This window comes from Zhongshania aliphaticivorans, assembly GCF_902705875.1.
Classification (GTDB): Bacteria; Pseudomonadota; Gammaproteobacteria; order Pseudomonadales; family Spongiibacteraceae; genus Spongiibacter; species Spongiibacter aliphaticivorans_A.
Genome location: NZ_CACSIK010000001.1, coordinates 2,133,840 through 2,249,182, shown reverse-complemented (window position 1 = coordinate 2,249,182; position 115,343 = coordinate 2,133,840). Strand labels below are relative to the sequence as shown.

The window sequence follows — 115,343 nt, the reverse complement described above, 5'->3', positions numbered from 1 at the left end:
GGCTCTATTATGGTACCTACCAAGCAGCTTCACGACGCCAGAATTAAGCTTGCTGGTCAGGGGGTAATGCGTGATGGCTCTGGTATGGCAATGCTAGAACAGGAGCAAGGATTTGGTGTTAGTGAATTTATGCAGTCCAAAAAGTTTCACTACGCCTTGGAGCAAGAGTTAGGTAGCACCATAGAGAGTATGCATCAGGTTAGAAAGGCCCGTGTGCATTTGGCCATTCCAAAACAATCTGTGTTTGTGCGTGATCGTAAACCAGCGAGCGCATCCATAATGTTGGATGTTTTTCCAGGCAGCATTATTGATAAGCAAAATGTGGGTGCCATAGTGAATTTGGTGGCCTCTAGTATTAGCGGTTTATCGCCTGAACAGGTCACCGTCGTGGATCAGCAGGGTCAACAGTTGTCCTACCAAGGCGATCAGGATGATTTAGGTCTAAGCTCTAGACAGTTCACTTATCGCCAACGTATAGAAGATGCCTACCAAGAGAGTATTGAGGAATTATTGGGACCACTTGCTGACGCGGGGCAGGTACGGGTTAAAGTCGCTGCAGATATTGATTTCTCAAGTGCTGAAGAAAGTCGAGAAAGCTGGACGCCGACGAGTAAGGTGATTCGCAGTGAGCAAATTAACGAGCAAATTCGTGGTGATGTGAATGCCAATGCCACAGGTATTCCTGGTGCGCTAAGTAACCAGCCACCCGGCAATGGCGGGGTTAGAGAAGAGACAACGGCCGATGCTGGAAACCGCTCTATTGTAAGAAATTATGAGATTGAGCGGATATTAAATCATTCCTCTACACCAACCGGCATGGTTAGACGCCTTTCTGTGGCGGTTGTGGTGGCAAATCATCAACGGGCTGATGATGAGGGCAATGTGAGTAGCGTCGAGGTGTCGCCTGCTGAACTTGAAAAGCTAAATTTACTGGTGCGTGATGCGATTGGCTTTGATGCCAATCGCGGTGACCGCGTAACGGTGGTATCAGCAGACTTTAGACCAGTAGAAAGTGCGGAATTTGACACCGCCGAACCGGGATTTTGGGAACTTCCCTGGTTTGCTAATTTGGTTAAGCAGTCACTGGTGGGTATTGGTGTGTTGTTTATTGTCTTTGCCATTCTACGGCCAGGAATGCGAACCTTGATGCAGGCGCAAATAACTAACGCTAGCCATGCGGGGCAGCAGGCTATCGCTGATGGCAGCGAAGATGGTGTGAGTGGTGAAGTACTACATCCTGCAATTGCTGCGCTAGGTGCGCCGCCCATTGCAGGGCGTATGGGTTTTGAGGACAAAATGACCGAGGTGCGCTCTGTTGTTGATGAAAATCCGCAGCGGGTTGCTCAAGTAATGAAAAAATGGGTGGCAGAAGAAAATGGCAAATCCTGAGGCGGCAATGAGTTCTGGTGGCAACGGCAGTGAAAAGGCAGCGTTGTTCTTATTGATGTTAGGTGAGGAGCAGGCGTCTAAAGTACTTAAATTTGTTGAGCCTTATGAGGTTGAACGTATTGGTACGGCAATGGCTTCAATTCGCAGTGTAGATAACAGTTTGGCAGAGGCGGTTGTTGATGACTTTAGGTCTGCCTTACACCAAGAAACCTCATTAGGTGTGGGGGTTCAGGGCTATGTAAGAAAGTTATTTACATCAACTTTGGGTGATCAAAAGGGCAGTACTTTAGCTGATCGAGTTTTAGGTGATGAAGAATCACAGGAAATGAGCTCTTTGCGCTGGTTGGAGCCCGAGGCGTTGCTGCATATGCTTCAGGATGAGCATCCGCAGATAATTGCCATTACGATGGCCCATATGGATCAAGCACAGGCCGTGGCAGTGCTTAAGCAAATGCCAGCCAATTTACAAGACGATATTGTCATGCGCATTGCGAATATGAAAACGATCCCGCAGTCGGCCATGAGGCAATTACAGTCTGTATTAAAGAAAAAGCTCTCGGTTACCGCTACGTTTAAGAATAGAAAAATTGATGGTGCAATGACCGTAGCCGGCATTATGAATGGCCTAGACCCAGATGCCGAAGAGCGCATTTTGGAGGCGGTGGCAAAAGAAAACCAAACGTTATCAGAGCGTATTCAAGACTTAATGTTCGTCTTTGGAAATCTTATTAGCATTCCCGATAAAGGCATTCAGTTACTGCTGAGAGAGGTGAGTTCTGACGTACTACCGGTGGCGTTAAAAGGGGCTGATGAGGCAGTGCGTGAAAAGCTTCTAGGCAATATGTCTAAGCGCGCTAGAGAAATGTTGGTAGAAGATATGGAATCACGTGGACCAATGAAGCTCAGTGACGTTGAAGCAGCCCAAAAAGATATTCTCGCCATTGCAAGGAAATTGGCAGATGCAGGTCAGATAGATTTGGGCCGCGGTGGCGACGACTACGTTTAATCGGTGGTCAATAAAATCAGCTTGCTTTCATCTTAAGGAGTCGTCATGGCGGATATATTCCAAGTCTTTAGTCCTCGTATCATTGGCGAAGATGTGGCTGTGGATGAGCCTGATCTGAATGAACCAATAACGCCCAATAGCCAATATCAAAATTGGGTTCCTCCAAAAATGACAGGGCCGGTCGTTGAACCCTCAGTGGCTAAGAATGATGGGCCTTCAGCAAACGATATCGCCAAAGAATTGGATGCACTTCGTGAAGAAGCCAAGAAGCAGGGGTTCCAGCAAGGATTGGCAGAGGGGCAGGCGGAGGCGAAAGGTATTCTCGCCGAGCAAAGTCAGCAGCTTCAACTGGCAATTGCTGCGTTGCGAGAATCACAAAAATATGTAGATGCAGAGCTAGAGCGTGAACTTCTAAAAATGACGATGGTGTTGGCGAGCCAATTACTGCGGCATGAAATCAGTGTTAAGCCGGAAATAATTGAGAATCTTGTCCATCAGGCGATAGAGGCCCTGCCGGTTAGTAATGGTGATCTAAGCATTTGGCTTAATCCAGCAGATGCCGATGTTCTTCGGCAAGTCGCTGAAGATCGTGGCGAAGCAATTGATTCATCATGGATTCTGCAGGAAGACGCCACAATCAGCCGAGGCGGTTGCCGTATTAGCAATGAGTATTCACGCATCGATGAAGAGCTCGAAACCCGCTTACAACGTATTACCGCAGACATAGTCGGGGCGCAGGAGTTTCCGCCAATAGATGGCTGATGAGCTTGTTAGCCAACGGTTTTAATATAAAAAGGAGTATTCATGTCCACGTCACATGAATCTATGGCTGCAAAATTTGCGCAGTACCGCCAGCGCCTAAGTACGAATGATCAGCCCGTTGTAGAAGGGCAGCTAAAACGTGTTGTTGGCACCATGCTAGAGGCGGTGGGGTGTAAAGCTCCCGTTGGGGGCTACTGTTTAGTCGAGACCGCTGACGGAGAATGGTTAGAAACCGAGGTTGTTGGTTTTGCCACGGACAAAATCTTATTAATGCCAACGGGTGAATTGCGTGGAGTGATGCCTAACGCCCGTGTTATTCCCATTGCCAAGGGCTCAGATTTTCCCGTTGGTGATGGCTTGTTAGGGCGAGTGTTGGATGGCGCGGCTAAACCACTAGATGGTCGAGGCCCGCTGCAGTGTAGTCAAACTCGATCTATTTCTGGGGTTCCGATTAATCCTTTATTACGTCAGCCAATACGTGAACCTCTAGATGTTGGAGTGCGTTCTATTAACGCTTTGCTCACTGTGGGGCGTGGTCAGCGCTTAGGATTATTTGCGGGTAGCGGTGTTGGTAAAAGTGTACTACTGGGCATGATGACGCGATTTACTGAAGCCGATGTGGTGGTGGTGGCGCTGATTGGTGAGCGTGGTCGAGAAGTAAAAGAGTTTATTGACAGTATTCTCGGGACTGAAGACATGAAGCGAGCTGTGGTCATTGCAACACCGGCAGACCATCCGCCTTTGATGCGTATGCGTGGCGCTTGGCTGGCAACTTCTATCGCCGAGCACTTTCGCGATCAAGGCAAGCAAGTGTTACTACTTATGGATTCTTTAACTCGTTTCGCTCAAGCTCAACGTGAAGTTGCTCTAGCTACTGGAGAGCCTCCAGCGACCAAGGGCTATCCGCCGTCAGTGTTTGCGCGTTTACCAGCATTGGTTGAGCGAGCTGGAAATGGTGCAGCAGGTGGCGGTTCGATAACCGCATTTTATACCGTGCTCGCCGAGGGTGATGATCAAAATGATCCAATTGTGGATTCGGCAAGAGCGATTTTAGATGGCCATGTGGTGCTGTCTAGGGCGCTAGCGGATGCAGGACATTTCCCTGCGATAGACATTGAACGCTCTGTTAGTCGGGCAATGAATGATGTGACTGACAAGAGCCATCAGGATCAGGTTCGTCATTTTAGACAGATGTATTCGCTGTATCAGCAAAACAAGGATTTGATCACTATCGGCGCTTATCAGCGTGGTAGCGATGCACGTTTGGACCATGCCGTTACCGTTTGGCCAAGAATGGTGAGCTTTTTACAGCAGGCATACGATGAGTCAGAGCGATTTGACAGTGCCTTAGACCAGTTGAATATTCTGTTAGATGGGTAAGCTTTTAAGGTACCTAAGATGAGATTTTTGAGAAGCTAAAGAGGCCTGAATGTTGAAGAAATCTAAGCGTATGGAATCTGTGAATAGTATTGCAGAACGAAATGAGCGTGAAAAGGCCGATATATTTGCTAATAGCCAGCGTGTGTACGAGGACCAACAGAAAAAGTTAAATGAATTAAAACAATATTATCAAGAGTATATAGATTCAAGCAGAAAGCCTGTTGATGAATTTTTAGATTTACATCGCTTGCAGGAATCTCGAGCTTTCATGGCCAAATTGGCGGCAGCTATCAACCAGCAAAACGATATTCTACGAGCTGCGGAAGCCACCATGAATGCAGATCGTAAACATTGGATGGACAGTCGCCGGCGTGCAATGAGCATGCAAAAATTGACGGATCGCTATCGAGATCAAGAGCGTCGCGAGGCTGATGTGGTAGAGCAGCGCACTGCAGACGATTTAAGTAGTCAACGATTTGTATGGGCAATGCGTCAAGACAATGTGATGGCATAAGCATTGCAGTATAACCACTAAAATATATTGTTAGTTGAATGAGAATTTATCTTTTACCATTTTATTCATAATTTTTTTTACAAGATGACGTGTAAAAAGCAAGGTTGAAAACTATGCAAACTAGTGTTGGTTCACCGCTGTTAAACAATGATGTGAAGCCAAAAAACAATGTCTCTAATAGCCTAGGCAGTGATGCGGCGGAGTCAGGGGCATCGTTTAATAAGTTATTGGGTGATGCCCAGGCCGGTGGGTCTGCAGCGTCACATAACGAAAGCGGTGATCAGTTAAGTGGCGATGTAGATATTTTCTCAGACTCCTTGTCAGAATTTGGTGTAGAGGGCGGTTTGTTGCCGGACAGCGGTGAAGATATGCCGTTTTTTGCGGCGACTGCGGATGAGCTAAGTCAGCAGGAAGTAGGCGATGAGCGCAGTGACTTGTTTGCCTTGCAGCAATCACAATTAGATTGGTCTAAGCGGCCCAGCGCGCTTACAGGAAGCCAGATAGGTATTAATTCGGCTGATATAGCAGATGGCATGACGGATAGTGGTGATATTGCCGCGGCTGCTTTTGCTAAGCAAACTGAAAATATGTCTGATTTAAAGACAAGCGCTAGTCTTCTTGGTGGCTCGGCAGCAGAATTAAGCAAGCCAACGACAGGTTTTGCGACTGCTATGCAGTTAAGTTCGGCAGCAAACTTAATGCCGGCTAAAATGACGAACCCCACTCTTGATGTGAGTGCGGACTCTGGCTTGAGTATTGAATTGCCTACCGCGCTTGTTTCAAAATCATCAGATGCCAGCACCCTGCGCGCGCCAGTGAATCTTGCCGTCACACAAAATGCTCTCACTGATCCCGCATGGTCACAGGCCATGTCCGCGAAGATTTCTTGGATGGCGGGCAACGGTGTTCACACTGCAACAATGCAATTGCATCCGGCTGAGCTAGGGAGTATCCACGTGCAGTTGTCGGTTCAAGGCGAGGCTACTACTGTGCAAATTCAAGCACAGAGTAAGGATACGTCTGAGCTAATGGAAAAAATGATGCCGCGGCTTCACAGCGGTCTAGAAAATCAAGGCCTACGCTTAGAAGAAGCGAAGGTGAGTCATAATCCAAACTTAAATGACAATGCCTCTGCAAATGGCGGTCAACAACAAGCTGCTGGACAAACCGCCGATGAAGGATCAGAAACTGCCAAAAATAATAATATTAATCAGTCAGGGCTTGTAGATAATGGCGCTGACGAAGAAGGTAGTTTAGTAGGCGCAATGAATGTCGATGTCGTATTGCAAAATAGTGGTGTTGATTATTATGCCTAGCTTCACAAAGCCTCGTTTATATGGTCATCCCTTGACTAGGTGCAATTATTAGAGCTATAGATTGGTCACTAGTTGATGTTTATGGCCGTGGTGAGTGTTGCTACTCCTACCCTATAAAGTGATGGTGAGCTTTAGTTTTATTCCCTCTGTTTTTTCTTCTTGTTGATATCTGTGCCTACCCTCGCTGTGGTTATTACTAATAGCTGCATTTTCCTGTGTTGTTAGAGTGGCTTCGGGCTCAAGCTTTTCGCCAAAAAATTGTCAATTCAGTGATTAAATTTCCTAAGTTATTGATATTTAAAGATATAGTTATTTGGCATAAGGCTTGCTCTACTCTATTAAGAACGCAGATTATTGACGATTAAGGTAATGGGAGCGGTATGAATAAAAAAATTATTATGATTGCTATACAGGTGGTAGTTCTTATTGCCGCCATAGGTGCAACTTGGTTTTTTACTCGTCCTCCCGCACCAGAGCCCACTACCGTAGGTGAAGACGGCCAGCCTGTTGAAGAAAAGGCAGTGGGAAAGAAAGCGCCAGAGTATTACAGCCTATCACCTTCTTTAGTTGTTAATTTGCAGAACGAGAGAGGAATTCGATTCCTAATGGTGGAAATAGAGCTGATGTCTCGGCGAGATGATGCCTTCTCACGTGTTGAACAGTATGAGCCGCGTATTCGAAATGATTTACTCATGTTATTTAGTAAATTAGACCGGGCAGCCATTACCACTCCAGAGCAGCGCCAAACTCTGCAAGACGAAGCATTGCTAACTATTAACGCGGTGTTAACGGAAGAGTCAGGAAAGGCGGGTGTGGATGCCGTTTACTTTACAAAATTCGTGATTCAGTGAGGATAGCGACGTGAGCGATATTCTTGATCCCGAAGAATTAGAAGCCTTAATGGCAGGCGAAGATCAAAATGATCCCAGCCGCGAGAAATACAATTTGGCAAGGCAAGATTATGCCATACAAAGACTAATTCCTGCGCTGTCTCTTATCCAAGCCCAATTTGCAACGGCAACGCGAGATCGCATGCGTGAGTTTGTATCTACGGTTGAAGCGGTTCGTGTTGATAAAATTACCATCATGAAATTTGATGAAATGTTAAATACCTTGCCTGCACCATGCAGTATTTCAGTGATTCGTGGTTTGCCAATGAGCGCCAATATGCTGTTGGCCTTTGAGTCAGACCTAGTTTTTCAAATGGTAGATCGGTATTTCGGTGGTACAGGAAGTATCCAAAAAGGTCAGAGGGAGCAGCTATCAGTTTCTGAATTTAGCTTTATGGAAATGCTAAATTCGGCTCTGTTAGGTGAAATAGGTAGTGCTTGGAAGTCAGTCATGAAAACTGAGCCGGCTATTGCCGCCCAGGTAAGTGATCCTCGTATGTTAGACACCATTGCTGAGGCCGACTCCTTGGTTGCAACCCGATTTATTGTCAATGTTGGTGAGTTTTCCGGTGGTCTTTGGTCTATCGTGCCGTGGAGCGCCATAGATGCGGTGCGTGACAGTTTAAGTGATCCAGCAAAGCCTACTAGCAAGGCGTCGAGCGCCGATTGGCGAGAGCGTTTGCGTGAGGGCTTAGAAATGGCACCCATTGAATTGGTTGCGGTTTTGGCGCAAACCCGTATGAGCTTGAAGCGGGTGTCATTGCTAAAAGTCGGCGATGTTATTGATATTCCATCTGCAGAAGATGTTGTGCTAATGATTGATGATAGCCCATTTATGTACGGTAAATTCGGTAGTAACGATGAAAAATTAGCGGTTTGTTTGAGTGGCAGATCTGAAAATAATCGACACCAGCATTGAGGATGTGTGATGACTGATCAAATGAATAATGAGCAGGATATGAGCGCCGAGGGCATAACAGCGGGTGACACAAATGCAGCACAAACTAAAGCAAAACCAACAGGAAACAGGCGCATGAGTAATGATATGAGTCTAGATATGATCATGGACGTCAATGTCAATGTTGCCGTCGAAGTAGGGCGGACCAAGATGAGTATTCGTGATCTTAGAGATTTAAATCAAGGTGCAATCATAGAATTAGATCGCGCAGCAGGAACACCGTTAGATGTCCTTGTTAATGGAACGCTTGTCGCTCGTGGCGAAATCGTAGTCGTAAAAGAAAAATACGGAATCATGTTAACCGAAGTTGTTGGTCAAGATGAACGTGAGCGTCACTAATGACTGTTCTAGCACAGCATATTTACTGCCTTGCACGCCGCCTATCTTTATGGGGCTTGGTATTACTGATACTTCCTCTGTCGGTGTTAGGGCAGGATGTTGCAAAGGTTGTTGCAACGGACGGTACAGCGGCGGCTAATTTACCGGCGGGACCAAATTTTGATGTCACCGGTATGGTGAGCAGTTTGGTATTTGTAATTCTGTGTATTGTCGGTTTAATGTGGATGCTAAGGCGGAGCCGATTAGTGGCAGGCACAGGGCAGGCTGGTGTGAAGCTGGTGTCGCAGATCCCGCTCAGCATGAAAGAAAAATTATTGGTTGTGCAAGTGGGCGACGAGAAACTACTTCTGGGATGCACCACAACTGCCATCAATACATTGCATAGCTGGGCCTCGGCGCCGGATGATGAAAATACCAAACCGCCGGAATCGGCGTTCGCAAAATTATTGGCGAAACATCAAATAGTCACTCCTAAGAAGGCAGAAGATCGGCGCAGCTCTGCAAATAAGGGTGACCAATCATGAGGCTATTACGGTTATTGCCACTATTAGGGCTTTGCCTACCTGTATTTGCCAGTGCTGCACCTCTCGCTTTACCGGCTGTAACCTCGGTGCCTACCGCTGCCGGTGGCCAAGAATACACCGTGTCACTACAGCTGCTTGCAATCATGACTGCACTGACGCTGTTGCCTGCGTTGCTGTTAGGTATGACGGCGTTTACTCGGATTATGATTGTATTATCCATACTGCGTCAGGCCTTAGGCACAGGACAAACCCCTTCTAATCAGATTTTGCTCAGCCTCGCATTATTTCTTACGTTATTTATTATGCATCCCATAGCTGAGGTTGCATATAACGATGCGATTAAACCCTATATTGCTGAGGAAATAACTTTCGATCAGGCTTTAGAAACGGGATTTTCACCTTTCCGTGAATTTATGCTGCGCCAAACTAGAGAAGAAGATATAGGTCGCTTTGCGGAAATTGCTGGGATGCAACAGTTTGATAAGCCAGAGGATGTTCCATTTTCAATTCTCATGGCATCGTTTTTGACTAGCGAATTAAAAACAGCTTTCCAAATTGGTTTCTTATTATTCATTCCTTTTGTTGTCATTGATCTGGTTGTGGCAAGTGTATTGATGTCGATGGGTATGATGATGTTGTCACCAATGATGATTTCTTTACCGTTTAAAATTATGTTGTTTGTATTGGTGGATGGCTGGGGCCTAGTCATGGGATCACTGGCAGCGAGCTTTTATCAATGACGACAATAGATGCGACAAGACAAATTAACGGGACCTCGCCATGAATGCAGATACCGTAATTGAGCTGGGCCGCCAAGCAATGAATGTCACGGTGCTGTTGGCGGCACCCTTATTGTTATCCGCATTAGCAGCAGGCCTAGCGATAGGTATGTTTCAGGCGGCGACGCAAATCCAGGATATGACGCTTAGTTTTATTCCTAAGCTCGTCGTATTAATTGTGGTTATGGGTATTACGGGGCCATGGATGTTGGGTCAGTTGATTGATTATACCCGACAGCTATTTGCCATGATTCCAGGTTTGGTCGGTTAAGCCGATTATGATCGCGCCAACGGCAGACCAACTCAGTGTCTTACTCGCTTCTGCGTGGCTGCCCTTTTTACGCATTGGCGGTGCAATGATTACAGCGCCGTTATTTAGCGCAGCTTATATTCCCCCACGGGCGCGCATATTATTGTCGGTGTTTATCACGGCAGTTATCTTGCCGATGCTTCCTGAGCCGCCGGTGAAGAATTTAATAGGCTATCAAGCCCTATTAATGGCGGCAAATGAATTGCTGATTGGCATCTGTATTGGCTTTATTATTCAGCTGGTTTTTGATGCCATTATCCTTGCTGGGCAAATTATTGCGATGGGAATGGGTTTAGGGTTTGCCATGATGGTGGACCCGCAGCGTGGCGCACAGGTGCCGGTGTTATCCCAATTCCTATTAATTTTTACCATGCTTATTTTTGTTGCGATGAATGGCCATATCGACTTTTTGGCCTTATTAGCTCGGAGTTTTGAATATTGGCCGGTTGGTGGCAGCGGAGTATCGGGTGATCAGCTCAGTATTGTGTGGATGCGCGGCGCCGAATTATTTACAGGTGCAATTCGAGTAGCGATTCCCGCCGTGGTTGCCCTGCTAGTGGTTCAACTTGCAGTGGGGATTGTGAGTCGTGCTGCGCCAACATTAAACTTATTTGCGGTGGGTTTCCCCATCGCTATGTTAATTGGATTCTTGGTCGTAGACCGTCTACTGCCAAATCTATTACCGCTATTAACGTCTATGTTGGGTGATGCATTTATTGCTACCGAACAGTTTCTTGGAGCCTAAATAATGGCAGAGAACGAAGACGGTCAGGAACGCACAGAAGAGGCATCGGCCAAGAAGCTGGCCGATGCCAAAAAGAAAGGACAAGTAGCTAGGTCCAAAGAACTTACCACCATGATGGTGACGGTTGGTGGCGCCGCGATGTTGGTGTTTACCGGTGGTGAGCTTGCTTTGGCGTTAAAAGAATTACTTGCCAGCAGTTTATCCAGTGATTTTTTGTTGATTGAAAGTGAATCTCAAATTGTTTCTGCTCTCTACAAAACCTTGGTAACAGGCCTACTAACTATATGGCCTATTCTTGCCATTGCCTTGCTCGCAGTGATGGTGTCATCGACTATTTTAGGTGGGTGGACGTTCAGTTTAAGTGTTAAACCTGAGAGAATGGATCCCATCAAAGGGGTGGGGAAAATATTCTCATTGCGAAGCTTAGGTGAGCTAGCCAAAGCCATTATGAAAATGATATTCATCGGTGCGGCGGCAGTTTTGTTATTGTCTGGTATGGCTGACGATATATTGGCACTTGGCCTGCAAGCCCCAAAACAAGCTATTGTTAACAGTGCGTCTTTATTGGTGTGGTTTTTCTTTGTTGTGAGCTTACCCTTAGTCGCTATAGCTGCGATTGATGTGCCTTGGCAGCTGTGGAATTTCAATAAAGAATTAAAAATGACTCGTCAAGAAGTGCGAGACGAACATAAAGAATCTGATGGCCGGCCAGAGGTAAAGGCAAAGTTACGTGAAATGCAGCAAGCGGCTGCCAATAACAGAATGATGGAAAAAGTGCCTACTGCGGATGTCATCATTACCAATCCGACGCATTTTGCGGTTGCTTTAAAATACGATGAAGCGCGTATGACGGCGCCTATGCTATTGGCAAAGGGGGCTGATAACACGGCGGGTAAAATACGGGAACTGGCGACCGAGCATGACATTCCTATTGTCGAATCCCCCCGTCTGGCGCGAGCTGTGTTTGCCAGTACCGATCTCGATTCAGAAATACCTGGTGGCTTATACCTTGCGGTCGCACAAATCTTGACGTATGTATATCAGTTGCGGAGCTGGGAAACCATGGGCGGTGATTACCCAGAAGCGCCGCAGCCAGATATTGCAGACGAATACCTTGGAAACCTTTTGTAAACGCCACTTGTTTGTATCAGTAATAACCGCTATCTAAATTGGCCTTATTGTTGCAACTCTGGTCTATAACGACGAAATTTTGGCGCAGTTTAGCTGTGTTATTAGTTATAGATTAGAGATTTCACTATGGCAACACAAACAATGGCAATGCCCGCATGGATGCAAAAGACTGCAGATAGTGGCATTGGTGTATTGCTCTTGTTAGTAGCGTGTTTGGGTATGTTAGTTATACCCATGCCTCCCTTCTTATTAGATTTGCTTTTTACCTTTAATATTACTCTCTCGCTAGTCATCATTTTGGCGGTGATTTACGTGGATCGCCCCATCGATTTCTCGGTATTCCCTACCGTATTGTTACTGGCAACCTTACTTCGTCTAGCCTTGAATGTGGCATCTACCCGCGTGGTCTTACTTGAAGGGCACAGTGGGCCTGGCGCTGCGGGCAAGGTCATTGAATCATTTGGCGAATTTGTTATTGGTGGTAATTACGTTGTAGGTATTGTCGTATTTATCATTTTGGTCGTGATTAACTTTGTCGTTGTCACCAAGGGGGCTGGGCGAGTGTCTGAAGTGACGGCTCGTTTTACCCTTGACGCAATGCCCGGCAAACAAATGGCAATCGATTCGGATTTGAATGCCGGTTTACTCAATCAGGAAGAGGCAAGTCGTCGCCGAGAAGAGGTCCGTACCGAAGCTGATTTCTACGGGTCTATGGACGGTGCGAGTAAATTTGTTCGAGGTGATGCGGTCGCCGGTATCATGATTTTGTTCATCAATGTTATCGGTGGTCTGGGCGTTGGTATGGCCCAGCATGGTTTGACATTTGCGCAAGCAATGCATAATTACACTTTGCTAACCATTGGTGATGGTTTGGTGGCGCAATTGCCCTCGTTACTGCTGTCTACGGCGGTGGCGATTATTGTTACTCGTATTTCGCGCTCACAAAATATGGGCAAGCAAATTGTTGGGCAAATGTTTGCCAATCCTAATGTGCTGTATATGGCGGCGACATTACTTGGCTTAATTGGCATCATTCCTGGTATGCCCAATCTTGTTTTCCTAATGTTGGCGGCAGCGTGTGGCGGCAGCGGTTGGTGGATGCAAAATCAAAAGAAGAACATGCCAGAACTACTTGATGAAGACGAGAAGCTTGAAGAGTTGCCAGCGGCTCGTGAACCAAGTGAATTAAACTGGGACGAAGTGACACCCATGGATGTGGTGAGTTTAGAAGTGGGCTATCGGCTTATTCCCTTGGTTGACCGAAATCAAGGTGGCGAACTGATCGCAAGAATCACCGGCGTTCGCAAAAAACTTTCTAAGGATTTGGGCTTTCTGGTTCAACCCGTCCATATTCGCGATAACTTAGAATTGTCGCCAAGTAGCTACCGTATACAGTTGCTGGGTGACACCATCGCCCAGGGCGAAATTCAAGCGGGTAAAGAATTAGCGATTAACCCCGGTGGTGCTCAAGGTGCATTACGTGGCGCGGTAACCAAAGATCCGGCGTTTGGTATGGAGGCGGTGTGGATTGATTCTAGCCAACGAGATCAGGCGCAAACTATGGGTTATACCGTGGTTGATCCTTGTACCGTTATTGCGACACACCTAAGTCAAATTATTAAACAACACGCCCATGAACTATTAGGTCATGAAGAGGTTCAGCAGTTATTAGACCGATTAGCTAAAACCGATCCACGTTTGGTAGAAAATGTTGTTCCCAAACAATTACCTCTTAGCGTTGTCGTTAGGGTGTTGCAAAGCCTGCTCAAAGAAGGGGTATCAATTCGCAGTATTCGTATGATCGCCGAAAGTTTGGCGGAGCAAGCGCCGCGTAGTAAAAATCCTGACGAATTATTGGAGGGGGTTCGCGTTGCGCTAGGACGGATGATTGTCCAAGAAATCAATGGCTTAGAAGAAGATTTACCTGTCTCAGCGCTAGATCCTGATTTGGAACAGTTGTTGCAAGACATGCTCAGAGGCAATGCTGGCGCGGCGGGTTTGGAGCCGGGCATAGCAGAACGGCTGCAAAATGATTTGGCAGAATACAGCCAAAGTCAGGAGTTAGCAGGCCAGCCGGCAGTGGTGTTGGTGTCACCGTCGATACGGTCATGGGTGTCGCGGTTTACACGCCGCAGTGTACCGGGGTTAGCGGTACTGTCGTACAACGAAGTACCCGATAGTAAGCAGGTTAGATTGCTTACTACCATAGGTCAGCAAGGGCGCCTAAATTAAACTGTTTTAGCGTGTTAACAGTAGAAAGCCGGAAATATTAAATTAGCGTTTCTTCACAATATGAAATGCACTGGGAGTTGGTAATGCAAGTGAAAAAATATCAAGCAGCGGATACACAGCAAGCCATGAGATTGGTGCGTGCTGCTCACGGCCCAGATGCGGTGATTTTGGACTGCCGCAGTATTGCAGGCGGTGTAGAGGTTGTGGTGAGCCTTGAGAGTATGCCGGAATCCTCTTTTGCTAGTTTACAACATAACCGAGCGGCTAGTGATGGTGCTGAGCGGGAACCAACGGCTTTAGACGCCTTATTAAAGCGTGGCAAAACTGATGAAGATGAGCGCTATCAACAAGAGCGCAAATCAACAGCACCTGCTCAGGCAAGTGAACCTGCTCCGCAAATGGTGTGGTCGCAGAATGAAGAACTGCTCACTATGAAGCAGGAAATGGCATCAATGAAGTCTATGCTGATGGAACAACTCAAAGGCCATAATTGGCAGGAAGCCAATCAGCAAGCGCCTGAGCAGCAGGAACTTAATGCTTATTTGTCGGCAATGGATATTGATCCGGCTTTAGGCAAGCGCCTCTGCGCAGAAATACCCGCAGACGAGAGCGACACGGTTCAGCGCGAAATGCTAAAAATGCTGCTGGTCAAAAAATTGGCGGTTCAATCGCCGCCCAGCTCGGGAGCGATTTGTTTGGTCGGACCGCAAGGCGCAGGTAAAACTACCACAATCGCAAAAATAGCTGCGCAGTACGTGCTTACCCATGGCCGTTCAGGCATTGCCATTTTAACAACTGATACAGCACGAGTTGGTGCGCAAGAACAACTACGGGCCTACGGTCGCATTCTACAAGTACCTGTACATGTTGCTGGAAGTGAAGAAGAGGCCGTAAAAACCTACCGGTTATTACGTAAAAAGAATTTAGTACTTATTGATACGGCTGGTATTTCATTCCGTGATAAACAGGGCATTAATGAGCTGTATAAGCTGGTGTCAGCGATGCAAGATGTGCCGGTGTATTTAACCTTGCCCGCAGATGTTGAAACCTATGTGCAAAGCGAGATTATCGACGCTTATAGCTCTTTGAATGCACAGGGTGCGGTATTGACAAGGATAGATGAGGCAATGCGCTTGGGTGGTTCATTATCCAACTTAATTCAACATCGTTTGCCCTTGGTGTGGTGTGCTAACGGTCCGCGAGTTCCCCAGAATTTATCGGCGGCTGATGCAGGTAAGCTCGTGAATATGGCGGTTCGTATGACCAAGGCTTTTGAAATTCGTCGTCAGGGCCCGCAAACAACGGCCATTGAGACTAAACTTGAAACACCAGCAGTTGCTGACACTCCAGCTGTGCCGATGCGTGCACATCGTGGAAGTTCTCTAAACGTAAGGGTTTAGGCGAGATTAGAGCTAAAAAATGAGTGATATTGCGTAGATCAATTATTGAGTGACAGACATACCATAGAGTAATAATTGTACAGAAATCCGAGGCCATTGGTATTTAGATGGTTAAAATGTGTCGGGAGAGTGATAAAAACAATGAGTGCAGTCAAAGTTATAGCAGTCAGCAGTGGTAAAGGTGGGGTTGGTAAAACCAATGTTTCGGTTAATTTGGCCTGCCAACTAGCTAGACGTGGTAACCGCGTTTTACTAATGGATGCCGACCTAGGTCTTGCCAATGTCGATATCATGCTAGGGCTTAAACCAAAATGGAATTTATCGCACGTGCTAGACGGCAAGTGTTCAATAGAAGATGTTCTGATACCTGGTCCAGATGGGATTACGATTATCCCCGCGGCGTCGGGTATAAAGAAAATGGCTGAACTTGCCAGTGAGCAGCACGCGGCGATTGTGCGCTCACTCAGTGCCTTAAGCGGTGATTACGATGTCATGATCGTTGATACCGCGGCGGGCATCTCTGACAGCGTCATTACCTTTAGCCGAGCTAGCCAATATGTATTAGTGGTAGTGACGGACGAACTGACGTCAATGGCCGATGCCTATGCCCTAATTAAGGTTATGAATCGTGATGCCGGCATAAAGCGCTTTAAAGTGCTGCGAAATATGGTGAATAGCCATGACCAAGCTCGGGATGGTTTCGAACGTTTGAATGAAGTGGCGCAGCGCTTCTTAGATGTCACGCTGGAGTATGCAGGATTTATCCCTCGCGACCCTTATTTAATCAAGGCCGATACTCGTCAAAAAGCCGTCAGTGATTTATACCCCGGAGCCGAGTCTTCGATGGCGTTTCGCCGCTTGGCTGAAACTGTCGATAAGTGGGACATGCCCTCTGGGCCAAATGGTGGCATTGAATTTTTTGTCGACCGTATGTTCGCTAAAGATGCTGTAGCAGGAGCCGCAATGTGAATGGTCGTTCCGCTTATTTAAATGTGCAGTATGGTAGCCGCGAAGAGCTGGTTAGTCGTCATGCGCCTTTGGTTAAGCGAATTGCCTATCATTTGGTAAGTCGCTTACCGGCCAGTGTGGAGGTAGATGATCTCATTCAGGCCGGCATGATTGGCCTGCTAGAAGCGGGTAGTAACTACGAGATGGACAAGGGGGCGAGCTTTGAAACCTTTGCCAGTATTCGTGTTCGTGGTGCGATGATTGATCAAATGCGTCAAGCCGGTTGGGCTCCAAGATCAGTGACGCGTCAGTTGCGGGAAATGAGTGAAGCGGTACGGAGCGTCGAGGGACGCCTTGGTCGAGAAGCGAATGGCCAAGACATTGCTGACGAAATGAATATTTCCTTGGACGAGTATCACGAGCTATTGCGAGATACGAGTTCAGTGCGGTTGTTTAGCCTAGATCAAATGAGTGAAGGTGAAAATGACACTGTGGTCGAAGTAGGGGGTGGTGATGATCGTTATGCACCATTGGAAAATGTGCTTGAGCATGATTTTCAGCATGCCTTAGCATCCCAAATTAATTCTCTCCCCGAGCGGGAAAAACTCGTCATGGCGCTGTACTACGAAAACGGACTTAATCTTAAGGAAATTGGCGAGGTCATGGAAGTCAGTGAATCGAGAGTTTGTCAGATACACAGTCAGGCAATTGTTCGGCTTAAAGGACGATTAAGCGATTGGACGGCGGCGTAATGAAGCACAGCGATAAGTTGCAGGCTTGCAGCGATAGATTATTGAAAACGACAGGGTGAAGTGGCAATGACTAAATATGAATATCTGCAATTTCCAATGGCGTTTATTGAATGGTTTCAAGGGCTGTCTGAAGCGTCAATGCTGGGCTTGGTGTTGAGCTTAGTGGGTGTAGGGGTGTTAATGTTTGCCCTTAAATCACGTCGCAGCGCAACGATAAAAGCCGCTGCGACGCTTGAAACTAACTCCGACGCCTTGGTTTTGGCTTTAGAACATAAAATTGAACATCAAAATTCAGCGCTGGCGATATTGGGTGAACGCGTTTTGGCCTTGGAAGAATACTTGGAAATGCTGGGCGAGCGTCAGCAACGCAGTGATGCCGATAAAAAAGACATGCGGTTTTATCAGCAAGTAAGTGTTATGGCCGGGCAGGGACTTGCTGCAACTGAGTTGGCCCAACGTTGCGGAATATCTGCCAGTGAAGCAGATTTGATTAAGGCCATGTCAAAAACCGCACATTGATTAATCTCTACTAGCTCAAGCTAAGCCCGCTGTAAGGCGTAAATTTTTACAGCTCCACAAAGACATGTCGTAGTAGCGTCATGTGTTACATCTATTTATATCCTTCACATTGCCAATTCCTTGGCTGCCAACAAACGACATTCCCGCTAAGTACTATATCTGCTATAGTCTGGCCCGAAATCCTAAGGGGTGGCTGTGGCCTGAGATGCGGTGAATGATAATCACACTGCAAACCCTTGAACCTGATCCGGTTAATACCGGCGTAGGAATAGGTGTGTTCACAATCCTTTTCTAGCGCGCACCGGGTCTCTCTTCGGGAGCCTTTGATTAAGTGTTTTTATTGCATCTGTCGGCGTCGCTACCGCGCTCTAACTCTCATTTACATATTGTGAATGTCGGTTATCTGCAGCTACTTTCTTGCCACAGATTTAATGACCTACTTATACATTGGCCCCTTCGTTCTATTGTTTTGAGAGAACCATGAAACCTTTTTTTACCCCCAAAGCCATCGTTTGTTCTATCAGTCTAGCTTGCCTCTTTGCTGCGAGTGCCAGTCATGCCGCCAATGCCAAAGGGCTTGCCCCTGAAGAAGTGGTGGTTACGAGCCAGTTTAGAGACCATCGTTTACTGGATCTTGCGGCCACGGTCAGTGTATTTGACGCCGCCACGATAGAGATGCGCGGCGCAAATAATATCGAGCAGCTTTTGAACCTTGCACCAAACGTCAATTTCTCTTCTGGTGCATCACGAGGTCGCTATTTTCAAATTCGCGGTATTGGCGAGCGCAGTCAGTTTATCGATCCAGTGAGCCCCTCGGTGGGCTTGATTATTGATGGTATCGATTTTAGCGGCTTGGGCTTGGCAGCAAGTACTCTAGATATCGGACAGGTAGAAGTTTTACGTGGCCCGCAGGGCACAGCATACGGGGCGAATGCCTTGGCAGGCTTAATTAGCATGACAAGCAATGCGCCGACTGAAGAATCCATGGTAAAAGTATCGGCCGAGGTGGCAGAGTATAATAGTCAGACCTTGGGTGTCGTCAGTAGTGGGCCCTTAAGTGAACGTCTGGGCTACCGGGTGGCTTTACAAAAGCAGCAGTCTGATGGCTATATTGAAAACACTTTTTTAGGTCGTGATGATGTCAACAATATAGATGAGTCGGTAGTGCGGGCCAAGCTGAGTTTTGCGGCCAGTGACACTCTAGAGATGGATTTTAATCTGCTGTACCTCGATGCAGATAACGGCTATGACGCTTTTTCTTTATTCCAAAACCGTCAAACCCAATCAGATCAGCCGGGTACTGACGCCCAAGAAACGGTGGCAGCGTCAATTATTACCCATTGGTCGGGTAATGCCTTATTTAGTCTTGAATCGGTATTAAGCTTTGCTAACTCCGAGTCTGAATATAGCTACGATGAGGACTGGAGTTACGTCGGTTTTGATCCCATTGAGTACAGCTCAGTAGATAGTTACTTGCGTGATAAAGATAATATCAGTGTCGATGTGCGTTTTATCTCCAGTGACGAATCTGCGCTTTTTAATGCCAGTACTAGCTGGGTTGCCGGTGTTTATTTACGTCAAGAAAGCGAAGATTTAGAGCGCAATGCCAGCTTTAATAGTGAGTTTGAAACCGAGAATTACGCCCTTTATGGTCAGCTAAGAAGCCATCTTAATGATAAATTTGATTTGGTATCTGGCCTGCGCTTTGAAAAGCGAAACGCCGATTACAGTGATTCTTTACTGGTCCGCTCTGATAAAGACGAAGACTTGTGGGGTGGTAACCTCACTTTGGAATTTCGCTTCACAGACAATGCATTGCTATACGGCACACTTTCTCGTGGCTATAAAGCCGGTGGGGTGAATGGCCGCATTATCTCAGCAGCGGCGACTAACACTGACATTAGCTCGAATATGTATGAGTTTGATACCGAGAGCATGATCAATTACGAGCTGGGTCTAAAAGGGAATTGGCTAGATAATCGCTTGCAAACACAATTGGCGGTGTTTTATCAGGACCGTAGTGATGTTCAGGCCAAGCAATCAATATTCGACCCTAATAACTTCTCCTTTGATGATTTCCTCGCTAACGCCGCTGGTGGAAAAACCGCAGGGATAGAAGTAGAGTTTAATTATTTGGCCAGTGAGTCGCTGCGTTTTTTTGCCACAGCCGGCTTGTTGAAGGCCGAGTTTGATGATTTTGTAAGCCAGTCCCACGTCGACGCCAAAGACGACAATAATGGTGTGGCATTAGCGCCGGTTAATTTAGATGGTCGCGAAGTGGCTCATGCTCCGAAATACCAATTCTTTGTGGGCAGTGAGTTATCTTTGATGGCGAATCTGGTATTGCGGGTAGAGCTTGAAGGCAAGGATGAGTTTTATTTTTCAAATAGCCACAACGAGAAATCCAGTGCATATGAGCTAGTTAATGCACGATTAACTTACTATGCCAGCAATTGGGATGTGTCGTTATGGGGGCGGAATTTGACGGATAAAGACTATCAAACACGTGGTTTTTACTTCAGTAATGCCTTTGGTAACAACCCAGCTAATGGCTACGCCCCAGAAACGTATTATCAGTTTGGCGAGCCCAGGGTAATGGGTGTCTCAGCTAATTATACTTTTTAAGGAAGGCGTAAATGAAACTCTCTGTTGAAATCAGTATGTACCCATTAAAGGAAGAATTTATTCCTGCGATTCAAGGTTTCATTGACCGTTTGAATAGCCATCCTGCCTTGCAGGTATTCACCAATACCATGAGCACACAGGTGTTTGGTGATTATGATGTGGTGATGGATATCCTAAAAATGGAAATGCGGGCTTCGTATGAACAATTTGGCCGTGCAATTTTTGTCTGCAAATTTATTGGCGATTTAAGCCCTGTGGCTGAAAATGACTAGAGATAAAATTGTCGCTGCGATAGGTGATGCCGTTGCGGCTATGTCCTGGTGGGAAGTGGCTGCGGTTGTTCTCGCCCTAGGGTATCTAATACTGGCTATGCGGGAAAATAGTCTGTGTTGGTATACCGCGTTTATCAGTACATCAATTTATATATTTCTGTTTTGGGATGTGAGTTTATTGATGGAATCTGCCTTGCAAATTTTTTATTTAGTCATGGCGGTATATGGTTGGTGGCAGTGGCGAAGTGGGGGTAATGAACAAACCCTGCGCATACATCGCTGGTCATTTTTAAGGCATATTGTTGTTATTGCTGCGGTAGGCATCTTAACCCTAGGTTTTGGTTATATATTACAAACATCTACCCATGCCGCCTTACCGTATCTTGATTCGTTTACCACCTGGGGTGCTGTCGTCACCACCTATATGGTGACGCGTAAAGTTTTGGAAAATTGGATTTATTGGATTGTGATTGATGGCGTCTCGGTTTATTTATATATAGATAGAGAGCTGTATCTCACCGCATTATTGTTTGTGCTGTATGTAGTGTTGGTAGTGATAGGATTCTTTCAGTGGCGGCTTATTTACAATCGTGAAAACGCGGTTACTTCTACACCATGATGTCACGCCAGTCTGCAATTATTCCCGCCGACTGGCATTTATGGAGTCGCGAAAAGCCTTCGCTTATTAGGCCTTTACTAGGGGGCTTAACCAACAAAAGTTATTTAATATCGGCTGATGGTGTCGATATGGTCTTGCGTGAAAATTCAGCATTAAGCGCGGCCTTGAATTTAGATCGAAAAGTGGAATCGCAGGTAATGCGGTCTGCTGACAGCGCCGAGCTATGTGCACCACTCGTGCATTATGATGCGCAAAACCAGTATATGGTAAGCCGATATGTGCAGGGGGGTGACTGGCAAGCCGACAATGCAGGTTTACAGTCTTTAGCGCAGTTATTACAGCGTATTCATTCCCTGCCAGCAGTTGAGGGATATTTAGATATTAATGTAAAAGCGGAGCACTATTGGTCAGAGATAAATATCGGTGAAGAATTTTATGATGATTTAAAAAAACTATCGTCACAGGTTATCCCTCATATAAAACAAGCGGAAAAATTAAATACCGCTTGCTGTGTTTGCCACAATGATTTGTTGTTAGAGAATTTAATCGTCAGTGATGATGGATGTCTTTACGCGATTGATTGGGAGTACGCGGCGATGGGGGATGCATTTTATGAACTTGCCGTCATTGTTGAGGGGCACAGTTTAGACGAGGGGAAACAGCAGTTATTGCTGTCTAAATACTTACAGCGATCTTTGCTAAGCAAAGATTGGCAGCGCTTATATCACTGGCGGATTATCTATTGTTATTTAACCGTGCTCTGGTATGCCGTGCAGTTCTCTGTTGACCCAATGGGGGCAAAGACAGGCAGCGACAATATTGTTGAGCAAATACAGGCCCTGCAGAAATTAATAAAAAATGGCGCTGTATAAACTGAATAAAATAGGGATAAACAAAGGGTAATCTTGCTGGCGATTAATGACGGCTATGACGGCGTTTCTTCCACCAAATAAGCACACCGCTAACACTGATCACCACTAAGGCAATGCCCAGTGCACTCACCGCAATTTGATACCACAGTCCCCAAATACGCGCGCGATGCAATACATGTAGCCAAGAGCTGACGGTATTGCCCAAGAACTGTCCCGTTGGCAGATACGTAAATAGAGTTTCTCCACTAACAGCATCAATATACACTTCGGTGCGAACGTGCTGGTCACTTAAATCACTACTGGTCTGGGCGCGATAGCGGTAAGCGCCATACGCCGCCGTATATGCCAGCGCATTGGGGCGGATAATGTCCAGACCTTCCTGTTCGGCTAATGTCGCCATTGATTCCGTCGCGTGGCGCTGTGCGCTAGACCACGATAGGGTCGGCTCGCGATCACTGCGCTGGCGATCGGCAAGATAATGCCACGGCGGATGATATTCCATCACTTGTCGGGTAGCGTGCAGGTATACGCTGGCCCACAAATTCATATAGACCGAGCTCCAAGCAAAGACCAAAAGAATCAGCCAAAGCCACAAGCTAGCGGCGCGGTGAATATCAAAGTTAAGACGCGCTGCGGAACTCTTGGTTTTAATTTTCCAAGCTTTTCCCCACTGTGCTGCCCAGCTTCGGTGTTTGTTGGTTTTTTTACTGCGGCGCGGGAAGGTAATCAGCAAGCCGGTAAAGCAGTCTATTGTCCAGATTAGGGCGACAATGCCCATTAACCACCAGCCGGGCGTGCCTAGTAGTAAGCTGTAATGGAGGTCGTATATGAAGGGCATTATATTTTGCCAGCCCTCTGAAATCTCGCTCGGCGTGCGTACGCCGAGCAGCGACCCCGAGGCGGGGTCGAGCAGCATCTGACTAAAAGGAACGGTAAATAACTGTCCGTTACTAGGGTTGGTCTTAGCAATAACGCCGACAATCACCCGACCTTGTTCGGCAAACGATACCGACTTCGCCACAATACGCGGCTCTATTGCTTCAGCGGCAAGCGCGTAGTCGGCAAAGCTCAATTGCGGGGCGGCATTGCTGCTGCTAAACAAATTGGGCGCCGTGAGTTTTTCAAGCTCGGGCATAAACGCGAGCAAACTGCCGGTAAAGGCGGCAAGGATAATAAACAACGCAATGGCAAGGCCAACATAGCGGTGCAGCCAGCGAAGTAAACCCGATATGCTCAAGCTGCGTTGCGTCTGCATTAAAAACTAAGGCTAACAGACGCTACCGCATTAAAGGGCTCGCTAGGCATATTCGACCAGCGTGAACGCAGGGTGTAATACCTTTCGTCGGTAATGTTGTTTAGCACCAGGCGAGCGGTGGCAGGAACATTGCCCAGCTCAAAGTCATAGGCCGCAAATAGATCCCAGCGGGTGTAGGCATCATCTTCATAGCTATTATCTGCCGTGCCGAATCGCTCAGATACAAACACAGGGCCACCGCCTAATGCCACAGAGCCCAAGGTGTATCGCAGCCATAAGCTGGCTTGGGTTGCAGGCGCATTAGGCAACTCATTGCCTTCATTGCCACTAAAGTCCTTGGTGATCTCTGTTTTGGTCAAAGCCAAATTGCCCATAACAGATAGATTGTCATTAAATTCACCGATAACATCGAGTTCAAGGCCTCGGCTTTGCGCCTCGCCAATGGCAATAGTGCGGTTGGGAATATTGGGGTCAGCAGTGGGTATATTGGTTTTTGTTAGTTCAAAAATACTCAGATTAAGCTGTGCTTTATTGTTAAACAGCGTGGCTTTAAAGCCCGCTTCAATTTGTTCGGCCTCCTCGGGGTCGTAGAGCGCGCTGGGTAAATAATTAAAACCTGGGCCAAAGGAAGTAGCGTAACTAATATACGGCGAAAAGCCGTTGTCGAATTTATAAATAAGGCCAGCGCGGCCGGTGGTCTTATCGTCATCTCGTTGAGAGTGCTCAACGGGAGAAAAATACGAGGTGTCTAACTCTCGGCTTGCCGAGTCATAACGGAGGCCAAGCAGCGCGATTAATCTTTCACTCAGGTACATTTGATCTTGAATGAACACACCCTGAGTCTGATCATCTTGCTGAGTAATGGCATCGACTTGGGGGTAGCCGTTGTACTCGCTCACATTGATACTTGAGTCGCCTGAGCGGTAAGTAAGGATGTCGATCTCTTCAATAAACGTAATAGATGCCTTGCCGTCGAAATCGTAGGCAAAGGCTTGTAAACCAAGCGTGATATTGTGCTGTATCGACGCGGTATTAAAGCGGCCGTTTAGTTGAGTCCAAAAACTTTGGCTATCGACTGATTCGGGACCAAACCACGCTGAGCGGCGCACAACAGTATTGCCCGGTGAGGGGTTTCCTGTGGCGTAAATAGAGCGGAAGTAGGTTTCTGAATTAGAAAACGAGGCCCCGGCTTGCAAAGACCAATCTTCGCTAAAAACGTGATCAATAACCAATTCCAATGCTTGATTATCAAAATCTTGAAATGCATCGTCTTGGCCGTAGCTGCGCTCGCGGGGTAGATCGATAATCCCATCTTCCCAGGCGTGCAAGCCTTGGTCGTAAATGTATTCGCCCTGCGCTAGTTCCATATTGATACGCAACTGGGTTGAATCAGATAGTTTGAACAGCAGCGAAGGCGCAATCATATACTCTTCTGTATCCGTTATGTCTCGAAAGCCGCCGTAGTGTCGCCACGAGGCATCAACATGAAACAACACGTCCTTGGAGCCCAGTGGCGTGTTCGCATTCACGGTGGTGCTGTATTCATCCAATGAGCCCACACTTTGGCTGAGACTAAGATAAGGTGTTTCTGTTGGCTTATGGGTGACCACATTGATTGCGCCACCGGGGTCACTCATGCCCAGCTCCAATGCCGCTGGTCCCTTTAACACTTCAACTCGTTCGGTATTTGCCCGGTAAAAATGCAATACAGGCTGGATTACCCCATTTTTATAGCTAGCGAGATTGTTAGTAAAGCCCCGAATTGTGAGGCGCTCATAGGCCCCGCCCATGGTAAACGCCGGTTGCACACCGCTGACATTGCGCAGGGCGTCTTGTAGCGAGTTCGCATCTTGGTCTTCAAGTACCGCTTTAGGAACTGTTTGAATAGAAATAGGGGTATCGGATAGCGCGATACCATTATTACTTAAGTTAGAAACTGAGGCCGAAGTGTAATTGCCTTGCTCCTGCCCGAATACTGTCAGCTCTTCAACGCGAGGCTTGCTATCGCTTTGTGATTGTTCTGTGGCCGACACCGTTAAACTAAAAAATAGGCACGGTGTAATAAGAATGGGCTTTAAGGAAATCGTCATAAAATACTCTGATGAAAGGTGCTGAAGCGCGGCGGCAAGATTATCAAAGCGAATATGGGCGAACAATGTGGCAAGTTGTCGCAGTATGCGGGGGAGGGGGGTGAGTTTAGGGGTGAGTTTAGGCGTAAGCAAAAGTTATTTGAGGGATGTAACGGGGAGCTGCTTCCTAGTTGAAGGGGGGGGGGTAACCTAAGGGGATATGATTATTTCTATATTCGTTCATCGTAAATTAAAAAATGGCTGTTTGAAAATAAAAAAGCCGCGCTGAATATATCAGCACGGCGTTGGTTTTAAGGAAACTCAATTAAGCCGCTTCAGTTTGGCTTTCTGCGGCTTGCACCGAGGCGTTAAGCACCGCTTGTAGTGATGCCGAGATAACATCTCGGTGTTTTGCTACGCCAATATAACGCTGGCTATTGATGGACAGGTGCACGTAAGCGATTGCCTGCGAATCAGTACCCGTACCCAGAGCGTGTTCGCGGTAGTCCAAGATTTCAATCTTGTCGCCAAACTTTTGCTGCCAGGCATCAACTAGTGCGCTAATTGCGCCGTCGCCGTGACCTTGCAATGAAGCGCTGCCATCTTGATCCGTGTAGCTCAGGCTCAACATGTCTTGGCCGCCATTTTCGACGTTGTTTTGACTGATTGAAAAGTTCTGAATGCTAATGTTTTTACTCGCTTGTAAATAATGGGTGTCAAATAAATCCCATATTTGCGCTGACGTTACCTCACCAGAAATTTCCTCTGCCCGCGCTTGCACCATACGGCTTGAGTCTATCTGTAACCAGCGGGGTAGCTGCAGGCCGTAGTCATTTTCTAATACCCAGCTTACACCGCCCTTACCGGATTGACTGTTAATACGAATAACGGCTTCGTAGCTGCGGCCCAGATCGGCAGGATCAATGGGCAGATAAGCAACCTGCCAGTGTTCGTCTGCTTGCTGCTTGCTAAGGCATTTACGAATGGCATCTTGGTGGCTACCAGAGAAGGCAGTAAACACCAATTCACCCGCATAAGGGTGGCGCGGATGCAGCGGAATGGCAGTGCAATATTCCACCACGGCAATGATTTCATCCATGTCAGAAAGATTTAGCCCAGGGTCTACGCCTTGGCTGTAAAGATTCATGGCCATGGTAACAATATCCATATTACCGGTGCGCTCACCATTGCCAAGCAGGGTGCCTTCAACCCGATCTGCACCGGCCATTACCGCCAGTTCACCGGCGGCAACACCGCAGCCACGGTCATTGTGGGTGTGTACGCAAACGGTAATGGCGTCACGGTATTGGGTATTGCGGCAAAACCATTCGACTTGGTCGGCAAATACATTGGGGCTAGCGCATTCAACGGTGGCTGGCAGGTTGATAATGATGGGGTTGCCTACGTCGATCCATTCCGCAATGACGGCATCACTGACTTCAACCGAAAATTCAATTTCGGTGCTGCTAAAGCTTTCAGGCGAATACTGGAATGACCAGTTAGTTTCCGTTTGCTTGGCAGCGTACTCCTTGACCCATTTTGCGCCTTGCACCGCAATATCGATAATGCCTTGTTTGTCTAAGCCAAATACCCGTTCCCGCTGTACTGGGCTGGTGGAGTTATAAACGTGAATAATGGCATTTTTTGCGCCTTTTAGCGCTTCATAACTGCGGGCGATTAATTCTTGGCGAGCCTGTGTCAGCACCTGAATAGTGACGTTGTCGGGAATGCGGCCGCCATCAATCAGTGCGCGGACAAAGTCAAAGTCAGGCTGCGATGCAGCGGGAAAACCCACTTCTATTTGGGTGAAGCCGAGTTTAACCAGCAAATCCCACATCCGCAGTTTTTGTTGTACGTTCATGGGCTCAACCAAGGCTTGATTGCCGTCACGTAAATCGACGGAGCACCACTGCGGTGTTTGGCTGATGGTGTTATTGGGCCACTGGCGGTCAGGCATCGTGATGACCGGTGTGGGCTTATATTTGCGATGGTTGAACGTGCCCATGATGTATAAATTCCTTTGTCTTTACGGTGTATAAGTGATGGCAGGGCCCGGTGTGCCGGGCGGTTTACCATGTGCGTTGTAGTCACTTTTTGTAAAAGTTGTTGTTTCCGTGCGGGCTGAGCGCGGGGTGGTGAGCTCAGAGCGACGTAGTTTGTAGAGCGGTAACTCCACGGTTCCCAGTATAGAGAGATTGCAGTGGCAGGTGATTGCTAATTACTGCTTAAAACGGCTTTAATTGGCGTTAAGTTGCTTAAATTCTGAAAATAATAGAATATTATGCTTGTGGGTTGTGAATGGTTGAAATTAAATGAATTTAGATAGCTATGATAAGCGAATTTTAGAGGCTCTGCAGGAAGATGGTCGCCTGAGTAATCAAGACTTGGCTGACCGAATAGGCCTGTCACCGTCGCCGTGCTTACGTCGTGTACGCCGCCTTGAAGAAGTGGGGCTTATCTCGGCTTATCGAGCGCTACTCAATGCGCGGGCCTTAGGTTTAAATCTGATGGCGTTTATTCAGATCAGCATGGATAGGCATACTCCGGAGCGGTTTGATAATTTTGAGCGTCATGTTGGCGCATGTCCTGAGGTGCTAGAGTGCCATTTGATAACTGGGCAAGCCGCGGATTATTTGTTGAAAGTGATAGTTGTAGATATGGATGGCTTCCAAGCATTATTACTTAACAAGATTACTCGAATCGAAGGGGTGACAGGCGTACACTCAAGCTTTGTGATGAAGTCGCCAGTGAATAAAACGTCACTCCCCTTGTTGTCATCACAGCAATATTGATCTTAATAACTATTATTTTGGTTTTGATTATATAGAGGCGATCATGGATAAGATATTTGCAGCAAATTTAGACGAGATTCAAAGTGATGCATTATTAAGTAAAACGATTAATGGCAATAAAGTGCTATTTGCAAAAGTGAATGGGCAAATCTGCGCGGTTGAAAACCGCTGCCCTCATTTAGGCTTGCCCCTCGCCAAGGGGAAAATCTGTGACGGCGCGGTAGTTTGCCCGTTTCATGGTTCAAGCTTCGATCTTCTTGATGGCCGCAATATCGATTGGACCAATGCCTTTATTGGGATGCCCATGCCGGGGTGGACACATAAATTAATTGCCTTGGGTAAATCACCCCAGAGCCTAAAAACGTTCAAAGTAGAGTGTGAAGATGAAAAGGTCTTTTTGATCTTGTAAGGTGTAAATAGCGCGGGGTAGCGCAGTAAGGAAAATGATGGCAGTAGATATCGACGTCGTAAATATTACTCATGCAATTCAGCAAGCAGTAGCTCCGGTATTTTTGTTGGCAGGTATTGGCGGTATATTGAATGTACTTACAAATCGTTTAGCGCGAATTATTGATCGCACAAGGTTGCTTCATAACCGGCTGGAAACAGTGAGTGAAGAGCGAAGTGCAGTAATACGCGAGGAATTGGCAACACTGACGCGTCGGGCGCGGGTTGTTCATCGTGCTATTGGATTCAGCACAACAAGCGCCTTACTGGTGTGCGTGGTGATTGCCATGTTATTTGTCAGCGCCGTGATGGGCTGGAATGGTAGTATTGTTGTGGCCTCATTATTTGTGTTTGCAATGTGTTTTTTAATCGCTGCCTTAACGGGCTTTTTATACGAAATTCAGCTGGCAACCAGCATCATGCTTAATGGGCCATAGCTTCGGCTGTGTCTCTGCTTGCTAGGCATTATTAGCAAACGGGTTAACATTCAATTTTCTGTAATTTACAGATCGGCACTCCTCAGCGTTAGTGGTTAGTATGGTTCTCAGTAATCGACTTTCGTCCATTTAAAATCACCATGAAATGCCGATATTGACGTATTAATCATTGTTTTAGTGTTAACCGTCCCTAACAGCTTACGCCAAGGAACAAGCTGATTGGTATTCTTGCTGCACATGCCAGCACAAAGCGTAGAGCAACAATTGCGCAGTGAGTCCGGTGTTACTTTTTCCTTATTATCAATAACGCCGATGTTTTAGGGCTTTTCTGGGCAGTATTTGATCCAGGAAAGTTAGCTTGGCATACCGAGACAAGCGCTTGACCATTGTTGTAATAAATGATGATGGAAGGCATTGAGGCGATGGCGCGCCAAGCAAAAAGAATCTTTAACTATGCAATGAGGTATTTATGAATATTGTGATTGTTGGCGGAGGTGCAGGAGGCTTACCACTAGTAACAATGTTGGGAAAACGCCTAGGGCGTAAGGGGATTGCAAATATCACGCTAGTTGATGCTAGCGCTAGCCATATTTGGAAACCTCGTTTTCACGAGGTGGCAACCGGTGCCATTGACTCAGATCTTGATGCGGTAGATTACCGCGCTCACGCTCACCAAAATCATTATCATTTCCATAAAGGCCGGATGAGTGATTTAGATCGAGACAACAAAGAAATTATTTTGGAGGCCGCAGTAAGTCCAGATGGTCTTGAAATCCTACCTGAGCGCAGAATTCCATATGACTATTTAGTTATAACTGTGGGTAGTCTTGGAAATGATTTCAATACGGCAGGTGTTAGAGATCACTGCCTGTTTTTAGATACCCGTGAACAGGCGGATCGCTTCCATGAGCGTTTTCTTAATCACTGCGTCAGTGCCAATTATTATAGTAAGCCAGTGTCGGTGGCGATTGTCGGGGGTGGCGCAACAGGGGTTGAGTTGGCAGCAGAAATTCATCACGCCATCGCACTTTTAAAACTGTACGGGCATAAGTCATTAGATAGAAGTCGCTTGCAGGTACACATTATTGAAGCGGGGCCCCGCCTGTTACCTGCCTTGAGTGAGCAAATAGCTGCTGCCGCTCAGGTGGAGCTAGAAAGTATGGGGGTGCAGGTTCATACCGGTACCATGGTGAAACAAGCCGATGAGCAGGGCTTTATCACCGCTGATGGTGAGCGAATTGACGCGGCTTTATTGGTATGGGCGGCGGGAATTAAAGCACCTGAGGTAGTTGCTAAATGGGGGCTAGAAGTTAATAGGATAAATCAATTGATGGTTACTCCTTTTTTGCAAACTGCCGATGAAGCTATTTTTGCCATTGGCGACTGCTGCGCTTGTGAGCTGGTTGCGGGTAAAAATGTGCCACCGCGAGCGCAGTCGGCTCAGCAAATGGCAAAGCATACGGCAGTGAATCTGCAGCGCCTTATCAAAAACATGCCGCTAAAACCGTTTAAATACCGTGATCATGGTTCTTTGGTGTCATTGTCTGGCTATTCGGCTTTAGGGAATTTAATGGGCAGCATGCGTAGCGGTAGTTTCTTTATAGAAGGGTGGATGGCAAGAATGATGTATGTGAGTTTGTATCGGCTACATCAAGCGGCCATTTATGGATGGTTGCGCACGATCATGTTGCTAATGGCTGGTCGATTCAATCGATTGCTACGGCCTCGCTTAAAGCTACATTGAAAGATAAAATCGGCTTATATGGCCGTTTTGAGTAAATATTGCAGTGGCAACACAGGCTTGTCATGAGCTGAGCTACTGCAAATTGGGGTGGTGGCGTTATCAAATTTACGTCGCTATCGTTGGTGAGAATAACACTGTCACTTAGGTGAAAATACGTGCTGTAGTGTTGAGTACAAGCTGCTAAAGTTGTTCCGATATTATTTCAAATAATAGCGTCGATTTTCTAGCTGGATTGGCAATTTTGTCTATACTGAAAATCATCGGAGACTTTTGACAGGGATTGCCGGTTTGCCAGTTTGCCAATTTATAATATGCCTACGACAAAGAGCAATACATACATTATTGCTCTTATTAGCCAGTATTAATGCCTTTGGAAATGCTGGGGATAATGCTGAGCCATCTTTTGTTGTGGTTGTTAATAAAACTGTTCCCGAGGCCCGCTTGACGCCTGTTGACCTGCGTGCGATTTTCTCCATAAGAAAACGGAGTTGGAGTGATGGCTCGCCGATTAGAGTTTTCGTATTACAAGAGAGTGACTCCCTTCATCATCAATTTTGTCAGTCAGCGCTGCACAGCTACCCCTATGTGCTAAGAGATCACTGGGACCGCATGACGTTCAGCGGTACGGGGGTTGCCCCCACAGTGGTAAAAAATCAGCAAGAAATGGTGCATATGGTCGTTAAAACACCTGGTGCGATTGGTTATGTCCATACAAGCAGTATCCTCGATGAAAACCATAACTTAACCGTTACGTACTCTTACCCCGAGCGATCGTATTCGTATTCGGAGGAGCAATAAATGTTACATAAATTGATGACTCTTGCTGTTGCAATGGTGCCGTTAACGACTTCTGCACTGAATTATAAAGACTTGAATATTCACGGCTTTGTGTCGCAGGCTTTTATCCACAGTGATGGCAATAATATTTACGGCGATAGTACAAGCGGCTCTACCGACTTTTTTGAAGCAGGTGTCAATGCTAATTACCAGTTTGATAATGGGGTAAGCTTGGCCGGGCAGTTGTTCAGCCGTGATGCAGGAAATGCCGACAACGGTGATATAAAAATTGATTACTTGTTTGCCGATTTTAAGGCTGCGGAAAGCGAACGCTCGGGAATGGGAGTACGCGTTGGACGCGTTCGAAATAGCATTGGTTTTTATAATGAAACCCGAGATGTTATTTTTACACGGCCAACCATAATCCACCCCCAGGCAGTCTATTATGAAGGCAATGGATTACGAGAGCTGATGTTCTCCTCTGAGGGGGCGCAACTTTATAGCTATTGGGATGATGATAATCACAGTACCTCTTTCAATTTGACTTATGGCCGAGACAAAAGTATTTCTCGAGATGTGTTGAGAAACATCACCGGTGGAAGTTCGAACTTGATAAAAGGTGAGATTGAAAGCCCCCTTTTTGCTCAAATACTGCATAGCCGCAATGGCGGCCGCAGCCGGTATGCCCTCTCTATCTTAGACGTGGCTTTACAGGCAACCAAAGCCATGCCGATGGTGCCGCTTTCAAGTGTTGATGCTGTGGGGTTTATCTTATCTGCAGAACGAAACTGGCCTCGTTTTTCACTTACCAGTGAGTATAGCCGTTTAAATTTAAAAAATGCTGTCGGCGCGGTTGTGGTTGAAGAGTCCTATGCAGAGTCTGCGTATCTTCAGGGACGATATAGGGTATTGCCTTCGCTTCTTGCGACATTGAGGTATGAATTCTCTCGCACTGTGGAGGATGGTGATAGCCGGAGTCACAACAGGCATTGGGTTGCCGGTGTACAGTGGTTACCGACTTCGTCATGGATTTTGGCTTTAGATATTTATGAAATGGACGGTACTGCGGGCATACCGGGTGTAGATAATATGAATAGACCACTATCGCAGCGCACACAAGTTGTTGCCGCTGTGGTCGGATACCGTTTCTAATTTTTTCTAAGCTGGGTATATTTTATGGTGGAGATGTCTTCCGGCCGATTCATTAGCTTGCAGCGTAAATTCACAACCGCGATTTTTTTAGCGCTTACCATTGTCCTTTTGGCTTTGCACTATTTTAGTTTTCAGCACATGATGGCGGTTCAGGAAACAGCTATACTTAAAAATATGGCTAGGGCAAAAGAGGTTTTTCACGAGTTATTGGCCCAGTCGGCCACTGAGCTTTTCCGTTTAGCAAACCAGTACGAAATTTCCCGTGGTGATGCACCGGCGCTATTACATTTAACCGAACCATCACTCTTGTCAGGTATAGAGTCTGTGGTGTTTTTTGATGATTCTGGTGCTTTGCTGGCAGGAAATCAGCGTAGTCAGTTACCATCCCAAGAACAGTTGCAATATCACGCTAGTATCATTCGTCAAGTAGCGGAACAACGCGAGCCAAAATCTCATGTTCATTGCCTTGATGTCTGTGAACAAAGTGTTTTTGTTCCGTTAATAGCAAAAAATGGTGATGAAATTATCGCCAATATAACGAGAAGCCTAGGTATTGTTATTCAAGATTTTTATAGTTTAACCAGCGCAGATATCGCGTTAGTCGATATGAATAATCTAGATAATAAAAATCACATTGTATTGGCTAGCCACGCTGCGCTTAGAAAAGAGTTTATACCTAATATATTGCAAAGTTTGGAGCAAGATAGGTTTTCAGAGCAAGCTCATTTATTTTCTTTAGCCAATGATTATTACAGCAGTCAGCTATTTAAACTGAATGCGAATACCAGTAGTGATATTTCGGTACTTATTTATCGCCAGCAATCCGAGATACGGGAGTTTATTTTGCATGAACTTCGGTTAACGGCGATTACAATTCTTTTTGCATTATTGTTTAGCATGACCTTGATCTCGATAATATTGAGACCCTCTCTGAAAAAAGTGTTACATATATCCAAGATTATTAGGCAGCTATCTGATTCAAATTTTGATAATGCACGCCGTGATCTAGCCGTTATTCCCCTGAGCCCAAGCTGGCACGACGAAACTGACGTCTTACGCGAGAGCTTGAATGATGTAGTCAACGACCTCGATACACTGAATAAACGCAATACGGAGCACCGAAAAAACTTAAGTTTAAAAATTTCAGAGTTAACCGAAGCCCAGCGATTTAACGCTATGTTACTCGATACAAGTCCCCTGATTATTATGATCCATAATCTGGATGGGGTGATATCTAGCATAAATGATTTTGGTCGTAAATTACTGGGTAAGGATGTTAAAGGGAAAAAGGTAAGAGACATAATACATCGGAGCTATGAGGGGGGCTCTATTTCAGATGCGTTGCGTTCACTGAGTGTGGATGAAGAGCGACATCTACAAGGTGAAATACCTATATTCACACAGGACAAAAGAAAAGCCGATATTCTTTGGATGCATAGAGCAATATCCAATCAGGGAGAAAAATGTATATTATCCATTGGTATTGATGTTACCGAACAACATGAATCAGAGCGTAATTTACGGTGGTTGGGTGAACATGATCGAGTAACGGGACTATTAAATAGACTTAGCTTTATTGATGAAGTTGGTGAGCTAGAGTTGTCTAGTAAAGAAAATGAATCATGGGATTTACTATTACTCGATATTGATGATTTTGCCAAATTTAATGATCGTTTTGGTTTTGCCTTAGGTGACCAGCTTTTATTAGAACTGGGTAAGCATATTACTTTGCTTTTACCTGATTCTAGTATTATCGCTCGCATTGGCTCAGGTGAGTTTTCAGTATTGCTAAGACCCTCTGATATTACTGAAGGTACTGATTATCGGAGTTTACTAGATCGCTTAACACGTTATGTTATAGCGACAAATATTGGTGACGAGACGGTGCATATCTCGGTTGTTATCAACACCATATCGATGGATGAGGATTTTGAGATTGATGAAACACTCTCTGATTGCACCGCGATCATGGAAAATGTAAAACAGCGAGCAAGAGGGCAGTTATTCTTTATTAATAATGACCAGAAAGATCGTTTGTCCCGTAATGAAAAATACCTTGTAAAAGACTTGTTGCGAAAGGCCCTAGACGAGAAACGATTGTTGTTATTCTATCAACCTATTGTTGATATGCGTCATAAACGGATTAGCCATTATGAGTGTCTTGTTCGCATGCTTGATGAAGAAGGTCAAATAGTTGCTCCGTTTGTGTTTTTGGGGGTGGCGGCAGATCTGGGCTTGTTACCGGAGATTGACTTTGCAGTGATGGAGATGGCAATGCATCAGCAGCGACGTTGGGCGGTAAAGGGCATCGATTTAGGTTTAAGTATTAATATCACGGCTCAAACAATGGAAAGTGACGGTTTTGAAGATAGTCTTAACCGTTTGCTGGCAGACACTGGTGCGGACCCCACTAAGCTGATTTTTGAAGTGGTAGAAACGGATAGTCTTGAGTCGATAAATTCAGCGAATATCCTGTTGCAAAAGTTTCGTACCATTGGTGCTAAAATTGCGTTAGATGATTTTGGTGTTGGATTTACCTCCTTTGAGTATGTGCGAGAACTTCCGGTAGATTACATAAAAATTGACCAGTCTTTTGTACGTTTTATTCACGAGCGACCAAAGGACCAGCTGTTGGTGCAATCGATGGTAGAAATGAGTCGCAACCTGAATAAGAAAGTGATTGTAGAAGGGGTTGAAAATCTAGAGGCTTTGAACATTGTTAGGGCAATGGGTGTGGACTATGTTCAGGGGTATTATTTTTCTCGCCCGGTATCTTTAGATGCGCTTGATTTGAATATGAATATCGAACGGTTTTTATAAAAACAGCGATACAGATGTAAATGTGGTTTTGAGGGTGCTAATGGTTCATGCCGTGATGATGCATAGGCGTATTGGCATGTGCCGTATTTGTATGTGATGGCGTCTCAGAATGTTGCAGAAAAAGAGTATACATAGGGTATAAGGCCAGTAATAAAAGCAGTGCCGCAAAGCCATAGCGTGTCAGTGGCTTGTTCAAGGCACTGCGAAGACCACCACTTAGGCTGCCAATGCTTAATACGGCTGGTGCAGTCCCCAAACCGAAACATGCCATAAGCAGTGCTGATTGGCTTGAGCTGCCGCTGAGTGATGTCCATGCTAGGGCGCTGTAGATGAGTCCACAGGGCAGAAATCCCCACAGAGCACCCACTGCAATGGCTTTGCTAGCGGTGTCTATGGGTATGAATCGTTTGCTTAAGGGCTGTATTAGGTGCCATAAACGTCCCCCCAATTTTTCTAAGGCCATTGCAACGTGACTCCAACCGGCGATGGATAGCGCCATAACGACGAGCATGATACTGGCAAGAATTCGCATGATTTTGCTTACTGACATCAGTTGTGGGTCAGCGATTGCGCCTACCAAGGCCACCGAGCCACCGAGTATCGCACCGAGAAAGGCATAACTAGCGATGCGTCCCAGTTGGAAAAGCAGGCCATAGTAAATACTCTGGGCGCTATTGGCGGCGAAACTCCGAGCTATGATATTTTGTGTTTTTGCAGTTATTGGCGATGTAGTTGATGCACCCAAAAGTCCTGCTATACCACCACACATTCCGACACAGTGGGGACTGCCTACCAAGCCTAATAAAAACGCTGCTGAGTAGCTTAGTGCCTCGGGTATCATTGTTCCTCGCTATGCTCGTCGTCAGAGTGATAAGGTTTTTGAAGGTGGTCTGTTTCGTCAAATAATAAGCGTTGTCCCTCTCGGTCTAAGTCTTCAAATTGATCGTTATCAACGGACCACCAAAATAGATAGATGGTTAAGCCGAAGAAGACCAGTGCGATGGGAATGAGGATAACTAAGCTAGCCATGTTGGCCTCCATGACGGGGCAGTAACTCGCTGGGCGTGGCTTGGACTTGGTCTAGAGCGGAAGGCTGCGGTGCTTGTGTTGCACTTATACGCAGAGCATTAAAAACAACCAATAATGAACTTAGCGACATACCTAATGCTGCCAGCCACGGAGGTACTAAGCCCATCGCGGCGAGCGGCAGGCTGATAAGATTGTAGAGCAGCGCCCAGGTCAAGTTTTGCAATAGTATCCGTCGGCTTTGTTTTGCCTTGTTGAATAATTCGATAATAGCACTAAGTCTGTTCTCTAGCAGAATGACATCGGATTGCGCGCGGGTTAACTCACTTGCGCTGGTCATGGCCACTGAGATGTCTGCCGCTGCAATGACAGGGGCATCGTTTATGCCATCGCCGACCATCATAACCACGGCGCCTTGCTTTTGAAGTTGTTTAACATGGTCGAGTTTTTGTGCTGCACTGTACCCTGAGTGATAATTTTTTATGTTGAGAATTTTGCTAACAGTGGCAACTTGATCGGAATGGTCACCGCTAAGTACCTCGACGTTAAGACCAGAATTATCTAAGGTTTGTATTAGTGCTGAAGCGTCAGGACGAATTTCATCAGTAAGTTCAAAGTGAGCCAGCAGGCCGTCTTGACCAGAGAGGTAAACATTAAGATGAGGGCTTATCGGGGGAGCTTCAACTCGACAAAATTTGGCACTGCCAATACGGTATTCTCGGCCATTGATTGTAGCGCTTACCCCCGCGCCACTGCTTACCTGACCGTTTTTTAGTTCTAGTGCATGTTCTTGCTTAAGCGCAAAGGCATGAGCGATAGGGTGTTGTGAAAGCTGCTCTAAGCTGGCTGCAATACGCAATATTTCTTGCTTATTGCTATTGCCAAATAAGTGGCAAGCTAGGATGTGCGGTCGACCTTCAGTTAGAGTGCCGGTTTTATCAAAAATAATATGGCTAATATTTTTTAATTGTTCTAGTGCACGGCCATTACTTAATAATATGCCGTTTTGTCTTAAGGCTTTAATCGCGGCGGTATAGCTGGCAGGGGTAGCCAGGGATAGGGCGCAGGGACAGCTAACCACTAAGACGGAAAGGGCAATGAGAAACGCTGATCCGCCGTCGTGGTTATGCCAATAGGCAAAACTTAAACCACTAACAAGAAGTACAAGCATAACAAACTGGCTAGATAAGCGATCGGCTAATTGCGCTGCCAAGGGTTTGTTAGATTGGGCCTGTTCTAGCAGTTGGTCTATTTTTGTCCATGCCGAGTTAGCGGCAGTTGCAGTTACTTCTAAGTCGATATTACCGTCGATATTTCCGCATCCAGCCATGACGGCAGTGCCGGGCTGACCTTGCTCTGGGATGAACTCGCCACTGAAGGCGCTGTTTTCAATATCGCTTTGACCTCGTCGGATAATGCCATCAATGGGAATGGTTTCGCCTGGGTGTATGCTGATAAGGTCGCCAACCTCTAATGATTGTACCGGCGTCCATGCAAACTCATTGCTACCAAGCAGGGTGATTTGTCTGGCTGATATTGGTAGACAAGGTTGGCTATGTTGATGCTGGCTGACACGAAGCTGCAGGTAGCGGCTGAGTAGCAAGAAAAAAGTAAACATGCTGATCGTGTCGAAATACACGTGTTCGCCTTGGCGCACTGTTGCCAGTAAGCTCGCAAGGTACGCAGCAGCTAGCGCAATGGAGACTGGAACATCCATGCCGGGGTGCCAGTGTCGCAGGGAGCGCCACGCATTTTTGAAAAAGGGTTGTGCAGAGTAGAGCAGTACCGGTGTGGTAACAATCAGGCTGAACACTCGCAGTAAGGTTGAGGTGCTTTGTTCAATGCCTTGAAAATCACCGGCATATAAACCAATGGCAACCATGCCCGCTTGCATCATACCAATACCGGCTATACCCAGCCGTCGCAGCAGGCCATCCATTTCGTCGTGTATCTGTTTATCACGGTTAGCAGCTGACCAAGGTAAGGCCTGATAGCCTAAGGTATTGAAATGCCTAAACAGCTGGCTAACGGGTATACAATCTGGATTCCATTTTACAGTGGCTACCGCATTTTGCAGGTGTACGGTAACGGATGCAACACCATCAATACCCTGTAAATGGTGTTCAATTAACCAAGCACAGGCTGCACATCTTAGCCCGCCAATATTGAATCGGCTGACCCAGTATTGCTCTTCGCGGTGCGAAAACGTTTCAATAAGTACGGGGTCATCATAGCGACTAAAGTCCTCATTGCTATCACTTGGTGTGTCCGCGACGGAGGATCGCAATCGATAATAATCATCTAGACCTGCAGACAAAATACATTCTGCAACAGCTTGGCAACCACGACAGCAAACTTGTTTGGGCTGTCCGTTAACAACAACATGAAAGTTAACTCCGCTTGGTAGTGGTTCTCCGCAGTGATAGCAGTCTAGACTCATTGAGTTTCTCGGTTGCTGCTTTGGCTATGCATTATGAAATTGGCGCTATTTTTTGCGTCAAACTCGACTTTTAAGCGCCATTGGTGTTGCTCACCGTCATCATAAGGACTGAGGGCGAGATACCAGCGACTGTCGATATCGTGCTTAACTTGCGCACTGTAATGATGGCTCCCGTCTCTAAGCAATACGGTTTGAAAATCCAAATTTTCGTCAGTGGGGTGTTGCCAGTTTAAAAGTAGATGTTGATGTAATGGAATACTATTCCCGCGCAAAGAAATTTGTATAAACCCTTGCTTGCTTAACTGACCCTCTGCGACAAGTTTCATCGCTAGCGCGGCTTCATCTTGGGCCAAGTAACGGTTAATCGCCAAGCCCTCTTTGTAATAATCATCCCGAACTAGATTGTCGCTATGCGTTAGCGCTATAACCACAGTTACAATACTCGCAATAACAACGATGCCAGGAAGCACAATAAGAAACCAAGGCCAAAATTGTTGATACCATTTGGCGGCGGCAGGCTCTGACTGTGTCACATTGTTTGCGGACATGTGGGTTTACTCTGTGGGTGCAAAAAAGCGACTTTCTTGGCTGACAATGTCGTTGTCGGCGTCTAGCCGTTGCGCTTCAAAGGTTATTGCAAAGCTGGCCTGTAATGCTTGCTGAGCATTGGCGCGCAGGGTGATGGGGATATCAACCACTTCACCACTGAGCACTTGAAATTTTATGGAGCCCAATAACGAGAGTGGGTGCGGTGATGATACTGATAACTGATATTGGTGTGCTTGTTGAGTTTTGTTGGCCACTTTTAGGGTGTAGCGATTATCAATATCGCCTTGTTCGTTTTGATAATAAAGTGCTTGGCGGTCGCGGAGGACGCTCAACTCAATAGTTTCTCTAGCGGTAATCCGGTAGGTCAGTAAAGAACACATGACAAGCAATGCGATCACATAGCCTATTAAGCGCGGCCGCAGAATTTTAGACGGCTTGCCGTTTAAGGTGTTTTCTGTGGTGTAGCGAATCAGGCCTTTGGGGTAATGCATTTTATCCATAACCGAGTCGCAGGCGTCAACACACAGTGCACAACCGATGCACTGGTATTGCAAGCCATCGCGGATATCAATGCCTGTTGGACAGACTTGCACGCAAAGTTGGCAATCAATACAGTCGCCAAGGCCGACGTCTGCAGACTGCTCATTGCGTTTACGGGAACCGCGTTTTTCACCACGCTGTTTGTCATAGGAAATGATCAGTGTGTCGGGGTCAAACATCGCTGACTGAAAACGTGCATAAGGGCACATATACATACAGACTTGTTCCCGAAGCCAGCCCGCATTGCCATAAGTTGCAATAGTAAAGAACGCAATCCAAAACAAGGCCCAAGGGTGGATGGAGAGCGCGAAAAACCCGTAGCTTAAATCGATAATGGGCGTGAAATAACCCACAAACGTAAAGCCGGTGTAAAATGCCACTGCTAACCACATGCTGTGTTTAAGCAGTTTTTTACCAAATTTTTGGCCGCTCCAGGGCGCTGAATCTAATTTAATACGTTGATTTCGACTCCCTTCGACTTTTTGTTCTATCCACATAAAGATACTGGTCCAAACCGTTTGTGGGCAGCTAAATCCACACCACACACGGCCGGCAAAATTGGTTACGGTAAACAGTAAAAATGCGGAGATGATCAGGACCCAGGCCAACATTGTGAGGTCTTGGGGCCAAAAGGTGAGACCGAGAATATTAAATTGTCGGGCAGGTAGATCAAAAAGCACTGACTGACGGCCGTCCCATTGCAGCCAGGGAACAAGAAAATACCCCATCAACAGTGGCCAGCCCGTCAGTGTGCGAATACGCTGAAAAAAACCTTCAATCTTTCGAGTGTAAATTTTTTCACGCTTCTGATACAGGTCGATTTCTGAGACTTCTGCCGGTACAAATTCCTCGACAGGTATGCGGTTCGGGTCATTATCCATGCTATGCCTGTCGGACGGGTTCGTCGGTGTGTTGGTGTTCATATTTGCCGTGCCTCGGCGGAACCGATCATTAAGGCTATTGCTGTTGACTTAATTGATAGACATAGGCGGTTAATAAATGAATTTTTTCCGCACTGAGCTTGTCATGATGGGCTGGCATTTGACCTCCACGTCCACTGGCAATGCTATGTTTAATTTGACCTGCGTCGCCGCCATAAAGCCAAATATTATCAGCTAAATTGGGAGCTCCCATCGCTTGATTGCCTTGTCCTTCTGCGCCATGGCAGGACGCACATAACATGGCGAATTTTTTTCCTGCTGGACTGTCTGTGTCTAAGTCGGTTGACGCTAGGTTTTTAACGTATTGGGCCATCGCTTCTAGGCCGTCGTTGTCGAACATGGCATTCCATGCCGGCATAGCGCCGTTGCGGCCCTGAGATATAGACGTTTGGATTAGCTCAGGTGTACCGCCGTAAAGCCAATCTTGGTCGGTGAGGTTTGGAAAGCCATAACTACCTTCGCCATTCACGCCGTGGCAAATAGCACAGTTGTTGGCAAAAATACGTTTGCCAATTCGCATGGCTTTTTTGTTGGCGGCTAGGGTTTGGGTATCGGTTGTCATAAAGCCAGCGTACAAGGCGTCGTTGGCTTGCTCTGCACGGGCCACTTCTTTTTCCCATTTACCTACCGAGGTCCAGTTGAGTAGTCCTGGGAAATTACCCAAGCCTGGGAAGGCAATAAGGTAGCCAATTGCAAAGACAATACTGATTACGAACATTTTGAACCACCACGATGGCAGTGGGTTGTCGTACTCCTCTATACCATCGTATATGTGACCGGTAGTTTGGTTTTCTTTGCTCGCCGTTATTTTACGATTACTAAATAATAGCCACACAATTAGGGCAATAGAGATCACCGTTAGAACGATGATCCACATACTCCAAAAACTACTCATTGTGGTTCTCCACGTCTTTGCCGTTTCGTTCTTGCTGACGGTTGCTGTCATCTTCAGCAAAAGGCAGTAGGGCGGCATCTTCAAAATAGGCTTTTCGGTTCTTGCGAAATACACTAATGCTTAAAGCGATAAAAGCGATAAATGTTAATAGGGTTGCTAATGCTCTTAGATTATCTTGATCCATTTGATGCCCCCTAGCCTTAGCGTTTGTATTTGATCAGCGTGCCAAGCTGTTGTAAGTAGGCAACCATGGCGTCGATCTCTTTTTTACCCTGTACGCTTTCTGCCGCGTTGGCGATATCAGCGTCGGTGTAGGGAACGCCAACCTTGCGCAACGCCGCCATTTTTTTACCGACCATAGACGCGTCAATCTCGTTGTTAAAGAGCCAAGGGTAGGCGGGCATAATGGACTCGGGAACAACGGCTCGAGGGTCGTAAAGATGGGCGCGGTGCCATTCATCGCTGTAGCGCTCACCTACACGGGCTAGGTCGGGGCCGGTACGCTTAGAACCCCAGAGAAATGGATGTTCGTAAACGCTCTCGCCGGCGACGGAGTAGTGGCCATAGCGTTCAGTTTCAGAACGCATTGGACGAATCATCTGCGAATGACAGACGTGGCAACCTTCGCGAATGTATATGTCGCGGCCTGTTAGCTGCATTGCATTAAGGGGTTTTAGGCCTTTGATGGGTTCAGTGGTTTCCTTCTGAAAGGCAAGGGGAACCAGCTCAACCAGTGCACCAAAGCTAATGGCGATAATGATGAAAATAATCATTAGGCCGATGTTCTTTTCAACTAGATCGTGATTCATGCCGCCACCTCCGCTGCACCTTTAGACACGGGGAGTGCGTCCTCATTGCGAATGGTTTGCCATACATTCCAAGCCATAATTAGCATGCCGCTTAAGAAGATGCAGCCCCCTAAAAAGCGAACAATGTAGCCAGGGTGACTCGCCAGCACCGATTCTGCAAAGCTGTAAGTAAGGCTGCCATCGCTGTTATAGGCGCGCCACATTAAGCCTTGAACAATACCGTTTACCCACATAGAGGCAATGTATAGCACCGTACCAATAGTCGATAACCAAAAGTGCACATTGATGGCGGGCACGCTATGCATTTTGGGCTTGTTGAAAAGAACGGGGATTAAGTGATAAATCGTACCGATGGAAATCATTGCCACCCAACCTAGGGCGCCAGAGTGGACGTGGCCTATGGTCCAGTCGGTGTAGTGAGACAGTGAGTTGACCGTTTTAATGGCCATCATTGGGCCTTCAAATGTCGACATGCCGTAAAAGGACAGGGATACCACCAAGAATCGCAAAATGGGGTCGGTGCGTAATTTATGCCATGCCCCTGATAGGGTCATCATGCCGTTGATCATGCCTCCCCAAGATGGCGCTAATAAGATCAGTGACATAACCATGCCCAAGCTTTGCGCCCAGTCTGGTAGCGCTGTGTAATGGAGGTGGTGGGGGCCAGCCCATATATATACGGAAACCAGCGCCCAAAAATGCACAATGGATAAACGGTAAGAGTAAACCGGACGCTCGGCTTGCTTAGGAACAAAGTAATACATCATGCCCAGAAAGCCGGCAGTTAGGTAAAAGCCAACTGCATTGTGGCCGTACCACCATTGGATCATGGCATCTACTGCACCGGAATACACCGAGTAGGATTTAGTTAAGCTGACCGGAACCGCCATGCTGTTGACGATATGCAGAACGGCGACAGTGATGATAAACGCACCGTAAAACCAGTTGGCCACATAAATGTGTTTCATGCGCCGTTTCATGATGGTGCCAAAAAATACAATGGCGTAGGCAACCCACACTAAGGTGATTAATATATCAATTGGCCATTCTAACTCTGCGTATTCTTTGGTGCTGGTGTAGCCCATTGGCAAGGTGATTGCTGCTAAAACAATAACCAATTGCCAGCCCCAAAATACAAAGGGGATTAAGGGGCCGCCCACCAAGCGAGCTTGGCAGGTGCGCTGTACAACAAAAAATGAGGAGCCCATAAGAACACAGCCACCAAATGCAAAAATCACTGCATTGGTGTGTAGGGGGCGCAAGCGTCCAAAGCTAAGCCATGGTATATCAAAGTTAAGCACCGGCCATACTAACTGCGCGGCAATGAGAACGCCTACCGCCATACCAACAATGCCCCAGACGACGGCCATGACAGTAAACATTTTTACTGCCTTGTAATCGTACCGTGGGAGAGGGAGTTGAGAGTCCATATGGATTCCTTTCATCTTTTTACAGAAATCGGTTAATACATGTATTTTCGCAAGTTGTCCTTGTGTTTGTTCTGATCTAAATCAAGGACGGGTGTGGCACAGGAAAATTTGCGTTAAATTAAGGGCTTATCCGTCGACAAAAACCGGCGCGAGGCCCATTTCCCAGAGAATGACAACGCCGCCCATAAGCGCCATAAAAATGACCATGCAGACACCGACGACGGCGGATGCATAGAGAAATCCCCGCTCACTGGGGATATTCATAACTGCAGGAATACCGACGTATAGCAAATAGACAGCCCAGCTAAGGCTGGCAATACCCAATAACATATCTAACCAAAAGACGGGGTAAAAGCCACAGAGCCCGGCAATAAATAAGGGGGTGGCGGTATAGCTGGCGACAACGATCCCTTTTGTCATGGACGACTCACTGCCGTAGGTATCAGCCATCCAGTGGATAAAGTAGCCAATAACACATAGCGAGCCGAGCATGGCCGCGTAAAAGGCAATGACGATACGAAGTGCGCTGGCTTCAGTTAATAAAACAATCTCGCCATCTCCGATACTCCAACCCACCTTGGTGGCACCGTAATACCATGCGATGCAGGGCCCTATGGCAAGGATAATGGCGTAGAGTAATTTACTGGGGAGCGCAGTATTGGGCAAGGCACCTACGGCTTGCCATTGCTGCCGAGGGCTAAATAGAAATCCTAGTGGGTTACTAACCAAGCTAATCATTTGCAATACCTAGCCTCATTCAAAACGTAGCGGCACAATAACAAAGTACTTTTACTGACTTATTGACCTAGATCAATTGTCTTGCAGTGAATGAAAAATGTCAGAGCTACATACTCCCCATATGCTTCATGGGACCTGCAATCTTGATGTAATTATCAGTTTTTAACGTTGCAAGTGAATGAATATCCCCGTTATTTTTCTATCAAGGCAATGCGCTTTAATGCGTCGATGTCTATTACATAGACCTCTTTTTTATTGATGTCAATGAGGTCTTGTTTGGCAAAGCGGCTGAAAACTCGGCTGACAGTTTCTATGGTAAGGCCTAGAAAGTTACCTATGTCAGTGCGTGACATTGGCAAGTGAAAACTAGACGCAGACAAGTTTCGGCGCGCATTGCGAGCTGAAATGCTGACCAGTAAAGAAGCGAGGCGCTCTTCGGCGGTGTGCTTACTCAGCAGGGTCATATGACGCTGATCTTCAACAATTTCTTGGCTAAGCAGTTTAAAAAAGTGCTTTTGCATATTGGGCAGGCGACCGCTGAGCTCCTCTATTTTGATAAAAGGGATTTCACAAACTGCGGAGACTTCCATGGCCTGTGCTGAGCTAGCGTAGCGGTTCTGACCTATGCCATCCATACCGAGAATTTCACCAGGTAAATAGAAACCTGTGACCTGTTCTTCGCCATTGTCTGAAATACTATAGGCTTTTACTGCACCAGAGCGGACAGCAAAAATGGAGTTAAAGGCGTCACCTTCTCGATAGAGGTGCTGGTTTCTTTGTAAGGGACGGCCTTGTTGAACAATTTCGTCCAGCTGAACGATCTCACTTTGTTCTAAGGCCAGAGGCAAGCAGATGGCATTGAGTCGGCACTTGGAGCAATTTAGAGCCGCGTTATGCGGGCAGTTATTTTCTGCTGGCATGCTGTTCGTGCTTACAATACTCAAAGTAGATGGCCCCGCAAAATATTTCTGATCGTGCAATATACCACTAGTTTTACGTAAAGCCGGAAGCGAATTCAAGTATTTAGCATGATTAGACGCATAAGCTTCAGCGGCTGGTAATTGGGGCGTGGCTATTCATAGGGTCTTAGAATAACTCGTATTGTTCTTGCTTGAATATTGATCAAATACCATACAAATATTCCGTAACATCATGCGGCCTGCGGGAGTAACATGAATGGCATCGGGGCTAAGGGTCAGTAAACCGTCCTTTTGCATATCTTCTAATTGTGGCAGCAGATCTGCAAACTTTTCCCAGAACGATATATGGAATTGGCGAGTAAAGTGAAGGGTAGACACGCAGAGGTTACAGGCTAAGGCCATGATAATGTAAGCGCGTAAACGGTCTTCAGGCGTTTTGACTAGGCCGCGTTGTAGCGGAAGTTCGCCAGAGGCCAATTTTTGATAGTAGCTAGCTAAGTCTTTACTGTTTTGGGCGTAGCAATCTCCAATGGAGCTGATTGCAGATACCCCAATACCGAGCACATCCGAGGCGAGCCGTGTTGAGTAGCCTTGAAAATTACGTTGTAACTGCCCCGCTTTTTGGCTCTGTGCTAACTCGTCTTCTGGACGTACAAAATGATCCATGCCTATATAAATGTAGCCAGCGTCGATTAATTTCTCAGTGGCTAAAAGTAGCATGGTGAGTTTTTCCGCAGCGCTGGGAAGGGTGTGACGTCCAATCGCGCGCTGGGGGGGGAATTGCTTGGGTAAATGAGCGTAGTTGTATAAAGAGATTCGGTCGGGTAGTAGTGTGATCACGTCATCCAGCGTGCGCGCCAAGGTCTCACTATTTTGTTGAGGTAGCCCGTAGATCAAATCAAAGCTTATTGAGCTAAAACGATAGAGCCGGGCTGATGACACCAGTTCGGCAATTTTTTCTGTGCGTTGAAGTCGATTAATAGCTCGCTGTACCTCTGGATCCGTATCTTGAATACCAAAACTGAGGCGATTGAAGCCGAGTCCACGTAAGAGTGCTAAGCGGTCTGAATTGACGGTACGCGGATCAATTTCAATGGAGAATTCACGTTGCTTGCTGTCATCAAAGTTAAAATGACGGGCGAGCAGATGAATTAATTCTGTCAGCTCGCCATCGTCAAGGTAGGTGGGTGTTCCACCGCCAAAGTGCAATTGTGAAACTTTCCTTGTTTTACCAACCCGTTTAGCGAGAAGCTCTATTTCTTTGGCAAGATGAGTTAAGTACTCGCGAGCTACTCCCGGTTTTTTAGTGACTATTTTATTGCATCCACAGTAGTAACAAAGCCAGCGGCAAAAAGGCAGGTGAACATATAGCGACAATGGGCTTGGCGTATTTCGAGCTTGGTTTAAATAATAATCGTAGTTGGCAATCGTAAAATCGTCATTGAATTTTAGTGCCGTAGGGTAGGACGTATACCGAGGTCCTTGGGTGTTGTATTTTGCGACTAAATTGGGGGCGAAATGGGTGTTCTTATGAGCCGGCTGAGTAGTAATCGTGTTTGACATAGTGTTACCCCATCAGGGAAAAGTGCAAAGTGTTAATGATTAGCGATGTGGTTTTGCTGTGGAATTTCTATTGCAGGTGTTTCATGGGCAGAGCTGGGACGAGGAACTATTTGAGTGGCGATATCTTGCCAGTCCTGTGGCGTGAAGCGCTGACGAATTGCGTCAAAGATGTTTCGTTCAGCATGGATATGGGCAATTTGCTTGCGACAAAAATATCGACTTAGTTCTAAAGTTTGCTGCGACGGCCAGCTATGTAAGGTTTGATGTTTTCTGTACATCTGCGAGAGCTGGGTGCTTTGTGCTTCTAAGTGGGGGTGCTCATCTATTAGTGAGAGGATGGCGATGTCATTGATGTGCTGTTTACTTAATAAGTAACTGAATAAAGTATCTTCTGTTGGGTGATGCCATTTTTCTGGATAACCTTGTATATCATCAAGAATTGCTAATGCGCGATCTACAATGTCTAGCGAGCAGTTAGCAAGACTTAGCTGATTAATGATTTGAGCAAACAAATACATCATCTTTAACATGTGATGATGATCTTGCTCTAACTGTTCAATAAGCTGATGCATGATAAAACTCTTGGCTTACTCGTCGTCATTCGCTGTTCAATGATTAAAAATATGAAGTGTGGAATTTACCGATATTTATGGCGAGCTTTCTTGATGTAGGTCAAAAGGCCTGTTAATAGTAGTGTTTGATTTTTGTGCGACGGAGCATCCATGCGCAACGAGCATACTGATTTTGATCTAGTTGATATTGAAGATTGTGTAGATAGAATAATTCGCCGTGTGGGAAAAGATTTGCGCGTGGCAATGCCTTTGGGGCTTGGGAAGCCTGTAGAGTTGATTGACGCCATTTATCGTCGTGCTAGTGCTGACCCAAGTATAACGCTAACTATTTTAACGGCGCTTAGTTTGGAGCGTCCAAGTGAGAAAGATGGGATTCGAGCCCGTCTACTCAACCCTGTTTTTGACCGCTTATACAGCCAGTATTCCGAGCCACTTTATTTGCAGGACGAGCGTAAAGGACAAGTGCCGGCGAATATTAAACTCTGTGAATTTTATTTTAAAGCGGGAAGTCGAATAGGGCATGCTACAGCGCAGCGAAACTATATCAGTTCAAATTATACGCATGCAGCCAGAGATGTTGTTGCTCAAGGCTGTAATGTAGTTATTCAGCTTCTTGCCTGTGAAAACGCTAAGCTGAGTATGAGCTGCAACCCTGACACCTCAGCAGAATTGGTAAGCCGTTTAAAAGACACTGGGAGAGATTTTGTTGCGGTAGGGGTTATTCATCCAGACCTTCCGTTTATGTATGGTGATGCGGAAGTCGCTGTCGATCAATTTGATTTCTTAGCAAAAACTAAATCTAGCCAATACGGTTTATTTCCTGTGCCGCGTTTGCCACCAATACCCAATACCGATTATGTCATCGGCCTGCGCGCCAGTGCATTGATTGCAGATGGAGGGACCTTGCAGTTGGGCATTGGTGCAATGGGTGATGCGATTGTGCAATCAATTTTACTGAGGCAGCAACATAATGCGGATTACCGTGAGTTATTAAGCAAATTTGGTGTCGATCAGCACAATGCACAACTTGTTGATGAGATAGGCGGCCGAGAGAGTTTTGATCAGGGTTTATATGGCGCCACTGAGATGTTTGTCGAAGGCTTTTTGCATTTATTTAAGGCCGGTATTTTATGCCGTCAAGTATATGATTTTTGGGCGCTTCAGCAGTTAATTAATCTTGGCCGTTGTAAACCGTCAGCGCTAGATGAAACGTGTTTAGAGGCCTTGGCAGATGTAGGTGTAAGGGAGTTACGTGGTAAAGATTTTGATAGTTTGCAGTACCACGGATTTTTCCGAGAAGATTGTCATTATAAAGAAGGACGTTTGTTTTCGGCGAGTGGTGAATCTTGCCCAGCAAATATGGCTAACCCTGATAGCCAACAATTTATGGCGCGACACTGCTTAGGTTCACAGTTGCGAAATGGCAAGGTATTACATGGCGGCTTCTTTCTAGGTAGTACAGATTTTTATAGCAGTCTCCGGGATATGAGCAAGCATGAACGCAGTATGCTTGCCATGTGTGGGGTAGAAAAAATTAATCAGCTTGATCAGAATCCGCGCCTGTTCAAAGCGCAGCGACAGGCCGCACGATTTATCAATACAGGTTTGAATGTCAGTCTTAATGGCGCAGTGGCGTCTGATACCTTGGAAAATGGACAGGTACTTTCCGGTGTCGGTGGTCAGTATAATTTTGTGGCGATGGCCCATCAGTTAGATGGTGGCCGTTCCATTTTAATGATTCGTGCGAGCCGAATTCAAAATGGCAAAGCGGTATCCAATATTCTCAGTCACTATGGCGCGTGCACCATACCTCGCCATTTGCGAGATATCATTATCACTGAATATGGGATTGCCGATTTGCGCTCTAAAACCGATGAAGAGGTTTGTATCGCACTTATTAATATTGCTGATTCACGATTTCAAGCTGAGTTAGTTGCTGCGGGCAAAGCGGCTGGAAAGCTGGATAAAAATTATGAGATTGCGCCAGCATTTAGGCAAAACTTCCCTGATGTTATTAATGCAAATATGAGTTGGGCACAATCAAAGGATTTAATGCCAGCCTTTCCTTTTGGTTGTGATTTTAGCGATGATGAATTAGCCGCTGCTGCGACGTTGAAAAAAATATCCGAATTGTCATTGTTGCAAAAGGGGCGTGCACTTATAAGCGGTGGTCAAGATTCAAAAACCAGTCAGCGTATTATCTCGGTGCTGGGCTTGAGGGAGAATAATCTGCAAGCGCGTTTATTGTCGCGTCTCATTCGCGGTATTAAACCTTAATATTGCGAATGCGGGGTCTAACATAAAACATTATTTGCGAAGGGTGTCACAATTCCAAGCTTTGAATATAAACGGGTTTACATATATTTCTCACTTAAGTGTTTGTTTTATAAAGTGATGAAAGACAATCACTGATATATTTAAGCATTAATACGCACTGCCAATAGCCTGAAAGATTAACTATTGTACAGCTAAGGATCACTGTTATTGCCGCTTAGGGTTATCTCATAAGAGATAATGACAGCAGGTTTGGGTGATAACGCCGTTTAGCAAAGTAGGTGTGCCGTGAACAATATTTTAGCAGCTCGTGTCTTGTGTGCGTTTGTTAGCGTGTCAGCGTTATCGGTATCTGCAGAGCCGGAAAGTTGTTTGGACTGGAAAGTGGAAACATTTTCTGCAAGCTCAGCGCAGTCTAGTTGTTCCTATTTTAATAGCAATAAGGTTTCAACCCGCTTTAGAGTTAGAAATGTCTGTGACACTAAGGTGAGTGGCGTATTAAGCTATTACAAGGAAGACCTAAATAATAAATCAGTAATGAATGTGCAATCGTTTGTGGTGAGCCCTGGAGCTAGTCGAGACATTGCCAATCCCTGTGGTATGCAAAATAGCGCCGCTTATCAGGTTTCTCAAGTCACGTTTTAGGCTGATTTTGTGTGATGTTTGTGAGTCGAGCAGAATTGACTTGTGTTCAGAAATCGAACTCTTCCAGACAGATGAAAAAAAATCCCCGATATTTCTATCGAGGATTTTTACGAAGACTTCGCCACTAGTAAATAGCTGACGATGAAATGACTTCTCTAGCGAGTAGTGAAACGATCTAATGGCATTGCCATTACGCTGTCGGTGCTGCTGTTCATGCAAGCAGCGTGACCTTTGGCGCGAGGCAATAGACGTGAGAAGTAAAATTCTGCTGTTTCTAATTTTGCTTCGTAGAACGCTTTATCTTCAGTACCTTCTGCGAGTTTTGCCGCAGCAACTTCTGCCATCATTGCCCAGTAATAAGCCATAGACAGGTAACCACTGTACATTAAGAAGTCGTAAGAGGCTGCACCGACGGCGTCGCGATTTTTAGAGGCGCGAGCAACCATTTTTACGGTGTGCCAATTCCATGACAAGGTATAGCCAATTAACTTGGCAGAATAGCCGCGGCGCTTGCCCCCCACTAAATTTTTGAAGCCAAATTTATATAATTTTTTGCAGAAACCACCGTACAGTTTAAAGCCATCGAGAACGACTTTACGGCCGATCAGGTCCATGGCCTGAATACCGGTGGTGCCTTCGTACATGGTGGCAATACGTGCGTCACGGTAAATTTGCTCCATACCGTGTTCTTTAATAAAGCCGTGGCCGCCAAATACCTGCATTGCATTACTTGCAGATTCAAGGCCGGTTTCCGTCAAGAAGGCTTTTAATATGGGGGTCAAAAAGCCAAGTTCGTTTTCTGCTGCATCGCGTTCTTCTTGGGTTTCTGCTTGCACCATGCGATCTGAGTATTTAGCCGCGTCATAAATCATTGCGCGACCACCTTCAGCAAATGCTTTTGCCGTGAGTAGCATACGGCGTACATCTGGATGATGAATGATAGCATCACCCGCTTTGTCTGGATTTTTAACACCAGACAATGAACGCATAGAATAACGATCTAATGCATATGGCAGCGCATTTTGGTAAGCCAGTTCAGATGCGGCTAAGCCTTGAATTGCGGTACCGATACGAGCGGTATTCATAAAGGTAAACATGGCGTTTAGGCCAGCGTTTTCTTCGCCGAGCATATAGCCAGTTGCGGAATCGAAGTTAATTACGCAGGTAGCGTTACCGTGAATCCCCATTTTATGTTCAATACTGCCGCACTTCACGCCATTGCGATCGGTGATGGTGCCGTCTTCAGTGGTATTAAATTTAGGCACGATGAAAAGTGAAATACCTTTGGTGCCTTCCGGTGCGCCTGGTGTGCGGGCAAGTACGATGTGAATAATGTTTTCAGCAAGATCATGTTCGCCGGCAGAGATAAAGATTTTTGTGCCGGTGATGTTGTAACTGCCATCAGCTTGGGGTTCTGCCTTGCTGCGCATTTGGCCTAGATCTGAACCACAGTGTGCTTCTGTTAAGCACATGGTGCCCGTCCAAGTTCCCTCGCATAGTTTTGTGAGGTAAGTTTGTTTTTGCGCTTCGGTGCCGTGAACATAGAGTGTGTTCATGGCGCCTAGGCTAAGCCCTGGGTACATTCCCCAAGACCAGTTAGCCGTACCAACGAGCTCTGACTTGATGAGGCCCATTGACATTGGAAGACCTTGACCACCGTATTCAACAGGGTGCGACAAACCTTGCCAGCCGCCTTCAACCCATAGGTTATACGCTTCTTTAAAGCCTTCTGGGGTGGTAACTTCGCTGTCGTTCCACTGGCAACCTTGCTCGTCGCCAATTTGGTTAAGTGGTGCCAACACTTCTTCTGCAAATTTTGCGGCTTCTAGAGTAATTGCCTCTACCATGTCTGGAGTAGCTTCAGCGCCGGAAGGAATGGTTTGATAGTGGGCGTTGAAGTCCAGTAATTCATTGATAACAAAATTGATATCGCGTACTGGCGCTGTATATATAGTCATGATTTGCCTCTTCTGTTCCCGTGGATGGGGGATCAATAACGAAACGGAGCATAGCGGATGCAGGTAAGCGGGAAATTGGCCGCTTTTCTGTAGTTGGGTGACGGTTCGGTCAATGCCTGTAAAAAACTATATTACGTTAAAGGTAGGGAGGGAATATAAGTTTGTTTCGATGAAATTTGAACAGGACTAAACTTGGCTTCTTAAGTCTCTTTATGGGGCTGGAGTGTCATAGTAAGTCGTTTAAGAATTTATCTAACTTGGGGTGCTTCCGCTGTATGTGGCTTACACCGTTAGCAAGAATGTTGTCGGCGTGGCTTGGTCCGATGTTTTCACACAATAATATATAATATTGATTTAATAACTTTTGAAGTAATACGGGCGATACAGTGCCAAGTTCCAATCGTTGGCGATTACCAAGCCAGCCCTGTAATGCATCCAGTGTGTGTATGGGAAGGCGGCGTTGGCGAAGTGTCGCCAAGAGGTCAATGCGCAGCTTATGCTGTAATTCGTCATCTAACTGAGACATCATTGCGAGCATCAATTCTGCAAAAGCCTGATTCGCAGATATTGGATTTTCCGATATTGTCTCAGGCGTATTTCCTCTCGGGTCGGCTAATAGATCTGTACTTTCCAAGCTCATTGCCTTGATGAGGCTTCTTAATATTGCCGAACGTTTTGGTTTGAGCTCGGGTGCTTGGCAGATATCGGCAACAAAGCGTTGTAAGGCCAGACTTGGCTGGTCAATATAACGATTCTCCCAGTGGGTGATGGCCTTTAGTACCGTAACCTCATCCATAAAACCTTGTAGACCGGTAAAGATGGCGCGGCGACGCTCGCTAACACTGCGCCTGCTCATCGCTGTAAGTCCATTTGGTTGGCGCGTTCAGCTGTGTAGGCAATGTTTCCGGTATTGAACTCTGGGTAGCCAATTTCAGCGTGTTCACTAAGGTCTAAGCCACGTTGCTCGTGTTGGGCTGGTGCTCTAAGACCCATTAATACATCGATAATGAAGTACATAATTAATGCACAGCAGAACGTCCAAATAAAGCAGGCGGCAATGCCGATGAGCTGCACGGTAATTAATTTGCTATCGAACATATTTCCAGTAAAGAAAATACCGGCTGCTAATGTACCCCACGCCCCAGCAAAGCCGTGGACGGATACCGCACCAACAACATCATCAAGATGCATCTTCAGCATTAATTTACCGCCAAGCGTACAAATGACACCGCCAATGGCACCCGTTAGCACGGCGTAGGCCGGCAGCATGGAGGCGCAGCCAGCGGTAATGGCAACTAAACCCGCAAGGCTGCCATTTATGGTGTCAGTGAGTAATATGGGTTTACGCATGATGACTGACAGTATCATCGTTGCACAGGCACCTGCGGCGGCGGCGAGTTGGGTATTTAAATTAATAAGGCCGATGTCCGCTGAGGCACTTAATGTTGAGCCACCGTTAAAACCAAACCAGCCAAACCACAGAATAAAACCACCTAGCGCCACAAATGTGAGGTTGTGTCCACGAAGTTCGCGGGGTTTGCCTTGTCTGTCAAAACGACCGAGTCGAGGGCCCAGTATGATCACGCCGGCAAGCGCACACCAAGCGCCAACGGAATGAACGACGGTAGAGCCGGCAAAGTCGATAAAGCCCATCTTTGCCAGCCAGCCATCGGCATTCCATACCCAGCTGCCAAAGATGGGGTAGATTATGGCGGTAATGATAATTGCGCCAATTAAATAGGCGTCGAATCGCGTCCGTTCAGCCATGGCACCGCTGGCAATCGTCACGGCGGTTGCCGCAAACATGGTTTGAAATAAAAGAGTGCCGTAGCTTGTTGGGTCACTTTCATTAAGCAGAAATAAATCAGTTCCAATGAGGCCACTGGGGTTGCTGCCAAACATAAAGCCGTAGCCGAGAGCCCAGAATATTAAAGTTCCTATGCACACATCCATGTAGTTTTTCATAACCACATTTAGGGAGTTTTTGGTTCTCGACATACCTGACTCAAGCAAGGCGAAGCCAGCCTGCATAAGAAACACCAAGGCACTGGCTGTGACAAGCCAGACCATATCGGTAGCGCCTGTTAATTCAGAGAGGTCGTCGGCATATAGTTGAGAGGAAAAGGCCAGCGTTACGAGCGAGAGAGGGAGGCGCGCTTTTTTCATTAGAACCCTTCGTTTCTAGTGGTGGCGCACTGTATCGGCGCGCTTCTGAAAGATAGTGTGCAACTGTTGTGCCAAAGGGTGAGTGAGCTTGTGGCGACGTCCGAATGCTTAGGCTTGTATTAAAGGCTTGTGGCACATATCGATGAAAGTGAGCTCTAGTTTGGGTCGCGGCGGCAAATATACGACCAATGGTGGTGCGAGATTATTTTATCAGTGACCGTTTAATTGATAGGTTTCAACGATGGTTATTATTATACCATCCAATTTTAATAATTTATTGATAATCATTATCATTCTTTCTGTCGGCAGCTACAGCTATGAGCATCGACTAGATACATTTTAATTAACAAGACAATGACCGAGGAGGCCATTATGAAAAAGACAATCAGTTTCGCCATGATGCATTTCACTGTGGCGTTCTCAGTTGCCTACATTCTCACAGGTAGTGCGGTAGTTGGTGGCATGCTGGCATTAATCGAGCCCGCGGTGAACACGGTTGTGTTTTACTTCCATGAGAAGGCATGGCTGCGTCTAGATCGTGGACCCAGGCCATTACGTCAAGATGCGGCGATGGCCGTGGTCAGGGCTTAGGAACACTCTCGCTGTTGAATGTGCTCTTTGCTTTTGGTGATGCCATTAGATAGAGCACAACAGCAGTGATAACGAGGCTGACATTAATACTCAGAGGAACTGTCTGCAGAGCGTGATCGCCATGCCGCAGGGTATAAGTGATAACGAGGCCAATGAGCACAGCGGCATTTAGCTTCAATAATAAGGCTTTAGATAGCACATCATTATTGAGGGTTTGAGCTGTTGCTGAACAGGCAACGATGCACAGCCAAAATAAGCCAATGGAGCTATATTGAAAAATTAACTGGCATACGGCCGTGATGCTAAATGCTAGCGGTACACCCCAAACCAAGCCTAACCACAGTTTATTAAGGGCGTCGCGGTGTTTGCGGCGGGCAAACCAGACATTAATCCCGCTGACAGAAACAACCGTGAGTGCCAAGCCGAAAATGCCGTACAAGACTTTGACAAAAAAACCGCCATAGTGGCCAAAGTGTAGTCGGTATAATGAAATAATTGCTTGGCGACCGGCTTCACCGTCAGAAAAACCGACTTTATCAAGGTAGTTACCCATACCGTCAAATTGATATTGCTCAGCATAAATCAGCCTATCGTGGTGTTGGACTGCCACGGTAATGAATTGCTGGGCGGTGTTGGCGTTTTCAACTTTGAGATACAAAGGCGTGGTGCCTGGTGCAATGCTTGGTAATTGCGCGAGGACGTGACTAATATTGGCGAGGTGTAATTCTTGCTCTAATACCGGATCAAAGCCAAAAAGGGTGGGGACAATTATCGCCATTTCACCTTCAAAAAATGCTGGGGCAACAATCAGGCTGAGCACCAATGCAAGGCCAAAGTAAGCACCTGTTATGGCGATCATTAAGTGGAAAGGAGCGCCCCAGACACTTAAACGGTTGTGAATGTCTGCTTGCTCTAAATGTTTAGAGCCTTTTAAACGCAGAGTGAAGGCGTCTCGAAATATCCGCGGGTGCGCGAAAAAGCCAGAAATAATCAATCCGCACAATAATGCGCCCAATATACTGACAATTAATACGCCGATATTTTCTGGCAGGTGCAGAAAAATATGGAGATCAGTGAGTAAGTGAGTCCACGGATGATTAACGGCCTCTCCCAGAGAGCCATCTTGGTTTAAAAACCAGCCCTCTTTGTCATTAGAGATAGAGGCCCTTGGCATGTCGTCACGGGGTAGTGCGATCATTATGTCTTTGGTGTCGTCACTTTGCGCCAGCACCTTGGTGTAACTTTCTTGTAGAGCATCGCCGCTAATTGTTAAAAACTCTTCAGCGGCGGGTTGCTCCCAGCGTTCAAATTCTTGAAAGAAAACAGCCAAAGTTCCTGATATACAAACCAGGTACATCAGTGCGCCAACCATCAGCCCCAACCAAGAGTGGCTGGACAGTGAGTTTTTGACAAGTGATGGTGAGAGTAGCTGTTTCATCTATCGCTCTTTTAAGGTGGTAGTTAACGGGTCGCTTGGTGATGAACTTGGCAATTTAGCTATAAACCAATGCCGCACCAAGTAGGCCGACAGTGCTTATCCAAATGATTGGTCTGAACCGCTTGGGATCTGCACAGGCCCACCATGCGGCTACGCCCCAGCTTATTGGCGCAATGAGCACCACAAGGACAACTGCGTTGACCACGGATAATGGCAGTAACATGACGAACGCAACACTGGCATAAGCTGTGGCGATACCACTTAAAGGTACGGTAATAAAAAACAGTGCGATATGACGTAAAACAGTTCTGGTTGCAGGAACGACAATAGCAACTGATTCATTAATGCGTTGGTGTTTACGCTTTATTTCCAAATTTAAAAGTACGGCAAACCATGCAAATAAGGGAATGAATAAACAGGCGTAGGCAATGCCGAATTCAGCACCATTGGCGCTGATTAAGAAAAGGGTGCTGACCAGTGCCGCGAGCCAGCCTGTAGGCATAAGCCAGGTGTGGCGCGGGAAGCGGTTTTGCCATGATAGATAAAGGCAAGTGATACTGGCTGCAGCGGTAATGACGCCTAAAAGCCCATTTATCATGCGGAGGTGTCCAAAAGTTAGTTAGCGTGGTGATGCAGTAAAATAAACTCACCATCACTGCGCTTTGGCGATGTTCTAGATGCCGTAAATCGGTGATAGCTGACTGCCAAGCTTGCCCTGTGTGAATGAGAAGATGCGGCAGCATGATAATCAGTGGCTAATATAGTGAGCATTAAGCAATTTTCAAAGATGCAAATAGTAGTAAGAGTGATTCTTAAATACAAGAAAAGTTGTGTTAATAACGGAGTTGTTGAGGGAATGTTGCTGGTTAAGGTAGCCTCTAGTGTGTTTTTTATGAGAGGAATTAACTTGCTGCTTCGTGCCAAAAGCGGTCATCATTTCTGAAGATGCAGCCGAACTGCCAGTCACCAAAGCGGACATTCACGGCGACCGATTCTCCGGCGGAGCTAAATCTCATTCACGCTTACTAATAGTGTGTTCAGTAGAAGCGGGCTCACTAATTCCGTAGATCGTAGTCTAAGTTGTTGATTCTTTAAGATATGGGTTTATGATCAGGAGAAGGGATTTCAGAAAAAATAGAGGGAGCGAGTATTGCTAACATCGATAGCTAATTCAACTAAATACAATCAAGTGAATGATATTGCTATGGTTTTTGACGCCATTCAGAATCCGGCTCCGGAGATAGGGAGCCAAAGTGATATAAGGCCCCAGTCTTCATAATAAAACGGTTAAGCATTCAAAATACGGATATATAAATGAGAAAAATAATAGCTATCTACCTTCTTTGCTTTGTCAGCATGTCTTCTTTTGCTGTTACAGATACAGATAACCCTCAAGTCGTTAAATTTCCAAGTGGTAAACTAACCTTGGGCGGGGAGTTATTTCTCCCAGAAGGAAAAGGCCCATTTCCTGTCGTACTCTACAACCATGGCAGTGCACCCAAAATGAAAAATAGCATTGCCAGTGCTGCTATAGGCCCAGAGTTTGCCAAAAATGGCTGGGGCTTTTTTATGCCATACCGTAGGGGCCAAGGTCTTAGTGAGGATCAAGGCCCATATATAATCGATGAAATTAACTCTGCACGATGGACCGGGTGGGGCAAAGCGGCCAAGAAATTAGTAGAGCTTCATCAAACAGATCACTTATCCGATCAAATGGCTGCTCTTGAGTGGTTAAAAAAGCAGAGTTTTGTAGATGCAGGCCGAATCGCCACAGCAGGGAATTCCTTTGGAGGTATTCAGGTTGTTCTGGGGGTTGAGAAAGCAACTTACTGTGCAGGTGTCAATGCAACAGGTGCCGCCCAAAGCTGGGAGGATTCTGAAGGTCTACAGAATGTAATGAAACAGGCAGTAGCTAATGCTAATAGTCCTATATTTTTCTTTCAGGCCGAGAATGACTACAACCTAGCACCTACTAAGGTGCTTTCGGCACAAATGAAGAAACATGGAAAAATAGCTGAGGTGAAAATTTATCCTCCGTTTGGCTCTTCTGCTAAAGAAGGTCACAGCTTGCCATGGGCCGGAGTACACATATGGTTTGATGATACATTAGCATTTATAAACAAGCATTGTGCCAATCCCAATGCTTAACAAAACGCTCAAATGGACCACAAAAGCCTGTGGCTTTTGGTCCATTTAGCTTGGTGTTATATTTTCAGAGCGTGATGACTAATAGAAATATCAAAATAGCATTGTTCGTCCTGGTAGCCGCTGTAGCGGGGGTTGTTTGTTTCTATTCGTATACTAAGGCTGAAGTCTCATCGAATGACTGGACTTACACTTGTTTTCACAATGGGTGCTCGTATGAGCTCGAAGTTACAAATTGGAGTAGGAAACCAACATTGGCGTATGTGAGGATTAACGCCTTTGGCATTCCAGGAGCAGCCAAGATGAGTTCTCAGAGAGTGATTGCTACGGAACGTCGAGAATTCGATTTGAAACCCGACCAGAAAATGAAGGTTAGTGGGTTTATTGAGTCTGCCACCAAACCTCAACAACTAAGTTATGGTGTCGGCGTTGTCGATAAAAAAATATAACAAGGCGCAGCACTACGCACGCTTCGCGTTCAGGACTCGCCACTGCGTGGCTTACCTGTGTGCGCGGCGTTAGGCGAAGAAAGGAGATCGAATAAATGTCTGAGTTAGTTGCAAATTGCCCAAGGTGTAAGTCACAACAGATGACATTTGATTTGGTGCAAGCATTACCGACTGTTGCGTATCATGGTTGGCAACAAAATTGGGAGACATTCTGCATTTGCAGAAATTGTTTCAAATCAACTATTTTCGTTTTGCAGCAAAAAAGTTACGACGATAGAGAATACTTGCGTAAAAAATCTTTGCCGGAAATGGATTTTTCTGTAAATCAGGTGGCAATAGTTAAAGGACATATTTCACTTAAGGATGAGATTGCAGAACAACCACCTGAACATTTACCGGAAGACATTAACTCTATCTATGTCGAAGGTGCAGCTTGTATGGCTATTGGTTGTCATAATGCCGGTGCAACTATGTTTAGACTCTGCATAGACCTAGCAACAAACTCAATGTTACCTGAAGAAAATGAGAATGGCTTAAATAACAGAATTCGACGTAGCTTGGGCTTAAGGCTTGAGTGGTTGTTTGAAAAAAATATTTTACCTACAGCTCTGCAAGAATTATCTACATGTATAAAAGAGGATGGTAATGATGGGGCTCACGCTGGCAATCTTTCCGAAGAAGATGCAGCAGATATTCTTGATTTTACCTACATGCTATTAGAAAGGCTTTATACAGAACCTCGCCGTTTAGAGATGGCAAAATTAAGAAGACAAGCAAGGAGAGAGCCTGGTGACAGCGCCTAACAAAGTGCTGCTAGGGACAAACCTACGCTGTGCTCCGGTTTGCCCCAGAGCACGGCGTTATCGAATGGCTGCTTTCCTGAAATAGTCCTTTCAAATTGACAGGCTTCGTATGACCGCTAAAGTGTGAATTGAGCCTTTGGCATCAGTCCGGTACTGTCTGAAGTTAGGACATAAACGATTTAAACAGGGCGATAATGAGGGATATCCCTACTAAGGGTAAAATCCAGCGGCTAATTTTTGCTTGTTGTTCAGGCGATGGCCGAGGCCCAAAGCGTTCAATAATTGGAACCAATACGATTAGAGCAATAAATAGAACGGCGAGAATGGTGAGTAGTTGTGCCATATGTTACGGGCTCCAATATAGAGAGTAGAGCCACCTAAACCACAGGTCGGTAATATAGGGTGGCAAGCGATTATCCCCCTATACTACCGACAAAAATCATTAATTACTTCTTCAGAATGACTGACGAGCCGTGGCCAAACAAGCCTTGGTTGGCGGTAATGCCTACTTTCGGATTGTCTATTTGACGTTCGCCAGCTTGCCCCCGCAGTTGCCATGTCAATTCGCACACTTGTGCAAGCGCTTGCGCAGGTACTGCTTCACCAAAGCAAGCTAGGCCCCCTGATGTATTTACCGGCAGCCGACCGTCAAGATTGGTTGCCCCTTCCCGAACTAACTGGGCTGCTTCTCCGCGAGGGCATAGCATGAGATCTTCATACCAATCTAATTCTAAGGCAGAGGATAAATCGTAGACTTCAGCCAAGCTGACATCTTCTGGCCCTATGCCAGCTTGCTCGTATGCTTTTTTAGGCAGCGCAGCGCGAAAGCTCTGGGCTTCTATACCTGCCGCGGCAGCCGAGTCTGTGGCGATGTCGGGCATTTCAACTACCGCACTGGCAAAGGTTGGCGTTACAGTGGACACAGCTGACACTTTTACCGCATTTGCTTTGCCAATACGTTTGGCGTACTCCATGCTCGATACAATCACAGCGGCACCACCATCGGAGGTTGCGCAAATTTGGAGTAGGCGCAGTGGGTCGGCGACCATGGCGGAGTTCTTGATATCCTCCATGGTGAATTTCTTTTTATAGCGTGCATTAGGATTGGTAAAACCGTTCGCGCTATTCTTAATTTTTACGAGACCAAAATCCTCTTCGGTGTCGCCGTATAAATCCATGCGACGTCGGGCGTAAAGTGCAAAATAAGTCGGGTTGGTAATACCCAAATAAAAACGCAGCCAGTCTGGATCTTCTGGACGAAAGCCTTTTGCTGGCGCCAGAAACCCTTTCGGGGTGGTGTCTGCGCCAACCACTAAGGCGACTTCACATTCACCTGCCAATATCTTGGCTCTGGCTGCCGCTAAGGCTTGAGATCCCGATGCACAGGCGGCATACGACGTATTTACCTCTGCACCTTGCCAGCCTAGCGCTTGGGCGATCGTAGCCCCAGCGACGTAGCCGGGGTAACCGCAACGCATTGTCGCAGCCCCAGAAATAAAGCCAACATCCTGCCAGGGTATGCCCGCGTCTTTTAAGGCTTCTCTGGCCGCGTGTACACCGTATTCACTAAAGTTACGGCCCCATTTTCCCCAGGGGTGCATGCCTACGCCCAGTACCGCTATGTCTTGACTCATTGTTTTTCTCCTTGGGCGTTGATTAAGCGCATGGCTGCCATTTCCAGGTAACGTTAATGGCGTGATCGTCTTCGTGCAGCGTTTCTAAGACAAGTTCTGCGTCTTGCCCCACTTGTAGTTGTTCAACGCCGACACCTTTCACCACCTGGCCAAGGATAATCATTTTTTCTTTTTCTAATTCCACCGCCGCAATGGCATAAGGTTGAAAAGGTTCTTCAGCAACAAAGGGCTCTGGTGGCTTGTAGCAGGCATTGGTGTACGACCATATTTTGCCATGCCGGCTTAGGGCTACTTCTTTGAACTCTGTGCTGTCACAGCCGGGATTCTTGCAGTAGCTCAATGTTTTAGGAAAATAATAGGTTCCGCACTCAACGCAACATGCGCCTATAAGATGAGGTGCGGCCTTGTCCAATGTAAACCACCCTTCGATGGCGGCTTGCACGGGCTTATTGCTCATTGAAAATCTCCAGCAGATGGATGCGGCGACACGGTTTGATAGTGCTGAATTTGTCGTCACAAAGGCTAAATCATCGCAAGATCAGTGGGTTGAAGATATCGTCTGAATGGCTGAGCACTTGGTTTTACTGGCTTTGATTGTAAATGTCACTGGGTTGAGAGAATTTGTAATTGTTGTCAATTGCTTAGCACCTATTATTGTCTCCATCATCTCTTTAGTAGAGATATCGTTTTGGATTTTCATAATAGGGGGCATTAATGAAAGTAGAGTTTACGGCGGCGCAAGATAGCCTGCGTAAAGAATTGCGATCCTATTTTGAAGCGCTTATGACCCCTGCATTAAAGGCCGAGTGCGATGAGGCGATGGGCGAGGGGGGCGGCCCGTTATGGCGTGAAGCACTAAAAAAAATGGGCCGCGATGGCTGGATTGGTGTGGGTTGGCCAAAAGAGTTGGGTGGCCGAGGTATGAGCCCTATTGAGCAGTTTATATTTGTTGAAGAGGTCATGCGGGCGGGGTACCCATTTCCATTCTTAACAACAGAGTCTGTTGGCCCCCAGTTGGCCGAATATGGTAATGAGCGGCAAAAACGCGAGATCGTACCTAAAATATTGGCAGGTGAGTGCCTGATCGCAATAGGGTATTCGGAGCCGGGTGCGGGAACGGATTTGGCGAGTTTAAAAACCAGTGCGGTAAAAGACGGTGATGAGTGGTTGATTAATGGACAAAAGATGTGGACGAGTCTTGCGCATTTTTGTGACTACGTTTGGCTTGCATGTCGTACTGATTCTAACGCGGCGAAACCGCATAAGGGTATTTCGATGTTTTTGGTGCCAACCAGTGATCCGGGGTGGAGTTGCAGCCCTGTGATGACGTTGGGTGAAGTCCGTACTAATGCCACTTTTTACGACAATATACGGGTCGCTGACGATGCAATGGTCGGCGATCTACATGGCGGCTGGAAATTGATAACGAGTCAGTTAAATCGTGAACGTTTGAGTCTCGTAAATTTTGGTCCAACGGCAGAAATGTTTAATAACGTCGTGCGCTGGGCACAAGCATTGGACTTACCTCAAGGTGGAAAGTTGATTGATGAGCCTTGGGTGCAAATTAATTTAGCCAAAGTACGTGCTGGTGTCGAAGCGCTAAAGCTAGTTTGCTACAAGCAGGCGTGGGCAATGAGTGAAGGCAAGCTTGAAATGGCGGATGCCTCAGCGGCAAAAGTTTATGGTTCGGAATTTTTTATCGAAGTGTACCGGCTTCTGGGTGAGGTCATAGGCGAGGCGTCCCTAGTCAGTCGGAAGTCGGAGGGCGCAAACCCTATTGCGGCGAAAATAGAGCGCTTGTATCGCACCGCCTCAATTATCACTTTCGGTGGCGGTACCAACGAAATTCAACGGGATATTATTGCGGCGGCAGGTTTGTGGATGCCAAGGGCATCTCGGTAATTTGCGCTTTAGCTATTGAGGGTTAAATTATGGATTTCGGGTTTTCTGAACAGCAGCGAGACGTGCAAAATTTAGCGCGAAAGATATTTGATGACAATGTGAATGCTGAGTCACTTAGTCAATATGATGATTATAAATCTGATCGATTTGATAGGGAGTTGTGGCAAAAACTCGCCGAGGCGGGCTTGCTGGGCGTGGCCATAGACGAACAGTTTGGCGGTATGGGTTTTGGCTTTTTTGAACTCGCTTTATTGATAGAGGAGGCCGGTCGTGCCATCGCGCCATTACCGCTGTTTTCACATTTGATTGCTGCGGCGATGCCGCTTCAGAAATATGCTAGCCCAGCACAAAAACAGCAGTGGCTGCCAGGGGTGGTGAGTGGTGAGGTCTTATTATCTGCCGCCTTGGTAGAGGCCTACAATGATGACCCCAGCCAGCCTTGGAATACTGTCGCGAGTAAAGAGGGTGATGGTTTTTTAATTAGCGGCGAAAAGACACACGTCCCTTTTGCTCACCTTGCTGACCGAATATTGTTGACGGCAAAAACCGAGGATGGACTTGTATTGGCCTTGATCGATCCCAAGGCGAAGGGCGTGAGTCTGCAAGAGCAGCGTGTCACCACGTATGAGCCGCAAAGTGTGCTGAGTTTGGACAATGTGCGAGTAAGTGCCAGTGATGTGCTGGTCAGTGGTGCTGAAGGAGTGGCTGCTGCTCAATGGCTTGCGGAACACTGTACTGTGGCCCTGTGCGCTCATCAGTTAGGTGCCAGCGATAAAGCCATGAGAATGACGGCGTCTTATACCGCTGAGCGCAAGCAGTTTGGCGTATTAATTTCGACGTTTCAGGCGGTGGGTCATCGCGCGGCGAGTTGTTTTATTGACGTAGAATGCCTGCGTTTAAACACGTATCAAGCGATTAGTCGCTTAGACAGTGGTTTGGATGCCGCCAATGAGACGCAGATTGCAAAAATCTGGGCGGGTGATGTCGGTCACCGGGTTAGCTATGCTGCCCAACATTTACATGGCGGTACGGGTATCGATAGAGATTACCCGCTGTGGCGTTATTGCACATGGATGCGGCACAACGAAATGGCATTAGGTGGTTCTGCAAAGAATTTAGCCAAATTAGGTCAGCGAATTGCAGCCGGACAGGCCTTTTGCCAATAAATTAGAGGGGGAAGGGCAAGGTCGCAATGATCGTCTGCCCCTTTTGATTCATTGATTTTTCGCTGTGTTAGCCGGTATTCATTCCTCACGCCTCTTGTTTGGTGCGGCAAATCCTCGTGTATACCCGCTTTTGCTCTTACACTTCTCACTAAAGATACTGCGACGCGACTTAACAGATATGGATAAGCGGTGTTAGCATGAGTTTAGCTGGGTAGGCTGAGCACAGGACACTCTGCAATGCTAATAAAGCCGGCAATGCTAATAAAAGAGGCGAACGAATCATGTTTATGCAAAAAGTCGCACTATTTCTATCGACCAGTATCTTGATTACGGTTGCTAATGCAGCTGAAACAGGAAATATACGGGGTGAGGTGGGTTATGTTGATGAAAAAACAGGTGTAACGGTTGAGTCTATTGAGCGTGGTGAAAAAACGGGTGAGTACCGAGTATTAATTTCATTGCCGCGAAAAGGTGATTCGCCAGCCATGGAAATTGAGGAAATATTAGTTACCGCGCCAGAAATGAAGCCAGAGGATGCCGGTGAGCTAAATCCGCGCTATGAATTTGTCAAAGACTATAGCAAGGATCGGTATGGGTTTTATGTTTACATTGGTAAACGTAAAGACTGGCCATTTAGAATTTATTTTAAAGACCATGATGATGAGCTAATCCACAACCGCTGAGTCGTGGTTTGGTTTAAATGGCGTTAGCATAGAGAAGTGGTGCTTCGCTATTTTCTATTCTAAACAAGTCTACTGAATATGAGGTGGTCATCGTATGGAGTGGACCCGAGATCGAATTGCCGTTGCCGACGGCATTGAACTAGCCTACGAAGATATTGGCGCTCCCGATGCGCCTGTCATTTTATTGATCATGGGCTATGCGAGTCAGCTTATTGTGTGGCCTGATGAGTTTTGCCATAAACTCGCCAACGGTGGCTTTCGGGTAATTAGATTTGATAATCGAGACGTTGGCCTATCGAGTAAAGTAGAGAGTGGCCCACTACCAGGTATTATCGGGATGCGCTTGCGGCAGGGCCTTAAATTACCGTTAAAAGTTGCCTATACCCTCGATGATATGACTGCAGACACGGTGGCGCTTTTAGATGCCCTGAATATTGAGCAGGCTCATATTGTTGGCGCGTCTATGGGGGGCATGATTGCGCAGTTGATGGCAGTTAACTACCCCGAGCGGGTGAGTTCTTTAGTGTCGTTAATGTCGAGTTCGACGTTTGGTGGCACCAAACCCAAAGTACTTTGGCATGTGCTCAATAAGGCGGCACCTGACCGTGAATCGCAAATAGCGCATTCCTTAAAAACCTGGCAATTAATATCTAGCCCAGAAAAAGGAGACCCTATTCAAGCGCTGCGCTCTCGGGTAGAGGCAGCCTATGATCGGGGGCACTACCCTCCAGGTCGAGCTCGACAAATGGCGGCAATACTGGCGGGCGGCAGTCGTCAAAAAGTCCTTCCAAAGATAAATGCTCCAACACTGGTAATTCATGGCGATAAAGACCCTATGCTTCCGCTTAAAGGTGCAATTGATACGGCGAAACTCATTCCCAATGCGCGCTTAGAGGTTGTTGCCGGTATGGGGCATGATTTACCTGAGGCATTGCTTGATGAGTTAGTCGGTTTAATTTTAAGTCATGTACGTGGTGAATCTGCTTCCGAATAAAGGAGGCGTTATTACTATAAAAATGTGACTTCCAACGTGAAAAATCAGCTTGGGATAATTGGGCTAGTCTTAGCAATGTTTAATTAACTACTCTTTAATTTATTTCATCAAAATAATAATTTCTTGGTTTTCAGTATAAGTTTAGCTTGTGGCTTTAGGTGATATAGATTCTTTGTTTAAACGTTGATCCAAGCTTGTCCTGCGACAATATGCCTCATTCCAATTGAGTACAATCCTGATAAATTCCCCCTGATTTTTTTACATAACAAGGAGAAGGGAATGCAAAATAGTCGTGCTGTAAAATATGGATTACCGCTTGCGCTTTCATTAGCGACAGGCGTAGCTCAGGGGCATGTTTCTGTTATTTCAGATACTGCCTATGCAGAGAGTTATTATGAAGTCACCTTGGCAATTCCGCATGGTTGTGATGGTGCTGATACTGAAAGTGTGGAAGTTGTTATTCCTGACGCTATGACATCAGTAACACCGTTTCTCGATTTTACAGAAGCAAATATCCCTGTCGTTATAGAAAAAGACGAAGCGAGTGGCGCAGTAACAAAATTGACATTTGAGCGCAGTGAAACCGCTGATTCTGATAGCACGACGTATACCGTGAGTTTTCGCGGTAAGTTGGGCGACGTTCCTTTTACCACCCAATTTTTTCCTACCACTCAGTACTGTGTAGGTGGTGGTGTTTCAGCCTGGGTTGGCGCGAGTACCAGTCATGATCACGGCAGCACAACGGAAAGTACTGAATTACCTGCACCATCACTTTTTGTTTACCCAGCCCGTCACAATGGTTGGAATCAATACACCGCGCCAGACCATCTTCATGATATGAGTATTTTTGATGACGCGGAAATCGTTTGGAAAGGCACAGCGGGCTATAGTGCAAATCCGGTGGCGATGGAGTTAATAGAAGGTGATGAAGATAGCTCAGTATTAAGTGAAATTCATACCGACGAAAGTTTTTGGGTTAAATACTGATGCGCCTGTTACTGACTACGCTTTTTGCGACTGTGTTACTGACGGCCTGCGGTGGTGGCAGCTCATCGAAAGGTGGTGAGGATGTAGAAACCCCATTGGATAAAGCAGCGTTATCGTTAAGTAGCATGGCTCTTGCGAAACCTGATGACGGACTGGCAGGGCTAATGCCACCTGCGGGTTAAGTGTCAACGCTAGGCATTACTTCGGTAGTGCTTAGCGTTTATTTACATTTCATATTATTGTTTTAATCTTTTCTTCATGGGCTGTAGTCACACGAGTTGCCGTAGATTGCGGACAGCTTTTGCAGCTACCACAAGCGCCTGCGCCACAGTTTCCTGAGCTATGTTTAGTCGATTCAACCCGCCGCCCTAGCCATTTTGACAGACGGCTTCGCTGCGGAGCTAACATGATATTTGCTAAATAATGTACACAGCGGGAATATTGATGGGGGAGGGCGTGTTGTATTACCCGCAGGGTGCTGAACAACACAACGGTGCTGATAATGGCTATGTGGAAGATATGGGACAGCATATATCACTCCTTAATTTAGCAGCAAGGTACTGACTTGAAAGACAATGAGTGAGGCAAGGTAGGCGAGTGCGAATAAATAAAATGCCGCAAACCCCATTGTTCTCCATGAGTTGGTTTCTCGTCGAATAACCGCCAAGGTTGATAGGCATTGCGGTGCAAACACAAACCACGCTAATAGCGACAGGGCGGTGGGGACTGACCATTGTTGAGATATCAACTCACCCAATTTGTGACTGACTAGTTCATCACTGCCGGACATTGCATACACCGTTGCCAAGGCTGATACGGCAACTTCGCGTGCGGCCATACCGGGAATAAGCGCAATACAAATTTGCCAGTTGAAGCCGATGGGAGCAAAAATAATGGCCAAGCCGTGACCCAAGCGACCAGCAATGCTGTAGTCAATGGCGGCGCCGGTGTAGTCAGCTGGGGCCGAGGGGAAGGTACAAAATACCCAGAGAAGTATGGTTAAGGAAAAAATGATTCCACCCACACGACGCAAAAAAATTGACGCTCTTTGCATTAAGCCCATCGCGAGATCCCGTATATTGGGAATGCGATAGGCTGGCAATTCCATCAATAAGGCGTGTTCGCTTTTGTCTTTTTGCAGCCATTTCATTACGTAAGCAACCAGCAGTGCGCTTAATATTCCGGCAAAGTAGAGTGCAAATAAAACCACGCCCTGCAAATTAAAAAGTCCTGCAACTTGTTGGCGAGGAATAAACGCCGCGATTAATAGCGTGTAAACCGGTAATCTGGCAGAGCAGGTCATTAGCGGCGCGACCAAAATAGTGATGAGTCTATCGCGTGGATCTTGGATGCTGCGGGTGGCCATAATGCCGGGAATAGCACAGGCAAAACTCGATAAAAGGGGGATGAATGCTCGCCCAGTTAAGCCTGCACGGAACATTAATTTGTCCAGTAAGTAGGCTGCTCGCGGTAGGTAACCAGACTCTTCTAACACTAAAATAAAAAAGAATAAGATTAATATTTGCGGTAAAAAAATCAGGACATTACCGAGTCCGGCAATGATGCCATCGTTAACCATGCTGAATAAGGCGGAATCTTTTGCCAGGGGTGCGGTGACAACACTACCGAGAATATCGATGGCTGCGGTAATCCCCTCCATCAGTGGTGCGGCCCATGAAAATACCGCCTGAAAGATAAAAAACAATATGGTGGCAAGTATGCTCATTCCTGTTAAGGGGTTTAATAGCAATGCGTCTAGCTGATCGTCAAAACCACGACTACGATGTTGATCGCTGTGCGTAACATGGTTGTTTAAAAGTTGTTTAACATGGTGATAGCGGGATTCAAGATCCCGGTCGTGGGTTTGAGTCGGAATTGACCAATTATTGTGCTGCAGTTGCTTTAGTAAGTCGCTGGCGCCATGGCGATGAACGGCGACGGTTTCTACCACCGGTATGCCCAAGGCCGCCGATAAACCTTCAATGTCCACAGTGATACCTTGGCGCTGCGCACTGTCCATCATGTTCATGGCAATGATCATAGGGCGGCCAAGTTCTGTTAGCTCAAGAGCAAAACGAAGGTGCAGATCAAGGTTGGTGGCATCCATGACGCAGATGATTAATTCTGGCTGGGCTTCGCCTTGGTATTGTCCGTGTAAAACATCACGGGTGACCGCTTCATCTGGGCTTGTTGCGTCTAGGCTGTAAGCGCCGGGCAGGTCTAAAATTTGAACGCTTAGCTGCTCGCTCACTTTGCAGCGGCCTTCTTTGCGTTCTACCGTCACGCCAGCATAGTTGGCGACTTTTTGCTTGCTACCGGTTAGCAGGTTGAATAGGGCAGTTTTACCGCAGTTGGGGTTGCCGACTAAGGCAATACGACGTGTTTCTAGTGGCGAATCTACGGCCGTGTGGGAAAGGGTGTTACTCATGCTGGGTCTGCTACCTGTATTCGTTGCGCTTCCTTTTTGCGCAGGGCAAATCGAGTTGAGCCGACTCTTACGACCAGTGGATTACCGCCAAAAAAACCTTTTGCTAGTATTTCTACTGAGGCGCCGTTCACAAAGCCCAGTTCGCGGATGCGATGGGATATTGGGTCCTGATCAACGTTGTTGGTAACGGCAATGACAATGGCGTGGCCACCTTTGGGTAGCTCAGATAAATTCATGATTGGCTGACTACATGATAACAATAATGAGTCTCATTATACTCTTTAAGACGGAGTATCTCTATTGGAGATTGTTATCATTAAGAAGGTTTATCGCTTTTAAGTATCAATGACTTAATTTATGGCTATTCAAAAAAGCCACGGAGTACAAATCCTGCTATCCAGCGGTCTTGTTGAAGATCGCCCAAGGTTTCATCGACCCATTCTAGGCGTATGCTTAGATTGTCATTGTGATGATAGCGGTAGCTAAGTGTGCTTCGCTCGGGGTCTACACTGTTGGGGTTATCTAGGCTGGTATTGCGGCCAACCAAGGTTGCTGCGCTGCCTGATAGGGTGTTGTCTAGGTTGATGTATTCGTAGCGCGCAGCTAGTTCATGCTGTAAGCGTCGCCAGCTTATTCCTGCCTGTGTCGATAAATAGTTACTGTCTAGCTGAGCGCTGCGCTGCGATTCAATAACATCACCGTCTTGCTCAAGTTGGGCAAGGTTAATATTAAAAAGTAATTGAGAGGCCGTACTGGTGGCAATGCTTATCTCGGCGTCTACGCCATAAGCTTGAATATCACCACTAAAATTTGCATCGCTACTGGTTACCACGACATCGCCGTGCGTGTGGCCGCCAAAATAGCGAGTATCGCGTCGTGTGTCGGCCTCTGCTGCTAGTAACCAAGCGTTGATGGTGTAATTAACGGAATTGAAGTTGCCTTGATATTTGGCAAATACGTCACCGGCATTGCCGTTATCGGCAAGCCAGCTATGGCCTTGCCATAAGCCAAGGCCAAGAGTCCACGGACCAGAAAAATAGCTGCCGCGTATGCCAGTATCAACGAGGCTACGGCCCCAGAAGATGTCACTGGTTAAACTGGCTTCGCTATATTCATCTTGGCTTGCATGCCAGTTCGCTCCGCGGGTGAATATACCCGCCATACGGCCCGCTTCTATACGTAGTTTTTTAGTGTCGTCGAGCTGCCATTGGTGCAAATACCAATAATGGGCAAATTTAAATTCGGTTTCGCCGTGGCCGCCGTGCGCTTCGGCACTTAGCTGAATGCCATTGTTGGGGCTAAAGGCATATTGGTAATCTGCGGTGGCGTCGTCTAAAGCGGCATCATCTTCTACGGGTAATGCTTCGCCACCCATGAGGGCACCGGGAATTTGCCACTCGCCATCGGTTTCTAGGTAGCTTTTATCTCTATAGCTATAGGAAAGATAGACCGATAAGCCCGTGGTCACCAAGGGCTTGGCGGCTGACTCGGCTTCGTGGCTGAGGCCGGTTTGGCTGGTAAGTAATCCAATAATAAGAGCGGGTATAGATCGGCGCATGGATTATTCTTCCCAGGGGTTGGCAAAGCGTGGGTTGTTGATGAGCTCAAAGTCACTAAGGCTGTTGAGATAGGCGATAACATTTTGGATATCGTCTTCGTCAATGTCGAAACCAGAAATAAAGCCGTCACGAAACGGATTTTCTCGGCCATCACCTGCGTTGGGACCATTTTCAATATTACGGCCGCCAGCGGCGTAAGTTCTAATCACTTCTTCTAATGTGCTTATGGAACCGTCGTGCATATAGGGAGCGGTGAAGGCAACATTGCGCAGCGTGGGCGCTCTAAAGCGGCCCATATCAGTCGCTTTGCCTGTGATTTCGATAATGCCTTGGCTAATTTCAGGGTAGGCCCCTTGGCCGTCAATATTGTAAAGCGCGGTATTATGGAAAGGTGTATCAACAAATAGTTGGCTGCTATCAGCGACCGAGTCGGTAAAGTTATAACCGCCGTGGCAGTGGAAGCATTCAAGTTCTTCGCTAAAGAATAATTCTCTGCCTCGTAATGCTGCGTCACTTAGGGTGTTGGTTGCACCATTTTCATATTTGTCACTGTCGCTATTAAACGAGTTGATGCCGCGAACAAAAGTGGCAAGAGCTTTGACGATAACTTCAAAGTTGATACTTTCGTCTGCATTGCCACTTGCTTCAGTAAAAAGTGTTTGATATTCGGGTTTCTGGCTAATTCGCGCGAGTACTTCAGTCTTGTTGTCTTCAGTAATCCCTTGTTCAACAGGGAATTCACCAAAAAGCGGTACCAGAATTTGTTGCTCTAGGGTGAGTAAAGATGGGTTTGCCCAGGTTAAGGTGGAATTAAAGGCGACGTTGACCAAGCTTTGCGCATTGCGGGGGTGAAGTTCGCCGGTGGAGCCAATTGAGCGCTCTATTGATTCGGCAAAGGCCATGCTCTGATGATGGCAAGAGGCGCAGGCTTGGGTGGCGTTGCCCGATAAATCCTCGTCATAAAATAAATGGCGGCCGAGCTGAAACATGGCTTCGCTAACGGGGTTGTCTTCTGGAACGATGGGAAGAGGGATGTAATCTGGAACACCCCAGGAAAATTGCCGTAATTCGGTGTCATCGCCGGTTTGGTAGTTCGTGCCACTCCCACCACCACAGGCGGTCAGGGTAAACGAAAAAATGGCCGCAAAGGCGACCATTAAATAGGCGTGGTTTGCCATAGAGTTCTCTAGAAGGTTTCTACACTGAAAACGGTTTGTCCAGCGGTGGGGTCGGCGTCTTCGCCCAGCCCCATGCCTAGGGCGTCAAACACATCTGGACACTCAGGATCTGTTGCACCAGACATACAGCCTGGAGCGCCGCCATTATCAGTGTATAAACTACTATTTTCCACTAACTTGCCATAATCAATGACGATGTGTTGGCTGTTCAAGTCAATATTATCTAATTCGATGGTTGGGCGGTTGTTTGCACTGCAGCTCACAATCTCACCGCTTTGAGCGTCACCGGTACAGCCTGTACTGCCGAGGTGAACATTCCAATTGCTAACAGTGGTATTGTCTGGTTTCATTACGCCGCCAGCGGGTGCAATGTCCATGCGTGCGTGTTTGTAGCCTGACTGCCAGCTCCAGAATAAATCAGTGCGATTAAGCGGTAACTCGGCTGCAGAAGCGTCGTCGTGATTTAAGTCTTCAGGAACGCCAATTGTAAAGCGTATGCCGGTAACATTTTCTATGCCGCCATCAACTGAGCCGCTGATGCTGGTGTTGGTTGGCTTGCTCGTGTCGCTGGCGCAATTATCTATTTTGTCTTGATAATCAAGTAGGGCAACACCGCTGCTCTGCCAGTCGTTGTCGGCAAGTGTTAATGGGAGCTCGCTGCCGTCGCTATTGAGTAATACCACGTCGTGAATATAAAGAGCAAAAGCGGTAATGTTGCCAGAGGCTGCATCTGTGCCTAGCCCGACCAAATCTGCATCACAGCTGATGTCCGTGCTGTTAGCGCGGGCAACAAAGGGGATGGTGATGTCTGTGACTATGCCACCACCGGAAGAGCCGCCTCCACACGCGCTGAGTAATACAATCGTACTGGCAAGTGTGGCTAGGCTGAACTGAGTTCTCATTGACGGCTGCTCCCATTAAAGAAGTGGGTATTTTACATGTGCTCGTCAGTGATGAGGCGTGACATATTGTCGCAGCTTACCCTGTGCTAATGACTGATTGGTGATCATGGCGCCAATACCTCATTTCCGCTGGTAACTCGGGTAATGTTGCCTGTGATGGTTAGGGTTAACGTGGTTTAAACTGCTCTTCGCCAAATGAGTAGGACCAGGTTTTTTCGTCTAACTCCATTTTAAAGTTCGGTGGCAGCTGGTAAACCCAGCCGTGAATAAGATTTTTGCCGCGCTCTACGGCGGGGCGCTGTTCGATACGGGTAAACCAATCGAATAATCGCGGAAAGGTATTTTCTAAGTGGATGTCAATTAAGGGCAGGCAGCGTATCCATGGCCAACAGGCTATGTCTGCAATGGAATAATCACCGGCCAGATAGTTGCGATCTTGCAGTTGACCTTCAAGAACGCGGCATTGCCGCAAACTCTCATTTAAATAGCGCTCACGGGCATAGTCTTGCTGAACCCGCGCGTAGCGCACAAAGTGGTGGGCCTGGCCCTGCAGCGGGCCTATGCCTGCCACTTGAAACATAAGCCATTGCAGTTGCTGAAACCTAATATCTGGTTTGTCAGATAATAACTTGCCGGTTTTTTCCGCCAAATAGATCAAAATTGCGCCTGTTTCGAAGATAACCATTGGCGTGCCGTCATCAGACAGGGAGGCGTGGTCCACAATGACGGGTAATTTGTTATTTGGATTTAGTGCTAGTAACTCTGGCTTAAACTGGTCTCCGGCGCTTATATCATAGGGTATGACTTGGTAATCCAAGCCCAGCTCTTCTAGCGCAATAGAAATTTTATGGCCGTTGGGAGTGGGTACGGTGTGTAGATCAATCACTGTGTAAGCCTCTTTATTATTTTATCAATTATATTTACATTTTTGTGATGCAAAAGTCTATCGAGTGTTTTTATTTATAATCTTTGCAGTGGCAAGAGTTAGTCACTTGACGGGGACATGAAAGAGAGACTATAAGGTAAATAAAATTGACGTTTTTCGGGTGATTCCGTTGACGGAAAATAATAATAAAGTAGGTGGCAATGATGAATAGGCAGAAAATACCCGATTGGACTATGGTTTTATTCGGCATGGCTGCGCAGTGTTGCGTGGCGGCTGAAGGCGTGTCTGTTGGTAAAGAGGACGCCGGCAAACGCCGTGTATTGGAAGAGGTGGTGGTTAGTGCGCAAAAGGTAGAGCAGTCGTCACAGGACGTGCCAATATCTTTAACGGCGGTGAGTGGTGATTTCATGCGAGAAGTGGGCGCAACAGGGTTGCAAGACATTGCGCCGTATATTCCCAATGTTCGATTCTCGTCCGACACCGACCCGGCATTGGCGCAAATAAACATTCGCGGTTTTGGCTCAAACCCGCTTAATTCGGCCTTCGATAGCTCTGTTGGCTTTGTTCAAGATGATATTTTCTTTAATCGCCCCTCGTATTATAACGAAGGCATGTTTGATATTGCGCGGGTTGAGGTGCTGCGCGGACCGCAGGGAACATTGTTTGGCAAAAACACCATTGCGGGTGTATTCAATGTAGCCACTAAGGGGCCTAGCGAGGTGTTGTCGGCAGATTTACGGCTAAACAAATCCGACCCTGAAGAATTGAGCTTGGATGGTGGTGTCGGTGGTATGGTCACTGATTGGTTTGGGGTGCGTATTGCCGCTCAGGAGATTCGTCGTGAAGGCCAGCTCCATAACCAGTTTTTACACCGCCAAGATGACGAGCATGAGCAGAGCGGGCAACGCTTAAAATTATTATTTCTACCTAGTGACAATCTATCTATTGAGCTTTTAGGTTTGACCTCAGACACCTCGGCAAATTACTGGGGCCTGCAGTTAATGAATCTTGATGAGGGAACCACGGCTTTTTTACAGAATTACGATGCTGATATTGAGGGTGACCCATATAATTTTACAAGCTCCTATGATCAACCTGGGTTCTTAGATAAGACTTCTGATACGGTCGGCTTAAAAACGCAGTGGGAAATAGGTTCACTTGGTGCGCTGAATGACGTGAGCGCAGTATTGGTGTTAGCTGATACAAGCTTAACGATTGATAGTTTGGTTGACTTAGATACTTCGCCTGCCGACCTTGCTGGTTTAGCGGTCGTTTCAGATTACGAACAACAATCAGCCGAGTTGCGGTTTAATGGCACCGCCGACAGCCTATTTGGTATTGGCCAGGGTATTGAGTTTGTCGTGGGATTATACGTTTTTGAATCTCGCTTTTGGCAGCAAACCCAGATTAATGCCGGAAATGATTTTGGCGCTTACCTGACAACAGATGATGCTTTGCAGTTGATTTCTGGCCAAACTGCGGTTTCCAGTGGTGGTTTACTTAGCGGTTTGAATTTAGCAGGTCTTGGGCTGCTTAGTGATTTGACTGGCGCAGTGATTGGCGAAGATTATTTACAGCTTGATTACCTTTTAAATGTGGATGCGCAGGCAGTTTTTGCCCAGATGAGCTGGGCACTAACTGAGCAAATAGTGATTACGCCGGGGGTGCGTTTTAGTCGCGAAAGCAAGCAGGCAGATGCCTCTGGTCAAGGGGTTTGTCAAACGGCCGCGCTGGGAACACCGTGTATCATGGAATTGGCGCTTAGTGCGGAAGACTATGATGAGCGGGGTCTGAGTCGCAATGAGACTGATGTCTCCCCGAAATTGTCTTTTCAATACTATTTGAATAGTGACACCAATGTGTTTTTGACCTATGCCCGTGGTTACAAAAGCGGTGGTTTTAATGCGTCTTCGTTTGGTGGCGAAGATTTGTCATTTGAGCCTGAAGAAGCAGCAACAATAGAGGCGGGGTTCAAAGGTGAATTCTTTGAGAATACTCTACGAATAAATGCGGCCATCTACCAAACACAATTCGATAACCTTCAGGTGCTGGCTTTTAATGGCGCATTTTTTGATGTGACGAATGCTGCTTCTGCGCTGTCCCAGGGGATGGAAATGGATTTCATGTGGTTAACGCCATTTGAACCGCTAAGTGTGTCGGGGTCTTTGGGGCTTTTAGATGCAAAATACGATAGTTATCCAAATGCACCTGCGCCTGTTACGAGTGGCTTAAATTCCAATCAAGATCTCAGTGGTAAACGAATTGCCTTTGCACCCGAGCAAAGTGCGAGTATCACCCCCACGTTAACCTTGCCCTTATTTGGTTTGGCGTTGCGGGCCAGCATGGATTACCTGTATCAAGGAGATCAATACACCGATGGTGATTTAGACCCCAATAGCTATTTAAAAGCCTACTCACAAGTGTCCGCACGGATAAGTGTTGGGGCGTGGGATCAGGGCTGGGCTCTGACGTTAGGTGGCACTAATTTAACGGATGAGAGGGTCTTAAATCAGGTATTGGATACGGTGTTTTTCCCTGGTTCTTATAATGCGAGGCAGAAATCAGGACGCAAAGTGTTTGCCTCATTAGCTTTTGTCTGGTGAATCGATAAAGGCATTGATTAATGACTAGTGGCTATGGAAATACCTAAGTGGATTATTTTTATCAAAGCATGAGTAATTACGCCGTGATATTCTAGCTGAAATTTTTTATCTATCTAGGAGCTAAGCTTTGCTTAATTGCGAAATAATAGAGCCAAAAGGTGTGGCAGATGCTGCCGTTATTTGGTTGCACGGTCTGGGTGCCAGCGGTCACGATTTTGTTCCTGTGGTGCCTCATTTAGGCTTGCCGGAAGCACATGGAGTACGTTTTATATTTCCTCACGCGCCGGAAATTCCAGTGACCATCAATGGTGGCATGGTGATGCCAGCGTGGTATGACATTCTGGCGATGTCGATAGAGCGTGAAATAGACCATGTACAAATTGAGTCATCAGCCGCAGCAGTGCGAGATTTAATTCAGCGTGAATTGGATGCTAGTATTCGCAGTGATCGTATTGTATTAGCTGGGTTTAGTCAGGGCGGAGCGGTGGTCTATCACGCGGCGCTGTCTTACTCCAAGCCCTTGGCGGGCTTACTTACAATGTCTACGTATTTTGCTACGGCCAAGGAAGTCAGCTTGGCAGAAGAGAATAAAACCTTACCTATTCATATTTTTCATGGCAGCCAAGATCCTATGGTGCCCGAGAGTATGGGGCATAGTGCTAATCAAATACTGCAAAGCATGGGTTTTTCACCGGTTTATCGCAGTTACCCCATGCAACATGAAGTCTGTGCAGAAGAAATTGCTGATATCGGACAAAGCCTGAAAGATTGGTTGCGGTTAGCGTAATAATAGAGGCTGAGTGTGCCTATAAGTATGGGATATCGTCTCCGCAATATTTTATCGCGAGCACAATTAAAAATGGATGATTTAGGGCTGCAGGTGAATGATGAGAGAAAGTTTAAGAAATAAAATTATTGCCGTTTGCGACGCGAAAATAGCGAGTAAAGGCAGTGGTGTTGGGCTTTCTTTTTATGCCTTTTTTTCAAATAAAAATACTGACCCTGCACTGCTCATGGAAGCGGCGGAGTGGTGGATTATGACCAATAAATTTGATCACTTTGAAAAAGCGATAAAGATAAAGAATATTGTGGAAGCCATGTAAAGATTGTCGGCATTAAATAACGAGAACTGGGGTGCCACGATGTTCGTAACACCCAAATTCTCCGCCTTAGCGCAGCGCTTTACCAATACGTTGATAGGCTTCTTTTAGTTCATTGCCTAATTCCTGGGCGGCGATAGACAGGCTTTTTGCGCTCTCTTCAGATGCATCCTGTAGATGTTCACCTTTTAGTTTTAGCTGGTCCCAATATTTCTCAAGTGCCTGCCATTCATCCCGTACTTCCGCGCCTGCGAGATGCATGCGAACATTCAGCTCATCACGTTCAGTTTTTAGTTTTTCAAGCAAAGTATTAACTTCATTTTTTACGTTCATCGTTATTCCCCTTTTTGCCAAACTAAATTGTGACAAAATATATAAATTGATCTCGAATGCTGCGTGTTTAAATTTATTATAGGAGGATCATGCTCAGGGAATATGATCTGGATCAAATAAGCGGCGGATTGGTTTTGTTGGGGGAATAAAGGTGAAATTAGTGTTTGTGCGTTTTTTAGCTGTTAGGCCCTAAAGGGGGCGTGCCCAGACATGCCGTGGTGTCTGGGCCATAGCCAGTAAAATTATTATACTTTTTTGATTAGCCGAATAAGGTAAATTAATATTACCGATCCCGCTGTTGCGGTAATGATTGAACCTATAAGTCCTCCCGCTGAAATTCCAGCTAAGCTAAAAACATAGCCACCGATGACGGCGCCTACGATGCCAATAATAATATTGCCAACCAAGCCAAAACCACCGCCTTTCATTATTTTGCCACCTAACCAGCCGGCTAATGCGCCAATGGCTAAAAATATGATTAATCCAGAAATATCCATCGTGTGAGTCCTTGTTGTTTTTCATCGTCGTTGTGTTGAGCGCTGCTAGTTACTTTATTAAGCAGGTTTTTCTACAGTGTTGATTACATCAGAGTGTTTAATTCATTCGAGTTAGCTAATTCGTCGGTGCTGCAATGGCTACATGCGTTCCACTGTTGTTTCACCACATGTTCTAACAAATTACGCAACCAAATTAGTCCCGGGTCTTGATCAAGCCGAGTATGCCATATTAGGTAGACGGGGCTTGGCTCTATGATTAGCGGGGGATCGCTCACCCATAATTCGGATCGAAAGCGCGTGCCACCAGCAACCATTTGTGGAATAACGGCAATGAGATCGCTATGGGTTAATAATTTTGGCACAGCGGAAAAATGATTGACCGTCATGGCGACTCGCCGTCGTTTTTCTACCCGTTGCAAGGCTTGGTCTACATCGCCTCTAGGCTCCCCTGACTGAGAGACGAGTAAATGCTTGGCGGCAATAAAATCATCCATTGAAACTGGCTTGCCTGCCAGGGGGTGATCTTTGCGCATCACGAGCTTGTAATTGGATTGATATAAGGGAATGGAGCGTAAGCTTCGGTCGTGTTGATTGACGGGCCCTAAACCGATATCGATGCTAGCTGCCCGCAATTGCTCAATGACGCCTAAGCGGGTATAGGGTTGGGCGTATAGATCGACATGGGGTGCATATTCCGTCACCTGTTGGGTGAAGGGTAGCCAGAATAGGTCTACTGACAGGTCGGCAATGGCGATGCGAAATTGGCGATGTGATTGCGCGGGATTAAATTCTCGCAGCTCTAATGCCGCTGCAAGTTGTTGCATGGGGGTACGCACTTGCGCCCAAAGGCTTTGGGCAAAAGCTGTTGGCTCAATTTGACGACCTTTTTTAACAAAGACCGGGTCTTTCCAAACGTCTCTCATTCGAGCAATGGCGTTGGAAACGGCGGGTTGCGACATGGCCAAACGGTTGCCTGCGCGGGTTACTGAACCCTCGGTCATAATGGCGTCAAAGACTTGCAGCAGTGTTAGTTCCTGGCTTTTCATTGCGCTAACTCAAGCGGACTCTCACTCATGGATTGGTTATCTCATCATAATTTATGATGAATACTATATCCACGAACAATTTTTAATCCTGTTGGCTGACGCGCATAGTGAAGTTCGACAATACACAACAGGAGAAAAGACCATGTCATTAATTCAACAACTGAAAGATCAGGACTTTAACGATACTATCAGCAATGCTAAAGGCCCCGTGTTGGTGGACTTTTGGGCCGAGTGGTGCGGGCCATGTAAAATGATGAACCCCGTGCTTGAGAGCTTGGCGGGTGAGTTAGACGGCAGTGTGGCAATTGCCAAGTTGAATGTGGATGAGAGTCCAGATATCGCTCAGCGTTATAGTGTACGGGGTATTCCCACCCTAATGTTGTTTAACAATGGTGAACTTGTTGCACAGCGCACGGGTGCGGGATCACAACAACAAGTAAAGGCGTTTATCGAACAGTCTTTATAGTAGTGGGTATTATTCGGTCGCTGTATATTGCGACCGAATAATAGTTTGTGATTTTATTCCCCGATAAGAATGAGCTTCCCTGTTTCTGGATCGCGGTAGACTTGGCCTAGCGATTCATAGCCGCTGCCACTACTGATTTTATCTTTCATTGTTTGCGGCACGGTGGGTAGCTCTTTGCCCAAGCTAATATCTTTCTGCATTTGTGCTGTGTTGAAATGTTGCTGTAAATCGGGACTGAGTGAAACCAATGCGGCGATGAGTCCGCAGGCAAACACCAGTATGATATCGATCAAATTGGCCATGGGGCCAAGCGGGTCTTCGTCCGATTCTAAAAAATCACTGTGGCGCCACTTATCCATGATGTTGCTCCTTGTTTAGCTGGAGTATGGCTTGGTCGTACCAGCGTCGTCGTAGGCGTCCCAATACAAAGCCAATCATACCGGCTAGCAGGCCGATCACCGTGGTATCAAAGGCCACGGTCATTGCGGTGGTGAGTACGCGTAGATCGCCATCGCCTAACGCGGCTAGGCCGGGCCCAAGAGGAATTAAGGTTCCCATTAACCCCAGCATTGGGGCTAAGCGGGTGAGAAAGTCGGCACGCTCAATGCGGCGTTTTCCCGTCTGTAATAATACATCGCGGTTGCCGGCGTCGCGTATTTGACGGATTCCGCCAAAACGCTCGCCAATGCTGATGCCAATTTCATATATGGCGAGGCCAACAAAAAACAATAGCGCCCAAATCACAGGGGTTAACAGTAGCGAAGTAATCTGGTGCATTAAGCCCAGCGATATTCCTGAAAACATAATGTATTCTCCGTATGAGCCGTTAGCGATTGCTGCGGCGACCGCGCCATAAACCGCCCAGCATGAGTATGACGCCAATGCCGACAAGCCAAGCTAAGTAATCTGATGCTTGTGACTGTGTTGAATCCGATGCGTTGTCGGTGGCCTTGGCTTGCGATGCACTTGCTGACGCCGCTGCCGTTTGCGCAGCAAATTCAGCCTTATCGATTTCAATTTCTTGTATATGACTTGGTGCCTTTGCGCTGTTGTTAGTGGCGTTTATATCGGCGTCATCCATACGGCTACTTTGCAATTTGGCCTCCAACTGTTCGGCCTTTTTGGCGGACAATTGCGATTTTACTAAATCGTACATGGGGTGACGGGCATGGGTATGGCCGCTGCCGGGGTTACCGTGTTCAATGATGTTGTTGGCAAATTGCTCAGCCAATTGCTGGGTGGTGTCGGCATCCGCCGCCCAAAACCCTTTGTCGATGGCAACGAGCATCACGGCTAAAATATTGGTCTGCACATAGCGATTATTATCGTCGGCCAAAAACGCTTTTAAGCCGAGATTTTGAGCATCGTCGATATAAACAGACTTTACTTCTTCCCAGACTTTGTCATTGATAATGTCTGGGCTAGTGACCTGCCAGCCCCATAAATATTCTATGAACTCGCTGCCCATTGTTCGTGCGCCGGAATAGCCTTCTTCCATTAAGGGTTTGATCCATTGCGGGTTAAAAAAACGACCGCGCAGTTCTGAGAGCAAGGCGTCGTGGAGGGCGTCAATTTGTAAATTACGGTTGTCGGCATGGTTAATAACTGCGCTGGCTGGCACTTTGCCGCTGACGGTTTCCACCGCTAAATTAAAGCCGCCCAAGTAATCGAAGGCGTCGTTATTATCAATCAAACCATAGAGGTTGCTAGCGCGACCTAAGAACGTTTGCGATACGCTTTGTAGTTGACGCTTGAACTGGTCTTGGGCAGATTGACCGTGCATGCCGGCACCATAGGCGTGGCCCATGCGCTTAATAAAAACATCAGCCAATTCGCTGCGGTCTTGCCATGCGCCACTGCGTTCAACCAAGCGATTAATGCCTGCGCCATAGCCGCCGGGGGCAATACCAAAAACCCGCAAACTGGTTTGGCGACCTAGCTCATCGGGTTTGATGCTGGGGTTGGCCGCGAGCAATTCACGCGCCTCATTTACCCAGTTATTGGCGAATTGGTTTTGTTCAAAGGTTTCATTGCCGCCGCGTTCAGCCTCTCCCAGCGGAGCAAGGGCCTTGTTTAAGGCGAGGGTGAGCGCGGGGTAGTCGCGACGAATGCGGTCGCTACTGGCGTCCAGCGCCATGAGTCCCGCTTTATCGAGTAGCAATAAATGTTTGCCGTATAGGTCGCGGAATAAGCCAGAGGTGGTAAAGACCACGTCCAATCTTTGTGGTTGATCGGGGCCTAGGGGTAATCGCGCTAAGCCTTTAATAATGCCGCGGCTATTCCAAACCGGTTGTACGCCGAGCAGTTTCATGCCAAAGGCGATCATGGCACCTTCGTCACGTACTGCGTCAGAGGCCCACAAAATAATTCCCTGTTTATTATTGTGGGTGTCGGTGTTTGCAATGGCGACGCCAGACTCACCGCTAAGCACTTTGGCGGCCAGTGCGGTGCCAACCTCAAAGCCAACGCGGGTGGGTAGTAGGCTGCCATCTAAAGCATAAAAATTGCGGCCAGTAGGCAGCGACTCCGGCGTCCGAATGGGATCGTTACCTTTACCCGGTTCGACAAAATGACCGTTTAAACCGTTGAGTAAGGCTGACATTTCGGCGGCGGGGGAGGCGATTAATTTGTTGCGCCAATCGTCTTTGCTGCTTTTGTCGTTGCCGCTATTGTCGCCCTGTAACATTGAGCTGATCATGGTATCGACGGCGTCAGGCTGCCAGTTGCGACCAAATACATGTAGGCCCAGTGGCATAAAGCTTTCTTGCAGCTTTGTGAGGTAGTGGCCTACTTCGTGGAGCAAGAAAGAATCGTCGGTTTCTTCAAAGCCAATGCCACGTACTTTTAATTCTTCGTCCATGCTGGCGATAAGTTCGTCGCGCAAATTGGTTTCATCAATTTTGTCGCGCAGGGCTTTTACCGCTCTGGCGCGGGTGTCTGCGTCATTGGCAGCTTCGGCACTTTCTATCAGCTGACGAATTTCTAAAAGCGAATCGTAGAGCTCGGTGGCGGCGAGGGGAGGAGTGAGGTGATCGATCATCACCGCTAAACCACGGCGTTTTGCTTGAATGCCTTCGCCAACGCCATCAACGATATAGGGGTAGACACTGGGTAGATCGCCGACCGCAATACTGGGGTAGTCGTTTTCGCTTAGACCTACGCTGCGTTTAGGTAGGAATTCATAGGTGGAGTGACGGCCAACGTGGACTAACGCATCGGCTTTGAACACATCGTTTATATAATGATAAAAACCTAAATACTGATGCGGCGGTGGAAAGGACATATTGGCGTGGAGTAGTTCTTCGTTAATTTCCCAGCCCCGCGGTGGTTGCGGTCCTAAAAAGACATTGCCGAATTGCACGCCGGGAATCAGTATTTTGTTTTTCCATACCATCACTCGGCCTGGCGCCGTGCCCCAGCCGCGAATCCCTTCAATGCCCATGTCGATTATGGCTTTTACAAGTTTCTCACTACTTTGCCAATTTGGTGTGCCGCCATCGGCGCTGCGTTGAATAACGGCTTGGTACTCGGCTTCCGTTTGAGCTAATAAGTCTAGTGCGCGAGCGCGGCCGGCATCACGCACACCATCAAGGGCGTGCTGTAAATCGCTGATGGTATTACTCATGCGGGCGCTGATAAGTGCCAAGCGGCTTTGGCGCTCAGTGACAGACTCTAAGGCGACCGCATTGTCCACTTGTTCTTGCAGCCATACTTGCAGCTCGCCTAGTGGGCCGTTGACCATTTCTGCCTGCACCACCTTTGGCAGGGTGGCAAACCAGGCTTGGTAATCATCGCCGCTAATGGTGTTTACCTGTGTTGACATGGCGGATAAAGCGGCGCGGTCATCGGGCAGGTTAACGCCGGTGGCCTGTAATTTATCTAATAGTGCATTGGCGTCTTTTGGCAGCGGCCCTGTTTTATAGCCTGCGGCTTTCATCGCTTGCAGCATTTCCAGCAAGCTTTCGGGTACGTTGAGGTTATCTGCGCCGATATTGTGGCGGCCGGGTGGGTGGTTGTAATAGACCACGCCAATACGTTTGTCGGCATTGGCTTTTTCTTGCAGTGTCATCCAACGCGTTAGGCGTTGGGCTTGGCGTTTTACTTCATTGTCTATCGGCTTGCTGCGATAAAGACTGCCGCCGGTGAGCGGGTCTATGCCGCTTGGCTCCGCCAGAGCTAAAACCTGCGGTTGCGAGATGCCTTGTAATTCAGGCATGGCCACGCGGTAGTGAACAGAATCTCTGGGTATCCCCTCTGGTGATAAGGCCCACTCGGCCTCAGACCATTCACTCAAACGAACTGCCTTTAGGATTGGTAAATTTATTTTAGTGAGTAATTGAGTGACCTTTTCGCGGCCTTCGCCACCGCCAATTACAAAATCTTGTACGGTCACAATGGCGGCAGGTGTGCCTGCCAAGGAGCCGCGCATTATGTCGTGTATTTGTGAAATGGCGGCTACGCTGGGTTCACCCCAACCGGCCAGAATAGATACACACTGCCATTGTGTGGCTTGGCATAGTTGTTGGTGTAGTGCCCAGTCGCCAGAAATGTCGCCACCGTCATGGTCGATAATCCAAAGTGTGCGGCGCATGGGTTTTAAGGCCTGCGTTAATTTGTCGGGTGTTAGCCAATTGGCTTGGTCGTTTTGGTAAACGGCAAAACGTAGCGGCGCTACGGCTTGCGCTGGCGTAATTTGTTTGCCGTTGCTAAGTATAAAATTAAACAAGCTAACGCCGTTATCCACTGAACGATTCACCCAGTAAGCCCGCGCTTGCAGCCAATCGGCGTAGGGGGGGGCTGCGGCTTGTTTAGCCGTTAGTGAGGGCTCATCAATAACCGCATCACGATCACCGACCACATCTTCGGGAATGCTGGAGGCAAAAATATCGCCGTGTCTATCTCGCTGTAACGCCATTAAGCGGCGGTCGCTATGCAATACCGTACGTTTTTGGCTGGCAGGAAAGCGCTGGTTAAGCAGACGTTCTACTGGCTCGCCAAAAACGGCAATGAACAATAGGCTTTGACTGTTGCTGATAAGCGTTTGCAGTTGGCGATCATCCATCGCAATAATCTGGCTAACGGTGCGGATACGGATTTGCACTTCTGTTTTTTCTTGCAGTAATTGGTGTGCACTGGCAATCAATGTCGGTGCTGAGCGGTCAGAGACAATGGCTGTGAGGGTATTAGTGGCAGCAAGGCTTAAGTTGGTGCCAAATAGGCTAAAAAGGGTAATGAACAAAAAGGCAGAAAAAGACATTCTCTGTCGACGTTTAGATGTGAGTAAATCAGCAATCGGCAAAAGTGTAGACATAGCAAAGGCATCCCACCGCAGCTCTCCCGCATACGGTAAATAAGCATAAGGAAATAATAAAAGCGTGGAAGTTTTTGCAGGCGACAGCGGTGGCTGAAGCAGGCGTCGACACCCCGTCGCGTTTATCCTGTTATTTCAGGCCGGTCTCCGGACTCACAAAGGGCTGACAACATCAGCGTGATCAATTCGCCTTCCCACGTAACACGCAGTGGCTGCCAACTAGATGATAGCTGGCTGAATAATCATCTCTGTTTACCGTTGCGGGGGCAGTACAGGTATTGCAGCTGGATAGGCGTGCGCACCTGTTTCCCGTTTCACCGTTGCATATAGAAATACACTCAGGCACCTGAAACATCGGCGCAAAGGATACTCGCTAGGAGAGGGGAGTCAAGGTGTGTGACGATTCTCGGATGAGTTGGTTAGTGAATTGCGCTTGTAAGCTCAGTTCACTTTTCGCTGGGCTGGCTATGAATTCCTATTATGCTTGGGGGCTATTCACACCAGTTAAAAAGGGAGGGTTACCAGACTGTGTAGCAATTGTAACTATTTACGCCTAGTTCGTAGTATTTTGACATAATAATACAAGTTTGTTAGTAGATTCAGTTATGTAGATTAAATAGAATATAGTAAGACTATTAATAGGGAATTTTGATGAAAGAAATGGAAATTAAAAGAATGTCGAAGGTGACTAGCTCTTCGGATTTTTCTTCTTGGCCGCTTCTCGCTCAAGCTGCGAAACAGACGAATGCGCCATATATCTCGACTGATAAAGCGCAAGATGGCATCGAAATTGATGCCCCACTTCCCTCACTAAATACTTTCGATACTGAAAACACTGAATCTCCTGTTAATCCGGTGAGGTTTGGAAATATTTTGTCAAAACCAAACTCGATTGCTGAGGAAGTGTCATCTGAGCTAGATGTTCCTAGCGGCAATACGCCTTTGAAACCTTTGCTGCAGCGTATTGCAGCACATAGTCGTAAACTGGCGTCCCGCTAGTGGCAGTTATCTGTATTAGCTCCCCAAAGGGTGGCGTTGGGAAAACCACATGCACTGCTAACTTGGCTTATGGGCTAAGGCGGCGAGGGTTTCGTGTTATTGCTGTGGATTTTGACCCTCAGAATGCTCTGCGACTTCATTTTGGTGTGCGCCTAGATGATGGTCGTGGCTTTGTCGAAAACGCAGTAGCGAGTGAGGACTGGTCTTCTTTAACGGTAGAGATTGCAGATAATTTATTTGTTCTGCCTTATGGCTACCCCAGTCAAGCAATGAGCAATGCTTTTGAACAATATTTGCGGCAGCCTGCTTTTCTACGCTCCCGATTTGCTTCACTTAGTCAGTCAAGGGGAACCGTGATCATAGCCGACTTGCCGCCGGGTCAATCTCGAGCATTGTCGGCAGTAGCTGGTTTGGCGGATTTACGATTGACTGTTCTGCTGTCTGATTCAGCCTCAATCTCTTTGCTTCCGGCGGTAGAAAATGGCAGTTATTACCCTTCGGATGTTCCGGCTGAGAGTCGGCATGGTTTGGTACTCAATCAAGTTGATCCGCGCAGTCGTTTGAATAGTGAAATTTGTACTTTTATGGAAAACCGATTCGGTGAAGAAATAATGGGCTTAATTCATCGCGACGAGGCTGTTTTAGAAGCAAACGCAAAACAACGGATTGTATTTGAAAGTGCACCTGGCAGTTTGGCTGCGCAGGATTTAGACGCACTGGTAAATAGGGTCATGAAAGAACTGATTCATTTGGAGAAGCTGGGTGGATAAGCCGTTTGAAGAAGAGGATTCAAAGGCTAAGTCAGAGCAATTAAACAATACTTCTGGTAAGTGGTTTGTATTGTGGTTGTTGCTAATTTGTTCTGTTATTCCCTTGTTTCTATTTATTACTACGCCAATGGATGTGGCTTATCAAACCCTGTTGGGCGTGTTCAGTGTTGCCATTATGGTGGTAATGAGTCGCGTAAAACCTCAATCAAGGTTAGTGTCGCTGTTTTTAATGGCAATGAGTTTGCTGGTTTCGACAAGGTATATGTATTGGCGTGCTTCGGAAACTTTAGTTTTTGAAAGCGGCTTAGAGTACGTCCTTGGCTATGGTTTATTTGCTGCTGAACTTTATGCATGGCTTATTTTGTTTTTGGGGTATTTACAGACGGCAATGCCTTTGGAGCGTCGAATTACTCCACTGCCGAAGAATACAGCTGAGTGGCCCACGGTTGATGTATACATCCCAAGTTATAATGAAAGTTTAAGTGTTGTTGCAGATACTGTTCTTGCTGCGCAATGTCTTGAATACCCTGCGGATAAATTAAGAGTCTACTTACTTGACGATGGTCGGCGTGACGCTTTTGCAGCTTTTGCCGCAAGGGCTGGGGTTGGTTACATTACCCGGAATGATAATCAACATGCCAAGGCGGGGAACCTAAATAATGCGCTAGCGCAGACTGACGGGGACTTGGTTGCAGTTTTTGATTGCGATCATGTTCCAACCTGCGGCTTTTTACAATACACCGTAGGCGGGTTTTTGAAAGACGAAAATCTGTCTTTGTTACAAACCCCTCATTATTTTTATTCGCCAGATCCCTTTGAAAGAAACCTTGCGGTTGGTGATGATGTCCCGCGAGAAAGTGCTTTATTTTATGGTCCAGTGCAGCAGGGAAACGATTTTTGGAATGCGACCTTTTTTTGCGGTTCGTGCGCAGTTATTCGTCGAACTGCCTTACAAGATGTTGAAGGCTTTGCTGTAGAAACCGTAACAGAAGATGCTCACACAGCTTTAAAAATGCAGCGCAAAGGGTGGGGGACCGCATATTTGGGTCTGCCGCTTGCGGCGGGCTTGGCCACGGAACGACTTTCTGTTCATATTGGTCAACGGGCTCGTTGGGCTCGAGGTATGATGCAGATACTTCGAACAGATAACCCGTTGTTTGGGCGAGGCTTAAGTTTTGCGCAGCGTTTGTGTTACTTGTCCGCTATGTTGCATTTTCAATTTCCTTTGCCACGCGTTGTGTTTATTACCGCCCCGCTGGCGTATCTGTTAATCGGTCAAAATATTATTGCCTCATCGGCAGAAATTATTATTGCTTATGCATTGCCACATTTAGTTCATGCGGTATATACAAACTCACGAACTAATGGACGGTTTCGGCATATTTTCTGGGGGGAGATTTACGAGTCTGTATTGGCTTTTCAATTAGTAAGGCCAACAATGACAACCCTTTTAAATCCGAATAAAGGCAAATTCAATGTTACCGATAAAGGTGCTCTCGTAGAGCAAACATTTTTTGATATTGATGCGGTTAAGCCGCAACTTATTGTCGCATTCTTATTGTTAGCTAGTGTTGGCTGGGGCTTGGTGAGGCTTTATTGGCACGATTATTACGATGTCGAACCTAATGTAATGTTGCTCAACGTTTTTTGGGCTGGGTTTAGTTTATTTACATTGTTGGCTGCTATAGCTGTAGCACGTGAACGGCAACAATCTCGAGTTAATGTACGTATTGATTTACAGTTGCCGGTGTCCATTTTTCTTGAGGGCGGACATGCTCTTGGGAGTGAGTTAATTGATATCTCTATGGGTGGAGTTCGCTTGCGTAATCGGCAAAAGCAAGTGCTGCCTACTGCAATTGAGTGTATTGAGCTTATTTATCACAAGCGCAGAGTTGTCCTGCCTGTAACACTTGTAAGTAGCGATGAGGAAAGTTTTCGTCTTCGGTTTGGCGAGTTGGATACGGATCAACGTCGCCAGCTAGTCAGTATTGTGATGGGAAGAGAGAATGCGTGGTTTGCTGAGCAGGAGCATCCGTCTGATCACCCTCTGAGATCCTTCGTGGGAATGTTACGTTGTATTTTGGGCTTATTCGCTCCGCGATTATTTTCAAATAGCGAAGATGAGCGACAGGCAAATAGCCAAGTTCAAGAGCAGTTATTTACGCGTTGGGTTGTGCCTTTAGCGATGTTGGTTTTGTTTTCAGTATTGTTGCTTTTAGCCAGTTTGCCGGCGATGGCGGATACTGTGGATGCAGACGGGTATCGTGCAAGAGAGCTTGCGCTGGGTGAGCTGGGCGGCAGTAAGGGTTTGTATATAAGGGGGAGTGGAGGGCGAGCAGGTACCCAGTTTTCATTGCCAAGAGATGAGGTTGTTAGAGGGGCAAGATTTGATTTATTAATAGATTATTTCTCACCAAATGATTATGGCGATACCTTAATCTTGTCAGTTAATGGCGTCGAAGTTGGGCGGGCCGCTTTGGAATTGCAAGATCCAATGCCCTTAAAGTATTCCGTAGAGGTAAACCCAGCTTATCTGGTGTCGAATAATAATATTGATCTTGCTCTTGTTGGTAGTCGTAGCGACGATTGTGATGTGGCCGAGGGCATGGTAACCAGTGTTAATATTCTACCTACATCACGGTTTTTATTGACGACAGATACGCTGCCAACGGCTAAAGATCTATCATTACTACCGAGGCCGTTTTTTGATCCTAACGCCTCGGGAGATTCATTAATATCAATGGTTTTACCCGCGAGGCCTTCTCGAGAGCAAGTGCGTTCTGCTGCAATACTCGCGTCATGGATTGGGGCTGAAAGTCATTTTCGAACCCTGTCCTTTTCAGTGGGGGATAGCCTACCTGCTGGTCACGCTATTGTGTTTGCCACTAATGAGCATCCGGTACCAGGTATCAGTAAGACTGATATAGAGGTACCCGCTATTCGTTTAACAGATAACCCTAATTCAACCTATGGTAGTTTATTAGTTATCGAGGCGCCTGATGATCGGGGATTAATTCAAGCTGCTCGTTATTTGGCGTCGCAAAGTCATCAGTTGATGGGGCGAAGTGTAAAAGTTTCTGATACTTCCGCTTCAGACGATACAGTTGAAAGTGCAAGTCGTTGGGTTGATACCTCTGATGTTATTGAACTCGGTGAGCTTGTTGAACCAAATTCATTACGTGTTAGCGGGCTTACGCCACCATTAATTACTATGCCGTTTAGGCTCTCTCCGTCTATGAACCTTTGGCCGGGACGCACGGTTCCACTTCGCGTTAAATATCAGTTTCCTGAAGGTGAGTGGCTGGACGTTGGCAAATCTCATCTTGATATAACTTTAAATGGTGGTTTTTTACGGTCCCTACCGGTGAATAGGAAAGGATTGTTGGAGCAATTATGGGGTGCGCTTGGAGGACAAGTTCGCCAAGAAGAAAAGGTTATTCATCTCTCACCTGAGCGTTTGCATGGTAAAAATGAGTTAACCTTTTATTTTAATTTGCAGGCTAAGCTTTCTAGCGATTGTCGCTCTAATGTTCCTGATGATGTTGTCAGTCATTTAATGCCAGAAACGAATATTGACCTTTCTGAACTTCGTTCAATGGTATCAGTGCCTGATTTGTCATTGTTTACTGACTCGGGCTATCCGTTTACGTCTAAGGCAGATATGTCCAATAGTGCTTTGGTGCTCCCTGCTCAACCGGACAAACAGGTTTTAGCCGCTGCTTTTGAATTAATAGCTAGCTTTTCTGAGTTTACAGGTAAGCCTGCGCTTAATTTGGCGGTGGCCTTGGGAGGGGATCAACTCTCTAGTGTTGCGGGCCGTCATTGGCTTGCCTTAGCGGGTACCTCGGCTCCAATAACCAAAGAGGTTCTTAAGGGTAGTAGGTTATTTGTTAATAAAGGCCGCTTAAGGGTGGCAGAGCTAAAACGTAAAGATTGGATTGTATCTTTATTTTTAGATGGTAACCGCCTGAGTCAGGACGAGGCAGATAGAACATTAAATAGTCGTGAATATCTACAGGCTCTTGTCAGTACAGCGTCACGCTCTAAACAAGAGCCAGATAGCGCTGAAACAGATGTGTTGCTAACTGTTTTACTAACTGCGACGGATAGCTTTGGTTTGGTGGATATGGTTAAACAATTTGATACCCCTAATGTTTTTACAACGGTGTCTGGTGATTTGTCAGTTTTAGATAGTGGCGAAGGAGCAAATTCGTACCGTCTGGAATCTACTCGTTTACAGGGGGATGAAAATCGATATAACCGTCTTCGTTGGTGGTTTGCCCAACGTCCTTTTTTATTGTTAATTTTGCCTTTGCTTATTGTTTCGTTATTGGTTGCTCAGGCTTACACCCTACTTGTTTTACGAGCTAAGCGGCGTAGGGATGGAGAGAGATGAAATTGTCAGTAAGTCAGTGTTTCGATATTAAACGGATTTACATGCTCTTAGTGATAGCAGTAGGTCTGCCTGTTTCACTTGAGGCTCAAGACGCCTCGTATATTCGTTTACTTGAGCAAGCGCGATTCTGGATGCAGTCGGGAAGAGCTGATTTGGCTGAAGACTCGCTGAAGCGGGTTTTGGCTTCTGATGATGATAATAGCGAAGCGCTTTACCAAATGGCCTTGTTAGAGCTAAATCGTGGCGATACAGCGGCGGCTCATAACTGGGCTGAGAAATTGCAGCGCACTGCGCCTGATAGTGAACAATGGCGTGGGTTAAGTGATCGTTTACGAAGAACGTCGCTTGACGCGTCGGTTCTTGCAAAAGCAAGAACATTTGCAGCGCGTGGAGAGTCGGGGAAGGCCGCGAATGTATATCGTGAATTGTTTGCCGGTGATCCGCCACCTGACGATCTTGCTCTGGAGTATTATCAGACGTTGGCTGGTACCGATAGCGGCTGGGAAGAAGCAATAAAAGGGCTGAAATCACTTACTGTCGAAAAGCCCCAAGACTACAACGTTGCAGTTGCCTACGCTGAGGCGCTGACTTACCGGAGCGCGAGCCGTCCCGAAGGTGCTGACCGCTTAGCGTTACTTTGGAGTGAGAAAAAGGATGATCGAGTTCGTAAGGCTTGGCGTCAAAGTTTGTTGTGGTTGCCATCAACAGCAAAATATATTGAAGGACTTAACACTTATCTTAAAGCGTTTCCTGCTGATCAAGAGGTGATTGCACACCTTAATACATCTAAACAAGATACAGGCCAGGCGCAGGCGAAGGCGTACACTGATTTAAGACGGGGTCGCCTTAATGAGGCTAAAGAGGGCTTTAATACTGCAATTAAAGCGCACCCTGACGATGCTAATGCAATTGCCGGCATGGGTTTGGTGCAACTGCGTAATGGGCAATTTTCAGCCGCTGATACGAGTTTAAGTAAAGCGATGACTATGGCTCCCAAGACCGCTGGCAAGTGGCGAGATGCTCGTGATTCTGCCCGATTTTATGCGCGTTTAGAGCAAACTCGTAATCTTTTGAATTCTGGGGAGCTTGAAAAAGCTTATGCCTCTGTCTTGCCCTTAACTGAGTATCAGGGAGTGCCGGGTCAAGATGCCAGATTATTGCAAGCTGAAATTCTTATGGCTCAGGGGCGGTCAGCTGAGGCAGAAGGAGTGTATCGACGATATTTATTGATTGTGCCCGACTCTGTCCCCGCTCGTTCGGGTTTGGTTAGGTCGTTAATCGCAAGAAGAGAGTACGGCGAAGCAGAGATAGAATTTGCTAAATTACCTGAGGCAGATCGTAAGCGCTTGTCGTATTTGCAAGCGGAGCGTGTAAATCAATTGCGTGAACGAGCTGTTGGCCTTATTGCTAGAGGTGAACCTGCAGCTGGTGAAATTATCTTACGTGAAGCCTTGCTGATTGCTCCAGATGACCCTTGGTTACGTTTGGAATTGGCGCGGTTATATGATGACCAGGATCAGCCAGTAAGAGCGCGTACTTTGTTAAGGCCTCTTGTTCAGCAGGGAAGTCATGAAGGGCTTACTGTTGCAGCTATGCTTGCTGAGAAGCAGCAGCGCTGGGCAGAAGTTGAGCATTTGATAGGGCAGGTACCTGAAAATCAACGTAGTGAGTCTCAACTGGCTCTGTTGGTTCGCGCTAGTATGGGGCGTCGTCTACAAAGCTTACAGACCATCCTCAAAACGGGAGATCCTATCAGTGTTGAAATGGCGCTCGATGATCTTTATCGCAATCCGCCAGCTTCTGCGCTTGAGTTAGGGCAAGTAGCCCTTGTTCTGGTAGAAGAAGGTGAGCGAAGTTTGGCGTTGGCATTAGTTCGAAGAGATTTAAGCGCGGGTTTTAGCGCCACCCCTACAGATTATTTAAATCATTTATCGGTGCTAGTTAAAACCGAAAATGACCGCGAAGCACAACGATTATTAGGGTTCTTAAATAGGGAAGCGCAGGATGACCAAAAGACCCTAGATACTTTGTCTAGCGCTAATACAACTCTTTTGCTTGCTCAAGTTGCCAAGCTTCAGTCTGCAAAGAAGCATGCAGATGCCTATGATTTATTGATGACAGGTTTAGAGTCTAACCCTGAAGATGAGCAGTTGTTGTTGGCTTTGGCTGGTCTATATCAACAGGGTGATTATTATGATTACGCTGGGCAAGTGTATGAATATGTTTATGAACGTAGTACAGGTTCACGTAATGTTGCGCTGTTAGGTATGACGGAGACGGCACTAATTGCCAATAATTTAGACCAAGCGGAGGCTTTTTTACAACAGGCAGCGCCTTTGGAATCACCGCAATGGTTAATACTTGCAGCGCGCATTGCTGAGGCGCAGGGTGACAAGAGGCAGGCATTGAGTTTTGTCGAGCAGGCGCGAATGGCTGCTGTTGGTGAGTCAATTCATCTAGGCGAGTATCAGATTGCCGACAATCCATTTCGAAACGGTTTGTCGGGATTGAAAAAACAAGATGGTGATAATCGCTGGCAGCGTTTGGTGAAAAAATCTAATACTGCTGATTTTGCCGATGTGGGTGCTTGGTTGCCGGGGCACTCTGTTGCTGCTGGGCGCTGGCGGCCAGAACGTGAGAGTCGGAAGTATGTTAATCGTGATTTTGACTCTCAACCAACATCCCAAGGCGTCATGAGTAGCCCGTACGACGACAAAATGCCATTACAGTGGTCGGAGAGATATTGGCAAGATCAAGGACGAGAGCATTTGCTAGCCGCTACTTCTATAGCGAGTACGCAATCTAATACCGCCGTTACGGACAGTCAATACCGAGAAATTGAGGGTATAGATACCTATCGCCATAAGCTTAAAAAGGATCTTTCTCCCCGTATACGTAGTGATATTGGTATGCGTTTCCGACAGGGGGAGGACGGTTTAAGTCAATTGGCTGAAGTCAGCGGCGAGTTAGGTTTTTCTGGTGTTCCATTGGGAAATGGTCGTTTTGAATTAGTTGTAAGTCCCGTTTACTTGAACGCAGGCACATTAAGCGAAGATAGCGCTAGCCAGATTTATCGCTCTGCTGTGTCGAGTTCGGTTGCGAGTAATTTGGCGGAAAAATTGAACGGTGTTGGTTCAATCATTGATGAAGTCGATATTAGCGCGCAGGAGTTAGCGTTGGCCAATGCTGCGCTAGAAGCGGCGCAAGATTCAGGCACAGCACAGGAGATAACGGCTCTAGAAGCGCGAGTTCAAACTGCGGAGCGTAACTTTGGTCTTGCTGTTAATAGAAATCCCTTATATGAAGTTGGAATAGATCTAGATACCCTCACGACTGATCAGCGCCAATTTGTTGATGACTATTTGTTACAGGAGTTTGGTGGTAACGACTTTTCGTTATTGGCGGACGATGTGGCCTCTTATCAAGTTAGAAGCAGCGCAGTTAGTGATTTAGTTTCACAATTGATTACGCGCGTTGGTTCATATAACCGAGCAGTGCCACTAAATAGCAATGAAGAAGCGGGTCTGGGAGTGGCAATTAATTATAAGCGAAATGCGTTTACGGCAGATATTGGCAGTACACCTCTAGGTTTTGAAATTACAAATATAGTGGGTGGAATTTTTTATGGCCCTAAAATTACCAGTAACACTCAACTGCGTTTACAAGCTCAGCGTAGAGCTGTGGAAGACAGTTTATTGTCATATGCTGGAGTTGAAGACCCTGTCACTGGAGATCGCTGGGGTGCCGTTACCCGCAGTGGTGTGAATGCAGGGCTTGCTTTTGATAATCAAGATGTTGGCATTTATGGTGATATTGGCTTTTACTATTACGGTGGTGAAAATGTTCAAGGTAATCAAATGTTACAGGCAAATTTTGGCGCCTATTTACGCCCGGTAAATGAAGAGCAGAGCACTTTACAGGCTGGTGTGAATATGGGGTACTCAAGTTTTGATCAAAACTTGAGTAAATTCACCTATGGCCACGGCGGTTATTTTAGCCCACAAAGCTATGTAAGTTTAGCCTTTCCAATTCACTATTCGGAAAAATATAAAAAGCTCTCTTGGAATGCGAGCGCATCATTAGGTTTTCAAAGTTATAGCGTTGACGGTGCCGCTTACTTCCCTACATTGAATTATCAGCAGCGCTGGTTGGATGTTTTAGCGGACAGTGGCGCAGTGACGGAGTCCCGATATAGCTCAGAGAGTGAGAGTGGGTTTGGGATGAACCTTGGTGCAGGTATGCGTTATGAACTGTCGCCAGCTTTCAGCGTCGGCTCGCGGATTTCTTATGACACTTTTGGTGATTACTCTGAAACATCAGCGGTGATTAATTTCTTGTATAACACGGACCCTTGAAAATGGATATTTTGCTTCCGCATCAATCTCGAAATTTGGAATATTACCGTGGTCGACAATGTAACAAACAATGGCGGGATTTTTTATCGGTTCTCTTGGATGAACTTGATAGCAATGTTGGCGCTAACGAGGTTCAAGCGTTTTTTAGCGTTTTGGGTACGAAGTTGGCTAGTCGCTGGCCTCTGAGTGAACAAAGTACATTAGAGGGTTTAGAGCTAGAAGCAAATACTATTTGGAATGAATTGGATTGGGGGTGGTGTCAGTTTAAAGTGGAATCCGCAGCGATTACGATTATTCACGATGATTGGCCAAACCCTGACTATGGGAAAGAGACTCTATGGTCTCTGGCATTCTCTGCCTTGCTGCAAGGAATTTATACCTCGTGGTTACGGGAACAGGGTGGTGATACTGTAGTTGATGTTCGAATCACGGAAAATACTAAGGGAAAGCCCCTTAAGTTGATGTATGGCGGTTAGTATTCGCATTGTTTTCTTGTTAATTAGCTTATCGTCAGTGGCCTGTCATGCAGCTGCTCCAAAGTATATGGATGAAGGTTGGAATACCTATGTGGCTCGTTTTATTACCAATGGCCGGGTAGTCGATACGGGTAATAATAATGTCAGTCACACCGAAGGGCAGGGGTGGGCTATGCTCATGGCTGTGGCTTATGATGATAAGGCTCAATTTGATCAGCTTTGGCAATGGACAAATAAGCATTTACGCCGGAGTAGTGATCGCTTGTTTTCTTGGCGTTACGACCCGACGGCGCAGGTAGCTGTTACCGATTTGAATAATGCCAGCGATGGTGACCTGATGATCGCATGGGCGCTTAGTGTTGCTGGGCAGCGGTGGAATAATTATGAGTATAGCTACCAATCGCTAATTCTAAGGCGTCAAATAAAAGAACATTTATTAAAGACTGTAGCGGGTTATACAGTGTTATTGCCGGCTAAAGAAGGCTTTACACATGATGGTTTCACAATTGTTAATTTGTCTTATTTTGTGGTGCCGGCTATTCAACATTTCGCTAAGCTTGAGCCAAATGGACCTTGGTCATCATTGCTTCGAGACAGTATTCGTCTATTTGAAGCAGCGAGATTTGGTCCTAAAAAATTGCCTGCTGACTGGATGGCGATTGCTGATGGAGGAGAGATTTATCCTGCTGAGGGATGGCCGGTTCGCTTTGGATATGAGGCGGTTCGTATTCCCTTATATTTCTTTTGGGGAAGAATAACTGAAACCCCTGGGATGCGGGCAATTAATGCCTATTGGCGTGAACAGCGCTATCCCCCTGCATGGGTAGATCTTTCTAGTGGCGAGTTTGCACACTATCCCTTGTCAGCTGGAGGGATGGCTGTTCGTCAATTACTCGGAGAGTTTGGTGTGGCGATGCCTACTACTCCCTCGTCAAGTGATGATTACTATAGTGCATCGTTACTGATGTTGTCTCGCTTGGCGGCAAAGAACACCTTTGTTCGCTGATCTATTTTGAGTTTTTTCGAGCTTGTTATTCCAGTTTTAGCAGGACGTTAGCATCATAACTCTATAACTCTTTCGTGGCCTTGTTAGCCAGAGCTAATCCGGTGCTTGTAATTTCAAGCCGACGGATGAAATACGATCACCTTCTATTTGTTTAACAATGAGTTTGATTGGTCCTAGTTTAACGCGGTCGCCAACAACGGGTTTGCCGTGGAATTGGTTGATAATATATTCCGCCACCGAGCTATTTCCCCATGCGGGGTCTGCTGTGAAGCCGTAGGCCTGGGCTACGTCAATAAGTCGGGCGTCGGGGTTAAGTGCAAATTCGCCAAAAAAATACGTCGACGCTACGCTTGGGCTTTGATCTTTTTCTGCGAATACGCGACCCAAGGCTGGCTTTGCACTGCTAGACGATAGAATAACCACTTGATCGTTATCCGCGAGGGTTTGGTCTTTATTTTTTTCGAGTAGCATCCCCTGTCGAATAATACCAAGGAATTGGCTGCCTTCTTTCATTGGCAGGTCTTTTGACTTCATACCCGCGGCGCGGCTTTCTGATACAACGTTATAGACCAATAGCTCTTGTTCCTGATCTTGATCTAGGGGTAGGTGTAAGTGTTTCGGTTGTTTTTTACTTGGAGGGAGCTCTATTTGCAGCCATCTTGCTATTGGGGCAATTGTCCAACCCTGAAGCACCAATGAGATAAGTACGACAAAGAAGACTAATTCAAAATAGGTTTGGGTATGTTCTAGTCCAGCTAGTGATGGGAATAGGGCCAAAATAATAGGGACTGCCCCACGTAAACCACACCAGCCAATGAAAACCTGTTCTCGCCATGGGAAGTGGAATGGGAGTAGGGCAAGCCAAACAGCGATGGGGCGAGCAATAAATATGAGAACAAATGCGATCGCTAAAGCTGGAAGAATGAGCGGTACGAGGTGACTGGGGGTGATCAGTAAGCCAAGCATTAAAAACATACCGATCTGGCTGAGCCACGCCATGCCGTCATGGAAGCGGTGAACGTCACTGCTAAACGGAAGCGCGGTGTTGCCGATGATGGCGCCAGCAATAAAGATGGCGAGAAAGCCGCTACCGTCGACTAGGGTGGTAATACCAAATATGCTGAGCCCGCCGGCGAGTGTTAATAAGGGGTAGAGCGAGGCCGTAATTTGCAGTTTCTTTAGTAATTGGGTCAGAAGATAACCGCCGATAAGCCCAAAAATAACCCCAAGGCCGAGTTGGCTAATTAACTCCTGTGCAACCGTCCAGCCTAGGCTTGTTTCGCTATCACTGATCTGTAGTATTTGTACCAGTGTGATGGTGAGAAATATGGCCATGGGGTCATTAGAACCCGACTCTATTTCAAGAGTAGCCCCTGTTCGTTCCTTTAGCTCTAAACCCGCTGTTCGCAGTAGGCCAAACACTGCTGCTGCGTCGGTTGAGCCAACGATGGCGCCAATTAATAAGCCCTCTTGCCAAGACAGACCGAGAATCCAGTGTGCCGCTAGTCCTGTAATAATTGCGGTGGCGAGAACACCCACCGTTGCAAGGGACAAGGCCGGCTTTAAACTAACCCGAAATGACTCCTTTCTCGTGCCAAGGCCACCGTCGAAAATAATAATAGCCAGTGCCAAGTTGCCGAATAAAAAGGCGACACTAAAGTTGTCAAAGGTAACCCCGCCAAGACCTTCTTCACCTGCAAGCATGCCTAGTAACAAAAATACCAATAACAGTGGTGCGCCAATGCGTCGTGATAGTACGCTTGCAATTACGCATAAAAAGGCGAGAACAGCTCCGCCGAAAATGTACTGGTATATAAGCTCTATTGTCACTCATTAGTCCTAGTTAGGTTGCGCAGTATCTTAGATAGCAAAAACGTATCTGGTTCATATTGTGCGGCAAAAAAGGTAAAGCTTGCTGTGAAATGGGGTTGCCGTTATCAGGTGGTAGTGTGGTTATGATTGCTAGGGTGTATCGATGTTGATGTGTTCGAGAAAGCTTTACCAATAGGGTGTTAGTTTAGATATAGCCCTATGCATTATAGCGTAAAGTTAATCTGTATAAGTGATTGACGCTACTTTTTATTGCTGCGTTAGTTTGATCAGTTGTGGTAATAAACTAGCAGGAGTTGTTTTATCGGCTTGTAGCTGCTGGCAGTTGTTGAAGCGCATAAAATCAGGAAGGGTATTGCCGAGGGCCTCGAAGAAGCCGTCATGGTTTTTGAGTGATGATTCTATCGCAAGATGACGTATATATAAGGTTGATGTTTTTCTGTCAGCCTTACAGTCCATTCGTGCAACTAAGTTTCCATTCCATAATATTGGCAGTGAGAAGTACCCATACTGCCGTTTATGCTCAGGGAGATAACATTCAATTAAGTAATCGAAGTCGAATAGCATTTGCATCCGTTTACGTTGAATCAGTAAATTATCAAAAGGCGATAGGATCGCAAGTTTGCTTCGGGCGAGCGGCTTGCGGAGCAAGTCGAGGGATTTCGGAAAAGCGTAGTATTGCTTGTCATTGATATCAATTTTCAGCAGCTCTTGATTTTCCACCATATTCCGAAGGTGAGTGTTTATCAGTGGTTTGGTGTTTTTACGTAAATAGGCTATTTCATCGGCGTTTCCAGCTCCGTTTGCCTGTAGATAAGCGCGGATTAGATAACGAGCGTATTCTTCTTGGGAGGGGGTGCTCGTGTTGATATGGCTAGGTAAAACGCGCTCAGATAGATCGTAGACTTTATGGAAGTTTTCACGTCCTGAAATCATTAGGTCTCCCTGCATAAATAGGCTTTCCAGTGCTTTTTTTGCGGGTTTACTCCGCCATTCACCTAATTTTTCACCCTTGTATTCAAAGTCCTTTGCCATTAATGGGCCTTCCTCTGTAATACGGCGTAACACCGATTTCATTAGTGATTTATCTGGTGCATACCAGTGCCGTTGCTCTCCGCTGGCAATAGCGTGTTTGCGTATTAAGGTGTAGCGATAGTCCTTCATCGGCAAATAGGCTGCAGCGTGTGACCAGTATTCAAAAACGTCACCAGTGGCCACCAACTCATTGAGCTGTGATTGTTGATAGCGAGGGTTGCGATTCCATAAAGTGTGGTGGTGGGCACGCTGAATGGCAGATATGGTATCGATTTGAATATAACCAAGATGCTCAATGGCGGACAAAGTCGCAGCCAACGATTTACCAGCTGGCTTGGCCGCCGGTAATAGCTGGGCATGTAGTATGAGTTTTCTTGCCTCTGCGGCGGATAGCGAATAAGTCATTTTAGTATTGAGCTTAGTGGGTTTGTGTTGAGATGTCCGGTAAACGTATTGTCTAGCCCTTTATGAATGGTACTATGCCTTCAAATAATGTGTTGTGTCGGTGTTGTGGAATGCCGCCGTTGATTTTGAGAACAAAAATTTTATGCGTTTGCCCGCTTTTATACTACGTCACCTACAGGCGAAAGCTGAAAAAATTACCCGCCGAGCGCCCAATAAAGTGATAGGCACGGACTACCTAACTCGTTGGTACATTATTCCGCGTAATCGCTTGTTTAATGTTTATCTCCACCAAGTGTGTGGGGATGATCCTGATATTAATTTACACGATCACCCATGGATATTTAATTCTTCTGTGGTTCTGCGTGGGCGTATTCTAGAGGAAATGCCCGATAGTGAGCGAATATTAGAAACAGGCAGCTTTACAACCCGTGCCGGACGGGCACCTCACCGTTTATTGTTAAAAACCCCAGATAGCCTAACCTTATTCCTTACCGGACCTAAAATTCGTAAGTGGGGGTTTTATACCCCAACGGGTTGGGTGAACAGCAAGGTGTATTTACCCGCCAATGGTAATGGTCGCAAGGTGACGGCATTACATGCAGTGCCAAGGAATACTAACGTTCCGGTAGCTGATGACAAGAAGCGAACTGCGTAAATAACAAGTCGGTACTGACGGCTTCAAAACATTATTCTCAATAATAAGAATGGCGTATGAATACTAAATTTAAAGCAACGGTTATACGTAAGGCAATAAAAGTGTCGTGCAGAATGCATTGGCTGGGCAAAACAGCCAAGCATATTGATGTACGTCACTCACACATTGACACCGCACATGGGTCTATTCCATTGCGGATTTACCAGCCACCAGGAGAAGGGCCTTTTCCTGTGGTGGTGTATTACCATGGCGGTGGCTGGGTTATTGGTGATTTGGGTGTTTATGACCCTATGTGTCGTGATTTATGCAACCGCAGTGATTGTATTGTTGTTGCTGTAGATTATCGCCTAGCGCCAGAGCATCCGTTTCCCGCTGCCCCTGAAGATTGCTTAGCCGCGTTAAAGTGGACTTATGAGCATATTGAATTATATGGCGGCTTGCCAAACGCGATAGTGGTAGCGGGTGATAGTGCTGGGGGTAATCTTGCCGCGGTGACAGCACTGCAAGCCAGAGAGTGTTTGCCTAATGTGGTGAAAGGCCAGGTGCTAATTTATCCGGTAACAGACCACTACGAGCCGGGAACCCCGTCCTATTTGGAAAATGCAAATGGGCCAGTATTGACTCGCAAATTAATGATTTGGTTTTGGGATACCTATTTAAAAAATAGCTCTGTGTTGGAGTTTGGTCAAACCCGGCACCCCCGTGCAACCCCGTTAGCTCGTAATGATTTAGATAATTTACCCCCCACATTGTTAATAACAGCGGGAAGGGACCCTTTGCGCGACGATGGTGCCAATTACGCTATGAGGTTGGAGCAGTTTGATAATACTGTTCAGTACAGTCTATACGCGGATTCTTGTCATGGTTTTGTTGGATTGCAGGGGCCAAAGGCAGACCATATTGAGGCCACAGAGGAAATTAGCACGTGGCTAGGGGTCTTGTTTAGCGCTTAGTGTGGTGGTGTCATATTTATGTTTATTGCTACCTAAGCCCGGTTTGCAAGGCTGTTAGTTTATCTAACGCGTGGTAGTTTGTGCTTTTGAGTAGTTCAGATTAGTTTCCCCAATAATTTCCAGCTACCTTTTTCAGCGTATAGATAAAATTTAATATTGATGGCGTATTTCCATTTGGGATTCAACGTATTGTGATTTGCCAGCGGTCGCTATGATGGGTGTGGCTGGTGGAATTACTTGTTATGCTTTCTCTCAAGCATTGTTAAATATAACAGCGGTACATCCATATAACGTTTTTTTGCACTCTTTTTAAGTAATTGTAAATGAGGTGGGTTTGTGCGAACACCAACAGTGTGCTCTGAGTATTTGGTTGATTTACTTCAATACATAGAAAACCACGGCGTTGATGCAAAGTCGCTGATTACGGCGATAGGGTTTACACCTGAGCAACATTTAACCGCGGAGGGGCGTTTTCCTCTTCGTTTATTTGAAGTGCTTATGGACGTGGCGAGTGTGATGCTCGATGACTCTTTTCTTGGTGCCCACGCGGGCGCAGATTCTTCGCCGACTGCCTGGGGAATGGTAAGTTACATTGGCATGAGTGCACCAAACTCGCGTGCGGCCTTTGATTCTGTAGCTCAATTTTCGAGATTGTTGATAGATCATGGCGACGTTATGTTCAGTGAGCTGGGCAGCGATTTAACTCAGTTAGTTTGGGTGGTGCCAGAGCGTAAACCGGTGTCTAGACATCTAGCGGAATTCTTTTTTACGAGTTTGTATAGGGCAAATAAGGCGATTTTGAATCGCTGGTGTAATCAACGCGAAGTGTGCTTTAGTCATGCTGGACCTGAAGATATAAGTGAAATTGAGCGTATTCTTGAAGCGCCAGTAAAGTACAATTGCAGTGCGAATTATGTGGAGTTTGATAGTCATTTTTTAGATCGTCCCACCAGATTTCCCCACACTGGAATTTATAACTCCTTAGTGCAAACTGCGCGTGCTGAACTTGCTAAGTTGCAGATGGAAGACCGCATTGTGAAAGATGTCATTGCGAGTGTCTTGCGCCACTTACCCTCAGGTGTTCCTAAGCTCGATAACGTGGCTGCGGAGTTGGGGCTAGCACCACGCACCTTGCAGCGGCGCCTGAATAATACCGATGTGAATTTTAAAAGCTTAGTTGATGATGCTCGTAAACAACGCTCTAGGCAGCTAGTCGGTGAAAGTGATATGGCCTTACTCGATATTTCTGCCGAGCTTGGATTTAGTGATCAAAGCTCGTTCCAAAAGGCGTTTAAGCGCTGGTTTGGTTTAGCGCCTGGTCGTTATAGGATGAGCCAGCAGCTGTTGAATAACTCGCCTGGCTAACTTTGCCGTGCTACTTCCATTGTCAGTTCCCGCAACCACAATATGGCAGGGTCGTGCTCGACACTTTTGTGCCAAAAAACTTGCAGTTCTAATTTCGGGGTGGCGAAGGGCAGGGCTTGTTTGTGCAGCGGCCATTGATGGGTAACGCCGGCCGGTACTGCGGCAATATAGTTTGATTGAGCGAGCAGCGGGGGGAGTGCAGTAAAGTGCTGTAAACGCAATACGATCTTGCGGGTGTAACCGATAGACCTGAGAGCTAGATCTACATGTCCCGCCCCCTTTGTGCGGCTTGAAACGTGAATGTGTTCTTGCTGTAGGAAATCGTCAATCCCTAGGCAAGTCCTGGCTAGAGGATGGTCAGGTCGCATCACACAGATATGGTCGTCGGTTTGGAGCGGCAGACTAATGAGCTCGGGATGGCTTAATAATGGAGCGTCAACGGCAAGATGCACGTGTCCACTGGCCATTTCATAGGCAACTTTGCGTCGGTCGCTAAATATGACTTCCAATGTTATTTCGGGCGCGCGTTGTTTAAGTTGTTTTAACAGTGCGGGAAGTAATATCAACTCGGCATTTTCGGTGGCGTGTATTCGGAATGTTCGTTTTGCGGTTGCGGGATTGAAGGGGATGCGACTTGCAACGCAGTCGTTCAGGTTTTTCAATGAGTCACGAACCGTTGTCACTAGCTGTCTAGCGAGTGGCGTGGGCGTCATGCCTGCACTGGTACGTACAAATAAGGGGTCATCAAAGATACTCCGCAATTTTGCCAGTGAACTGCTTACCGCAGGTTGGCTAACGTGTAAAACCCCTGCCGCGCGGGTTAGGCTCTGCTGGGAGTAGATGGCGTCAAAGACGGTGAACAGATTAAGGTCTATTTTTGTGTTGGCCATAATGCCTGTTCTCTATATGATTATAATCTATGCTTATTATGCTCGATAAAAACAATAAATTTCAATAATGAATGTGCTCCGGCTATAGTATCCCCTATGTTTCGATGATCCGCTTTTGCTGATATTAAATTGTAGGAGAGTTTAGTGGCAGAGATTGTTGTAGTTCGGCATGGGCAGGCCGCCTTTGCTAGCGATGATTATGACCGCCTTACCGAGGTGGGGTGGGAACAAGCGCGGTTATTGGGCGAGTATTTTTTTGGTGCTGAGCAACAGTTTGACGCGGTATTTAGTGGGACTATGCGCCGCCACCGAGAAACCCTGAGCGGTATTCATGATGCCTTTTCACTGTCCACTATTACGCTGCCAGCAGCACAAGAGACTTCTGCCTTAAACGAGTATGACTTTCATCGTCTGGTAGACAGCTATATTGAGATGTATGGCAATAAGCTAGATGGAGTATCGGTAGACCTCGCTAACGCATCAAGTTTTTATCGGTTTCTGCGCCTCGCATTACTGGCTTGGAGTCGCGATGAACTCTCAAATGTCGCGGAACCTTGGTCGGCATTCGAGCAGCGAGTGAAAGGAATATTGGCGACGTTGTCTGCCGTGAAGGGCAGAGTGCTGGTGGTGACATCTGGCGGCCCAGTGAGCGCTATGCTTCGCGAGGCGCTAAACCTGAGTGTTGCCGCAATGATCGCGAGTAATTTACAGACAAAGAATACCGGTGTGACACGTTATTTCACTCGTGGAGAGCAATTTAGCTTAAACATGTTCAATGCTGTGCCGCATTTAGAGATGGCGCCACACCGTCATTTAATTAGCTATACCTAGTTAATTTTTCACTTATCTTGACGCCATGTCGTCAAGGATTGTTTTGAGGTTGTTATTATGGATCTTACCCCCAGTTTGAAAGCGCAAGAGCTTCACAAAAAGCTTGCTGCATTTATGGATCAAAGTATTTATCCCAACGAAAAAGCCTACGCTGAACAGCTTCACATGGCTAAAGATCGCTTTGCAATTTTACCGTTGATGGATGAACTAAAGGCCAAAGCGAAAGACGCCGGTCTGTGGAATTTATTTTGTCCAGAAGAATTCCCTCAGTATTGCGCGCACGGCGGTTTGAGCTTTGTTGATTATGCACCGCTTGCGGAGTTAATGGGACGAGTTGTGTGGGCGCCAGAGGTCTTTAATTGTAATGCGCCTGACACAGGCAATATGGAGGTGTTCATGAAATACGCCTCAGATGCGCAGCGAGAAAAATGGCTAACACCGCTTTTGAATGGTTATATCCGCTCTTCTTATGCGATGACTGAGCCGCAGGTTGCGTCCAGTGATGCAACTAATATTGAGTTGAGCATTGTGAAAGACGGCGGTGAATGGGTTTTAAATGGCCGTAAGTGGTTTATTACTGGCGCTATGAATGAACGCACTAAGATCTTTATTGTGATGGGCAAGACTGATCCCGAAAACGCCAATCGTCACAAGCAACAAACCCAAGTGTTAGTTCCTAAGGATACCTTGGGGATGTCAATTGTAAGACCGTTAACAACATTGGGCTATGATGATGCGCCTATCGGGCACGCCGAAATTGTGTTTGATAATGTACGGGTGCCATTAGAAAACGTGTTGCTAGGTGAGGGCCGCGGCTTTGAAATAGCACAGGGTCGTTTGGCACCAGGTCGTATGCATCATTGCATGCGTTTAGTGGGGGCGGCTCAGCGGTCACTGGAATTGGCGTGTAAACGTGCGGTATCACGCTCTACATTTGGTCGGCCACTCAGTAAGCATCAGTCGGTTCGAGAGGAGATTTCTCGCAGTTTTTCAGAAATTGAAATGGCACGGTTATTGGTTATGAAAACCTGTAAGCAAATCGATGAGCAGGGACCAATGCAAACCACTGATATGATTGCCGCGACTAAAACCACCGTACCTTTGTTGGTGCAAAATGTGATTGATCGCTGTATGCAGCTGCATGGCGCGGGTGGCTTGACTGAAGATTATTTTATGGCCGAAGCGTTTAATTATGCCCGCTGGTGTCGTCAAGCAGATGGTCCAGATCAAGTGCATCAAATGGCACTTGGCAAACAAATCATTGATCGTTTTGCAGAGTGAGAGCTTTTTATGGCAGATGCATTTGATTTAGACGTTGTTAGTTTGACCGCCTATCTTGAAGCAAACATTGCTGGCTTCAAGGGGCCGTTAAGTGCTGAAAAATTTGCTGGCGGGCAGTCTAATCCTACTTATTTAATTGATGCCGCGAGTGGAAAATACGTGCTTAGGCGCAAGCCGCCGGGTGAGCTTTTAAAATCTGCCCATGCGGTAGATCGCGAGTTTCGGGTAATGCAGGCGCTAGCATCGAGTGATGTGCCTGTGCCTGCAATGAGAGTCTTGTGTGACGATGACAGTGTTATCGGTTCCATGTTCTATGTGATGGATTTTCTTGATGGTCGCATAATGTGGGATGCGGCGTTACCTGAACAGTCGCCCTCTGAACGCGCTGCCATATATGACGCCATGAACAAGGTGTTAGCAGATTTACACAACGTTGATGTTGAGAAAGTGGGGTTGAGCGACTACGGCAAGCCGGGTAATTATTTTGAGCGTCAGCTTAGTCGTTGGACAAAACAGTACCGAGCGAGTGAGACGGCAGTGATGCCGGCGATGGAAAAGCTCATTGAATGGTTAAATACAAACCTCCCTACAGACGACGGTTTGGTCTGCATCAACCACGGTGATTTTCGGCTTGATAATATGATGTTTGCCCATGACCGTAGTGAAGTATTAGCACTGTTAGATTGGGAATTGTCCACGCTCGGACACCCTTACGCAGATTTAGCTTACCAATGTATGCAGTTGCGTATTCCCAGTGATGCGGTTATTCCGGGCTTGGGCGGGGTAGATCGTGAGTTGCTGGGCATTCCCTCTGAACAGACCTATGTGAAACAGTACTGTGAACGTCGAGGGATAGCGAAAATTGATCATTGGGTGTTCTATTTAGCCTTCTCATTTTTCCGTCTCAGCGCCATCTTGCAAGGGGTTTATAAACGGGCTTTAGACGGTAATGCCTCTAGCCAGAAAGCGATGGATTATGGCGCGTTAGCTGAGCCTTTAGCCGAGCTCGGTGTGGCTTTAATTGAGCATGGCGAATAATTTTAAAGAGTTATGAAATATGAATAAGTCAGTTTTAAATACCTTGGATTTATCAGGCCAAATTGCATTAGTAACAGGTGCTTCAAGTGGTCTGGGCGCGCACTTTGCTACCGTGTTAGCTCAATTTGGCGCGACGGTAGTCGCGGCGGCGAGACGGACGGAAAGACTTGAGGCATTGGTTAACAATATTACGCAAGCGGGTGGTAAAGCCATTGCGGTGGCAATGGATGTTAATGATAGCGAATCTGTTAAAGCGGCATTTAACACTGCACAAGCGCAGGTGGGGAGTGTGTCTATTTTAATTAACAATGCCGGTGTTGCCGAGCCCAGTCGCTTTGTCGATAGTACTGAAGACAATTGGGACTTTACCGTTGATACTAATTTAAAGGCGGTGTGGCGGGTATCGCGTGAGGCATCTGAGCGCATGATTAGATCTCAGGTGGCGGGCAGTATTATCAATATTGCGTCCATCCTCGGTTTGCAACCCAGTGCCAATAATGCTTTGTACGCGACAGCGAAGGCTGGGGTGGTTCAGCTAACAAAAAATAGTGCACAGGAGTTGTGGCGGCACAACATTAGAGTAAATGCCTTATGTCCAGGATATTTTGAAACTGAGATTAACGCGGACTTCTTTAAGTCGGATAAAGGTGCTCAGTATCTTAATAAAATTCCGCCGCGTCGTTTAGGACAAATGGATGAGTTGACCATGCCCTTGCTGATGCTAGCGAGTAGCGCGGGCTCATTTGTGACTGGGGTGGCCCTGCCCGTAGACGGCGGGCATCTATTGCAGTCTCTTTAGTAGTCTGCTTTGTGATGTTGATATTAGTAGCCTAGTAGTTTTTCTAGGCTTATTGGTAGCCAGTCACATTCATAATGTTGGCGGGCATGGCTACAATTTGGCGCCCTAGCGTTTTTGTTGCTAATCAGAGTCGTTCATAATTACCTTATTACCGTGGTCAGCTTGCCGCTTGTTTCTGGGTTGTTGATGAGTAAATGCTAAATCAGCATCGCTACTTGATAAGCCTACTACCATAAGCTTTGGCGAGGGGTGGCTGGCTTATTAGTGCTGGAATCCGTTTAGAGTTGACTAAGATACCGTGGTGTTAATTTTCTGGTGTCAATTTCATTGCGCAAATTTAGCGTTACACTGCTGTGAATAACAATAGATGAGGAAGTTTTGTGGCTAATTTGACCCCAATTTTGGTTGCGTCTGGGCAATATGTATTTCGAGATGCGGTGACAGTAGATTCAGCAATGTCACCGGTAGATATTGCGGCTAAGGCCGCTGAGGTGGCGTTAACTACTGCCAATGCCGGCGATGATCTGGTGTCGCACATTGATACAATCGCCTTTATCAGAGGCTTTGTTGACTCTGTACCTGGTGGTGCTGGGCCATTCGGCATGAGTAATAATGTCCCGCGTTCACTCGCTAAGCGTATTGGCGCGAGGCCTGAACGGGCGATCTACGGGCGTGAAGGGGGGCATTCTCCACAGCGTTTTGTTAATGAGTTTGCGGAGAAAATCGCGGCCGGTGAGATGTCAATGGGATTGATTGCTGGAGCTGAAGCAACCGGCATTATGAAACAGGCATTACGTGCTGGGCTTGCACTAGATTGGAGTGAAGAAGTTGAGGGCAGCCTAGACGACCGTGGGTGTCATTGGCTATTTACCGAACATGAAATTGCACACGGTATTACCTTTCCAACACAAGTTTATCCTCTGTTTGAAAATGCATGGCGTGCACGTCACGGTTTAAGTGTTACTGAGCATCGCGCCTTGGCATCTCGTTTGTTTGCAAAATTCTCAGAAGTGGCTGCCAATAATCCCTATTCTCAATTTCCAGTGGCACGTAGTGCAGAGTTTTTAAATACCGTGTCTGAAGAGAATTACTGGGTTGCACACCCACATACCAAATGGATGGTGGCGCAAGATGCGGTCAATCAGGGCGCTGCATTATTAATGTGCTCTGTTGATAAGGCTGTGGAGTTGGGTATTCCTGAATCACAGTGGATTTATTTACACAGCTACGCGGATGTTGATGATCGCTTTGTGTCGGCGCGACCTGATTTAAGCGTGTCCGAATCGATGAAATTGACATTAAACGGAGTGCTTGATGCTGTTGGGAAATCAATTACAGATGTTGAGGTAATTGATATTTATAGTTGTTTCCCGATTGCGGTATTGGCGGCATGTGAGTCTATGGGCTTAGATTGGAATACAGACAAGACGTTAACAGTGACTGGTGGCCTCCCGTTTTTTGGTGGTGCGGGTAATAGTTACAGTACCCATGCTATTGCAAGCTTGACCGATAAACTGCGCGAACAACCTGCGGAGTTTGGTTTGATTACCGCGAATGGTGGCTTTTTGTCTAAGCAATCTGTGGGTTTGTATTCTGCGCAAGCACCAGACGTAGCCTGCCAAAATGCCGATGCAGAGATGCAATCCACATTTGATCGTACGCCTGAGGTGGACGTGGTAATAGAGGCGAATGGTATTGCTACGATTGAGACCTATACGTTGGTCTATAAACGTGGTGTGCCTAACCTGGGTATAGTGGTTGGCCGCTTAGAAGATGGTCGGAGATTTTTGGCTAATACGGCTGCAGATGACCATGATGCATTTGCGATATTGGCTGGAGACGACGAGGTTGTTGGTCGTCAAGTGACGGTCAGCCATCATGCGCCACAGAATATAGTACGTTTCTCATAGAGAGTGGTTTTACATGCGGCGCCGGTAGTGCTGCGGCGTCATACCTGTCCAGTTTTTGAAGGCGCGGATAAACGCACTGGGTTCTGAAAAACCCGTGCGTTGCGCAATGCTTTCAATAGAAATATTAGAGCGGCCAAGGTGGTAAAGCGCGGTGTCGTAGCGGCACTGGGTTTTTACTTCATTGAAAGTGGTTCCCTCTTGAGCAAGGCGCCGGCGTAATGTCTGTGGGTGAAGATGCAGTTGTTGGGCTATGGTCTCTATGCCCGGTGTATCAATCAAGTGTTTGTTTACGATCATTCTTATCTGTGCTGTCCAACTTTTTTCCTTATATTGCTGAACCAGCATGACCAAACTGGGGTGTTGTAAAAACCGTTGCAGGGACTGCGCAGTTTGCTCGACGGGTAAGTCGGTCAGGCTGCGATGAAAAACGATCTCGGTGCGGGGTTGGTTAAAGAAAACCGCTTGGCCTAAAAAGAGGTGGCGGTATTCTTGGGCGTGCTCAGGAGGAGGGTAGGATAAATTGACGGCAATAAGGGGTAAGTGTTGCCTCACCATCCAGCTTAAAAAGCGATGAACATTAAACATAATGAGTTCATAGCCATAGAGATCAATTGGCTTATCGGTATTGCCTGGGCTAATAACGACTCTGGCGCAGTCACCGCTCATTTCAAAGTGGGGTTGTAGCCCCCACTCAAACATCTGATAAAAGCGGCAATACCTTGCTGCCACATGGCCCAGCGTGGCGCAGTGAATAACGGAGTGGCACATATTTGTCCATGTCCCAATGACATAGCGGGACGGCCCGTAACCCAAGAATTCATCGCCGAGCTCACGCATAACAAGTGATTGTAAACGACCGAAATTAACCGCAGAAACGCGCGCATTGCTTTGGCTTAATAGCTCGGGAGATACGCCGGCAGTGGAGAGCATTTTCTCAGTATTTAGCCCGCGGGCTTGTGCTTTGCACAGTACGGCATCAAGGAAATAATTGGCAACCGAGATATTGCGCATTGATGAAATGCTGCTCATTCACTTATCTGCTCATTTGAATGCTGGCGATGTGTTATTGGCTGTATTTTGGGGCTTTGCCAATAATAGCAGTTACAAGGCCTTGAGCGTAGGATTGCTCTGTAGGAGCTTGATGGTAAGCCTAAATCCAAAATATCCCCTATACCGTTATTCTTTTGGTTCTTATGATTGGCTAGGCGTGTGGGTTCAGAGCGGATGGAATGATTAACTGGGTCTGATGAGTATCGTTTTCCATTAATGTTGTAGAGCTGAAAAAAGCACTGATGCTATTTTGGTGAATCATGGTGTCCCCGATGCGATTCGAACGCATGACCTTTCACTTCATACCACTATAACTTTCGTTACCAACACATGTTGTTTGTGGTCTGGACTTTCTCTTCACCATAGACAATATTTAGATTGTCGGTAGGTGCTACCCGTCAAGTCTCTGCACGTTCCACCTGTTAGGATGGCTTCGCTCAGGATTGCCAGCGTGTCAACGAGTGACTCGCTAAGGTTTCCCTGAGTTTGAGTAGATTCACACCCAATGTTTCCAATGAGGTGCCCAATTTTTATACAACTAGGAGGCGAATGCTCTATCCAGCTGAGCTACGAGGACATAATTCCGAATAATACCACGTGATTAGATAAAATTGAATAAAGTCAGTTAGTTGGCGAAGCTTGTTTGATGGCTTCTTGGCGCAACAGTTTAGGGGTTATGTGCTATTCAGCCTTGCAGGCTGAGCTTCAACTGCTTGAGCCGATAATCTAATGTTTATTTTAATTTTCTACCGAAGTCTGGGAGATCGCGATGGGCAAAAGCAGTTATTGACTCTCGGTGCAAAACCACGCTCGGAAGGTCTGTTTGGTTTTAAAAAGTCCTGAGAGTATTGGCCATTTTCCAGCTGCTCTATGGGGTATCTGTTTCCAAAGCTATGTTACGTCGTACATCATGTGGGAGAAACTGGCAGCATTGCATCAATGCTCAATAATGGAAAAGAGTCCAGAAAGCATGTCTTGGCAAGACATTGGTGTGATGTAGCTTACCTATTGAAAATGAGCATTGTCGATTGGCTTTTGAATGAGTAGTTATGGGGCGGTGTAATTGAGATGAAAATGCAACATTTTATTAAACTCAAGAGACCCAAAAACCTAGGCTCTCTATCAGGTTGTTTTGAGTGATATATGTAGGTAAGTTTTGTTTAGGCGTGTCTGTCCAAGATGACTATCACTATATTCAAAACTTGGAGGAATGGTGTTAACTACTTTTACGGGGAAGGTTTTTTTGCTGCACTTACATGGTACCAGTGGGCGGACTCGAACCGCCACTCCCGAGGGAACCAGATTTTGAATCTAGCGTGTCTACCAATTTCACCACACTGGCATGTAAGTGGGGCGCGATTATAACAAGCTTTTCTGTGGGGTCAATCGACAGCGGTATTTTATTTGATAAAGTGCTGAAAGCTGGTTAAAGATTAACCTGCTCTGGTGGAGTCTGCTGGGATTTTCCGCTAATCTTGCGCCCTTCCGGTTGAAATCAGAGATTATGCGGCGCAGCGATTTTAATTTTGAGCTTCCTGATAGCTTAATAGCATACCACCCTATGCCTGAACGCGACGGTAGTCGCCTGTTAGTGCTTGATGAAAATCAGCGCTGCGAACATCGACAGTTTAAGGATTTACCTTCTTACCTGCGGGCAGGGGATTTATTGGTTTTTAATAACACGCGAGTTATCCCTGCGCGTTTATTTGGCCTTAAAGCGACGGGTGGTCGTATAGAAATATTGGTTGAGCGCTTGGTGGATGAGCACAATGTATTGGCTCATGTACGCTCAAGTAAATCGCCGCGAGCCGGTGCTGAGTTACATTTATGTGCCAGTGCGGAGGTTGATGCCGGTAACGATGTTGTGACGGTAGGTGGGCGACAGGGGGCTTTGTTTGAATTGCAGTTTGCATCGCCGGTATTAGAGGTCTTGGATCGGATTGGCCATATGCCTTTGCCGCCGTATATTGAGCGAGAGGATGCGGCAGATGATCGAGAGCGTTATCAGACTGTTTATGCGACTCGATCGGGTGCCGTTGCTGCGCCAACAGCAGGTTTGCATTTTACTGATTCTTTAATACAGGCATGTCGTGACAAAGGGGTGGAAATTGCTTTTGTAACGCTTCATGTTGGCGCTGGAACGTTTCAACCGGTTCGTGCAGACGATATTCGTGATCACCAAATGCATGCCGAATATATTGAGGTGAGTGAAGCGGTATGTGAGCAGGTGCGCGCGACACGGGCACGAGGTGGTCGTGTTGTTGCAGTGGGTACAACCAGTGTCAGAAGCTTAGAGTCTGCTTCTCAGTCTGGAGATATAGCCGCCTTTTCGGGGGATAGTCGAATATTTATCTATCCTGGTTATCAGTTTCGTAGTGTTGATGCCATTGTGACTAATTTCCATTTACCCGAGTCCACGCTAATTATGTTAATTAGTGCCTTTTCAAGTCGCGATGCGGTGTTGGCAGCATATCGGCAAGCGGTTGTTGAGCAATATAGATTTTTTAGTTACGGCGATGCCATGTTGGTGTTCCCGTCTAGTGATGTTTAGAGATAGGAATTTAAGGTATGGCCGAGTGCCGGATGAATTTTGAAGTAAAAGCTAGTGATGGTTTGGCTCGTCGGGGAACATTAGATTTTCCTCGTGGAAAAGTAGAAACACCTGCATTTATGCCCGTTGGTACTTATGGCACCGTAAAGGGGATGTTGCCGCGCGATATTAAGAGGATCGGTGCTCAAATAATTTTGGGTAATACGTTTCATCTTAGTTTGCGGCCGGGCACAGAGGTAGTTAAAGCTCACGGTGATCTGCATGACTTTATTGGTTGGCAGGGGCCGATATTGACGGATTCAGGTGGTTTTCAGGTTTGGAGCTTGGGTAAGCTGCGAAAAATCAGTGAGGCTGGGGTGTCCTTTAAATCGCCGGTTAATGGTAGTGATGTGTATCTGGACCCTGA

The 115,343-nt window shown here is 46.7% G+C and carries 103 protein-coding genes, 1 tRNA gene and 2 riboswitches (2 of these 106 cut by a window edge); of the genes, 62 read left to right on the top strand and 42 right to left on the bottom strand.

Annotation, left to right across the window (positions count from 1 at the left end; genetic code table 11):
* The 23 genes from fliF to AELLOGFF_RS10160 all read left to right on the top strand — a co-directional run.
* Window positions 1–1,389, top strand: partial view of a flagellar basal-body MS-ring/collar protein FliF gene (gene fliF / locus AELLOGFF_RS10270; RefSeq protein WP_159268655.1) — the 3' portion only. Its footprint begins 246 nt before the window's first position; 1,389 of the gene's 1,635 nt are visible here — the last part of the coding sequence; the start codon falls outside the window, past its left edge; the stop codon is at window positions 1,387–1,389.
* Window positions 1,376–2,395: a flagellar motor switch protein FliG gene (fliG, locus tag AELLOGFF_RS10265; RefSeq protein ID WP_159268654.1), complete on the top strand. Its 1,020-nt coding sequence runs from the start codon at window positions 1,376–1,378 to the stop codon at window positions 2,393–2,395. The genes fliF and fliG overlap by 14 nt, the downstream gene beginning before the upstream one ends.
* Window positions 2,396–2,440: 45 nt before the next feature.
* The gene (locus tag AELLOGFF_RS10260; protein ID WP_159268653.1) at window positions 2,441–3,157 is read left to right on the top strand and encodes a FliH/SctL family protein; all 717 of its coding nucleotides are present in this window, start codon (window positions 2,441–2,443) and stop codon (window positions 3,155–3,157) included.
* Between the two features lie 42 nt (window positions 3,158–3,199).
* Window positions 3,200–4,537: a flagellar protein export ATPase FliI gene (gene fliI, locus AELLOGFF_RS10255; RefSeq protein ID WP_200842639.1), complete on the top strand. Its 1,338-nt coding sequence runs from the start codon at window positions 3,200–3,202 to the stop codon at window positions 4,535–4,537.
* A 49-nt stretch (window positions 4,538–4,586) separates the two neighbouring features.
* Window positions 4,587–5,051, top strand: coding sequence for a flagellar export protein FliJ (gene fliJ, locus AELLOGFF_RS10250; protein ID WP_159268652.1), 465 nt, complete (start codon window positions 4,587–4,589; stop codon window positions 5,049–5,051).
* Between the two features lie 113 nt (window positions 5,052–5,164).
* The gene (locus tag AELLOGFF_RS10245) at window positions 5,165–6,367 is read left to right on the top strand and encodes a flagellar hook-length control protein FliK (protein WP_159268651.1); all 1,203 of its coding nucleotides are present in this window, start codon (window positions 5,165–5,167) and stop codon (window positions 6,365–6,367) included.
* A gap of 380 nt (window positions 6,368–6,747) precedes the next feature.
* Entirely contained in the window at window positions 6,748–7,218 is a 471-nt protein-coding gene (locus tag AELLOGFF_RS10240) for a flagellar basal body-associated FliL family protein (RefSeq protein WP_159268650.1), read from the top strand.
* A 10-nt stretch (window positions 7,219–7,228) separates the two neighbouring features.
* Window positions 7,229–8,176 carry a flagellar motor switch protein FliM gene (locus tag AELLOGFF_RS10235; protein WP_159268649.1) on the top strand — a complete coding sequence of 316 codons (948 nt, stop codon included), beginning with the start codon at window positions 7,229–7,231 and terminating at the stop codon, window positions 8,174–8,176.
* 9 nt (window positions 8,177–8,185) lie between these two features.
* Window positions 8,186–8,554, top strand: a complete 369-nt coding sequence (fliN, locus tag AELLOGFF_RS10230) for a flagellar motor switch protein FliN (protein ID WP_200842638.1) — start codon at window positions 8,186–8,188, stop codon at window positions 8,552–8,554.
* Complete coding sequence (gene fliO / locus AELLOGFF_RS10225) at window positions 8,554–9,078, top strand: flagellar biosynthetic protein FliO (RefSeq protein WP_159268648.1); 525 nt, start codon at window positions 8,554–8,556, stop codon at window positions 9,076–9,078. Before fliN ends, fliO begins: the two co-directional genes overlap by 1 nt.
* Window positions 9,075–9,818 (top strand): flagellar type III secretion system pore protein FliP, encoded by a 744-nt coding sequence (fliP, locus tag AELLOGFF_RS10220; protein ID WP_159268647.1) that lies wholly within the window; start codon window positions 9,075–9,077, stop codon window positions 9,816–9,818. The genes fliO and fliP overlap by 4 nt, the downstream gene beginning before the upstream one ends.
* A gap of 40 nt (window positions 9,819–9,858) precedes the next feature.
* A complete protein-coding gene (gene fliQ, locus AELLOGFF_RS10215; RefSeq protein WP_159268646.1) occupies window positions 9,859–10,128 on the top strand; it encodes a flagellar biosynthesis protein FliQ in 270 nt (89 codons plus the stop codon).
* Window positions 10,129–10,135: 7 nt separating this feature from the next.
* Window positions 10,136–10,912: a flagellar biosynthetic protein FliR gene (gene fliR / locus AELLOGFF_RS10210; RefSeq protein ID WP_159268645.1), complete on the top strand. Its 777-nt coding sequence runs from the start codon at window positions 10,136–10,138 to the stop codon at window positions 10,910–10,912.
* Between the two features lie 3 nt (window positions 10,913–10,915).
* The gene (gene flhB / locus AELLOGFF_RS10205; protein ID WP_159268644.1) at window positions 10,916–12,043 is read left to right on the top strand and encodes a flagellar biosynthesis protein FlhB; all 1,128 of its coding nucleotides are present in this window, start codon (window positions 10,916–10,918) and stop codon (window positions 12,041–12,043) included.
* A gap of 126 nt (window positions 12,044–12,169) precedes the next feature.
* Window positions 12,170–14,275 carry a flagellar biosynthesis protein FlhA gene (gene flhA, locus AELLOGFF_RS10200; protein WP_200842637.1) on the top strand — a complete coding sequence of 702 codons (2,106 nt, stop codon included), beginning with the start codon at window positions 12,170–12,172 and terminating at the stop codon, window positions 14,273–14,275.
* An 83-nt stretch (window positions 14,276–14,358) separates the two neighbouring features.
* Entirely contained in the window at window positions 14,359–15,675 is a 1,317-nt protein-coding gene (flhF, locus tag AELLOGFF_RS10195; protein WP_159268643.1) for a flagellar biosynthesis protein FlhF, read from the top strand.
* A gap of 132 nt (window positions 15,676–15,807) precedes the next feature.
* Entirely contained in the window at window positions 15,808–16,644 is an 837-nt protein-coding gene (locus AELLOGFF_RS10190; protein ID WP_327785485.1) for a MinD/ParA family protein, read from the top strand.
* On the top strand, window positions 16,641–17,375 hold the full coding sequence (locus AELLOGFF_RS10185) for an RNA polymerase sigma factor FliA (protein WP_159268641.1): 735 nt from the start codon (window positions 16,641–16,643) through the stop codon (window positions 17,373–17,375). Before AELLOGFF_RS10190 ends, AELLOGFF_RS10185 begins: the two co-directional genes overlap by 4 nt.
* A 66-nt stretch (window positions 17,376–17,441) precedes the next feature.
* The gene (locus tag AELLOGFF_RS10180) at window positions 17,442–17,894 is read left to right on the top strand and encodes a DUF2802 domain-containing protein (RefSeq protein WP_159268640.1); all 453 of its coding nucleotides are present in this window, start codon (window positions 17,442–17,444) and stop codon (window positions 17,892–17,894) included.
* Window positions 17,895–18,069: 175 nt separating this feature from the next.
* A riboswitch (TPP riboswitch) is annotated at window positions 18,070–18,180 on the top strand.
* 194 nt (window positions 18,181–18,374) lie between these two features.
* A complete protein-coding gene (locus AELLOGFF_RS10175) occupies window positions 18,375–20,519 on the top strand; it encodes a TonB-dependent receptor (RefSeq protein ID WP_159268639.1) in 2,145 nt (714 codons plus the stop codon).
* An 11-nt stretch (window positions 20,520–20,530) separates the two neighbouring features.
* A complete protein-coding gene (locus tag AELLOGFF_RS10170; RefSeq protein ID WP_159268638.1) occupies window positions 20,531–20,791 on the top strand; it encodes a YkoF family thiamine/hydroxymethylpyrimidine-binding protein in 261 nt (86 codons plus the stop codon).
* On the top strand, window positions 20,784–21,410 hold the full coding sequence (gene pnuC, locus AELLOGFF_RS10165) for a nicotinamide riboside transporter PnuC (protein WP_159268637.1): 627 nt from the start codon (window positions 20,784–20,786) through the stop codon (window positions 21,408–21,410). The genes AELLOGFF_RS10170 and pnuC overlap by 8 nt, the downstream gene beginning before the upstream one ends.
* Window positions 21,407–22,282 carry a choline kinase family protein gene (locus tag AELLOGFF_RS10160; protein WP_159268636.1) on the top strand — a complete coding sequence of 292 codons (876 nt, stop codon included), beginning with the start codon at window positions 21,407–21,409 and terminating at the stop codon, window positions 22,280–22,282. The genes pnuC and AELLOGFF_RS10160 overlap by 4 nt, the downstream gene beginning before the upstream one ends.
* A 43-nt stretch (window positions 22,283–22,325) precedes the next feature.
* Here AELLOGFF_RS10160 and AELLOGFF_RS10155 read toward each other — a convergent pair whose 3' ends face one another.
* The 3 genes from AELLOGFF_RS10155 to leuA all read right to left on the bottom strand — a co-directional run bounded on the left by AELLOGFF_RS10155 (window position 22,326) and on the right by leuA (window position 27,611).
* Complete coding sequence (locus AELLOGFF_RS10155) at window positions 22,326–23,537, bottom strand: PepSY-associated TM helix domain-containing protein (protein ID WP_159268635.1); 1,212 nt, start codon at window positions 23,535–23,537, stop codon at window positions 22,326–22,328.
* On the bottom strand, window positions 23,537–25,627 hold the full coding sequence (locus AELLOGFF_RS10150; protein WP_159268634.1) for a TonB-dependent siderophore receptor: 2,091 nt from the start codon (window positions 25,625–25,627) through the stop codon (window positions 23,537–23,539). The genes AELLOGFF_RS10155 and AELLOGFF_RS10150 overlap by 1 nt, the downstream gene beginning before the upstream one ends.
* Window positions 25,628–25,931: 304 nt before the next feature.
* The gene (leuA, locus tag AELLOGFF_RS10145) at window positions 25,932–27,611 is read right to left on the bottom strand and encodes a 2-isopropylmalate synthase (RefSeq protein ID WP_159268633.1); all 1,680 of its coding nucleotides are present in this window, start codon (window positions 27,609–27,611) and stop codon (window positions 25,932–25,934) included.
* Window positions 27,612–27,918: 307 nt separating this feature from the next.
* Here leuA and AELLOGFF_RS10140 point away from each other — a divergent pair, with 307 nt between their 5' ends.
* The 7 genes from AELLOGFF_RS10140 (at window position 27,919) to AELLOGFF_RS10110 (ending at window position 35,775) form a co-directional block, all read left to right on the top strand.
* Window positions 27,919–28,398, top strand: a complete 480-nt coding sequence (locus AELLOGFF_RS10140; RefSeq protein WP_159268632.1) for an Lrp/AsnC family transcriptional regulator — start codon at window positions 27,919–27,921, stop codon at window positions 28,396–28,398.
* A gap of 43 nt (window positions 28,399–28,441) precedes the next feature.
* Window positions 28,442–28,807 carry a Rieske (2Fe-2S) protein gene (locus tag AELLOGFF_RS10135; protein ID WP_159268631.1) on the top strand — a complete coding sequence of 122 codons (366 nt, stop codon included), beginning with the start codon at window positions 28,442–28,444 and terminating at the stop codon, window positions 28,805–28,807.
* A 34-nt stretch (window positions 28,808–28,841) separates the two neighbouring features.
* On the top strand, window positions 28,842–29,282 hold the full coding sequence (locus AELLOGFF_RS10130; protein ID WP_200842636.1) for a DUF2721 domain-containing protein: 441 nt from the start codon (window positions 28,842–28,844) through the stop codon (window positions 29,280–29,282).
* Between the two features lie 469 nt (window positions 29,283–29,751).
* Window positions 29,752–31,026 carry an NAD(P)/FAD-dependent oxidoreductase gene (locus AELLOGFF_RS10125; RefSeq protein WP_159268630.1) on the top strand — a complete coding sequence of 425 codons (1,275 nt, stop codon included), beginning with the start codon at window positions 29,752–29,754 and terminating at the stop codon, window positions 31,024–31,026.
* 342 nt (window positions 31,027–31,368) lie between these two features.
* A complete protein-coding gene (locus AELLOGFF_RS10120; RefSeq protein WP_159268629.1) occupies window positions 31,369–31,824 on the top strand; it encodes a substrate-binding domain-containing protein in 456 nt (151 codons plus the stop codon).
* The gene (locus AELLOGFF_RS10115; RefSeq protein WP_159268628.1) at window positions 31,825–32,955 is read left to right on the top strand and encodes a hypothetical protein; all 1,131 of its coding nucleotides are present in this window, start codon (window positions 31,825–31,827) and stop codon (window positions 32,953–32,955) included. It abuts the gene before it with no gap.
* A gap of 24 nt (window positions 32,956–32,979) precedes the next feature.
* Complete coding sequence (locus AELLOGFF_RS10110) at window positions 32,980–35,775, top strand: putative bifunctional diguanylate cyclase/phosphodiesterase (protein ID WP_159268627.1); 2,796 nt, start codon at window positions 32,980–32,982, stop codon at window positions 35,773–35,775.
* A gap of 37 nt (window positions 35,776–35,812) precedes the next feature.
* Here the strand turns inward: AELLOGFF_RS10110 and AELLOGFF_RS10105 are convergent, their stop codons facing one another.
* The 13 genes from AELLOGFF_RS10105 to AELLOGFF_RS10045 all read right to left on the bottom strand — a co-directional run bounded on the left by AELLOGFF_RS10105 (window position 35,813) and on the right by AELLOGFF_RS10045 (window position 48,198).
* Entirely contained in the window at window positions 35,813–36,616 is an 804-nt protein-coding gene (locus AELLOGFF_RS10105; protein ID WP_159268626.1) for a sulfite exporter TauE/SafE family protein, read from the bottom strand.
* Window positions 36,613–36,804, bottom strand: a complete 192-nt coding sequence (gene ccoS / locus AELLOGFF_RS10100; RefSeq protein WP_159268625.1) for a cbb3-type cytochrome oxidase assembly protein CcoS — start codon at window positions 36,802–36,804, stop codon at window positions 36,613–36,615. Before ccoS ends, AELLOGFF_RS10105 begins: the two co-directional genes overlap by 4 nt.
* Window positions 36,797–39,241 (bottom strand): heavy metal translocating P-type ATPase, encoded by a 2,445-nt coding sequence (locus tag AELLOGFF_RS10095; RefSeq protein WP_159268624.1) that lies wholly within the window; start codon window positions 39,239–39,241, stop codon window positions 36,797–36,799. Before AELLOGFF_RS10095 ends, ccoS begins: the two co-directional genes overlap by 8 nt.
* Entirely contained in the window at window positions 39,238–39,789 is a 552-nt protein-coding gene (locus AELLOGFF_RS10090) for a FixH family protein (protein WP_159268623.1), read from the bottom strand. Before AELLOGFF_RS10090 ends, AELLOGFF_RS10095 begins: the two co-directional genes overlap by 4 nt.
* Window positions 39,790–39,795: 6 nt before the next feature.
* Window positions 39,796–41,211, bottom strand: coding sequence for a cytochrome c oxidase accessory protein CcoG (gene ccoG / locus AELLOGFF_RS10085; RefSeq protein WP_159268622.1), 1,416 nt, complete (start codon window positions 41,209–41,211; stop codon window positions 39,796–39,798).
* A gap of 76 nt (window positions 41,212–41,287) precedes the next feature.
* Window positions 41,288–42,166, bottom strand: a complete 879-nt coding sequence (ccoP, locus tag AELLOGFF_RS10080; protein ID WP_159268621.1) for a cytochrome-c oxidase, cbb3-type subunit III — start codon at window positions 42,164–42,166, stop codon at window positions 41,288–41,290.
* Window positions 42,159–42,350: a cbb3-type cytochrome oxidase subunit 3 gene (locus AELLOGFF_RS10075; RefSeq protein ID WP_159268620.1), complete on the bottom strand. Its 192-nt coding sequence runs from the start codon at window positions 42,348–42,350 to the stop codon at window positions 42,159–42,161. Before AELLOGFF_RS10075 ends, ccoP begins: the two co-directional genes overlap by 8 nt.
* A 16-nt stretch (window positions 42,351–42,366) precedes the next feature.
* A complete protein-coding gene (gene ccoO, locus AELLOGFF_RS10070; protein ID WP_159268619.1) occupies window positions 42,367–42,975 on the bottom strand; it encodes a cytochrome-c oxidase, cbb3-type subunit II in 609 nt (202 codons plus the stop codon).
* Window positions 42,972–44,405, bottom strand: a complete 1,434-nt coding sequence (gene ccoN, locus AELLOGFF_RS10065; RefSeq protein WP_159268618.1) for a cytochrome-c oxidase, cbb3-type subunit I — start codon at window positions 44,403–44,405, stop codon at window positions 42,972–42,974. Before ccoN ends, ccoO begins: the two co-directional genes overlap by 4 nt.
* A gap of 126 nt (window positions 44,406–44,531) precedes the next feature.
* Window positions 44,532–45,143 (bottom strand): Yip1 family protein, encoded by a 612-nt coding sequence (locus tag AELLOGFF_RS10060; RefSeq protein ID WP_159268617.1) that lies wholly within the window; start codon window positions 45,141–45,143, stop codon window positions 44,532–44,534.
* Window positions 45,144–45,334: 191 nt separating this feature from the next.
* The gene (gene fnr, locus AELLOGFF_RS10055) at window positions 45,335–46,063 is read right to left on the bottom strand and encodes a fumarate/nitrate reduction transcriptional regulator Fnr (RefSeq protein ID WP_159268616.1); all 729 of its coding nucleotides are present in this window, start codon (window positions 46,061–46,063) and stop codon (window positions 45,335–45,337) included.
* A 156-nt stretch (window positions 46,064–46,219) separates the two neighbouring features.
* Window positions 46,220–47,626: an oxygen-independent coproporphyrinogen III oxidase gene (gene hemN, locus AELLOGFF_RS10050; RefSeq protein WP_159268615.1), complete on the bottom strand. Its 1,407-nt coding sequence runs from the start codon at window positions 47,624–47,626 to the stop codon at window positions 46,220–46,222.
* 32 nt (window positions 47,627–47,658) lie between these two features.
* Window positions 47,659–48,198: a hemerythrin domain-containing protein gene (locus tag AELLOGFF_RS10045; protein ID WP_159268614.1), complete on the bottom strand. Its 540-nt coding sequence runs from the start codon at window positions 48,196–48,198 to the stop codon at window positions 47,659–47,661.
* Between the two features lie 150 nt (window positions 48,199–48,348).
* Here AELLOGFF_RS10045 and AELLOGFF_RS10040 point away from each other — a divergent pair, with 150 nt between their 5' ends.
* Together AELLOGFF_RS10040 and AELLOGFF_RS10035 are read left to right on the top strand one after the other, a co-directional pair.
* A complete protein-coding gene (locus AELLOGFF_RS10040) occupies window positions 48,349–50,475 on the top strand; it encodes an acetyl-CoA hydrolase/transferase C-terminal domain-containing protein (RefSeq protein WP_159268613.1) in 2,127 nt (708 codons plus the stop codon).
* A 285-nt stretch (window positions 50,476–50,760) separates the two neighbouring features.
* Complete coding sequence (locus AELLOGFF_RS10035; RefSeq protein WP_159268612.1) at window positions 50,761–51,117, top strand: hypothetical protein; 357 nt, start codon at window positions 50,761–50,763, stop codon at window positions 51,115–51,117.
* A gap of 155 nt (window positions 51,118–51,272) precedes the next feature.
* On the opposite strand, the gene AELLOGFF_RS10030 is transcribed toward AELLOGFF_RS10035, so the two are convergent.
* From AELLOGFF_RS10030 to AELLOGFF_RS10020, 3 genes are all read right to left on the bottom strand, one after another.
* A complete protein-coding gene (locus tag AELLOGFF_RS10030) occupies window positions 51,273–53,075 on the bottom strand; it encodes an acyl-CoA dehydrogenase C-terminal domain-containing protein (protein WP_159268611.1) in 1,803 nt (600 codons plus the stop codon).
* A gap of 226 nt (window positions 53,076–53,301) precedes the next feature.
* Window positions 53,302–53,931 carry a hypothetical protein gene (locus AELLOGFF_RS10025; RefSeq protein WP_159268610.1) on the bottom strand — a complete coding sequence of 210 codons (630 nt, stop codon included), beginning with the start codon at window positions 53,929–53,931 and terminating at the stop codon, window positions 53,302–53,304.
* Window positions 53,928–55,241, bottom strand: a complete 1,314-nt coding sequence (locus AELLOGFF_RS10020) for an ammonium transporter (protein ID WP_159268609.1) — start codon at window positions 55,239–55,241, stop codon at window positions 53,928–53,930. Before AELLOGFF_RS10020 ends, AELLOGFF_RS10025 begins: the two co-directional genes overlap by 4 nt.
* Window positions 55,242–55,613: 372 nt before the next feature.
* Here AELLOGFF_RS10020 and AELLOGFF_RS10015 point away from each other — a divergent pair, with 372 nt between their 5' ends.
* Window positions 55,614–55,832, top strand: coding sequence for a DUF2061 domain-containing protein (locus AELLOGFF_RS10015; RefSeq protein ID WP_159268608.1), 219 nt, complete (start codon window positions 55,614–55,616; stop codon window positions 55,830–55,832).
* Here the strand turns inward: AELLOGFF_RS10015 and AELLOGFF_RS10010 are convergent.
* Both AELLOGFF_RS10010 and AELLOGFF_RS10005 read right to left on the bottom strand, forming a co-directional pair.
* The gene (locus tag AELLOGFF_RS10010) at window positions 55,822–57,270 is read right to left on the bottom strand and encodes a PepSY-associated TM helix domain-containing protein (RefSeq protein WP_159268607.1); all 1,449 of its coding nucleotides are present in this window, start codon (window positions 57,268–57,270) and stop codon (window positions 55,822–55,824) included. The two genes, AELLOGFF_RS10015 and AELLOGFF_RS10010, sit on opposite strands and share 11 nt — an antisense overlap.
* A 55-nt stretch (window positions 57,271–57,325) precedes the next feature.
* Window positions 57,326–57,868, bottom strand: a complete 543-nt coding sequence (locus AELLOGFF_RS10005) for a hypothetical protein (protein WP_159268606.1) — start codon at window positions 57,866–57,868, stop codon at window positions 57,326–57,328.
* A gap of 716 nt (window positions 57,869–58,584) precedes the next feature.
* Between AELLOGFF_RS10005 and AELLOGFF_RS10000 the strand changes: the two genes are divergently transcribed.
* The 3 genes from AELLOGFF_RS10000 (at window position 58,585) to AELLOGFF_RS09990 (ending at window position 60,667) form a co-directional block, all read left to right on the top strand.
* Entirely contained in the window at window positions 58,585–59,418 is an 834-nt protein-coding gene (locus AELLOGFF_RS10000; protein ID WP_159268605.1) for an alpha/beta hydrolase family protein, read from the top strand.
* Between the two features lie 299 nt (window positions 59,419–59,717).
* A complete protein-coding gene (locus AELLOGFF_RS09995) occupies window positions 59,718–59,864 on the top strand; it encodes a hypothetical protein (protein ID WP_159268604.1) in 147 nt (48 codons plus the stop codon).
* 95 nt (window positions 59,865–59,959) lie between these two features.
* A complete protein-coding gene (locus AELLOGFF_RS09990) occupies window positions 59,960–60,667 on the top strand; it encodes a DUF4145 domain-containing protein (protein ID WP_159268603.1) in 708 nt (235 codons plus the stop codon).
* A gap of 163 nt (window positions 60,668–60,830) precedes the next feature.
* On the opposite strand, the gene AELLOGFF_RS09985 is transcribed toward AELLOGFF_RS09990, so the two are convergent.
* From AELLOGFF_RS09985 to AELLOGFF_RS09975, 3 genes are all read right to left on the bottom strand, one after another.
* Window positions 60,831–61,010, bottom strand: a complete 180-nt coding sequence (locus tag AELLOGFF_RS09985) for a hypothetical protein (RefSeq protein ID WP_159268602.1) — start codon at window positions 61,008–61,010, stop codon at window positions 60,831–60,833.
* 103 nt (window positions 61,011–61,113) lie between these two features.
* Window positions 61,114–62,301 carry a lipid-transfer protein gene (locus AELLOGFF_RS09980; RefSeq protein ID WP_159268601.1) on the bottom strand — a complete coding sequence of 396 codons (1,188 nt, stop codon included), beginning with the start codon at window positions 62,299–62,301 and terminating at the stop codon, window positions 61,114–61,116.
* Window positions 62,302–62,323: 22 nt separating this feature from the next.
* Complete coding sequence (locus AELLOGFF_RS09975) at window positions 62,324–62,758, bottom strand: Zn-ribbon domain-containing OB-fold protein (RefSeq protein WP_159268600.1); 435 nt, start codon at window positions 62,756–62,758, stop codon at window positions 62,324–62,326.
* A gap of 257 nt (window positions 62,759–63,015) precedes the next feature.
* On the opposite strand from AELLOGFF_RS09975, the gene AELLOGFF_RS09970 reads away from it, so the two are divergent.
* The 6 genes from AELLOGFF_RS09970 to AELLOGFF_RS09945 all read left to right on the top strand — a co-directional run bounded on the left by AELLOGFF_RS09970 (window position 63,016) and on the right by AELLOGFF_RS09945 (window position 68,215).
* A complete protein-coding gene (locus AELLOGFF_RS09970) occupies window positions 63,016–64,203 on the top strand; it encodes an acyl-CoA dehydrogenase family protein (RefSeq protein WP_159268599.1) in 1,188 nt (395 codons plus the stop codon).
* Between the two features lie 29 nt (window positions 64,204–64,232).
* A complete protein-coding gene (locus AELLOGFF_RS09965) occupies window positions 64,233–65,369 on the top strand; it encodes an acyl-CoA dehydrogenase family protein (protein WP_159268598.1) in 1,137 nt (378 codons plus the stop codon).
* 281 nt (window positions 65,370–65,650) lie between these two features.
* A complete protein-coding gene (locus tag AELLOGFF_RS09960) occupies window positions 65,651–66,052 on the top strand; it encodes a hypothetical protein (protein WP_159268597.1) in 402 nt (133 codons plus the stop codon).
* A gap of 94 nt (window positions 66,053–66,146) precedes the next feature.
* Window positions 66,147–67,046 (top strand): alpha/beta fold hydrolase, encoded by a 900-nt coding sequence (locus tag AELLOGFF_RS09955; protein ID WP_159268596.1) that lies wholly within the window; start codon window positions 66,147–66,149, stop codon window positions 67,044–67,046.
* A gap of 279 nt (window positions 67,047–67,325) precedes the next feature.
* Window positions 67,326–68,033 carry a DUF1775 domain-containing protein gene (locus tag AELLOGFF_RS09950; RefSeq protein ID WP_159268595.1) on the top strand — a complete coding sequence of 236 codons (708 nt, stop codon included), beginning with the start codon at window positions 67,326–67,328 and terminating at the stop codon, window positions 68,031–68,033.
* Window positions 68,033–68,215 (top strand): hypothetical protein, encoded by a 183-nt coding sequence (locus tag AELLOGFF_RS09945; protein ID WP_159268594.1) that lies wholly within the window; start codon window positions 68,033–68,035, stop codon window positions 68,213–68,215. The genes AELLOGFF_RS09950 and AELLOGFF_RS09945 overlap by 1 nt, the downstream gene beginning before the upstream one ends.
* Before the next feature lie 49 nt (window positions 68,216–68,264).
* On the opposite strand, the gene AELLOGFF_RS09940 is transcribed toward AELLOGFF_RS09945, so the two are convergent.
* From AELLOGFF_RS09940 to AELLOGFF_RS09910, 7 genes are all read right to left on the bottom strand, one after another.
* Window positions 68,265–68,564, bottom strand: a complete 300-nt coding sequence (locus tag AELLOGFF_RS09940; RefSeq protein ID WP_159268593.1) for a DUF6587 family protein — start codon at window positions 68,562–68,564, stop codon at window positions 68,265–68,267.
* 10 nt (window positions 68,565–68,574) lie between these two features.
* Window positions 68,575–70,461: a ferrous iron transporter B gene (feoB, locus tag AELLOGFF_RS09935; protein WP_159268592.1), complete on the bottom strand. Its 1,887-nt coding sequence runs from the start codon at window positions 70,459–70,461 to the stop codon at window positions 68,575–68,577.
* A complete protein-coding gene (locus AELLOGFF_RS09930; RefSeq protein WP_159268591.1) occupies window positions 70,458–70,697 on the bottom strand; it encodes a FeoA family protein in 240 nt (79 codons plus the stop codon). Before AELLOGFF_RS09930 ends, feoB begins: the two co-directional genes overlap by 4 nt.
* Window positions 70,698–70,822: 125 nt before the next feature.
* Entirely contained in the window at window positions 70,823–72,019 is a 1,197-nt protein-coding gene (locus AELLOGFF_RS09925) for a hypothetical protein (protein ID WP_159268590.1), read from the bottom strand.
* Between the two features lie 3 nt (window positions 72,020–72,022).
* Complete coding sequence (locus AELLOGFF_RS09920) at window positions 72,023–73,198, bottom strand: methanobactin export MATE transporter MbnM (protein WP_159268589.1); 1,176 nt, start codon at window positions 73,196–73,198, stop codon at window positions 72,023–72,025.
* An 8-nt stretch (window positions 73,199–73,206) separates the two neighbouring features.
* On the bottom strand, window positions 73,207–74,100 hold the full coding sequence (locus AELLOGFF_RS09915) for an MbnP family copper-binding protein (RefSeq protein ID WP_159268588.1): 894 nt from the start codon (window positions 74,098–74,100) through the stop codon (window positions 73,207–73,209).
* A gap of 166 nt (window positions 74,101–74,266) precedes the next feature.
* Window positions 74,267–74,986 carry a glutathione S-transferase N-terminal domain-containing protein gene (locus tag AELLOGFF_RS09910; RefSeq protein ID WP_159268587.1) on the bottom strand — a complete coding sequence of 240 codons (720 nt, stop codon included), beginning with the start codon at window positions 74,984–74,986 and terminating at the stop codon, window positions 74,267–74,269.
* 200 nt (window positions 74,987–75,186) lie between these two features.
* Between AELLOGFF_RS09910 and AELLOGFF_RS09905 the strand changes: the two genes are divergently transcribed.
* The 3 genes from AELLOGFF_RS09905 to AELLOGFF_RS09895 all read left to right on the top strand — a co-directional run bounded on the left by AELLOGFF_RS09905 (window position 75,187) and on the right by AELLOGFF_RS09895 (window position 78,692).
* Window positions 75,187–77,589, top strand: coding sequence for a TonB-dependent receptor (locus AELLOGFF_RS09905; RefSeq protein ID WP_159268586.1), 2,403 nt, complete (start codon window positions 75,187–75,189; stop codon window positions 77,587–77,589).
* A gap of 127 nt (window positions 77,590–77,716) precedes the next feature.
* A complete protein-coding gene (locus AELLOGFF_RS09900) occupies window positions 77,717–78,376 on the top strand; it encodes an alpha/beta hydrolase (protein WP_159268585.1) in 660 nt (219 codons plus the stop codon).
* 97 nt (window positions 78,377–78,473) lie between these two features.
* Window positions 78,474–78,692, top strand: coding sequence for a DUF6500 family protein (locus tag AELLOGFF_RS09895; RefSeq protein WP_235035655.1), 219 nt, complete (start codon window positions 78,474–78,476; stop codon window positions 78,690–78,692).
* Window positions 78,693–78,758: 66 nt separating this feature from the next.
* On the opposite strand, the gene AELLOGFF_RS09890 is transcribed toward AELLOGFF_RS09895, so the two are convergent.
* The 3 genes from AELLOGFF_RS09890 to AELLOGFF_RS09880 all read right to left on the bottom strand — a co-directional run bounded on the left by AELLOGFF_RS09890 (window position 78,759) and on the right by AELLOGFF_RS09880 (window position 80,565).
* Window positions 78,759–79,022, bottom strand: coding sequence for a hypothetical protein (locus AELLOGFF_RS09890; RefSeq protein ID WP_159268584.1), 264 nt, complete (start codon window positions 79,020–79,022; stop codon window positions 78,759–78,761).
* Window positions 79,023–79,267: 245 nt separating this feature from the next.
* A complete protein-coding gene (locus AELLOGFF_RS09885; protein ID WP_159268583.1) occupies window positions 79,268–79,519 on the bottom strand; it encodes a GlsB/YeaQ/YmgE family stress response membrane protein in 252 nt (83 codons plus the stop codon).
* Between the two features lie 83 nt (window positions 79,520–79,602).
* Complete coding sequence (locus tag AELLOGFF_RS09880) at window positions 79,603–80,565, bottom strand: LysR family transcriptional regulator (RefSeq protein WP_159268582.1); 963 nt, start codon at window positions 80,563–80,565, stop codon at window positions 79,603–79,605.
* 142 nt (window positions 80,566–80,707) lie between these two features.
* Between AELLOGFF_RS09880 and trxA the strand changes: the two genes are divergently transcribed.
* Entirely contained in the window at window positions 80,708–81,031 is a 324-nt protein-coding gene (trxA, locus tag AELLOGFF_RS09875; RefSeq protein ID WP_159268581.1) for a thioredoxin, read from the top strand.
* Between the two features lie 53 nt (window positions 81,032–81,084).
* Here trxA and AELLOGFF_RS09870 read toward each other — a convergent pair whose 3' ends face one another.
* From AELLOGFF_RS09870 to AELLOGFF_RS09860, 3 genes are read right to left on the bottom strand one after another with little or no spacing between them, the layout of a single operon-like run.
* Window positions 81,085–81,390 carry a DUF2149 domain-containing protein gene (locus AELLOGFF_RS09870; protein WP_159268580.1) on the bottom strand — a complete coding sequence of 102 codons (306 nt, stop codon included), beginning with the start codon at window positions 81,388–81,390 and terminating at the stop codon, window positions 81,085–81,087.
* Window positions 81,383–81,835: a MotA/TolQ/ExbB proton channel family protein gene (locus AELLOGFF_RS09865; RefSeq protein ID WP_159268579.1), complete on the bottom strand. Its 453-nt coding sequence runs from the start codon at window positions 81,833–81,835 to the stop codon at window positions 81,383–81,385. Before AELLOGFF_RS09865 ends, AELLOGFF_RS09870 begins: the two co-directional genes overlap by 8 nt.
* A 22-nt stretch (window positions 81,836–81,857) precedes the next feature.
* The gene (locus AELLOGFF_RS09860; protein WP_235035654.1) at window positions 81,858–86,342 is read right to left on the bottom strand and encodes a cobaltochelatase subunit CobN; all 4,485 of its coding nucleotides are present in this window, start codon (window positions 86,340–86,342) and stop codon (window positions 81,858–81,860) included.
* Window positions 86,343–86,462: 120 nt separating this feature from the next.
* Window positions 86,463–86,707, bottom strand: a riboswitch (cobalamin riboswitch).
* Between the two features lie 286 nt (window positions 86,708–86,993).
* Here AELLOGFF_RS09860 and AELLOGFF_RS09855 point away from each other — a divergent pair.
* The 6 genes from AELLOGFF_RS09855 to AELLOGFF_RS09830 are packed head-to-tail and all read left to right on the top strand — an operon-like array spanning window position 86,994 to window position 98,344.
* A complete protein-coding gene (locus AELLOGFF_RS09855) occupies window positions 86,994–87,341 on the top strand; it encodes a hypothetical protein (RefSeq protein WP_159268578.1) in 348 nt (115 codons plus the stop codon).
* Window positions 87,341–88,111: a cellulose biosynthesis protein BcsQ gene (bcsQ, locus tag AELLOGFF_RS09850; RefSeq protein WP_159268577.1), complete on the top strand. Its 771-nt coding sequence runs from the start codon at window positions 87,341–87,343 to the stop codon at window positions 88,109–88,111. The genes AELLOGFF_RS09855 and bcsQ overlap by 1 nt, the downstream gene beginning before the upstream one ends.
* Window positions 88,104–92,507: a UDP-forming cellulose synthase catalytic subunit gene (gene bcsA, locus AELLOGFF_RS09845; protein ID WP_159268576.1), complete on the top strand. Its 4,404-nt coding sequence runs from the start codon at window positions 88,104–88,106 to the stop codon at window positions 92,505–92,507. The genes bcsQ and bcsA overlap by 8 nt, the downstream gene beginning before the upstream one ends.
* The gene (locus tag AELLOGFF_RS09840) at window positions 92,504–96,862 is read left to right on the top strand and encodes a cellulose synthase subunit BcsC-related outer membrane protein (protein ID WP_159268575.1); all 4,359 of its coding nucleotides are present in this window, start codon (window positions 92,504–92,506) and stop codon (window positions 96,860–96,862) included. The genes bcsA and AELLOGFF_RS09840 overlap by 4 nt, the downstream gene beginning before the upstream one ends.
* A 2-nt stretch (window positions 96,863–96,864) precedes the next feature.
* Window positions 96,865–97,338 carry a cellulose biosynthesis protein BcsD gene (bcsD, locus tag AELLOGFF_RS09835; RefSeq protein WP_159268574.1) on the top strand — a complete coding sequence of 158 codons (474 nt, stop codon included), beginning with the start codon at window positions 96,865–96,867 and terminating at the stop codon, window positions 97,336–97,338.
* Window positions 97,328–98,344, top strand: a complete 1,017-nt coding sequence (locus AELLOGFF_RS09830; protein ID WP_159268573.1) for a glycosyl hydrolase family 8 — start codon at window positions 97,328–97,330, stop codon at window positions 98,342–98,344. Before bcsD ends, AELLOGFF_RS09830 begins: the two co-directional genes overlap by 11 nt.
* Before the next feature lie 93 nt (window positions 98,345–98,437).
* On the opposite strand, the gene AELLOGFF_RS09825 is transcribed toward AELLOGFF_RS09830, so the two are convergent.
* On the bottom strand, window positions 98,438–100,174 hold the full coding sequence (locus AELLOGFF_RS09825) for a potassium/proton antiporter (protein ID WP_159268572.1): 1,737 nt from the start codon (window positions 100,172–100,174) through the stop codon (window positions 98,438–98,440).
* A gap of 249 nt (window positions 100,175–100,423) precedes the next feature.
* On the bottom strand, window positions 100,424–101,614 hold the full coding sequence (locus AELLOGFF_RS09820) for a winged helix-turn-helix domain-containing protein (protein ID WP_159268571.1): 1,191 nt from the start codon (window positions 101,612–101,614) through the stop codon (window positions 100,424–100,426).
* Window positions 101,615–101,756: 142 nt separating this feature from the next.
* Between AELLOGFF_RS09820 and AELLOGFF_RS09815 the strand changes: the two genes are divergently transcribed.
* The 3 genes from AELLOGFF_RS09815 (at window position 101,757) to AELLOGFF_RS09805 (ending at window position 104,587) form a co-directional block, all read left to right on the top strand.
* On the top strand, window positions 101,757–102,269 hold the full coding sequence (locus AELLOGFF_RS09815) for a hypothetical protein (RefSeq protein WP_200842635.1): 513 nt from the start codon (window positions 101,757–101,759) through the stop codon (window positions 102,267–102,269).
* Window positions 102,270–102,325: 56 nt separating this feature from the next.
* The gene (locus tag AELLOGFF_RS09810; protein ID WP_159268570.1) at window positions 102,326–103,222 is read left to right on the top strand and encodes an alpha/beta hydrolase; all 897 of its coding nucleotides are present in this window, start codon (window positions 102,326–102,328) and stop codon (window positions 103,220–103,222) included.
* A gap of 336 nt (window positions 103,223–103,558) precedes the next feature.
* On the top strand, window positions 103,559–104,587 hold the full coding sequence (locus tag AELLOGFF_RS09805) for an AraC family transcriptional regulator (RefSeq protein ID WP_159268569.1): 1,029 nt from the start codon (window positions 103,559–103,561) through the stop codon (window positions 104,585–104,587).
* On the opposite strand, the gene AELLOGFF_RS09800 is transcribed toward AELLOGFF_RS09805, so the two are convergent.
* A complete protein-coding gene (locus AELLOGFF_RS09800) occupies window positions 104,584–105,477 on the bottom strand; it encodes a LysR family transcriptional regulator (protein WP_159268568.1) in 894 nt (297 codons plus the stop codon). The two genes, AELLOGFF_RS09805 and AELLOGFF_RS09800, sit on opposite strands and share 4 nt — an antisense overlap.
* Window positions 105,478–105,621: 144 nt before the next feature.
* Here AELLOGFF_RS09800 and AELLOGFF_RS09795 point away from each other — a divergent pair, with 144 nt between their 5' ends.
* The 5 genes from AELLOGFF_RS09795 to AELLOGFF_RS09775 all read left to right on the top strand — a co-directional run bounded on the left by AELLOGFF_RS09795 (window position 105,622) and on the right by AELLOGFF_RS09775 (window position 111,336).
* Complete coding sequence (locus tag AELLOGFF_RS09795; protein ID WP_159268567.1) at window positions 105,622–106,308, top strand: histidine phosphatase family protein; 687 nt, start codon at window positions 105,622–105,624, stop codon at window positions 106,306–106,308.
* 57 nt (window positions 106,309–106,365) lie between these two features.
* Complete coding sequence (locus AELLOGFF_RS09790) at window positions 106,366–107,589, top strand: acyl-CoA dehydrogenase family protein (protein ID WP_159268566.1); 1,224 nt, start codon at window positions 106,366–106,368, stop codon at window positions 107,587–107,589.
* A gap of 9 nt (window positions 107,590–107,598) precedes the next feature.
* Entirely contained in the window at window positions 107,599–108,627 is a 1,029-nt protein-coding gene (locus AELLOGFF_RS09785) for a phosphotransferase family protein (protein ID WP_159268565.1), read from the top strand.
* A 19-nt stretch (window positions 108,628–108,646) separates the two neighbouring features.
* Window positions 108,647–109,426 (top strand): SDR family NAD(P)-dependent oxidoreductase, encoded by a 780-nt coding sequence (locus tag AELLOGFF_RS09780; protein ID WP_159268564.1) that lies wholly within the window; start codon window positions 108,647–108,649, stop codon window positions 109,424–109,426.
* A 380-nt stretch (window positions 109,427–109,806) separates the two neighbouring features.
* Window positions 109,807–111,336: an acetyl-CoA acetyltransferase gene (locus AELLOGFF_RS09775; RefSeq protein WP_159268563.1), complete on the top strand. Its 1,530-nt coding sequence runs from the start codon at window positions 109,807–109,809 to the stop codon at window positions 111,334–111,336.
* Window positions 111,337–111,345: 9 nt separating this feature from the next.
* On the opposite strand, the gene AELLOGFF_RS09770 is transcribed toward AELLOGFF_RS09775, so the two are convergent.
* Both AELLOGFF_RS09770 and AELLOGFF_RS09765 read right to left on the bottom strand, forming a co-directional pair.
* Complete coding sequence (locus tag AELLOGFF_RS09770; RefSeq protein ID WP_235035653.1) at window positions 111,346–112,365, bottom strand: AraC family transcriptional regulator; 1,020 nt, start codon at window positions 112,363–112,365, stop codon at window positions 111,346–111,348.
* Between the two features lie 1,278 nt (window positions 112,366–113,643).
* Window positions 113,644–113,728, bottom strand: a tRNA-Leu gene (locus AELLOGFF_RS09765).
* Window positions 113,729–113,890: 162 nt separating this feature from the next.
* Between AELLOGFF_RS09765 and queA the strand changes: the two genes are divergently transcribed.
* A complete protein-coding gene (queA, locus tag AELLOGFF_RS09760; protein WP_159268562.1) occupies window positions 113,891–114,937 on the top strand; it encodes a tRNA preQ1(34) S-adenosylmethionine ribosyltransferase-isomerase QueA in 1,047 nt (348 codons plus the stop codon).
* Between the two features lie 17 nt (window positions 114,938–114,954).
* Window positions 114,955–115,343 carry the 5' portion of a tRNA guanosine(34) transglycosylase Tgt gene (gene tgt / locus AELLOGFF_RS09755; protein WP_200842634.1) on the top strand. It continues 736 nt past the right edge of the window, so only the first 389 of its 1,125 coding nucleotides appear in the window; it begins with the start codon at window positions 114,955–114,957; its stop codon lies off the right edge, out of view.

Coding starts and splice junctions, on each gene's coding strand:
- AELLOGFF_RS10025 (WP_159268610.1), bottom strand. CDS start 53,931: ATGAGCAGGCGCAGTGTTAGCGAGCGTCGCCGCGCCATCTTTACCGGT.
- AELLOGFF_RS10015 (WP_159268608.1), top strand. CDS start 55,614: ATGAAAAAGACAATCAGTTTCGCCATGATGCATTTCACTGTGGCGTTC.
- AELLOGFF_RS09960 (WP_159268597.1), top strand. CDS start 65,651: ATGTTTATGCAAAAAGTCGCACTATTTCTATCGACCAGTATCTTGATT.
- AELLOGFF_RS09885 (WP_159268583.1), bottom strand. CDS start 79,519: ATGGATATTTCTGGATTAATCATATTTTTAGCCATTGGCGCATTAGCC.
- AELLOGFF_RS10020 (WP_159268609.1), bottom strand. CDS start 55,241: ATGAAAAAAGCGCGCCTCCCTCTCTCGCTCGTAACGCTGGCCTTTTCC.
- AELLOGFF_RS10135 (WP_159268631.1), top strand. CDS start 28,442: ATGGATAAGATATTTGCAGCAAATTTAGACGAGATTCAAAGTGATGCA.
- ccoP (WP_159268621.1), bottom strand. CDS start 42,166: ATGAGTAGTTTTTGGAGTATGTGGATCATCGTTCTAACGGTGATCTCT.
- fnr (WP_159268616.1), bottom strand. CDS start 46,063: ATGCCAGCAGAAAATAACTGCCCGCATAACGCGGCTCTAAATTGCTCC.
- AELLOGFF_RS09980 (WP_159268601.1), bottom strand. CDS start 62,301: ATGAGTCAAGACATAGCGGTACTGGGCGTAGGCATGCACCCCTGGGGA.
- fliO (WP_159268648.1), top strand. CDS start 8,554: ATGACTGTTCTAGCACAGCATATTTACTGCCTTGCACGCCGCCTATCT.
- AELLOGFF_RS10140 (WP_159268632.1), top strand. CDS start 27,919: ATGAATTTAGATAGCTATGATAAGCGAATTTTAGAGGCTCTGCAGGAA.
- AELLOGFF_RS10030 (WP_159268611.1), bottom strand. CDS start 53,075: ATGACTATATATACAGCGCCAGTACGCGATATCAATTTTGTTATCAAT.
- AELLOGFF_RS10245 (WP_159268651.1), top strand. CDS start 5,165: ATGCAAACTAGTGTTGGTTCACCGCTGTTAAACAATGATGTGAAGCCA.
- AELLOGFF_RS09930 (WP_159268591.1), bottom strand. CDS start 70,697: ATGAATTTATCTGAGCTACCCAAAGGTGGCCACGCCATTGTCATTGCC.
- AELLOGFF_RS10160 (WP_159268636.1), top strand. CDS start 21,407: ATGATGTCACGCCAGTCTGCAATTATTCCCGCCGACTGGCATTTATGG.
- fliR (WP_159268645.1), top strand. CDS start 10,136: ATGATCGCGCCAACGGCAGACCAACTCAGTGTCTTACTCGCTTCTGCG.
- AELLOGFF_RS10045 (WP_159268614.1), bottom strand. CDS start 48,198: ATGCATCAGCTTATTGAACAGTTAGAGCAAGATCATCATCACATGTTA.
- AELLOGFF_RS09970 (WP_159268599.1), top strand. CDS start 63,016: ATGAAAGTAGAGTTTACGGCGGCGCAAGATAGCCTGCGTAAAGAATTG.
- AELLOGFF_RS10000 (WP_159268605.1), top strand. CDS start 58,585: ATGAGAAAAATAATAGCTATCTACCTTCTTTGCTTTGTCAGCATGTCT.
- AELLOGFF_RS10095 (WP_159268624.1), bottom strand. CDS start 39,241: ATGAGTCTAGACTGCTATCACTGCGGAGAACCACTACCAAGCGGAGTT.
- AELLOGFF_RS09820 (WP_159268571.1), bottom strand. CDS start 101,614: ATGACTTATTCGCTATCCGCCGCAGAGGCAAGAAAACTCATACTACAT.
- fliG (WP_159268654.1), top strand. CDS start 1,376: ATGGCAAATCCTGAGGCGGCAATGAGTTCTGGTGGCAACGGCAGTGAA.
- fliN (WP_200842638.1), top strand. CDS start 8,186: ATGACTGATCAAATGAATAATGAGCAGGATATGAGCGCCGAGGGCATA.
- AELLOGFF_RS09920 (WP_159268589.1), bottom strand. CDS start 73,198: ATGGCAAACCACGCCTATTTAATGGTCGCCTTTGCGGCCATTTTTTCG.
- AELLOGFF_RS09985 (WP_159268602.1), bottom strand. CDS start 61,010: ATGGCACAACTACTCACCATTCTCGCCGTTCTATTTATTGCTCTAATC.
- flhA (WP_200842637.1), top strand. CDS start 12,170: ATGGCAACACAAACAATGGCAATGCCCGCATGGATGCAAAAGACTGCA.
- AELLOGFF_RS09940 (WP_159268593.1), bottom strand. CDS start 68,564: ATGCTGTCCCATATCTTCCACATAGCCATTATCAGCACCGTTGTGTTG.
- AELLOGFF_RS09990 (WP_159268603.1), top strand. CDS start 59,960: ATGTCTGAGTTAGTTGCAAATTGCCCAAGGTGTAAGTCACAACAGATG.
- trxA (WP_159268581.1), top strand. CDS start 80,708: ATGTCATTAATTCAACAACTGAAAGATCAGGACTTTAACGATACTATC.
- AELLOGFF_RS10150 (WP_159268634.1), bottom strand. CDS start 25,627: ATGACGATTTCCTTAAAGCCCATTCTTATTACACCGTGCCTATTTTTT.
- fliQ (WP_159268646.1), top strand. CDS start 9,859: ATGAATGCAGATACCGTAATTGAGCTGGGCCGCCAAGCAATGAATGTC.
- AELLOGFF_RS10260 (WP_159268653.1), top strand. CDS start 2,441: ATGGCGGATATATTCCAAGTCTTTAGTCCTCGTATCATTGGCGAAGAT.
- AELLOGFF_RS09905 (WP_159268586.1), top strand. CDS start 75,187: ATGATGAATAGGCAGAAAATACCCGATTGGACTATGGTTTTATTCGGC.
- ccoS (WP_159268625.1), bottom strand. CDS start 36,804: ATGGCTAGCTTAGTTATCCTCATTCCCATCGCACTGGTCTTCTTCGGC.
- AELLOGFF_RS09790 (WP_159268566.1), top strand. CDS start 106,366: ATGGATCTTACCCCCAGTTTGAAAGCGCAAGAGCTTCACAAAAAGCTT.
- fliJ (WP_159268652.1), top strand. CDS start 4,587: ATGTTGAAGAAATCTAAGCGTATGGAATCTGTGAATAGTATTGCAGAA.
- AELLOGFF_RS10110 (WP_159268627.1), top strand. CDS start 32,980: ATGGTGGAGATGTCTTCCGGCCGATTCATTAGCTTGCAGCGTAAATTC.
- AELLOGFF_RS09810 (WP_159268570.1), top strand. CDS start 102,326: ATGAATACTAAATTTAAAGCAACGGTTATACGTAAGGCAATAAAAGTG.
- queA (WP_159268562.1), top strand. CDS start 113,891: ATGCGGCGCAGCGATTTTAATTTTGAGCTTCCTGATAGCTTAATAGCA.
- AELLOGFF_RS09865 (WP_159268579.1), bottom strand. CDS start 81,835: ATGTTTTCAGGAATATCGCTGGGCTTAATGCACCAGATTACTTCGCTA.
- AELLOGFF_RS09965 (WP_159268598.1), top strand. CDS start 64,233: ATGGATTTCGGGTTTTCTGAACAGCAGCGAGACGTGCAAAATTTAGCG.
- AELLOGFF_RS09780 (WP_159268564.1), top strand. CDS start 108,647: ATGAATAAGTCAGTTTTAAATACCTTGGATTTATCAGGCCAAATTGCA.
- AELLOGFF_RS09895 (WP_235035655.1), top strand. CDS start 78,474: ATGATGAGAGAAAGTTTAAGAAATAAAATTATTGCCGTTTGCGACGCG.
- AELLOGFF_RS09840 (WP_159268575.1), top strand. CDS start 92,504: ATGAAATTGTCAGTAAGTCAGTGTTTCGATATTAAACGGATTTACATG.
- AELLOGFF_RS09995 (WP_159268604.1), top strand. CDS start 59,718: ATGAGTTCTCAGAGAGTGATTGCTACGGAACGTCGAGAATTCGATTTG.
- AELLOGFF_RS09855 (WP_159268578.1), top strand. CDS start 86,994: ATGAAAGAAATGGAAATTAAAAGAATGTCGAAGGTGACTAGCTCTTCG.
- fliP (WP_159268647.1), top strand. CDS start 9,075: ATGAGGCTATTACGGTTATTGCCACTATTAGGGCTTTGCCTACCTGTA.
- AELLOGFF_RS09830 (WP_159268573.1), top strand. CDS start 97,328: ATGGCGGTTAGTATTCGCATTGTTTTCTTGTTAATTAGCTTATCGTCA.
- ccoG (WP_159268622.1), bottom strand. CDS start 41,211: ATGGATAATGACCCGAACCGCATACCTGTCGAGGAATTTGTACCGGCA.
- ccoN (WP_159268618.1), bottom strand. CDS start 44,405: ATGGACTCTCAACTCCCTCTCCCACGGTACGATTACAAGGCAGTAAAA.
- AELLOGFF_RS10130 (WP_200842636.1), top strand. CDS start 28,842: ATGATGGCAGTAGATATCGACGTCGTAAATATTACTCATGCAATTCAG.
- flhB (WP_159268644.1), top strand. CDS start 10,916: ATGGCAGAGAACGAAGACGGTCAGGAACGCACAGAAGAGGCATCGGCC.
- AELLOGFF_RS10175 (WP_159268639.1), top strand. CDS start 18,375: ATGAAACCTTTTTTTACCCCCAAAGCCATCGTTTGTTCTATCAGTCTA.
- AELLOGFF_RS10125 (WP_159268630.1), top strand. CDS start 29,752: ATGAATATTGTGATTGTTGGCGGAGGTGCAGGAGGCTTACCACTAGTA.
- AELLOGFF_RS10155 (WP_159268635.1), bottom strand. CDS start 23,537: ATGCAGACGCAACGCAGCTTGAGCATATCGGGTTTACTTCGCTGGCTG.
- fliI (WP_200842639.1), top strand. CDS start 3,200: ATGTCCACGTCACATGAATCTATGGCTGCAAAATTTGCGCAGTACCGC.
- AELLOGFF_RS10105 (WP_159268626.1), bottom strand. CDS start 36,616: ATGATACCCGAGGCACTAAGCTACTCAGCAGCGTTTTTATTAGGCTTG.
- AELLOGFF_RS09945 (WP_159268594.1), top strand. CDS start 68,033: ATGCGCCTGTTACTGACTACGCTTTTTGCGACTGTGTTACTGACGGCC.
- AELLOGFF_RS10010 (WP_159268607.1), bottom strand. CDS start 57,270: ATGAAACAGCTACTCTCACCATCACTTGTCAAAAACTCACTGTCCAGC.
- AELLOGFF_RS09890 (WP_159268584.1), bottom strand. CDS start 79,022: ATGAACGTAAAAAATGAAGTTAATACTTTGCTTGAAAAACTAAAAACT.
- flhF (WP_159268643.1), top strand. CDS start 14,359: ATGCAAGTGAAAAAATATCAAGCAGCGGATACACAGCAAGCCATGAGA.
- AELLOGFF_RS10170 (WP_159268638.1), top strand. CDS start 20,531: ATGAAACTCTCTGTTGAAATCAGTATGTACCCATTAAAGGAAGAATTT.
- AELLOGFF_RS10005 (WP_159268606.1), bottom strand. CDS start 57,868: ATGATAAATGGGCTTTTAGGCGTCATTACCGCTGCAGCCAGTATCACT.
- hemN (WP_159268615.1), bottom strand. CDS start 47,626: ATGTCAAACACGATTACTACTCAGCCGGCTCATAAGAACACCCATTTC.
- AELLOGFF_RS09860 (WP_235035654.1), bottom strand. CDS start 86,342: ATGTCTACACTTTTGCCGATTGCTGATTTACTCACATCTAAACGTCGA.
- AELLOGFF_RS10180 (WP_159268640.1), top strand. CDS start 17,442: ATGACTAAATATGAATATCTGCAATTTCCAATGGCGTTTATTGAATGG.
- AELLOGFF_RS09915 (WP_159268588.1), bottom strand. CDS start 74,100: ATGAGAACTCAGTTCAGCCTAGCCACACTTGCCAGTACGATTGTATTA.
- AELLOGFF_RS09870 (WP_159268580.1), bottom strand. CDS start 81,390: ATGGATAAGTGGCGCCACAGTGATTTTTTAGAATCGGACGAAGACCCG.
- leuA (WP_159268633.1), bottom strand. CDS start 27,611: ATGGGCACGTTCAACCATCGCAAATATAAGCCCACACCGGTCATCACG.
- AELLOGFF_RS10115 (WP_159268628.1), top strand. CDS start 31,825: ATGTTACATAAATTGATGACTCTTGCTGTTGCAATGGTGCCGTTAACG.
- feoB (WP_159268592.1), bottom strand. CDS start 70,461: ATGAGTAACACCCTTTCCCACACGGCCGTAGATTCGCCACTAGAAACA.
- bcsD (WP_159268574.1), top strand. CDS start 96,865: ATGGATATTTTGCTTCCGCATCAATCTCGAAATTTGGAATATTACCGT.
- AELLOGFF_RS10075 (WP_159268620.1), bottom strand. CDS start 42,350: ATGGATCAAGATAATCTAAGAGCATTAGCAACCCTATTAACATTTATC.
- AELLOGFF_RS10090 (WP_159268623.1), bottom strand. CDS start 39,789: ATGTCCGCAAACAATGTGACACAGTCAGAGCCTGCCGCCGCCAAATGG.
- ccoO (WP_159268619.1), bottom strand. CDS start 42,975: ATGAATCACGATCTAGTTGAAAAGAACATCGGCCTAATGATTATTTTC.
- AELLOGFF_RS09770 (WP_235035653.1), bottom strand. CDS start 112,365: ATGAGCAGCATTTCATCAATGCGCAATATCTCGGTTGCCAATTATTTC.
- AELLOGFF_RS09925 (WP_159268590.1), bottom strand. CDS start 72,019: ATGCGCCGATCTATACCCGCTCTTATTATTGGATTACTTACCAGCCAA.
- pnuC (WP_159268637.1), top strand. CDS start 20,784: ATGACTAGAGATAAAATTGTCGCTGCGATAGGTGATGCCGTTGCGGCT.
- AELLOGFF_RS10240 (WP_159268650.1), top strand. CDS start 6,748: ATGAATAAAAAAATTATTATGATTGCTATACAGGTGGTAGTTCTTATT.
- AELLOGFF_RS09975 (WP_159268600.1), bottom strand. CDS start 62,758: ATGAGCAATAAGCCCGTGCAAGCCGCCATCGAAGGGTGGTTTACATTG.
- AELLOGFF_RS09955 (WP_159268596.1), top strand. CDS start 66,147: ATGGAGTGGACCCGAGATCGAATTGCCGTTGCCGACGGCATTGAACTA.
- AELLOGFF_RS10060 (WP_159268617.1), bottom strand. CDS start 45,143: ATGATTAGCTTGGTTAGTAACCCACTAGGATTTCTATTTAGCCCTCGG.
- AELLOGFF_RS09800 (WP_159268568.1), bottom strand. CDS start 105,477: ATGGCCAACACAAAAATAGACCTTAATCTGTTCACCGTCTTTGACGCC.
- AELLOGFF_RS09950 (WP_159268595.1), top strand. CDS start 67,326: ATGCAAAATAGTCGTGCTGTAAAATATGGATTACCGCTTGCGCTTTCA.
- AELLOGFF_RS09815 (WP_200842635.1), top strand. CDS start 101,757: ATGCGTTTGCCCGCTTTTATACTACGTCACCTACAGGCGAAAGCTGAA.
- AELLOGFF_RS10040 (WP_159268613.1), top strand. CDS start 48,349: ATGCGCAACGAGCATACTGATTTTGATCTAGTTGATATTGAAGATTGT.
- AELLOGFF_RS09880 (WP_159268582.1), bottom strand. CDS start 80,565: ATGAAAAGCCAGGAACTAACACTGCTGCAAGTCTTTGACGCCATTATG.
- AELLOGFF_RS09785 (WP_159268565.1), top strand. CDS start 107,599: ATGGCAGATGCATTTGATTTAGACGTTGTTAGTTTGACCGCCTATCTT.